Source organism: Wolbachia endosymbiont (group A) of Paraperithous gnathaulax, from assembly GCF_964028485.1.
Classification (GTDB): Bacteria; Pseudomonadota; Alphaproteobacteria; order Rickettsiales; family Anaplasmataceae; genus Wolbachia; species Wolbachia pipientis.
Window position 1 is genome coordinate 921,355 of the sequence record NZ_OZ034784.1, and the last position, 115,343, is coordinate 1,036,697.

Below are 115,343 nucleotides of genomic sequence, written 5' to 3' on the forward strand. Positions count from 1 at the left end.
GAACGTAATTGGTGGATTACTTATCTCATGGGTCCCAACATTTATCTTTATTGGCTTTTTGCTATTCTTTCTTAAACAAACACAAGCGGGAGGCAACAGAACTATAAGCTTTGGCAAGTCAAGGGCTAGACTCATGACTAGTGGAAAAAAAGTAACATTTGATGATGTTGCTGGAATTGATGAAGCAAAAGAAGAGCTAGTAGAGATCGTTGATTTCCTTAAACAAAGGCAAAAATTTCAAATATTAGGTGGAAAAATACCAAAAGGGTGCCTTTTAATTGGCTCTCCTGGAACTGGTAAAACTTTACTTGCTCGTGCAATTGCAGGAGAAGCTAATGTGCCATTCTTTAGCATTTCTGGATCTGATTTTGTTGAAATGTTTGTTGGTGTTGGTGCGAGCCGTGTTCGTGATATGTTTGATCAAGGCAAGGAAAATGCTCCTTGTATAATTTTTATAGATGAGATAGATGCGGTGGGTAGACATCGTGGCATTGGTCTTGGTGGCGGCAATGATGAAAGAGAACAAACATTAAATCAGTTATTAGTTGAGATGGATGGCTTTGAGTCTAATGAAGGTGTAATAATAATTGCTGCGACTAACCGTCCGGATGTCTTAGATCCAGCACTGCTTAGACCTGGTCGTTTTGACCGACAGATTACTATTTCTTTACCCGATATAAATGGGCGTGAAAAGATATTAAATACTCATATAAAGAAAATATCAATAGCACCAGATGTAAACGTGAAAACAGTTGCAAGAGGAACACCAGGTTTTTCAGGGGCTGATCTAGCAAATTTGGTGAATGAATCTGCACTTATCGCTGCAAGAAGAAACAAGAAAATTGTTACCATGGATGATTTTGAATATGCACGTGATAAAGTAATGATGGGCGTAGAAAGACGATCCCTAATTATGACAGAAGAGGAAAAGAGACTGACTGCATACCATGAAGCTGGTCATGCGATAATTGCGGTTAATATGCCTGCTTCTGATCCTATACACAAGGCAACAATCATTCCAAGAGGTATGGCCTTAGGTTTAGTTATGAGACTACCGGAAACAGATAGAGTGTCCCACACAAGAGAAAAGCTGATAGCAGATATAACTGTTGCCATGGGTGGCAGGGCAGCAGAAGAGTTAATTTTTGGCTACGATAAAGTTACAAGTGGCGCGTCTTCTGATATACGACAAGCATCTAACATAGCACGTGCTATGGTAAAAAAATGTGGAATGAATGATGAGATAGGGCTAGTGTATCACAATCGTGAGCAGCAAGATCCACAACATCCTCATATGACATCTGAAGATACGCTAAAGCTCATAGATGAAGAAGTGAAAAAAATCATATCTTCTTGCTATGAAAAAGCAAAAGACATTTTGACCAAGCATAAGAAAGGCTTAGAGCTTATTGCTGAAAATCTACTGGAGTTTGAAACTTTAACAGGAGATGAAATAAAGGATATACTAAACGGAAAAAAAATTGTTAGAGAAGAAAATGAGAAGAATGAGAAAGTAAAAAAATCCTCTCTCTATGAGAGTTGACCTCATCTTAAAAATGCTAATCAGCTAACGCTGCAATAAAACATTCAGAATTGTAACTGTCAATATAAATTGTATTAAAATATTCATAATATTGCATTTTCATCACAATAATGCTATCATTCAGTTAGTATTAATGTTTAATGAGGTGTGAGTAATGATTGATATAGCTTCTATTGGTGTAAGTACAGTTATTGATCAGAATTATAGAAGAAAAGCACAATTATGTTTATCAGGATTATTTGTAACTGTGTCAATAGCAACTGTTACCTGGTTTATTTTCCCTGCGTCACAAAATGTATTAGCTCCGTTTTTACTTCCGGCTATGTTCTTGCTCTTCACTTTATCGATGGGTTATTACATGTTCATATTTAGTTGTGAAGAAAAATCTTTGGTAAAGAATGTTCTTGGTATGGTTGAACCGGCTGAATCGGTAAAGAGAGTGCATTGCCAAGAAAATATTAAGTCCTTATTAGCAGAAGTGAGAAGTACTACGAAAGATAGGTTTCGTAACGTGCTTGTTAATCTTTGTTTTGAAGATCGTAGTAAAGCACACAAACTTGCATTATATGTGAAAGAAATTGACGATATTGTGTCTTCAATAAAAAATAAAGACCTCTTAGACCATTTTGATCAATTTTTTACTATTACTGAAGTAAGCAATAAAAAAAATAGAAGTGAATTAATGAACCTCGCAAGGGCATATAAGATGATAAGTGAAGAAGATCCAGACAAAATACAGGATTTTTTAGCTACTCAAACAAAAAGTTATTCATATGAAATAATGTTACCTGAAATTGATAATTTTCTATCACAAGCTAGGTGATTTTATCAATAATTTCATTGTGTACGTGATTATCATTTTTTGTTTCAATTCCAGTGATAACACTGCACCTAACGGGCTCTTTTATGGCTATTTCCTGAAATCCTTTTCTGACCTTATTGTAAAAATTAACATCCATTTCTTCATATTTATTCTTGTCTTTTGCTCTATTTAACCCAACTTTAACATCAATATCTAGAATGAATGTAATATCTGGATATTTAATTTCCACTAGCTTATGTAAGTCCCTTATTAGCCCTAAGTCAACTCCAAACCCATATCCTTGATATGCAATAGTTGAATCAATAAACCGATCACAAATCACTATTTTTCCTTCTGCAAGAGCTGGTAATATTAATTTTTTCATATGTTCGCGCCTCATCGAGATAAGTAGCAAGAGTTCAGAAATAGAATCAATATTATTCGTTAACAATACTCCTCTTACCTTCTCTGCAAAGTTAGTGCCACCTGGTTCTCGAGTCAATACCACATTATTTTCGCCGCGAATTTGCTTAAAATGATTTACAAGTAGCTTAGATTGTGTTGTTTTACCAGAGCCGTCTATTCCTTCGAAAGTTATGAACATAAGTTTTATAATTATAATACTAAAAAAGAATATGCAAACAGTATACATAGAAACCGTTTGACATTTAAATAATAAGACCGTAAATTACATGTGGTATAATAATAGTCTATGGTTGCTCTGAATACTCCTAAAGTCGATTTTAGTTTTACTGCAAAAGATTTTAATCTTTTGGGAGTAGACAATAAATATTATGCATTAAGTGACTGTTGTGGAAAAAATGGTCTTATTATAATGTTTATATGCAATCACTGTCCTTACGTTCAGTCAATTATTAGCAATCTGGTAAGCGATGTTGATCAATTGAAAAAAGATTATCAGGTAAACACCATTGCAATAATGCCAAATGATGTAAATGAATATCCAGAAGATTCCTTTGAAAATATGATTAATTTTGCCAAGGAAAATAAGTTTATATTTCCATATTTAATTGATAGTACACAGAAAATAGCTAAAGAATACGGGGCTGTTTGCACTCCTGACTTTTTCGGCTTTAATTCCAATTTAAACCTTTGCTATCGTGGACGTTTTAACGACACAAAAAAAGAAAAGGTTCAAAGCTATGAAGTAGGAAGTAGTGACTTATTTCAAGCTATGAAATTTATTGCAGAAACTGGTAATTCTCCAATTGACCAAAAATCAAGTATTGGCTGCTCAATTAAATGGTCTAATTCTACAGGTTAAATATCATGCACAGTGGCTCTCAGCATTTGTTTGATATTATAATTTTGCTTTCTGCTGCTGTGTTTATAGTCATAGCATTTTGGAAAATGAATATTAGTCCAGTGCTTGGTTACTTCGTTGCAGGTGCAGTTATTGGTTCTCACGGATTTAATCTGATACACTCAGCTGAAGCAATGGATAATCTTGCAGAATTTGGTGTAGTTTTTCTATTATTCATTATAGGCCTTGAATTGACATTTGAACGCCTGATCGCTATGCGTATTCATGTATTTGGGTTCGGTTCTCTTCAAGTTATAGTTACCATGGTAGCAATATGGTGCATCGCTCTTGCTTTCGGAGTGAATACGAATATAGCAACAGTTATTGGTGGTGGGCTTGCGCTATCCTCAACAGCAATAGTGTTGCAGGTTCTGCAAGAAAAAGGTTCTCAAGCAAGTCAGGTTGGTAGGTTGTCGATAGCAGTGCTATTAATGCAAGATTTTGCAGTGGTACCATTAATAGTATTGGTACCTTTACTTACTGGCAATTCTGAGCACAGCCTGATAAGCTCATTGGCAGGTTCATTGGTGCAAGCAGCTATTGCATTAGTGCTGATATTTATAACTGGTAGATTATTGCTTAGACCTTTATTTTCGGTTATTGCTAAAATGGAAAGTAATGAGATCTTTATATCAACAACGCTTTTAATAGTATTAGGAGCAGCATTTATTACTGAGCAATTCCATTTATCGTTAGCATTAGGTGCATTTGTTGCTGGATTGTTAGTTGCAGAAACAGAATATAGACACTCAGTAGAACACGCAGTATTGCCATTTAAAGATTTGTTTCTTGGCTTATTTTTCATGACTGTTGGTATGTCCATCAATACCGAACTTTTACTCAATAAGTTACCACTAATTACTTTATTATCGATTATCCTTATCGTTTTAAAAACATCTATTATATATATATTGTGTAGATTTTTTGGGTTTAAGAGTGCACCTGCTATACAAGCTGGGTTACTGCTTTCACAAGGCGGTGAATTTGCGTTTATTTTGTTTCGCTTAGCAGATGAGCTAAATGTGCTACCAAGTGAAATCGCTCAAGTACTTATGATGGTAACTACAGTAACCATGGCTTTCACTCCTCTTTTATCGGGGCTTGGAGATTGGATAGCAAACTCATTTAGCACTGAGAAAACAATATTAGATGATGAAGCTGTTGAAACAGATACACAAGATCTTTATAACCATGTGATAGTTGCTGGATTTGGTAGAGTGGGATATATGGTAACAAAAATGCTTACGGCAGAGCATTTAAGTTACGTTGTTGTAGATATTCAATCGAAAATAGTCAAAGAAGGAAAAAGTGATAGTTTTCCTATATATCTTGGAGATGTTACAAGATGTGAAATTTTAAAATCGGTAGGAATAGAAAGAGCTCAAGCTCTCGTTATTTCAATAAAGAATGAAGTTACTATAAAAAAAGTTGTTTCTTTAGTTGCAGCAAATTTTCCGCATGTAAATATTGTAATACGCTTACCAGATCTGAGTAATGTGGAGGTTTATAGAGATCTAGGAGCTAGTAAAATTATTCCTGAAACATCTGAGATAGGATTGCAGCTAGGTGGAGCTGCACTGAGCCTTAGTGGTATTAGCGAAAGTGGAGTTACGTCTTTAAAAAGTAGATTCAGAAAAGGCAATTACAGTATGTTAAAAGACCTTGGTAGTGATAAAGATGAATAACTACTTCTCTAATTTTATGTACAGAAAGCTTCAAGCTTTATTGAGGTTTTGCCTATAGTAAATTACGCACATAATCAACCAAATTAAGGAAAGTGCAAACCAAGTGATTGCATATTCCAAATGCTTCATTGGCTGTATAGCTACTTTGCTGCCAAAATTGTTCGGCCACAATACACACTTCTCTAGCTTAATACCTAACTCATTGGAAATTTCTTCTGTACTCAGGGTAAACCATGTATTCGAAGCAGTATCGTTCTTGATAAACCAATTTTTACTTTTATTGCTATCGCAATATAAAATTCCATCTGCAACTACTTTTTCAATTTTTACTTTTTTCTCCTTTTTTTCTCCGACTATTCCTTTATTCACCAACATGTAACGTCCAGTGGTGAGCAACATAGGAGACAGCACGTGATAGCCGTGTTGCCCTGCAAAAACATATAGTTCTATGTCACTTAGAATCCCATCAATCTTGACATGCCTATAGTTAAATTTTTCAAGGTCGTTATTGGGCAACAGATGAACAACAGGAAGACTCATATTTTTGATAATATTATTCTTCCAGTTCAATCTGAATACTTGCCATAATCCTAATAAAAAAAGGAGCAAGCAAGGTACAATTAAAATAAATACTATTTTTTTTAACACTCTATATTTGTGTTCTTAAATAGTTTTCAACACCCATTAGTTCAATAAGGTCAATCTGTTTTTCAATCCAATGGAAGTGCTCTTCTTCATTTTTTAACATCTCTTCTAATAACATTACACTAACAAAATCTTTTTCTTTCTCAGCGATAGAAATCGTTTCTTTGATATCCTTAATACCTTTTCCCTCTAATTTCAAATTAGCTTCTAAGATTTTCCGTATTGTGTCTTTTGTAAACTTTCCATCATGCTTTGATATTTCGTTTGTATCCTGAAAATTTGGAACTCCTTTGAATAACAAAATTCTTTCTGCCAACTTGTTTGCATGTTCAAGTTCTTCGTTAAGCTCATTTTTTACCTTTTCTGCAAATCTATTAATTCCATTGTTTTTGAGAATCGCAAAATGCAAAAGATACTGGCGTACAGAAGTTAGCTCATTGGTCAATAATTTGTTCAAATGTTTTACTATCTCTTCATTCATAATCTTCCCTTAGTTCAATTCATCAGCATAATTTATATGATAACGATAGTTATAGCAACTCATTTAATATTTCCTTTGATAACAACCGTATTAAATAGCATGTCGTGGTATGTCTGTTTTTTCTTAGAGAAGCAAGCAACTAGATACCAGCAAAGAGTGAGCAGCACCGTTAATATAGTGAGTAGCACTATTAATATATCGAAAGCGTTTATTAACACGTCCTGTTCTTGGAAAAGCTCGATGAGGATAACTATTATGTTATATAATAGAGAAAGAAAAAACTGAGAAATGCTTCTATCAAATGCTAAACTCAAATCTATTTTAGAACCGTCCAAGCTTATGGTATGTATGTTCATTAATTGCTGACCAGGAGTTGCTTGGGCTTTTGAAGATATAAAATATGTGAAGTAACTGCAATCTATACACATAGATGAAATTAACGGAAAATTCTTTAACAATAGTCTGATTAATAAGTTTGGAATTAATAAAATTGCTCTATCTATCAAATATGCGCAAAAGCGTCTTATTATACTGGCAATCTCTGTAACAGTGGTCATTACCTATCTTCTAAATACTTTATTATAAAATCTGTAAGTTTATCAAAATGTTGAAAACATAACAAATCTTCATAACCGCTTATTGATTGACCGTATATAATAGGTAAACAATTGGCATTTTGTGCACACAGAACATCTGTGATGCTATCACCAACGAAAAACACATTTTCTCTATTTATAGGCAACGTACTCTCTTCTAGTGCAAATAGCAGTGGGGTTGCAGATGGTTTATCTTCTGCAGTATCGCATGACCCAACCACTCTTTCAAAGTAGGAATCTAGTTTAAAATAGGCAACTTCTTTACGTAAATTAGTATTTTTCTTATTACTTACTATTGCTAGATAAATATTGTGGCTTTTCAGTGTCTGCAACATTTTCTCTACTCCTTGATTCAAAGCAATGTTTTGCAATAGTGCATCATCTAAATATTGTTGATATATCTGATTCGCTTTTTTCCACTGATCGCCAAATAAATTGACCATATAGCTCTTTCTCGACTCATGGGAATTTCTATCAGCAGCTTTATTACTATACCCCATTGAGTTTATGGTATGCTTAATAGCATTAAAAATATTATCTTGAGTGTCAACTAAGGTATTATCCCAATCGAATACTACTGCTAATGAGCTATCTTTCATCTCTTATATAATTATACATTTTAACTTAATAAGTAAATAGCATTTTAATGAAAAAGATATAAATAGGACGCCCTTGATAAACACTTTTTACCACAAGTTATGTTAACTGTTTTTTATATAATTAGCTAATATACTGATTATATGATATGTTTTAATAGGTAACAGGTATGGCCCAGACATCTAAAGAAAGTGTTGAAAAAAAGTTTAAAGATGTTTTTGAACGTTCTCCAGGTGCTTTTCCAGAAGGTACCTCATTAGAAAAGAAGGTTAATTATATCGCAAAAGGAACAGAGGCTCTAAAAGCTGTGAAAAGTAAGGAGCTTGAGAACAAAATGAAAAACGTTGCAGAATTGAGTCAGAAATTTGAAAGTCAAAAAGGACGTGCAGATGAAAAAGTACGTCAAGATTTTGAAAGAATTGCTGAGCTTGACCAACAATATAAAGGGAAGGGCATCTTCACAAGTGAAAAAGTTGCAGAGCCAAAAAGTGACAAAAAACTCCAAGACACTCCGAGAAAAACTACAACAGCAGTTAAAGACCTTGAACATAATACACAAAAAAAGACTACTGAAGCTTCTGTGCAAACAGCATCAGAGCACGATTCACAAACCGTTAATCCCTCAGTAAGCAAGAGTTCTGTAAAAGAGAAGCTCAACACTGAGCCGGACAAAAAAGATAACACGCCTCAACCACAAGAAAATCAAAAAGAAGAAGGGTTTTTGAGTCTTCTGAAGCGCTTTGTTAAGAAAATATTAGAAAAATTTTTAGGTGAAGGTGAAAAGGATGTAGAGAATGCTCGTGGCATGAAAGAAGATGCTCAAAGAGATACGTCAAATAACGAAGAGCAACAAAAGAGTAAGCAGCTTGATGAAATTTTAAAGGACAAAAGTGTAAGCGAGGGTTTGAAGCAGGCAACAAAGCTTGAAAACCCGGCAATAACGCCTGTTAATACTCCTAAAGTGAATGAAGTAAACACGGGTCGTGAAAGGTGATCCGCTTTCAAGCTTCATTATACCGCCACGAACCGTCATACCGCTGCGGTATCTCATCCGCTAACAAGTAGCGGGATGACGATTGTCAGGGTGTCATCCCAGTGTCCCTATGATGTTATCCCAGTGCCCTGACTACTTGGATCTAGCAAGCTTTGCTTGCAAATAAGTCTAATACGCGTCGCGTTTTATGCCAAAACACAATTGGAGTTACATGCAAAATAGATCCCAGTGTCAGCTACTCGGATGACAAAAAAAGGAGCACTGGGATGACACCATTTGTTGTATTTAACAAAGTTCGTACTTAGCTTCATGTTAGCTATAAACATTAAGAAATTTACCAAACGAAAAAAAGGCAAAAGAAGCCCCAGCTAATATCTATTTTAGAACATTGGCGTTTTTTAAGTCTTAAACACTGCAATTTAGCTGCTTTTAAATGCAACTCACCTTAGTTTAAATGTTTAAGAAATTTACTAAGCAGAAAAAAAGGCAAAAGAAACCCCGTGTTAGCTAGTTGTCACTCCCTAATCCTGCAAATTGGCGTACTATACTGTCTTAAACGACTTATAAGCGCGTTTCAGCTTGTGTAGGTAAAAACCTAGAAATATTGTGAAGACATAAGGTACACATAGTGCAAAAAATTAAAAATAAGACGCCAACTACGTTGTTTCCTTGCTGTTTAATCTGCACAGATGAAGATAACTGAATACCTTCAGTTTCATGATAAGGGGGCTGGCGGAGTTTGTCAAGGAAGTTTTTTCGTTTCTAACGGTTGTTGCCAAAAACTATGCAAGAAGTCTATTGACAGGTGATTAAATTATAATGTAGCCTATCGCCGTATATCCGGGGGTGGGTTGTTGTGAGGCTTTTTCACTTTTTATTCTTGTTAATGTGTTTTTCTCTGTATTACTATGCGGGTTTTATATTTTCGCCCTGCCCAAAAGCTACGGTTTGCTTTTCACCTGGAGAAGATTGTGCTGTACCGATAATCAACGTAATAGATCAGTCTAAAAAATCTATCTTAGTTCAAGAATATACATTTACTCTTGGAACAGTTGCAAAATCTTTGATTAATGCTAAAGAACGCGGTGTTGATGTTAAAGTCATCTTAGATAAATCGCAACTCTACTCAAAATATAGTGTTATAAATGAATTATTTTCAGGTGGAGTACCAATTTGGATCGATGATAAGCCAAAGATTGCTCATAATAAGATAATGATTGCTGACAATCAAAAAGTCATCACAGGGTCATTTAACCTTAGTAAGACAGCTAAAAAAGGAAATGCTGAAAATTTATTAATTATTACAGATTATCCTGAATTGATTCAGCAGTATGTGAAAAACTGGGAGGCACGAATGTCACAATCTTACAAATACGCTCCCAACTAATCGAGAGCGCTTGCTCAAAATCAGTTTTAAAAACAGCAAGGGAGAGCTTTTTTGATTGATTGGCATAATGATTATGATATAATGAACTAAAAATTTAAGGAATAAAGTAATGGATTATATAAATGATGCTGCCGGTAGCTACACTGCTATTCATGATTTTTTTCAAAACAACAGTGTTGGAGATTACAAAGTTCAATGCAATTATGGTGGGGTGCCGTATGCTACTGATGAGTACGTGCATTCTGGCGATAAATTTTGGAGTAATAATTTCATAGACTCACATTTTGGCAGGGAAATAAAAATGTATCCTCAAAGTGAACTTTTAGCTAAAGAATATGCTGGAAATACGTTGCCAGTTTCAATATCACTAGATAAGGATTTAATAAAAATGAAGGAATGTCAGAAAAAAACGAAATTTGTGGAACTAGAAAGGGAGTCAGGTGATTTAGTGCATGATAAGCAAAAGTATGTAAAGTGTTACACAACAAAGCTATCATATGATGATGTACATATTTACAATAACGATAAAGTTTCAACATTTAGCATAAAATACGACGTGCCAAATGATCCGAAATACAGTTTAAATATAACATTTACAAAGGTTAATGATAATAAACCAGGATTTTGGCAGAAATTTAAAAATATGTTTTAACGTGACCATTCACTGGTTTTTACTCAATCAACCAACAACAGTTAATATCAAATTTTTATAATTAAAAAATATGCTATTTTTTAAAACTTTCATTCTCCTTGACTCTGTCAACTTCACAAAACAACTCTTGGACCAAATGTATCTGGCATAACACCTTTTGGTAACTTGCTACTTCTTTTTTTCCGCATCTCCGACAACAGCCATTGATATTCCACTACATAAGGCTTGATTTTTGGTAAATCAACTTTTTTATGAATAATACTATGCTTCTCCTTAAATTGACCATTTACCCTAAACGCTATTAGCTTCCTTAAAATTTACATTAATGCCTATTTTGCCTAAACTGAAGCGTCTTTTCCAATTTTTTCTAGCATCAACTCAGCAGCTTTTTGTTCAGCAATCTTTTTACTAGAAGCGCATGCAGAAACTTTACCATAATCTTCTATGCAAACTGATATAGTAAATTCAGGATTGTGCGCTGGTCCAGTTTGTTTTACAAGCTCATACTCTGGTAAAGGCAATTTGTTTTTCTGAGTCCACTCTTGCAGTGAGGTTTTAGGATCTTGAGGGGGGTCAAGCATGCCTTTAGCTAGCTTTTCCCAATATTGGATAATAAATTTTTCAACATTTTCAAGCCCGCCATCAATATAAATTGCACCTATTAGTGCTTCAAGCGAGTTTTCTAAATTTTTTAAGTTACATCTCCCTCCATTGCAGCGTTCACTATTATTCATGATGATAAAGCTGCCTAATTTTATTTCTTTAGCAACATTAGCAATGGTGTTGCCACAAACTAAATCCGTCTTTCTTTTTGCCAATGCTCCTTCTTTTTCTTCAGGAAATAGTTTAAACAGTGTGGCAGATACAACCATATTCAAAACACTATCGCCCAAAAACTCTAGTCTTTCGTAGCTTACAATCTGGTTTTTGCTATTCCTTTTATTTACGCTTGGGTGAGTTAGTGCCTCTTCTAATATTGCATAATTTGTAAATTTATAATCAATGATCTTAGATATTGCATCATTCAAACTCTTCATACCAATTATTTAAAAGAAAAGCACTTTCTACCACCTTTATACCAGAGAATTAGTTTTATTTTATTAAAATAATACCACCAACTTCCAAAATTAATGTATACAACCCACCACCTCACTAATGTTACTAAATCCATCTCTCCTTATTAGTTCTGCAAGTTCTAGATTAATTTTGTTTACAACTTGAGGTCCGTGGTATATGAGAGCAGTGTACAACTGCACCAAAGAAGCTCCTGCCTTTATTTTTTTATATGCATCAGCACCACTTGAGATTCCTCCGCACCCTATCAATAATATTTTGCCCTTAGTAAATTTGTACATATCGCCCAATAACTCGGTTGAAAGTTTAAACAGCGGTTTGCCACTCAACCCACCACTCTCATTATGGTGAGAATGCAGATTATCTCTACTTACCGTAGTGTTGCTTACTGTTAATCCGTCAATCTTATATTCCAACGCAAGCTCAGCGATATTTTCTTTCGTTTGCTGATCTACATCTGGTGAGATTTTTAATATTATTGGTATGGATTTAGAATTATCAATTGATTTTCGGGTTAGAGTTACGGATTTCAACAATTCCGATAATTCTTGCTTATTGTGCAGATTGCGTAAATTAGGCGTGTTTGGGGATGAGATGTTCAGCACTATATAATTGCTCTTTCCATATACTATCTTTATTAAGTCAACATAATCGCTGATTTGGTCCTTTGATGTACTGTTTTTTCCTATGTTGATGCCAAAAATGCAGTCATCAAGCTTGGTTTCACCTATTTGTTTAAGAAAATAGTCTATTCCTTTATTGTTAAATCCCAATCTGTTAATTACCCCTTGATCTTTAATTAACCGAAAAATTCTTGGCTTTTTGTTTCCATATTGTGGATTACGAGTTACAGTACCAGTTTCAATAAACCCAAAACCAAATGAGAGCATAGGCCTTATAACTTCTGCATTCTTGTCAAAACCTGCAGCCAGACCTATGGGGCTTCTGAGCTTATTACCAAAAAAATTCACACTCAAAGATTCTGGTAGCTCTATAGGATTCTTATAAGGCATTTTCTTTAATGCCATAATTGCCAAAGAGTGAGCAACTTCGGGCGGTAGTAAAAATAGTAAATTACGTTTGTAAAACACTTTGCTTATTTTTAGTTTATTTTTTACCATGAAACGCTATAAGAGTATAACCATAACTTGAAAAGAAATTGATTTTACTATGGACAAGCTTTCTCTATAGGTTACACACTTAAAGCTACTGTTAACTTTTACAAGATATAGAGAATGAAAGAGGCCGGGACCGGAATTGAACCGGTATAAAAGGATTTGCAGTCCTCCGCATAAGCCATTCTGCCACCCAGCCGTTTTTTATGTGTAGATATCCATTATATCTTTTAGCATAGATAAAGCCTCCTCCCTTTTGCGTTGAAAAGTGTTACGTCCAATGATTGAACCATTACCGCCACCCTGCTTAATTTCTTTCGCTTCATTGTATATGTTATCTACTTCCTTCGATTCACCACCAGAAAAAACTACTATTCTTTTCCCTGCAAAACAAGACCTTTTAACATATTCAATTCTTTTAGATAATGATTCAATATTTTCTGTTTCTATTTTCTCCCTTTCCAAATATTTAGTTGGAAGTTTTACTTTTATTATATTAGCGCCAAGCAAAGCTGCTATGTGTGCAGCATAGGCAATAACATCAACTGCTGTTTCACCTTCTTTGGAAATCCCTTCACCGCGTGGATAAGACCATAGCACTACTGCAAGCCCGTAAGATTTGGCTTCAGCTATGATTCCACGGGCTTCCTCCATCATATCGAAACACTTAGCAGAACCAGGATATATAGTAAATCCGACAGCTAAGCAGCCCAAACGCAGCGCATCTTTCACAGAAGAGGTTATTGCCTGATCAGAGGTTAGATCCTTTGAATGTAAAGAGTTGGAACTATTAAGTTTCAAAATAAGTGGGAGCATTCCAGCATAAGTTGCAGCACCAGCTTCAATCATACCAAGTGGAGCAGCATATGCACTTACTCCCGAATCAACCGCAAGCTGAAAATGATAATGTGGGTCATAAGCATCAGGGTTAACTTCAAAACTTTTAATTGGACCATGCTCAAATCCTTGATCTACTGGCAGAATCACTAACTTGCCAGTGCCGCCAAGCTTTCCATGCATGAGAATACGAGTAAGATTTGCTTTTACCCCAGGGTTTTCACTTTCGTAGTAGCTTAGGACTTGTTTTACTTTATCACTTATCACTATAATTCAAATTGAATTTAAGTTATAGATTGTAACAAAGATGAAGTTCAATACAAGGATTTTAAACTATATCAAAAGCAATTTTATTTTCTACTTTATTCATATAGATTCTTAATTTCTTTCCTTTTATTAATTTACGATTCAGTATTTCTTCCGCTAAGTAACTTTTTATCTCTTTTTCAATAAGTCTCTCTATCGGACGTGCTCCCATTTCCTTACTATAACCTGTTTGTGCAAGATAAGATTTCACTTCATCTTCTACCAAGCAGTTTATGCCTTTTTGCGTCAGCTGCTTTTTCAGTTCCTGAATAAATTTATCTACAATATGCAGAATTATATCCGCATTTAAGTCAGAAAAAGAAATAATCGCATCAAGACGATTACGAAATTCAGGGCTAAAAACCTGTTCTATCGCTTTTTCACTATCACCAGTGTTAAATTTTTTATGCCCAAAGCCAACAAAACTTTTGCTGCGTTCAGCTGCTCCTGCATTAGTTGTCATAATTAAGATTATATTGGAAAAGTTAACTTTACGTCCGTAAGTGTCTGTAACGCAACCATAATCCATAATTTGTAGCAATATATTATAGATATCGCTATGAGCCTTTTCAATTTCATCAAGCAGCACAACACTATATTGATTATTAGATACAGACTCTGTGAGTAATCCACCCTGATCATAACCTACATATCCAGGAGGAGAACCAATCATCCTTGATATCGTATGAGACTCAATATATTCGGACATATCAAAGCGTATAAGATTCATGCCCATGCTTTCTGCTAATTGTTTTGCTAGCTCGGTTTTACCAACACCGGTTGGCCCTGCAAAAAGATAATTTGCTAAAGGCTTATTGTAATTTCTCAACCCAGATTTAGCAATTTTAATAGAATTAACAAGAGATTCTATTGCCTGCTCTTGGCCAAAAATCACCTTCTCTAGATTAGCTTTTAAAGACTTTACTTTCTGCAAATCATCAGATTCAGATCCGCAAGGCACATTTGTAATTCTAGTAATGGTATTCTTAATATCTCTACTATTTACAATTTTACCCCTGTTTCTTAGCAATTTACAATATGCCCCTGCCTCATCAATAACATCAACCGCTTTATCAGGTAATATTCGCCCAGTAATATACTTATGCGAAAGTTCAGCCGCAGACCTAATGGCATTCTTTGTATAATATACTCCATGATACCCTTCATAGTAGTGCTTTATACCATCTAGTATCTTTATCGTTTCGTTAACAGAAGATTCCTTAACATTAATTTTTTGAAACCTCCTCGCTAATGCTTTATCTTTTTCAAAACTATTGCTGTATTCTCTATATGTAGTTGCACCTATACAACGCAGTGTACCTCTTGCAAGCGCAGGTTTGAGTAGGTTACCTGCATCAAGAAAGCTACCACTTGTAGAACCTGCTCCAATGATAGTGTGTATTTCGTCAATAAAAAGGATAGCACCTGGTTTTGCCTCAATCGCTTTTATTATAGATTTTATTCTCTCTTCAAAATCACCTCTATAGCGTGTCCCTGCAAGGAGTGACCCTAAATCCAAAGCATAAATTATACTGGACCTGAGCGCACTTGGAACACTGTTTTCAATGATTTTGAGTACCAAACCCTCAACTATTGTGGTTTTGCCAACACCTGGATCTCCAACATATAAAGGGTTGTTTTTTCTACGCCTCAATAATATTTCTATAGTGCGATTTAATTCATAATCACGACCAATAACATAATCTATTTTTTTGCTTCTTGCATAGTCATTTAAATTTTTACAATAACTTTGTAGAATTTCCTCATCTTTTAGTAGCTCACCTTTATTTACTGTAGTAGGAGCATCATTATTTTTATCAAGTTTTACTTTATGATTAGTGGTGTATTCATCTATATCGTTAGAGTATTTCATGTTAGATATGTGGTAAATCAAATTGGAATCTTTCGCACTTTGTTTCTGCAATAGATCTTCAACGTATAAATCTTGCCCAGACAAAATTTCTACTAGAACACTTGCTCCATTTATTTCTTTTTTCCCCAAGCTATGAGCCCGTATTATTGCTCTGTGTATTATGCATTGAAACATTGAGCTAGGTTTAACTCCACTGATAATCAATTCAGAACTGCTTTGTAAAAACCCTTTTATATTATTATTATAATCATTAGCCTTAATATTGCATCTTGATAGAATGTTATCCATACTGATGATTTCATCGGCTCTGATATTACATCTTGATAAAACGTAATTTACATCCACGTCTTTAGTTAACGCCAGCAATAAATGTTCTACTTTCGCATATTTAAGATTAAAATTAGAAGCAATGAATAGTGCTCTATTCAAACTTGCCTCTAAGTTTTTGGAAATCATCTCCTATTCTCTTTAAAAGTGGGAACTCATATATAATGAATAGCACACAATTATTAAAAAAATTGAAATCCAGCAGTTCGCTGTAGCCAATTTGAATCCCACTCTGGATCTACGTCATAGCACCGCAATATCTCAGCATAGATTCCGCTAATGAGTAGCGGAATGACGAGTTTTACGCTTATCAAATTGTAGGCAAATCCTATTTAATACGCTTTTTCTAGTACTCTGCTTTTCTTCTTAAATGCATTGATCTTTTTTCTACCGTATTTAGTCTTTAACGTACTTGGCCTTTTAAAGACCTTTTTGCTGTTACGTTTTTTAAATTGCACACTACAATCAAAATTTAGCTCTCCTTCTTTGTCTGCCAGTGCAGGCAGTCTTCTCTTATCTTGAGGTGTAACAAAAGATAGCGCATACCCTTCAGCTCCAGCGCGTGCAGTTCTACCTATACGATGAATATAGTCAGCTTGCGATTGTGGTGCATCATAATTGATAACATGTTGAATGTGGGGAATATCAAGGCCGCGAGAAGCAACATCTGTTGCAACCATGATTTGATTACGGCCACGACGAAAAGAATTAATGACCCTTTCGCGCTTGTGCTGCCTTAAATCACCATGAATTGCTAAAGCGCTATAGTCATCTTTGTGCAATCTGTTAGCTAGCTGATCCGCTCCTCGCTTTGTTTTGACAAAGATAATGATTGATCCTTCGCGCTGACATAGTTGTGTAACAAGCTTTTCATATTTTTCTGATTCTGATGCATAAACAATTTCTTGCTTAATTTTTACAGAAGTTGTAACCTCACAATCAACAGAAATACGTTCTGGTCGATTAAGGTACTTCTCAGCAAGTTTTACTATATCTCCAGGAAGAGTTGCAGAAAACATAAGAGTTTGCCTTATTTTAGGCAAATGCTTCATAATTTCTTCAATCTGAACTCCAAAGCCCATATCAAACATACGATCCGTTTCATCAAGCACAAGAACGCTAACATTGCGAGTAATCAAAGTTTTACGCTCAATATGGTCTATAATACGACCAGGAGTACCTATTACAATTTGTGGTTTTTTCTGAAGCTGATTTAGCTGCCTAAAAATAGGCTCACCACCAATCAACAAAGCGACCCTTAGTGCAGAATTTTGAGATAAGAGTTTTCTTATCTCATTTGTTACCTGATGCGCAAGCTCTCTGGTTGGCACGATGACTAAAGCTGAACCAGTGTTAGGCTCATTCAGCAACTTAGCAACCAACGGAATAGCAAATGCTAAAGTTTTTCCAGTCCCCGTTTGAGCAGATCCGAGAATATCTTTACCTTGTAGCGCTAAGGGAATCGCTTGTATTTGAATCGGAGTTGGGACGAAAAGATTATTTTTATCTAGAGCTTGTCTAAGCGAAGCTGGGAGACCCATCTCATGAAAATTATTCACAATACGTTAATCCTGTTAAAAGACTTCATAATAGATTAATCTTCCAATCTTAAATTTATTGCAGATTTTTTATCTTCTCCGTTTCTACCGCGCTCCTCTTTAACCTCATAACTCACCCTTTCTCCTTTTATTCCCTTCTCTTTATTCTCTCCTTTAAGTGCCTCAGGTCTTATTCCCGAACGTTCCAATGTGCTAATATGTACAAAAACGTCACCCCCTTTACCTTCTGGCTTGATGAAACCATAGCCTTTTTCGGCATTAAACCATTTTACATTACCAAATTCCATTTAAACAACTCCTAAATTATTAACTAACATTACTAATGTGATGAAAAACTTTGAAATTACGATTGAGAATGCTTTAAGCTTAGCTATTGAAACTAAACCTTTATACTCCATAGTCTATTCTTAACATTACATGACAATAATACACAATTGTTGTACTTGATGCAAATAAATTTTTTAATCGTTAAGCGAACCTGCAACCGTCATTTCGCTAACTTTAATCGTTGGTGAATTAAATTGCCCACAAAAAGTTAGATCATCTGCAACGACTAAATTGCTAAACATATCCTTCAAATTGCTAGCAATGGTAATCTCATGTATTGGATACGTTATTTTTCCATTTTCTATAAAAAATCCGGAAGCGCCTTGGCTGTAATCGCCATTGATTAAATTGACACCAAAACCAAATAAATCAGTTACATATATTCCCTCTTTCACTTCCTGAATTAATTCTTCAAACGATACATCACCATTCTCAATGTAGAGGTTACTAGCTGCAGGAATAACTGCAGCATTACTTGCACGAGTTGCACTTCCGGTTGTTTCTGAGTCTAATTTTCTAGCCGAGTATAAGTCTAAAATCCAATTTTGTAATATTCCGTTTTTTACAAATATATTTTTCTTGCTAGTTATCCCTTCTCCATCAAATGGTCTCGATGCTATGCCTCTTGGCAACAATGGATCATCGATAATATTAATTCTATCGTTGAAAATCTGAGCGTTTAAACTACCCCTCAAGAAAGAACTGTTGCTTATAATACTGCTCCCATTTATAGCAGAAGCAAAACTTTTTACTAGCCCTTTTGCTGCTCTTTTTTCAAAAATAACTGGAAATTTACCAGTTTTCATTGTACGTGAATTCAATTGATCAACTGCTCTTTTTGCTGCTTCTTTTCCCATTAACTCTGGCAACTTTAAATCACTAAAATTACATGCTATATCATAATCGTAACCAACCTTCATTTCACTTTCTCTTCCAGCAACAACAGAGACCTGATTAGCAAAGGTTGATTTACTAAACGAGCCAATAAAACCAGAAACAGTCGATAATACTGTATTCACTAAAGCGTATGAAGAAGAGGCTCCTTCAGAATTAGTGATACTCTTATGTGCAAGGGCTGAATTTTCTGCAGCTTCAGCAATTTCTTTTAGGTTATCAACGGTTACAACATTATTATCTGAGATACTTAAATCTGCAGAAGAGATATAATTACTACCATTTACAGCAAAATTAATGCAAGGATCTTCTGGCGCATTCTTTGCCATTTCTACCACTTGGCTTACTGTATCACTCAGATTATTCAAATCGTTTGTAGAAATATACGCAGCTTTGTTTTTACCTGCTATAGCTCTGATTCCTACAGTGCAATTTTTAGATTGTGATATTTGCTCAATTTTTGATAGACGCTGAGAAACTGAAGTCTTATTAGTTTCATATATTGTAACTTCCGCATCTTGATTTTGCTTTTTTATTAGTTTAGTAATATCTGCTGCAATATTTAATATATTCATTTTCTATTCCTTAGATTTCTATAAAGATTCTGCACCACCTATAACTTCAATTAAATCAGTCGTAATCGCTGCTTGACGAGAACGATTATAAAGCAATGCTAATTTGTTCAGTATCTCTTTAGTGTTTCTGTTTGCTGATTCCATAGCAACCATTCTAGCACTATTCTCACTCGTTGCACTTTCAAGTAAAGCAGAGTAAAGAGCAATTACAACGTAATCTTGAACCAAAGATTTTAAAATAAATTCAATATTTTGTGGTTCATACTCATAGCCGTAATCTGTTGTTGGACCAGCCAGAGAGCTATCAATCAAGGATGAGTCTTTACTCCATGGTTTTATTGTTTCCAACATTGGTTTTTGCGTGAAGGTATTATAGAATTTACTATAAAAAACTTTAACTTTATCGTATTTACTTAAATCTATACCATCAACCAAAGCTTCTACGTGCTTTAACGTGATTCCCTTACTATTTTCAATTTTTAAGATACTTTTAGAGTCAAATCTATTTTTACCTACATCAAAAGCTTTTTTACCAAGAAATACAATATCTACTTTTTTGCCATTTGCGATTGACTTATTTACACGCTCTTGACTAAATTTGACAATAGAAGAGTTAAAGTTGCCGCACAAGCCACGATCAGACGCAATAATGAATACTAGGTAAGAACCGTCGTTACTGACATTTAGAATTTTTGCCAGTAATTCTTGATCAACTGATAGCATTAATGAAAAAATAATGTTATGCAGCTTAGATACATATAATTTTGAATTTAATAACTTCTTTTGGCTTTGTAACAACTTTGCTGCAGAAACCATTTGCATTATTTTCGTGGTTTTCTGTACAGACCTAATATTCTTAATTCTTAAGGATAATTCCTTTAAGCTCTTCATTTTGTATACAACCCTGATTTATTAAAATATATAACTGTTAGTGTCTAAAAGCAAGTTTTTTTGACATTAAAACCAAGTCTAGCTAAGAAACTTGCAGGTTTATTGTTTGGAGATAAGGATTATATTAAGAAAGTGCTCTAACTTCAGCAATATCAATGTGAAAGTAGCCTAATGGTAATTTCTACACTTTGTGGAATTTTATAATATATAATAAACACAATTAAAACTATTACAACTTGAACACTTATGATCCCATTGTTCTAGTTCCCTGTTACAATTTTTACATTTCCAGCCTGGATCAGGCAAAGCTTCTGAGCCCATCTTGTTTAGCCAATAAATTACCTTGTCGTGTTCTTGCAATGTAACCTTGAGTTGTATTACAATAAAGTAGATTGACATGTAATTAGCTTTTTTCATAGCAGTGTCTAAATATTGACTTGCAAGATCATATTTACCTGAACTCATTGAGGACAAAGCAAGTAAACAGTAACTAAAATAATAATCAGGGCGTAAGTTGTATAGTCTTTCAGCACCTTTACTATTTAAATTGATGTACATTTTAGCTGACTGAGGAGTAGGATTTACTGTATACTCTGCCTCTAGCACTGCAGAAGCTTTTCTGATTTTTCCAAGTTTAATATATAATTCTGCCTTTAAATAATTGATGGGCTGAAAAATTGCACTATAACGTTGTGCTCTAAATAAAGACTTTATAGCCTCCTTAAAATTTCCTTTACTTTCATATTGCTTTGCTAAAGCGCAATAAAACACTGCAAACATTTCTTTATGATCAAAGGGGAGAAAAATATTGGACTTAACTGCTTCCTTCAACCTCAAAATTGCATTAATCCAATCTTCTTTCAATATGCAATGCTCTATTTGAAAGGGAATAGATAGCATTTTATCGTTAATTGAACTAGAGCAATATTCTATAAATTTTTGAAAGACTACTTTTTCTTGTTTGAGGTGGACAATCAGCTTATTGGCTAGAAGTAGAGCTAAGTTACGATTTTTATTTGCAATATTTGTTAAACCGTTACTGAAAAAGCTGTAATTTCCCGTCTTACCTGAGTTAAAGAGCTTTATTAAAGACAACCTATCGCTCTCCTCACTCAGACTTTTAACTAGCTTTTGGGCATTCTCTATATTGTCTAAGTCTATGCTAAAGAAAGCTTCAAAGAGAAGCAATTCTTCCCTATCCCTTCTTCTATTTCTTATGTTGGCAAATGTTGATGAAATGGAGGAAAAAAAGCGTACAAGTGTAATTAATAAAAATAATAAAACTACACAAGTAAAAATAATGAAATATAGATCAATACTTATAGTGTAATTGCCTAATTCCAATTTTATTACTTCACCACTTACCTTGACCCATATACCAAATAAAAACGAAAAAGCGAAAATTATAAAATAAATCATGAGATATATTGTAATAAGTGATGATATATTGTTGAAATATTCTTAGAAGCTACAATAAAACCATTCAATTTATTCAGCCATGGCTTGAATTCTGAATGCGTTAAATTGCTTACTGTAACAGTTATATTTTGCCAATCATTATCATTTATTGACTCCTCAATTTCTGCGAATTTTACTCTTAATGGATCATTTCGGTCGTCTACCTTTATCCAGTTTGAAATGATTTTTTTAGACAATGTACTTTTGTTGTAATCGATAGTATCAATAGTTTTTTCAAAAGATAACTTCAATTCGTGTAAGGTATTTATCTCTTTCAAATTTTCTAATTCATCTACTGCATTTTCTATCTCTGGATCGTCAAGCTCTGATATCAAAGGCTTTATTGAATTTATATGGTTATCAAATTTTGCTTCTCGCAATAACGAATTCTTCATTTTAACCACAAGTAATAGCAATTTTGCAAGGTTCTTACATCTTGAGTTATTATCACCTTGCTCACATTGAGTATGCTGACTTCTCTTGAGGTCAAATATCTTTTTTTCTATTCTAGATTGATTAACTTCAAGCAACATTCTAAATTCATCCATGTTTTCCGTTAAAGCTTTCACATTGTTTTCACTCTCTTGCTGATTTATTTTTAAAAAGATTATGTTATTTATTGTGATGTAACCGGTAAATAACAATACAATTAAGAACCAACCTATGTACTTTTGCTGAGTATCATTCATAACGTAGTATCTCCGCAGGATCTTGTGCAGCTGCCTGCAACGCAGGAGCAATTGTCGCTAAAAATGATAAGAGTAACGCAAGTGCAGAAATATTTACTACGTCTTGGGGTACTAATATCACTGGCAAACTTGAAAAAAAGTATATCATAGGATCAAACAGCTTGACGTTAGTAATGTTTTCTAAAAACACTCTAATGCTTTCGATATTGAGAGAAAAAACGACACCTATAATACAGCCAAGACAAGTTCCCGTAAAACCGATTAATAGACCACAAGCGCAAAATATACGCATAATGCTTCCACTTGTTGCACCAAATGTACGCATAATTGCAATCGCGGATTTCTTTTCTTGCACTATCATCATTAAATTTGAGATAATATTAAACGCTGCTACAACTATAATCAAAGTGAGAATTAAAAACATCACATTTCTTTCAGTTTTTAAAGCACTAAAATAATGGCTTTGCTGTGATTGCCAACTTTCAGCTTCCATTCCTATTTCTTTTTCTATAGCATCTGCCAGCTTATCAGCTCTAGTAACGTCGTCTACAAGTACTTCTATATTTTTTATGCTATTTTTATAATTAAAAAAGGCTTGTGCTGATTTTAGAGGCATATATATCAAGGTATTATCATACTCAAACATACCCATATCAAATATTGCTATAACTTTATATTTTTTCATTCGCGGCATTTCACCAAGTAATGCATCAAATTCTTCAGATGATATAAACGTAATTTCGTCGCCATAGTCAATGTTCAAAACTTCTGCTAAGCGTGCTCCTATTATTATCCCTTCATCAAATTTTTTTACATCACCTATAATTACATTATTTGTAACGGCAGTACTATCAAGCAAATCTTTAGTTGACACACCTCGCACTACGCTACCTGCAATTTTACCATTTGCTACAATAATAACTTGATCATTGGTCATAGGAGTAGCTTTTAATATACCAGGAATTCTCTCAATAGATTTTGAAACTGCGTAGTAATCTGAATTTATGTTCCTATCAAAATAAACGTTAATATGGCCATCAATGCCAAGTATTGAGTCAAGCAACTTTGCTCTGAATCCGTTCATCACAGACATCACCACTATTAGTGTTGCAACTCCAAGGGCAATGCCGATAATAGAGAACAAAGTCATTATAGAGCAAAATCTGGCATTTCTTGCTCGCAAATAGCAAGCAGCCATAGTAATTTCAAAGGCAATGGACATTACAAAATATTTTGAGGTTAGACATTATATTTTTGAAACTTCGTATAATTGTAGACTTTTCTTTATTTAAAAACTAGAGATTTTTGCTTCCTTAAATTTAGCAGACTTATAGAGTATCTTTAACATTAGAATTTCAAAATCTTCCATATACATCATCCAACCTCACTATATCATTATCAGATAAATGCTCTCCTATCTGAAATTCAACTATTTCAAGTGGAGAGCTTGTGCTTTTATAACATAGAAAAAATCAAGAATATTATTGGGTTTATTCAATAAGTTATAATTCTTTCCTTCCATAATTTTCAAATTGTACAACTAGTTGCTTTACATTTACATCTGTGAGAAGAGCATTTTTGCTAACATGAGGTCTCGGATCAGATTTTGCTGATAAGGGATTCATCTGAGATATTTCATCCCTCATTGGAAATAAGCGAGATTGGGAAGCAACTTTTGGTGATGGCCTAGTTTTTTTCTCCACATCTATATTCACTTGTGCAACAGGAGGGGTCCTGCTTTCAATAGTTTGCGCATTAGGACTTTCTTTTGCTTGATTTTGTTTGAATTTTTTTCTTATCTCTTGTACTTTAATATCGATATTATAATTAATTTCTTTTTCCATAGAAGATACTACCATTTCTAGCTTTGTGCTTGATTTTTGATCAGTATGACCTAACTTTTTAAGTTTTAGTGGTAATTCAGGTTTATCTTTAGTTGATTTAGGAACAGTTCCTACTACTTTTGGTTTTTGTCTAACTTCTTGACCAGCAGTAAACATTTTTTTTGGCAATGGGGGTGCTATTGATGGTTTTGGCAATATTGGAGGTTTAGATTGTTGTTTTTGTTTAAGTTCTCTTTTTGCTTCCATATGTTCTTTAGGAACTGTTACATAAATTAGCTCTTCTCTAGGCGATTTTGAACTTTGTGAATTTTCTGTTAAAATTTTACTCTTCTTCTCTTGATAATTTGATATCTCTTTGTATCCAGGCTTTTCATCTAATGAATTTCCATGGCCTGAATCATTATAATTAACTTCTACTTGTCTATCTTCTTTTAGAAAACTGCGTTCTGGCTTTTCTGGAGCTATTGCAATATTTCCTCTTTCAACTTGCTCCAAACCTGAAATTTTACGATAAGCCTCTAGATATTCAAAGATTGTCATTGAAGTAGGAGGAGGTAATTTATCAATAAAACTACTTATATTCTTAACTGGAACATTTCTTCCCGAGATTCTATTCAATATTTCCTTTAATATCTTAAGACCTGATGGCTTTCCATTCATCGATTTTACATAATCAATTGAGTCACTACGTATAACAAACTTAGCTACATCTTCTGCCTTATCTGTAAAACGCTTTAATGCCTGAGATAAATCCCTTACCGTTTTATTATAATGTCTAATAGTTACTAACTCATCTCTTGCTTTTATAGCTTCTTTAAGGAAACCGAGATTTTCTCTATAATTGTCACTTTTAAATGGATCCTTCATATTAATTACAACTCATTATTTATTAAAATATGGGTATAGGTTTAAAATATTAAGATTTAGTAAATATTATTTTTTACATAAAGCAGCTATACCCATATTATAAATTGCCAACAAATGCATTTATGGCGTTACCATATTCTTCCATATACATCATCCAATCTCACTATATCATTATCAGATAAATGCTCTCCTATCTGAAATTCAACTATTTCAAGTGGAAAGCTTGTGCTTCTATTTTCAATCCTATGGGAAACTTCCCTTGGGATTTCTATCATATGGTCCTTTGCTATAGCATATTCTTTGTCTTCTAAACTAACATATCCAACTCCTGATAGCACTATATGGTATTCATCTCTATAGTGATGGAATTGCTTAGAAGTGCAGCTTAATGGATTGATAAAAAGATATTTTATAAGAAAATTTTCGCTCATTAAAATTATACTACAAAATCCCCATGGTTTAACTTCTTTCCTTATCACCTTTACTTTCTTAACTTTATGAATAAATGAAATTAGACTTTTGTTTGGTTGCTTACAAGCTCCACTCAATAAATTTTTATTACTTTCTGTCGTTGAAACTGGTTCTTTTTCTCTAATCACATGCTGAAATGATGCCGGTTCTTTACTAAACTTCTCACTCAATTCTAAAACTGAATTCCAAGTTCCAACATCCAACCAATCGAAATTAGCTTCTATCATTGCAACGTTTTTTGCTTTCTCCATCACCAAGTAATCAATGGATATGCCTTCAATTCCTGCAAAATCTCGTTGTTTTAAATACAGAAATCTCTCTTGCGGTGTGAAATATTTAAAACATAAATTGTAAAGATTCGGGGCAGATTTTTTAATCTCATCTATGTAGCGTTTTGCTTTAAACACAAATATTCCAGAGTTCCAATAATGATCGTTACTTAACTTACGCTCGGGCTTTTCTGTAAAATCTTTCACTATATGACATTTTTCTTTCTGATCATATACTGCATTTATATAGCCGTATTCAGAATTGAATTCATGAGGCTTAACCCCAAAAGTGACTATAGAGTTAGTTTCAGAGGCTAACTTAGACGCTTTTTGAGTAGAAGCATAAAAACTATTCAAATCACCTATAAAATGGTCTGAAGGCAGAATTAACATTGTCTCGTTTTCATTGCAGAGAAGTGCAGCAATTAATATTGCCGCTGCTGTTCCAATTTTCACTGGTTCGAAAATCACTTTATATTCTTGCAGTGCATGCAATTCCTCCATCACTAATGACTCGTACTGTATATTTGTAGCAATTATGGGCGGCATATAATCGCTTTTTAGCCTCAACAAAGTGTTGTGAAACATAGTGTTCTGACTAAATATTTTCTGAAATTGCTTTGGCTTAGATAAAGGCCAAAGTCTGCTACCACTACCACCACACAATATTACAGGGCGCATTTAGTTAAGATATTAATTAAATAATTAATATCTTATACTGAGGGCAAAATACATGCAAGTTTTTGTTGTGGAATAGTTAATAAAGAAAGTAAATGTTGATTTAAAGTAATTGCTAATGAGAGTGATCATGTGTAGCGCCTTGCCCTTGCTGTGAATTTCTTCTATTTTGTAATTCCTCAACATGACCTTTTCTTTTATCACTTAATATTTCATTACCCTTATTTTGTTCTTCCTCAGGACTCTTTAGTATTTCATTACTCTTGCTAACTTCTTTATCATCCCCTTGTTTCTTTGGCCTTCTAGCGTTAAGCTCATCCCATGTGCCCACTAGTGAATCACGATTCCCATGATCCGGCTTTAGCCTTTCTTCACCTTTAATAACATTAAAGTCACTTTTTGCTTCTTCCAAACATCCTTTCAGTTGGTGTTTCCACATGGTGTAGTAAGCATCACCATATTTTTTCTCATTTGCTACAAACAATAAAATTGGAGCCTTAAGTATGGTAGCTCCCATATCCACTAAATTTTTTACTGCCATTGCAGGAGTAAATAAAAGATAACCAAAAGACTTTGCAATTGGGTTTTGTTCGCTTATTAAATGCTCCCCTAACTTTATAGGAAGAGAAGTCAACAATTTAGTACAAACTTTAGCTAAACTTGTAGCAAAAACGATAGGAACAGATATAAGACTTTTATCTAGCTCTAGATTACCATTCTGATCTCTAATTTCTGAAAAATGGGTGCTTAGCTTCTTGTAATCACTAGTGTATAATAATTCTCCATTTCTTCCTTTTTCATCAACAACTTCCTGAACTTTACCTTCTTTATTTTTTACCTCTTTAGTTAGCACAGAAGAATTAGTTAATTCAAATGGATATTGAGGATCCTTAGTTTTTTCAGCTTCAAAAATTGGCACGTGTTTTTTCAAATCCATTCTCGAAAAGCCTAATGGCTCAAAATATGACTTATGCAACTCATTTATCGGAATTTGCTTACCCTGATTGTCTATATAATTGATAGTAAAATAAGATCTATCATTATCTTTATCTTTGGTAACTAAAGATAATCTGAAACTTGGTTGTTCTCCATTCTCATCTTTTTGACCATACAAAAGTTTATAGGTTGGATTTTTATCTTTATCTAGTATAGCATTTCCATGCATATCCCTGTTTTCTATGATTTTAGCAGACTGTACAATTTGATCATAATTTTTTGGATACTGGCATTTCCTTCCATCATACATCATTACCTTTCTAAGGTCTTCGACGTAAACTTGAGATTCAGGTGAAGTAAGCAGACCTTTTGCTTTAAGTGTAAGATCTATTGCTCCCTTTTTTAATGCTTCAAACATATTGTCAAACCAAAATCGCTATAATGCTATAGTTCAATAATAAAACTAGTACACTAATAATATATTAACACAGCACCGGTGATTTTACAAGAAAATATGCCTGTAGAAGATAAAGATTGTAAAAGCGAGGGTTATATAAGTAATGCTTGATAAGTACTTTATGCATGTAATTGTAAAAATCCTCAAAGGTACGCTGTGTATATAATCTTCGCATACTACCTGCATTCCAAGAACTGCGTGCCAAAAAATGCAAAACAACAATACAACAAAAAATAAAAGCTCTAGAGGGTGATTAATAAATTTTTCACTAAAAGACAAAGAGCTATCAGTATAAAATGTGCAAGAAAATGAATAGATAAACCAAGGAAACAGGAACAGTAAAATTACCGCAGAAACACGCTGAACCCACCAATGATGTACTGAATTTCCAGACTGACTCATATAAACATAAATAAAAAAGCCATAGTAGAAAGAAGTAGCGTTACTGTCAGCAGTATAGCACTCCTTGAAACGCCAGTAATTTCTAAATTAAGCCCAACATCCCACAATAAATGACGAATACCATTAAGAAAATGATATACAAAACTTATAAAACATAAGACATAAGCTAATTTAGCAACAGGAGTGAATAATAATGCATTTAAGTACCTTACTATAAGTAACTCAGGAAAGTAAACATGTAATATGAAATACCAAGAAAGTATCATTAATAAAAGGAATAGCAAGATACCAGTCAATCTATGCATAATAGAGAAAAAACTAGTAACTTGTACTTTATATATTTGTAAATGTGGAGAAAGAGGTCTATCACTCATAAAATTCCGTTATCGGGAAATTAAAATAAAGTAGAAGTAAAGACAGCAGTATAGCACATAACAACACCATCATTAAAAATGGTAAATTATGTGCAAAGCCTAAGGAGGTAATCCAGCTGCAGATTCCCCTACTGCTACCTTGTTACGACTTCACCCCAGTCACCGATCCCACTTTAAATAACTCCCTCCTTGCGGTTAGGTCGTTAGCTTCGAGTGAAACCAATTCCCATGGCGTGACGGGCAGTGTGTACAAGACCCGAGAACGTATTCACCGTGGCGTGCTGATCCACGATTACTAGCGATTCCAACTTCATGCACTCGAGTTGCAGAGTACAATCCGAACTGAGATGGCTTTTAAGGGATTAGCTTAGCCTCGCGACTTTGCAGCCCATTGTAGCCACCATTGTAGCACGTGTGTAGCCCACTCCATAAGGGCCATGATGACTTGACATCATCCCCACCTTCCTCCAGTTTATCACTGGCAGTTTCCTTAAAGTCCCCAGCATTACCTGATGGTAACTAAGGATGAGGGTTGCGCTCGTTGCGGGACTTAACCCAACATCTCACGACACGAGCTGACGACAGCCATGCAACACCTGTGTGAAACCCGGCCGAACCGACCCTATCCCTTCGAATAGGTATAATTCCCATGTCAAGGAGTGGTAAGGTTTTTCGCGTTGCATCGAATTAAACCACATGCTCCACCGCTTGTGCGGGTCCCCGTCAATTCCTTTGAGTTTTAATCTTGCGACCGTAGTCCCCAGGCGGAATGTTTAACGCGTTAGCTGTAATACAGAAAGTAAAACTTCCCATATTTAACATTCATCGTTTACAGCGTGGACTACCAGGGTATCTAATCCTGTTTGCTCCCCACGCCTTCGCGCCTCAGCGTCAGATTTGAACCAGATAGACGCCTTCGCCACTGGTGTTCCTCCTAATATTTACGAATTTCACCTCTACACTAGGAATTCCTCTATCCTCTTTCAATCTCTAGATTAGCAGTTTTAAAAGCAATTCCAAGGTTGAGCCTTGGGATTTCACTTTTAACTTACTAATCCGCCTACGCGCCCTTTACGCCCAATAATTCCGAATAACGCTAGCCCTCTCCGTATTACCGCGGCTGCTGGCACGGAGTTAGCCAGGACTTCTTCTGTGAGTACCGTCATTATCTTCCTCACTAAAAGAGCTTTACAACCCAAAGGCCTTCTTCACTCATGCGGCATGGCTGGATCAGGCTTTCGCCCATTGTCCAATATTCCCCACTGCTGCCTCCCGTAGGAGTCTGAACCGTATCTCAGTTCCAGTGTGGCTGATCATCCTCTCAGATCAGCTATAGATCATTGCCTTGGTAGGCTATTACTCCACCAACTAGCTAATCTAATATAGGCTCATCTAATAGCAATAAATTTTTCCCCCGTAGGGCGTATACGGTATTAGTTGCCGTTTCCAACAATTATTCCGTACTACTAGGTAGATTCCTATACATTACTCACCCGTCTGCCACTAAGTTATACCATAGCAAGCTACAATATAACTCCGTTCGACTTGCATGTGTTAGGCCTGCCGCCAGCGTTCATTCTGAGCCAGGATCAAACTCTCAAATTTAGACTTCAACCTATAAAAGGTTGAGGGTACATCGGATAAATCCGACAAAAAATAATTTAGCTTAATACTGCTGTCTTTATTTCTACTTTAGAAATATTTTAATCTCCAACTATTCAAACAACTTTAAGAATATTATTATGTGATATAATCACTATGTCAATATGTTTTTGCAAATCAAAAGCATTAATGTATAAATATATAACTATTTGGAATATTACCATGAAAAAATACATCTTTCTGCTTGCACTCGCGCCAATGTTAGTTGGCATCACATTATACTTATTGCGCAACATTGATAACACAAAACAATCTATAACTGCAGGTGACAAGTTTTACGAAGTATTATTCTTAAAAAAAGATAATAAGCCGCTGCTAGAAGAAATAGATTCAAATTGGGAGTATTTAGCAAATTTTGAACGCGCATTCAATCATATCTCAGATTCAATGCCAACAGACACAGCATCTATTTATAATGATTTGGCAGATGATAAAGATGCTCCTAATGTTTTGCGTGAGTTAGCACAATATTTAGAAGTAATGAGCTTACTTCACTCCAACGGTGAAAAAATAAATAAAGATAAAATTGATAATTTAGAATCAAGTGCAGTGTATCCTTATTCAAGCCAAGAAGCTATCGCTGTAGTAAAGATACACAATAACGACATTAAAGGTGCAACTGAAGTATTGCGTTCCCTATTAAATGACAGAAAATGCCCTACTCTAATAAAGGCTAATGCACAAGAACTACTCCGGATATATGGGAGTTAACTCATTGGACTTTTTGCATAGCTTTTGGCAGCGCATTGGATGAAACGAAAAACTTCCTTGACAAGCCTCGCCAGCTCCCTTATCATAAAACTGAAGCTATTTATTTATCTTCGCAATCTGTGCAGGTTAATGACAAAAAACTTAGGGTATTTGGCGTCTCATGTTTAATTTTTCGCACTACGTGCATCGCATGTCTTTAAAAATTTTTAGGTTTTTACCTATATAAGCCGAAACGCGCTTACAAAGCGTTTAAGACAGCAAAAAACGTCAAATTGACAAGGGAGAATTTGAATGCTAGCTACTACGGGGTTTCTTTGCCTTTTTTCCTGCTTAGTAAATTTCTTAAACACTTGCGATGTAGGTTAGTTGCAAGTTAAAAGCAGCTAAATCGCTCTTAATCAAGCGTTTTAGAATAAAAAAAACGCCGATATTTTAGTACATAGTAAATAGCCAACCACCACGGGGCTTCTTTTGCCTTTTTTTTCATTTGGTAAATTTTTTAAATATTTATGGCTAAAGATTGCACGAATGTTGCAATTACAAAAACGATTTCTACTAGGGTATCACGCACTGGGATGACACCATTCTTTTTCCTGGATCCAAGTAGTCAGGGCACTGGGATGACAGCTACCCTGACAATCGTCACCCCGCTGCTTGTTAGCGGATACCGCGGCGGTATGACGTAGAAGTTATACTTTTATGCTTACCAACTTAATAAAATTCCTGGATTCCAGTGTCAGCTACTTTCATGACACCAACAGTTGATATTGGTTTGTTGCTTTGCTAGCCAACTACTAGCTATGCCTCAAGTTTCCTATTCAAAATTTTCAATATCAAATCCAATTCATTTGGATTATCATACCGTATCATAACTTTACCCTTAGAATTGTTGTCATTAATTTTGATCTTTAAACCAAGTTGAGAAGATATAGCGCCTTCTATTACTGTCATATCTTGATTTCTAGTATATCTCTGCTCTTTTTGATTGTTGTTTTGATGTAGGTCCTTTATCAGTTTTTCAGTTTGTCTAACGCTTAAGCCCTGAGAAACTATTTTTTCTGCAATACTTTCCGCATTTTCAACATTAATCAACGCTCTTGCATGACCCATAGACAATTTTTTCTCATTGATCATTGTTTTCACCCTATCAGGGAGCAACAACATCCGAATCATATTGGTTATGTGGCTGCGGCTTTTGCCTATAGCTGAAGCTAATTCCTCATGTGTATAGAAAAACTCATCTATCAGTTTTCTGTAAGCTTCACCTTCCTCTATTGGATTAATATCTTGCCTTTGTATGTTTTCAATAATGGATACTTCCAAGCATTCCTTGTCGCTCAGATCTTTTATGATAACCGGTGCACTATCAAGATTTGCAATCTTGCTTGCTCGCCAACGACGTTCTCCAGCTATTATTTCATAACCATCATCATTTGAATCTTTGCGTACCACGATAGGCTGTATAATGCCACTTTTCTTTATCGAATTTGCAAGTTCTCTTAATGACTCCTCGTCAAAATGTTTCCTCGGTTGAAATTTGCTTGGGTGCAGTAATGAAACAGGCAAATGCTCTTGTCGATCTTCTTTATTATCATAATTATCGCCTATGAGGCCGGCAAGACCTCTGCCGAGGCGTCTATCATCCTTCATACTACGCCCTCGCTTACTAGTTTCTTCTCCTTACAACTGCTCGCGTGCTTTTTTAAAATTTCCCTTGCCAAACTTATATATGCTTGTGCACCAGGACACTTAAGATCATACACAATAGCGGGTTTTCCATGAGAAGGCGCTTCTGATAACCGTACGTTACGTGGAATAACAGTCTCATACAATGGGATGATAGTTTTGTATACTTTATCATTTAAATACTGGCAAATATCGTTTTTAATCTGTTCACTGAGTTTGTTGCGCCTGTCATACATTGTTAACACTATCCCTTCTATTGCCAAAAAAGGGTTTAGGTTATTCCTTTTTATTAGCTCCACAGTTTTAACTAAATGGCTTAATCCTTCCAGAGCAAAAAATTCACACTGAAGAGGAACAATAATAGAATTAGCAGCAGTCAAAGCATTTATGGTCAGAAGCCCAAGTGATGGAGGGCAATCGATGATTATATACTCATAATTATCGCGTATCTTCTCCAATGCGCTTTTTAGTACGAATTTTCCTCGCTCAAGTTGCGATAATTCAATTTCTGCAGCTGACAAATCAACTACTGACGAAATTAGCGATAAATTCGGAATTTCCTTTATATTGAAAATTGCCGATTCCATCAATTTATTTTCGCTGCTTAGTAGTATTTTGTATATGTTTTTTTCTTCCCTACTACGATAAGAAATCCCGAGTCCGGTGCTAGCATTTCCTTGAGGATCAAGATCTACCAATAAAGTGCTTTTTCCCACAGCAGCAAAGGCTGTCGACAAATTTATACTAGTTGTGGTTTTGCCAACTCCACCCTTTTGATTTACTATTGCAATAATCTTGCTCACGCCTTTTATCTTATGTATAAAATAATTCTATTGTATATATGCAAGAAACTTTTGCATTAGAAAATTTTTTTGTTGCTAACCACACTAAAATTAGACTGTCTTTTTTGCTTTGTGTAACACACTTTGAACCTTGTTTCCTAATTCATTCAGAGTGAATGGTTTTGGCAAAAAGTGAAAATCTTCTATATTGATGTCATCACTCTTTAAAAAAGCATCTTCTGCATACCCAGAAATAAAAATAACGTTGATATTTGGCCTATGGATCAATGCTTCTTTAACTATTTCTGGGCCGCTCACCTCTGGCATGATTACATCAGTGATTATAAGATCTATATGTTGACTTTTTTTACTGATTATTTCTAGCGCCTCGCTGCCTATGCTTGCTTCTATTACATCAAATCCTTTTCTTTTGAGTGCTTTAGAGATGAATTCCCTTACTGAATCTTCATCTTCGATTAATAAAATTATACCATTACCTTTAATTTCACTTACTACCGGTTTTTCTGTTTCTTCACTATCTTCCTCTCTATCATTTTCATCTGATATGTAAACCATGGGCAAAAATATGCTAAATTTAGTTCCATGATTTACTTTGCTAGCAACATAGATGTATCCTTCAGTTTGTTTAATAATGCCATATACAGTAGAGAGGCCAAGACCTGTACCAGAGGTAATATCTTTGGTAGAAAAAAATGGATCAAAGATCTTTTCAGTTGTATCACTCGTCATTCCACATCCAGTATCAATTACTTCAATCACAACATAATTTCCATGTTCAATCGCTTCCTTGTCTGGAGAAAACATATCCTGAGGTGTAGAATTTAATGAGTCAATCTTTTGATTAAAGGTTCGTATAGTTAATTCTCCGCCCTTTTCCATAGCAGCACTAGCATTGACTGCTAAGTTAAGTATAACTTGCTCTAATTGCCCTTGATCAGCCCTAACAGCACCCAAGTCTCTACCATAATAAATATTAAATTTTATATTTTCACCTATTAATCTTTTTATCATTTCATAAAGATTAGCTATAGTATTATTTACATCAATAATTTTTGGCTGCAAGGTCTGTCTTCTTGAGAAAGCAAGCAATTGTCTTACTAAATTTGATCCACGCTTTGCATTTTGCTGTATCTGTATTATATCTCCAAAAGATGGGTCACCAGCTGAGTGTTGGAGTAAAAGCAAATCGCAAAATCCTATTATCCCAGTCAATATATTGTTGAAATCATGCGCAATACCACCTGCTAACTGCCCTATAGCTTGCATCTTTTGATAATGCTCAAGCTTTATCTCTAGGTTTTTGTGTTCAGTATTGTCAATAAAATAACAAAGTATGAAGATCATTTTATTATGAAGAAACTTATTGAAATATATTTTTATGTTATTACCGCCGTTGAGCTGTACATCAAAAGACGCATTATTTATTCTATTACTCGAAAAATATTCACGTATTTTCACATGATAACTATCCAATATCAACGTAAAGATTGAATTATTATCTGACCCTGCAAGCTTTATTAGTGCCGTATTTTTCTTTACAAAGTTGCCGTTTATGTCACATTGTGCAATAGCAATTGATGAATTTGCAAAACAAGGGTGTAATTGATAATCAACAATATTTGATTCGGTTGGTGTTATAAAGCCATATATATAGCTATGGTTGTATTTATCACAAAATATAGCAGTGCTCATATAAGCCTTGAATGGAATACCACTTATAGTAAAAAACAAAATTTCATTATCGGTTGTTGTATTGTTATATTTAGATTGAGATATAAAATCACTGATTGAGCTACCTTTTTCCAGTTTTTTTAGTTCAAATATGTCTAAAAATCTTTTATTTACAGATAAAATCACCCCTTTGGCATTTGCAATGTAAGTTCCTATGCTGTGTTTTTCTATTAACTCTTCATATATCTGCTCCTTGTTTATCTGTGTTGCTTTTAATACAAAATACCCATCTGGCCTTGCTATTGGCACTAATGATAAATTTAAAATCTTATTACTATTTATAGCAATTTGGGGATTATCTGGTATCGGCTCAAAGAGCAAAAGAAAGTTAGATACTCTATTCTTCTTGTTTAAGGAAATGCATACCTGTACAGAAGAGTTATTTTTTAGTGCATGATAGAGTACTTTTTTGTCTGCTTCTGAAACATCTCCTATTTCAAGAATCTTGTCTAACGTAATGTCATCATCTATATGATCTTTAAACCTTTCGTAGAACCTTGCATCAGCATAAATAATACCTTCATCTTTATGTAAAATAAGGCAAAATTCTGTATTATGATTTAGTGCATTTGCAAATATTGCATTTTGAAATTCTATAGTATTAAGTAGGTATCTGTAGCGTTTTACATTATACATCATAAAGAGAGTTGTTAGAATGCTAACTAATAAATTAATCTCTATATTAATATGCTGACTATATATATCAAAAAAGTAGAGTATCGATATTGCTACTGGAGGTAAGAGCATAATAACTGCCATCACAACAATTGACATTCCATAATTTCTTAGTATGAAGTCAACCCTGTTCTCTTTTTTGTTATCTATGTATCTTTTATTCATTATTGTTACTTGGCATTGTTGTACATACGAAAATGTTCTATTATATTGATTTAATTATTATAGATTTATTAACGTCTTTGATAGATAATTATCATCCAAATCTAATTAAGTTCCTTAAATATCAGATATAACAATGTTAATAAGCTAGCAAGAGGATATTATGGAAAAACAAAAAACACAAGCATTTAAATGGTTCTGTGCACTAAGAGATAAGATTATAGAATCTTTCTTATTAATTGAAAAACAATCATCCGCAGAGCCAAAAATCGAAAAGAGAAAGTGGGATCGCCCAGGTGGTGGAGGTGGTGAATCTACAATTATTTTTGGTAATGTTTTTGAAAAAGTTGGAGTAAACGTTTCAAAAGTACACGGAAAATTTGCAGATTCAGCCATTAATGAAATTCCTGGTGCAAGTGAAAGTAACGGAGAGTTCTGGGCAAGCGGTATATCTTTAGTGTCTCATATGCAATCGCCCCTTATCCCTGCAGCACATATGAACACAAGGCTGATATATACTTCAAAACAATGGTTTGGTGGAGGAATGGATTTTACGCCAATATATAAAAATGAAGAAGATTGCAAGTATATCCATGAATCAATCAAAATGACATGTGATAGATTTGACACCGGATATTATCCAAAATTTAAAGAGCAATGTGACAATTATTTTTTCTTACAACACAGAAAAGAGCCACGTGGTATTGGTGGCATTTTCTATGATAATCTGAGTTCTGGCAACTGGGAAAACGATTTTGAGTTCACAAAAGCAGTAGGTGAAGCCTTTTTGGAAATTTATTTGCACATCATACGTAAACATATACAAAAATCTTGGACAAAAGAACAACGAGAAAATCAATTAATAAAACGTGGCAGATATGTAGAATTCAATCTGTTATACGATCGTGGCACAAGGTTTGGTTTAATGACTGACGGCAATCCAGATGCAATTATGATGTCAATGCCACCACTTGTTAAGTGGTTATAGAGAGCTGCTATTAGTAGAAAATAAATCATCATAGTTTAAAATTGTACCATGGTAGTGAGCTTTTATATAGGGGGTATAATCATGGGCATAATAGATAATTTTTTAATTAAATCTGTCAAAAACAATGACATAAAAGGTGTTAAACTGACTCTAATTCTCTATGATGCATTAAATAGTTTTAGAAAATTCTTTTCAAAGACTATGTCTCTCAAGAATACAGGATCATTTGATATAAATAATAATCAAGCTTTAAATCAGGCTTTAGGACATGCTACAGATCACAAAATAATGGAATTGCTGATTAATCGTGGAGCTGATATCCACTCAATAGATGAGAATGGAAAGAATGTTATAATTCGTGTTATTGAGAGTTTAGCAGAATCAAAAAATCTAAAATTGGATAGTGAGAAAAACTTACCAGCAGAGATAATTCTTCACCCCACAGTTTCCTTTTTACTAGGAAAAGGCGCAGAGTATTATTCTACAGATGATTTGAATGTTGAAGCTATACAACAAAAACCTCCTAGAACCTCTGAATATGAGCCAATAACTATGTACGCTGAGGTGAACAACAATGTAATACCACCTCAAAAACCTTCTAGAACTTTTGAGTATAAGCCAAAGAGCACTAATTATGATGCTTTGCCTTCAAAAGAGCCAATTTACGCTGAGGTGTATGATGCTAAGGTTAGTAACTCATTAGGGGAGAATGGTTATTTGAGTGTATCAGAAGAATCTATTTATGCTGAAATATATGATTCACATAAAAAATCCACTGAAAATTTATCATTGGAAGATAGTGGTTATTTGAGTATATCAGAAGAACCTATTTATTGCACTATAGATGATCTTTCAGAACAAAAGCCTACTAGCCTAAAACAGAAAGAGCCAGAACAGTCGTCAGAACCTATTTATGCTAGGGTAGATTTGTCCAAGAAAAGAGCAGAAAGAAAAGCAAAAGACATAAAAGCTAATTCTGGAACTTGCCATGGGTTAGTGCAAGATAAAGTGAATGATTGGCAAGTGAAGCTAAATGAGCTAAGTGCTAATAAGTCGATAAGTCAGCAACAGACTAATGATCAAAAAATTAAGACCAAGGCTGGCTTTAGTGTAGAAGAAATAAGGCAGAAATATGAGCGTAGAGATTCTGGCTACGATTCTGGCTATGATTCCGATACAAAAGTTGAACAACAATTAGAATTAGCTCCTAAATCTGAGATAGGTTCAGTGAGTATTGAGCATGGAGTAATAGGAGGCTGTCGATATAAGATTACTGATATATCCCTCTAACTATGTGATTCAAAATAATTGAATTGACTTTATATATGTAATCGATATAACCTAGTTAGATTCAAGTTGACTCTTTCGTCTAGTGGTTAGGACACCACCCTTTCACGGTGGTAACACGGGTTCAAATCCCGTAAGAGTCACTCAAGTAGAATATAATTAAAGTTTTGAATGGGAAAAATTAGGCTCTATGTTGAAGAAGCTTTATCACAAGGCGTGAGTTTAGCACTTAATCCACAACAAAGTCACTATATTTGCAATGTAATGCGGCTTAAGAAGTATGATAATCTCTCTCTTTTTAATGGAAAAGATGGAGAATGGTTAGGAGAAGTAGTTAATACATCGCGTAAATTGACAGAAGTTACACCCAAAGAATGCACTAAACAACAGCAATATGAGGAAAATTTATACCTGTATTGTGCCATGGTAAAAAGTGCTGCTTTGAACAACATAGTAAGACAGGCAACTGAAATGGGAGTAATCTGCATTCAATTTATTTCAACGGAATGTACAGTGGTAAAAAATATTAACCTAAGTAGAGCAAAATTACAAGCAATCGAAGCAGCGGAACAATCAGGTAGGATAAGTATACCAGAGATTTTGCCTCCTATTAACTTTTGTGAGTTACCTGATTCCCAGAGTAAAAATTTTGTTTTGTGTGATGAAACAGGTAAAGCTGACAAAGTGCTGAAAGGCAAAAAAAATGTTGCTATTATTGTTGGCCCTGAAGGTGGTTTTTCATCTTATGAACTTGATCTTGCCGATAAGTTTTGTCAAAAATTGAGTCTAGGAAAAAGAATTTTAAGGGTCGATACTGCTGTAGTTGCTGCACTCACTTTCACCAATTGGTGTAGCTAGATTTTTAAATATGACTAAGGTTTGGGTCATAAAGAAATCTGGTTCAGTGTTGCGCGCACAAAAACCCTGTAGACTTTCTACGAAGCAGTCTGTTGTTAAAGAGGAGCTAATAAAAAACATATTCTAAGATAATATTAAATCTCATATTATATTTTTTCTAAAGTAAACAAATGAATCTTGCATTTTGCCTGAGTTATTGATACTCTGAGTAAAGAAGTCGGGGCGTAGCGCAGCCTGGTAGCGCATTTGGTTTGGGACCAAAGGGTCGGGAGTTCAAATCTCTCCGCCCCGATGTTAGTATAATTGTAAGAACGCTGTAACATAAGAGCAATCTCCATCAGTAAGCAAGTAGCTGACACTGGAATGACATTATTTACCATGTAAATTATGGCATATTACATTTTAACGCTCAAGTTTATAAAATAATTGACAATGTTAATTTTCTAATTTATAAATAGATTTTGAAATGATTACCGAAGGAGGTATAGAGTTTGATAGAAGTATCAGTCCATTATGGTGATGTAGACAGAGCTCTTCCAGTATTGAAAAAAACAATTCAAAAGGAAGGAAGAGGGTTGAAAATGAAAAAACAATATCATGAAAAAAAATCAGAAAAAAGAGCTAAAAAGAAAGCTGAAGCTAAAAAAAAGAGGTACCAACAAGAGTGCAGAAGGCAACGTTATGGTTGGTAGTTTGTACTCAAGTTAATAGTTTATCATTGGTTATTTTATGAATATTCACGAATATCAAGCGAAAGAAGTTTTGCATAAATTTAATGTCCCAGTGCCAAAAGGTTTTGTTGCTACATCTGCAGAAGAAGTAAAGACTCAAGTAAGTCAATTAAAATCTGACGTGTTTGTAGTTAAAGCTCAAATTCATGCAGGTGGTAGGGGTAAAGCCGGTGGCGTAAAGCTAGCAAAGTCAGTTGAAGAAGCTCAACAGTTTGTAAAGGACATGATTGGTATGACTTTAGTTACTCATCAAACAGGGCCAAGCGGGCAGCAAGTAAGAAAAGTGTACGTTGAAGAAGGCTCAAGCATTAAGAAAGAGTATTATTTAAGCCTGGTAATCGACCCGAAGCTCAGTAGGCCAATATTTATATTTTCCTCAGAAGGTGGAATGGACATCGAAGAAGTGGCAAAAAATTCTCCTGCAAAAATTGTGAAATTTGATATTGATCCTGCTACAAGTTTTGATAGCAGCAAGTTAAGCAGCAGTTTTCATTTGAGTCCAGAACAAATAGAAAAGATATCGAACATTGCAAAAAAAATATATGATGCGTTTATTGCAACTGATGCGAGCCAAATTGAAATTAATCCACTGGTTGAAACAAATTCTGGAGATTTTATTGCGCTCGATGCAAAAATTAATTTCGATGATAATGCTTTATATCGTCACCCAGAAATTATGGAACTTCGTGATTATGATGAGGAAGTGAAAGAAGAGATAGAGGCTTCAAAGTATGGGCTCAGTTACATCAAAATGGATGGCAGTATTGGTTGCATGGTAAATGGTGCAGGTCTTGCTATGGCAACAATGGATATAATAAAATACTACGGAGCAGAGCCTGCTAACTTTTTGGATGTTGGTGGTGGAGCGAGTAAAGAAACTGTAACTGAAGCATTTAAAATCATATTGTCTGATAGCAACTTAAAAGGAATTCTGGTTAACATATTTGGTGGTATAATGCGTTGCGATATTATCGCAAGTGGAATTGTTGCGGCTGCAAAAGAAATGAGCATTAAAGTTCCTCTAGTGGTTAGATTATCAGGTACTAATTTTGAAGAAGGAAAAAAAATTTTAGAAGAGTCAGGATTAAATATTATTGCTGCAGATGAGCTAGATGAAGCTGCGCAAAAGATAGTAAAAGAGGTAAAATAAAGCATGTCCGTTTTAGTAAACAAAGATACAAGATTAATATGCCAGGGTTTTACTGGTGCACAAGGCACATTTCATTCAGAGCAAGCAATTGATTACGGAACGAAAATGGTGGGAGGTGTAACTCCTGGAAAGGGTGGGAGCACTCACCTTAATTTACCGGTTTTTAATACTGTAGCAGAAGCCAAAGAAAAAACCGGTGCAAATGCTACAGTTATATATGTACCTGCTAAATTTGCTGCTGCTGCAATACTTGAAGCAATAGATGCAAAAATAGAATTGATAATTTGTATTACAGAGGGCATTCCTATACTTGATATGGTGAAAGTTAAGCGTGCGCTTATCGGCTCAAAAAGTCGATTGATTGGTCCCAACTGCCCGGGAATTATTACCCCTGAAGAATGCAAAATAGGAATTATGCCTGGCCATATCCATAAGCGTGGACACATAGGAATTATGTCTCGCTCCGGAACTTTAACTTACGAGGCAGTAGCACAAACAACCGCTGTTGGTCTTGGTCAATCCACGTGTATCGGAATTGGGGGGGATCCAGTTCATGGTATAACATTTGTCGACTGTATGGAGCTCTTTTTAAAAGATAACGATACTCATGGTATTGTAGTTATTGGTGAAATAGGTGGAAACGAAGAAGAAGATGTATCACATTTTGTGAAAACAGAAAAAACTAAAAAGCCAATCGTTGGTTTTGTAGCAGGCCAAACGGCACCTCCAGGAAGACGTATGGGACACGCTGGAGCAATCATCTCTTCCAGCGGTGGAAGTGCTGGTGCAAAACTAGAAGTTATGCGGAGCGCTGGAATTGCAATTGCTGAAACCCCTGCAGTAATTGGTAAGAAGGTATTGGAAGTAATGCATCACTAGAATTAGGGTCACAAAAACCCTATATCACCGGTCATGAATACGTTATTTGCCCATTCGATTAATAACTTGCCTCCTGGTAAATTTACTGAAGTCTGTTGGGCAACCAGATATCCACGTAGTGTGGATGCAACAAGTGCTGCACAGGCTGCACTACCGCATGATGCAGTAATGCCTGTACCTCTTTCCCAAACTCTTAAAGCTATTTCTCCAGACTTTTCAACTTGTGCAATACTAACATTAATTTTCCGAGGAAATAATGCGTGATTTTCTAGCTTTGGTCCTAAATTTCGCAATGGTATTTCACTTATGTTATCAACAAAAAAAACTATGTGAGGATTGCCAATATTTACTGCAACAGGATCTTTTAGCATTTCAAGCTCTATAGGTAAGTGAAGAGTGTCACACTCAGTAGATAAGGGAATTTCATGCCATTTTAGCAAAGGTTTACCCATGTTAACCTTTATGGATTTATCACCCACTTTAAAACACTCTAAAATGCGTTTGCTTGTTAGCTCAATAATGGAGTATTCAGCACCTTTTTCTGACATTATCAAATATCCAACACAGCGTGCTGCGTTTCCGCACATTTCAGCTCGACTGCCATCAGCATTATAGATATGCATAAAACAGTCTGCAGCATTAGACATTGTTATAATTATCACTTGATCACAACTGCTTTGATCAGCAATTTGTCTATGGTTCCAGTCTAAATTGTTTGTTGAACGTGAGTCTATGATAACGAAATTGTTACCAGTGCCGTGCATTTTGATAAAATTTTCAGAATTTTGGCCACTCATCATAAAAAAATATTTCTTCTATTGGTCTTCTTTTCTTCTTACTTGTTTCAGCACCCTCTTCTTCGTAACCAACCGCTATCACTGACATTACGTTAAAGTCATTGGGTATATTGAACTCTTTCACTATTTTATCTCTATCAAATCCACCCATTTGATGGGCCATTAAGTTCATAACTGCAGCTTGTAACATAAGTCCATAATTCGCTGCACCAGTATCGTGATTAGCCCAAAAATTTTCACCTTTATCAGATTTGCGGAAATTCTTAGCGCTTAAAGATATGATTAACACTTGTGCATCTTTTGCCCATTTTTGATTAGATTCATCAAGGCAATTTAGCAGCTTTTCCCATGCGCTTTGATTGTTCTGTTTGTTGCATATTACGTATCTCCAGGGTTCATCACCAAAACATGAGGGAGTCAGCCTTACAGCTTCCATTAAAATATCCATGTCTTCCTGAGATATTGCTCTTGTAGGATCGTATGAACGTCCGCTGTGTCTTGCTTTCATCAACGATAATAGATCTTGTTTACTCATCATTTTTAATTTAATAGTGCATAAATAATTCATTGTAGCACAATATAAGCAAAATTTAAATTGCAAAACCTCTCATACACATATATTACATTTAATAAGTTATTTTTATTGGGAAGGTATGTTTATAACACAATCTAGCAGCAGATCAACACTGGCTGAAATATTGTCTTGCGTTTTACTTTTATTCTTGATGGCTCAAATAAGTATACCATTGCAGCCTGTGCCTATCACATTGCAAACTTTAGGAGTAATGCTTATTGGGCTTAAATTTAACCGCAGAACAGCATTCTATTCTGTGCTTACATATCTATCACTTGGTGCAGCAGGATTGCCTGTTCTTGCAAATTTTTCTGGTGGTTATCACGCTCTCCTTGGACCAACAGGTGGATATTTAATTGGCTGTTTAGCTGCTGTTATGGTAATGAGCAAAGTAAATGAATTACTGAACTCTAAGTATAAATCATTTGTATGTAATTCTTTAAGTTGTCTGGCTGGTACAGTTGTAATCTTTATTTGTGGTGTTAGTTGGCTTGCTGTTTACTTGGGTATGGAACAAGCAATAATGGTGGGTGTTTTACCATTTATCCTTCCTGGTTTGATAAAAATTTTTCTACTTGTAGCAGCTTTGCAATATTTGAAAAAATGATAAAATTTCGCCCTCATCATTTTATGTGCACCCTCGCGTTTCGGGGATATGGGTATTCTCAGGGTTTTGTAGAAAATTATAAAAGGATAGCAAGCAAAGTAATTAGTACTCAAATCGAAGTAGTTGGTAACCTTGATAATATCTGTAGTGCTTGTCCAAATCAGACTAAACAAGGTAAATGCACCACACAAGCTAAAGTTTTAGAGCTAGATAGAAGGCATATGGAAATTTTAGGAATTAAAATTGGCGAGACTTTGACCTGGAGTGAAGCGGTAGAAAAGATTAGGGAGAAAATGTCTTTAGAGAAATTCGAGTACGCATGTGAGGGGTGCAACTGGCAGCCATATGGAATATGTAAAAATGCCCTTTTAAATCTACAAAGGTAGTTGACAAAATGTGTGCGCCAAGAAGTGCGTAAGGAACAGTTGGTGAAAATCCAACACGGGTAAAGCTTAGCCGGCAACCTGGAACAAACCATTATGCTGCGTAAGGTAACGAGCGTAGTAAAGCTAATGGAATGGACAACATAGGGTGCAACGAAAGTGAAGGTATTGAGTCCCGTAATTCACGCGTCATGGGGGCTGACACTTTACATTTGGTGGAAGGCAACATGGGTAATAACGCTAAGGCAAGATATTACTCACCTCATCGGGATCGAAGGCCGCGTCATGTGTTGAGATGGACCTTACGTGAACTTGGGAGATCCTTTGTATTCCTGTAAGGGTACTCTGGAACAAGTCAATAAAGGCGAGGACTGGAGGAAGATGCAAAGGAAGTCGGACTAACTGATAGTACTCGGAGTGTGGGAAAGGCACATACAAGGGGAAGCGGTTAGCAATATAGTGACTGGTATAGGGATTGCTATACCAATACAACAGAGATTGGAGGAGTATGCAAGGAAAACTAAACCAGATAGCAGTAAGGGCTAAGCAAGATAAGCGAGTAAAATTTACATCATTAGTTCATTTGATTAATGAAGAGAATCTTGCAGAGTGTTATAAGGAACTAAAACGCAACAAGGCTTGTGGTATAGATCGTGTGACAGTGGAAGCTTATGGAGAAAATCTAGAAGAGAAACTTAAAACACTAGTGGATAGTATGAAGAGAAAACAATATCAACCGCTACCAGTGAAAAGGGTATACATACCCAAAGCCGGGAGCAAAGAGAAGCGCGGTCTCGGAATACCATCAACGGAAGATAAGTTGGTACAGGTAATGCTAAAGAAGATATTAGAAAATATTTATGAAGCAAACTTTATGGACAGCTCGTATGGATTTCGACCAGGAAGAAATTGTCATCAGGCGATAAACGCTCTAGATAAAGCAGTTATGCACAAACCAATTAACTATATTGTAGAAGTGGATATCAAGAAGTTCTTTGATAATGTTCAACATAAATGGCTAATGAATTGTCTAAGGGAACGAATAGCTGACCCAAATTTATTGTGGTTAATAAAACGATTTCTAAAGGCAGGAATAGTCGAAGTTGGATGTTATAAAGCAACCGATCAAGGCACACCACAAGGTGGTATAGTAAGCCCTGTATTAGCTAATATATACTTACACTATGTGCTGGACTTATGGTTTGAAAAGAAATTTAAGCCAAAAGCCAGAGGATATTTACAGCTAATAAGGTTTTGCGACGATTTTGTAGTTGGCTGCGAGAGGGAAGAAGACGCAAAAGAATTTCTAGAATTACTGAAACAAAGACTAAGTAAATTTGGGTTGGAAATAGCTGAAAATAAAACAAAAATAGTAAAGTTTGGTAAGAAAGAATGGTATCAAGCAGAAAGAGAGAAACGTAGGACGGCTAGCTTCAACTTTCTAGGATTTACACATTATTGTGGAAAAAGTCGTAATGGTAAACTTATGATGAAGCAGAAAACTTCAAAAATAAGCCTAGCCAGAAAGATTAAAGAAATCAAAGAATGGTTGAAGATGGTACGAAGTCGTATCTGTCTCAAAGATTGGTGGCAGAAACTTAAAGCCAAACTAACAGGACACTATAGCTACTTCGGAGTTAGCGGAAATTATCGGTGTTTGATTCAATTCTATCGACCGGTAACAAAGTTAGCATTTAAGTGGATAAACCGACGTAGTCAAAAGAAAAGTATGGATTGGGAACAATTTATACACTATTTAAAAGTAAATCCATTACCAAAACCAAAGGTATATGTTTCTTTATACACAGGAGCACTAGTGTGAACGCTGTATTGTGGAGCCGTGTGCGGGAAATCCGCAAGCACGGTTCTTTTGGGGAGACTATGGTTATGAGACCAAATCGCTGGTTTCAAGGTCATGAGTCTCTACCAGACCTCTAAAGAATAAAATTTCTGAGTTAATAGAACAACAATTTAGCATTAAATACCATGACAATTATTTGGCTTACACTATACATAATTGGGCTGCAAGCGAAATATCTGATTCTATTACTTTTTGCATAATTGGTTGTGGAAATTGCAAGATTGGATATCAAGATGTTGCAAAGTCATTCAACATAACAAAAGAAGAAATTGACCAAGGTAATATTGCAAGCATAGAAAGTAAAATAAAAAGTGAAGCTGAAAAATCAGGTAGCGAGTTTTCTGAGTTGATTTCTAGAGTGGATCAATCGCTAAAAGAGCAGAGTGAAAAGTCTATTGTACAAATTTTAGATTCATCCGCTGAGGAGATGTTAAGGAGTTTCTGTGATAGCCCTGTACAGTCTCCAGAGCCTCAAGAACCCTCTGCTTCATCTGAAGAGCATGCTACAGAAGGCCCAGAAACTAGTGTTAATTCAGATCTTTTGTCAACCTAATCAACCCCATATATATGTTTTTTTTGTACCCATGCTTTGCGTTTTGGGGTGGAAAGAAAGCACCATTCTTCGTTGCATTTTTCTATCTTCATCACAACAAACTTGTCTATTTTCATAGTAATCTTGCTGTCTACACTCTGTTTTTGATATCCATAAGTATCTTCTTTTACAATCGCGTAGCGCTTATCACTAAGAAGATTGCCTTTTATCCATCCGCAGTCTTCATCTATATCGCAGACCTTTTTCCAACTCTCAAACTCTTCTATCACTTTCAGGGGCAGATTTTTGCAAGTGTATATCCATTTTACAGGATAGTGAAACCCTGGCCCCGTTCTCATGTTGATCTTATTTGATTTGGTTGAAACAAAGTTGTTAGCAAACAAGCTATGGCTAAATAATAAAAACAATAGGATAATAGTACTGAACCAAGATCCCAGTGTCACGCACTGGGATAACGTGAGGGATAGTGTAACAGACTTATTCATCATAATTCACGATTAGGTTGACATAAGATAAAGAGTAAATTAAAAATTGAATAGATCTTTAAATGCAAAATCAATGCCTATAGAAATATTAATGCCTGCTCTTTCACCGACAATGAGCAAAACTGGAGGAAAAATTGTAAAGTGGCATAAAAAAGAACAAGACAAAGTTGAAGTAGGCGACGTAATTGCTGAGATAGAGACTGATAAAGCCATAATGGAGTTTGAATCTATAGATGAAGGAGTCATAGCAAAAATTTTAGTAACAGAAGGAACAAGTGGCGTGTCTGTAAATCAACCAATAGCTTTAATGCTGGAAGAAGGAGAAGATGAAAGTGCACTTAACAACTATACTTCAACTTCCATCAATAGTGCAGTTAAAAAGGAAGTGACAAAAAGTGCTGTTGATAATCAAAAATCAGAACACCAAGATTTAAACGGAAAGCCAATAAGTCATTCTTCGGTGTCATTCCAGCGCGTGACGCTGGAATCCAACCCCTCAATGTCATCCCAGTGCTTGACACTGGGATCTAGAAAAGAAGAATGGATCCCAGTGTCAGCTACTCAGATGACAGAGGGTTATGCAGAAGGTAGAACAAAAATAAGCCCATTAGCTAAGAAAATAGCTCAAAATGAAGGGGTTAATGTGCAGCAATTAAAAGGTACAGGACCATATGGTCGCATAATTAAGGCTGATGTGTTGGAGTTTTTAGGCAGTGGTATACATACTGAAAGTCCTGAGAAAGATACCATAGTTGAAGTAAGCAACATGCGCCAAGTGATAGCACAGCGCCTGACTGAATCAAAACAGAATGTTCCACATTTTTATTTAACTGTAGATTGCCAGGTTGATAAGTTAATATCGTTAAAAAACGAGATTAACTCAGCAGATGAAAACAATAAAGTAACAATTAATGATCTAATCATAAAAGCTGCAGCTTTCAGCATGAAAAAATTTCCTGATATAAATTCTTCGTGGATAGATAATAAAATACTGAGATATTCAAATATAGATATTTCAATCGCTGTGGCACTTGAAGATGGGCTAATTACTCCTATAGTAAAAAATGCTGATAAAAAGGGTATTTTATCTATATCAAAAGAAGTGAAAGATTTAGTAAGCAGAGCAAGATCTGGAAAATTGAAACCTGAAGAGTTTCAAGGAGGAGGGTTTACTATCTCCAACTTAGGGATGTTTGGTATAAAAGCCTTCAGTGCTATAATCAATCCGCCGCAATCTTGCATTATGGCAGTTGGTGCATCTAAAAAACAACCAATTGTTATGAATGAGAAAATAGAAATAGCAGAAATAATGACAGTAACGCTCTCTGTTGACCATAGAGCAGTTGATGGGGCACTCGGAGCAAAGTTTTTAAATGCCTTTAAGCATTATATAGAGAATCCTCTGGTGATGCTTATTGAAACTGCGGTAATCTATTAGCATTGTTATTACAAAATTAATACCTCTAAGTTTATACTTTTATTAGTTAATAGGTTTAGAGGTAAAAAAATGAATACTACAGTAGAAAAAAATAATCCAAAAATTTTTCCTCAAAATGAAGGAAAGATTAACTCAAAAGGCATGGTTGCCCCACCTGTTCCTCCGAAATCTTCCCAAGCTAAATTTACTGGAATAAAAGCAATTTTTGAGCGAAATGTACCTCATTCTCAAGCAAATGATAGTAATAAAACAGTGAGTAGCAATCTTGGAAGAACATTTGGCCCAACAATGCAAAAACTCATGGAAGACAACATTCATAGCACTCCTAACAAACAACGCCGCAATTCAGGGGATAGTGGTATCAGTGATATTAGTAGCAGCACTTCTGATGATGAGGATAGAACAATAAAAGATAAAATGATGGAAAATGTTAAGCAGGATAACCATCAAAAAAGCTTTGATTTACATAAAGTACAAGCAACTGATGAATTAGAAACCGTAAAATTTCTCAAAACGCTAAGCAAGAAAGAAAGAGAAAAACTTGGTTTTTCTCCTAAACAGCAAAATAACCAAAAGGTTGAGACTAGCAAAAAAACTTATAATCCACTTGATTGGAATCCAATCTATCAAGGTAAAAAGCTCTTTAGCTTAGGCAATATGTCGAGTAATTCGTCTTCATGTAGTGAAAAAAGCAATATTTCAGATGTAAGCGATAAGTCTAATAATTCAAACATTGTTAGATGTAATATTACTAGGAGTAACAGTAAGGAAGACCTTCGTAAACCTGATGCTTCACATAATGACAAATCTGCAGGTAAAAAATTATCTAATGTCAATGTAAGCGAATTAATCAGAAAGTTTGAACAAGGTAATGACATAGTAAAAGGGCGTTAATCAAATGTTACCCTATCTTTGTATATGTAAAGGTAGGGTATCTTTTCAAAATAGTATATCCTTTATAGCTTTGTTAATTTTTGACTCCCTCTCTGCAAAAGCAGTTTCTAGAGAGGTTTTAAGTTTTTCCCATTCTTCTTGACCATTTAGAACTAAAGATTTATATTCATTTTCAATTTTTTCCAATGCTCTTTGATATGAAAAACCTAATTCCTCATATATATCAATATTTATCGATTGCAGTATTACCAAAAATGAAAACAAATTCGGATCAGGTAATTCTTCTCTTGTGTGATTCAGAAGACACAGCTTTATTTTTTTTACGCAGTATTCTATTGTTTTTAACGATAGTGACAGGCTTTCTGCATAAAATATAAAACTATCTACAATCAAATTTTTTGACTTTTTCGGTAATTTAATATTTTCAAATAGTTCTTTTGTAAATTTTTCTATCGGTTGTTTTGGCAAATGTAAAGAGAGATCAGTAAAAGATTTTAGGTCAAAATTTGGTCCAAGTATTGTGCTGATTGCTCTTTGTACATTACTCTTATCTTTACTTACAGAAATAATGAAAACCAGCCCCTCCACATCAAGCATATACTTTATAGATTCCAAAAAATCGACAACGAATTTAGGACGGCACACATCAAGATTATCCACCATTATATAAATGTTTTTGTCTTTTCTGATTTTATGAACCACATCCGCTAACTGTGTTTTAAAATCTCTAGTACTCTCTTTTCTTCTTTGGAGAAGACTTAATTCACTCAAGACAAAACCTATGTCTTTTTTATCAGCCTCTTTTGCAGCATCAAGAAATACTGAAAGCATAGCAAGTGGAGATTTACTGATCAGCTTTCCTAGTGTGTTTAGAGAAAATAGCTCTTGGTTTATGTTCTTGAACTGTTGTATAACACTTCTTTTTACTTTATACGATACAAATAAATCTTCAAATAGGAAATTTAAAAAAGAAGGCAGTGGTTGGTCCAATGCATTGATATCCCATGCACTATAATAAGCTGCAATTTCATTTTGCTGTTTTAACTCTTTTACCCATTCTTTCAAAAAAAACGTCTTGCCCCATCCATCATATCCTTCCAAAGATATTATTGTAAAAGACTGATCAATTGTTTTAATTATATTGTTAAATTTACCTGAAAATTGCTTATAGTTTAGACGGTCATTTTCCCAAGCCACCACTTTAAGTGGTGGCGCTATTTCTTTCTTTTTGAATGTTATTAGCGATATAAGTTTTTTTAAGCACATGTCTTATTTTATATTTAACTCATATTCTTGTCTTGAAGTAAGTGCTATCCTCAGCGTTCCTTCATCAAGATAGTCAATTTCTCCGCCCATTGGTATGCCGCAAGCAAGACGTGATATTTTCACATCCAAATTTTTTAGCAATTCAATTATATATTGTGCAGTAACTTGACCCTCTAATGTCGGATTAATTGCGATAATTATCTCTTCAATTTTAGACTCTGTCACTCTTTTCAGAATAGTGTCAAGGTTGAGTTCTTTTGGACCTATGCCATTTATTGCAGACAATCTGCCACCCAAAACATGGTATAAACCTGAATATATATTTCCTTTTTCAAACGCCCATAGATCACCTAATTCTTCTACTACACACAGTAACTTAGTGTCACGTTTTGGGTTAGTACAAATAGAACAAGGTGACTTAGTATCTAGATTTCCGCAAACTTCACACTCTATTATAAGATCTGCTAGCTCTTTAATCAAAGATGCAAGTGGTAGCATAACTTTTTCTTTGTTTTGGAGTAAATGTATAACTAACCTGCGTGATGATGATGGCCCTAAACTTGGCAATTTAGAGAAAGCATGAACTAGATTTTTTATGTTAACGTTCATTCAATAAATTCAGAATAGGCAGTCAAATGGTAACATCAAACCCTTTGTAAAGAAAGTGGTAAGTTTCTCTTGATCCCACTTTGATCAGCTATAGAAAAAATTTTTTACTTTAACGAAAAAAATTACTTCCGCACACTTAAAGCCTGATTATAATAGACTTCTTGCATAACCCAAACTAAGTAGAAAAAAGGTATCATCCAAGTAGCTGACACTGGTTCCTTTATGACGGCAGTACCTTCTCCTGTCATCCGAGTAGCCGACTACTTGGATCCAGGAAATTTAACTCTACCAAGTAAATGTACAATAAGAACTAGATTCCAGACTGGAATGACAGCAGTCCTACGTCATACCGCGATTCATTCTCGGTATCTCTAGATCCCGCTAACAAGTAGCGGGATGACGGTTGTCAGGCTAGCTGTCATCCCAGTGCCCAGACACTGGGATCCAGAAATTTTAATTGTAAGTAAGCATACTGGGTTGATAAGTATAAAAGTAGCTAGAAAATAAACATTTTTGATGAGATTATATGGAAAACTGGATGCCAGTGTCAAGCACTGGCATGACACCCTTCACGGACTTTTAAATTACTTTAGCTATAAATATTAAGAAATTTACCAAATGAAAAAAAAGGCAAAAGAAACCCTGGGGTTATTATCCGCTTTAAAATATTGGCGTTTTTTATGTTTTAAACGCTTGACAAGCGAAATTCAGCTGCTTTTAATTGCAACTAACTTACGCTGCAAACGTTTAAGAAATTTACTAAGCAGAAAAAAAGACAAAGAATCCCCGAGTTAGCTAGTCTTTTACTATCTCTGTCGAGTATTGGCATTTTTTGATGTCTTGTAACGCTTTATAAGCGCGTTCAGCTTATTTAGATAAAAATCTAGATGTAGATGAAGTTTTGTAAAGACATACAGTATCTATATACTGCAAAAAATTGAACATAAGACGCCGATACATTAAGTAATCCTTACCTTTTAATCTGCAGATTGGCGAAAGCAAATACAATAGCTTCAATTTTATGATAAGAGGGCTGGCGGAGGGTGTCAAGCAAGTTTTTTCGTTTCTATGTTGTCAGCTACTTGGATGACGCCAATCTGAGTTAACTACACCAACTCACATTCAGCAAAAAAGAAAGCTATCTCCTTACGAGCATTTTCTAGACTATCCGAGCCGTGGACTCTATTTTCACTAATATCATCAGCAAAATCACCCCTGATTGTGCCTTTATCTGCCTGCTTTGGATTGGTAGCTCCCATGATTTGTCTGTATTTACTTACTGCATTTTCACCAACTAAAACTTGAACTACCACAGAACCAGAGGTCATAAACTCTACTAATTCCCCAAAAAAAGGCCTATCTTTATGAATTTCATAAAACAGCTCTGCTTGTTTTTTTGTTAGTAACATCATTTTTTGTGCTGTGATTTTCAGCCCAGATTGTTCGATGTAGGAATTTATATTGCCTGTAATATTATTTTTTACTGCATCAGGTTTTAATATCGAAAGTGTTCTCTCAATTGCCATATTATTTCCTTATATAAAATAGTATATTTATAGATTTATTTTATTGTAAATTTTGATTTGATAAAAGCAGTTTTTTATTTATAGTTAAGAATAAACCATCAAGGAGGTATTGTATGGGTGAATGTTGTAAAAATAACACTACTAAACAAGCTGAGCCTACCACTAAAAAACAAGCTAAATCTACTACTAAAAAATTAGTAAGTAACTTTAAGTCATCACTTTTTTGTGGAACAAAAGGATTTTTAACTTTTAATTTGGCCTTTTTAAGCTTTTTGGAATATAGCTTACATCATAATACAGAATTAAAAAAAGGTGCTGCTTTTGCAATGAAAAGAAACACTATTCCATTTCTTGAAATGACAATCATAGCACCGCTTGTTTGTTTTGCACTGCCAGCTATGCTAGGCAGTATGAGCCTCATGCAATGCGCACTTTTATGTGCTTCCTTAATGATTGCCACATGTTTTATTGTCAGAACTTTTCATCTGCGTGAGAAGTTAATGGAAAAAATCACTAACCATAGTAGAAAAGAAATAGACGCGGAATTTAAGAAAGATACTATAAAATTTCCTATCTTTGATCAAAATAGAAAACACACCGAGTATAATTCGCCTAACTCAGGGCGACTACTGGATGAAACAAATAGCACCTCTCTTTTCGTTAAAGTTTTACTTTTTCCCCTCAAGGTTCTTCTGAATGTCCTGCAAAGTTGTATAATGCTATCTTTAGCTGCTGTTGAACTTCTTGAAACGGTACCAAGTCTTTTTGTCGATACATTTTTCGATTGGAGCTTCACATCTACCAAGAGTAACCTGCAGAGATCAGGTCATTTATTGTATGCAAGTGTAAGAAATTTAGTGCCCATAACTAAATTTGATGAGTGTGTAGCTAATTTTATAGGCACCCCAAAAGTAACTTGTTGTAGTAGTGCGTAGGTGAAAAAGGCAGTTATCTTATTTAACCTTGGCGGACCTAATTCATTGAATGCGGTTCGTCCTTTTTTATTCAACCTTTTTTATGACAGGAGAATAATCAATCTACCGAATCCCTTTCGGTTTCTTTTAGCAAAGTTTATATCTGCGAAACGAGAAAATACTGCACGAGAAATATATGAGCAAATCGGAGGCAAATCGCCGATTTTGGATAATACGAAAGCACAAGTTAATGCTTTAGAACTAAAATTAAATGAAGATAGAAACCATGTATACAAGGTATTCATCTGCATGCGCTACTGGCACCCTTTTGCCGACGAAGTTGTTAAAAGTGTAAAACAATTTGATCCTGACGAAGTAATTCTGTTGCCACTGTATCCACAATATTCAACTACCACAACTCTGTCATCCATCGAGAATTGGCAAAAAAATGCTAAACGGTATGGCCTAAAATGCAATACAAAAATGATTCACCGTTATTATGATAACCAAGATTTTATTGAAGCTCACGCTAATCTGATAGCTAAGTACTATAAATTGGCTAGCAAAATCGGTAAACCAAGAGTCCTATTTTCAGCCCATAGCTTACCTCTTAGTATCATTAAAAAGGGCGACCCTTACGCTTCACAGGTAGAAAGAAGCGTAGAGTTAATAGTAGAAAAGTTAGCTATCAATAACTTAGATTGGTCAATATGTTATCAGAGTAAGATTGGTCCTGTAAAATGGCTAGAGCCAAGCACTGAAAGTGAGCTATTACGCGCAAAAGCTGATGGTGTACCTGTAGTTCTATCACCTATATCTTTTGTTTCTGAGCATTCAGAAACTCTAGTTGAACTTGATATAGAATATAAAGCAATTATCAAGGATGGATATTACTTTCGTGTGCCAACTCTCAGTACCGATCCCTTGTTTATAAAATGCTTAGCCGATTTGTGCATAAATCTCCCTTAAAGTCCTGATTCATAGGGCTTTTCTTTTAGGATTTTATGTGATAGAATAACAGAAAGTTATTATTTTATTAACTATTTTATGCTAAACAAGCTAAAAAAGAAATCTAACACGCCCGCACAAAAGGTACATGATGCTTATAATCATGATATCAGAAAGGTAATCTGCATCACAACAGGTTTAACAGCCCTATTGTGTAAGATTTCACTGCAATTTTGCTGCGAGTTCATTGACAATAATAGATCCAATATCTCCTTTATAAAGAATGTTGCCCGATGGGTGAAATTTCCGACATCTACCCTATACATTGCCCATTCTGCATTTATCTTACGGGATTTGGTAAAAGATTATAAAGACCCTAAGGGTAAAAAAGAATTAGCAAAAATTTTGGGTAAATCGGCTAACCTTGCAAGCAGCACCATAGAAGCATTGATGATGTTGAAAGTCATCCATTTTTTGGCTAGAGGTAATGCAGATGTAACAAGTTATATTAGTTCAACATCAACGATCCTATTTTTGTTCATTTCAGAACCTATAAGCTATTATTATACATGCAAGAAATATCTGGATAATAAGGATCCTGAAAAGTCTGCTAAGTGTAAGAAGGACCTTATTATCAGCACATTAACTTTGTCGTTAGGTTTATTAAACTTCATATTAAGAAGGATAGAAACTCCAACTATACCAATAAACTTGGGTAGTGGTATAATCTATAATTTCAACTTAAGCGTAACAGTCAGCATAATATATAGTGCAGTATTTCTTGCAGTTCAACTTGATAAGTTGTTTAATCAACCTGTCAATGATGATCCTTCCACTGAACTTGATGATGTTCATAATATAAACGGTCATTCTAATGACAGCACTGTAGAGGTATAAGAATTAGGGATGAAAAGATTTTATTTCTACTGCCAACGCTAGTACTGCTAATTTGCTAACAATACTCCAAAGTGATAGAATTTTACCTTCTACAACCTGGCTAACATCATGAAACTCACAGTCAGTGGCATTCAAGCTAGAATATACATCTTTTCTGCTATTACATCGGTATAAGTAACATGTTGAAGTATCTCCTATATAGTATATTAGCGGTTCTGCAGAACTGCTTTTAAACATGTCAATGGTTGGTACACCTTCTTGTATAATAACGCTATTGATTGCTATTCCTTCTTTTATCTTTTTCATTTTATGACGCTTTTTTTTATTGAGGTTTAATATTTCCTCTCCACTTGTTGCTGTTATAATGCCCATCCCATATGTGCCATTGCTTGCTTTGATAAAAACGTAAGGTTGTGTTTTTATTTTATATTCTTCGTATTTTTTTTGCACTAGAGATAATATTTGGTCAACTTTAGTTGCTACTGCTCCTAGTGACAAATCATCATCAAAATCAACTCCATCACAGCTCTCTGTAAGCACAGAAATTAGCCATGGGTCTATTTTAAATTTGCCACAAAACTCAGATGCTAATTCTTGATAGATTTCAAAATACTTAAATTTCTGCCTGCTATGCCAACCGTATAGTGGGCTTGGTACTATATCTTGCTTTACGTCTTTCAGCGTGTCTGGAATGTGGCTCGTCATATCACGGTTCAGTATAATAACATCAGGCACAAATCCTGAAGTTGTCTTTAGCAGAGAGTTTTCTTTCACAACAGTTTCATACTGTTCTATTAAATTGTATACTTCGTTATATAAAAGGCCAATTCTAGTCTCAAAACCTGCGAGTTGTAGTATTTTCTCTATAACAAATACGTTTTCTATATACATTTTATTGCGTGTATAATTTTCCGGTATTATAAGAACCTTTTTGTATTGATGTCTTTTAAAATAGCTTTTTATCAATCTTGCTGCCATCGTTCTTGATTCTTCACTTAAGTTATTGAACCCCGCAGGAAATAAATTAGCGTCTACTGGAACGATTTTATAGCCAGAGTTTCTAAGATCTATAGAGCTATAAAATGGCGATGTAAGGCCATTAAATTTTGCTTCGAACCAATTATTTATACTTTTTTCCAAATCTGGGTGAATTATGTTTTGCATCTGCACTTTAAATGTTATAAGGAAGGTATTATATTATAAGCTATAGTTGAACATATTTAGTAAATTTGACTAAAGATTAAAGTATAATGAGATTCTTATTTAAAGTGATAGAAAAATGATTCAACACGATAACAATAAAATGTATGGCACTACTATATTATCAATTAGAAAAGATAAAAGTGTAGTAGTAATAGGTGACGGACAAGTTTCACTGGGCCACACTGTTATAAAATCTGGAGCAAAAAAAGTTAGGCGTCTTTCTGGTGATTCCGTAATTGCTGGATTTGCCGGGGCAACAGCCGACGCATTTACTCTTTTTGAAAGATTAGAATCTAAACTTGACAAGCACCCAGGGCAATTAATGAGAGCATGTGTTGAACTTGCAAAAGACTGGAGAATGGATAAATATCTGAGGAAATTAGAAGCTATGATGATCGTTGCAGATAAATCTATTTCATTAGTAATTACGGGAACAGGTGATGTTCTTGAACCTGAAGATGGAGTCGCAGCTATTGGCTCTGGGGGAAATTTTGCTCTATCTGCAGCAAGAGCTTTAATTGACATTAAAGGAATATCAATAGAGGAAATTGCGAAAAAGGCTATGAAGATAGCTGGCGATATATGTGTTTATACAAATCATAATGTAGTTATTGAAAAGATAGAGGAGTGATATGTCTTCCAAGCAAAAAACTTTATGCACCAATTTTTCCAATCAGCCCATAACCCTTTCAGAAGGGCGGTCTTGTAGTAGTGACACCTACGATGAAAAAGATAACCTCTATAAAGATACTAAGAGTGGTTTTGATTCAAATGACAGCGATGTTCAAGTTAATGACAGCACTCAAGTTTTGTTAGATGACCTGCCACCACAGAAGATAGTTAAAGAATTGGACAGATTCATAATCGGACAGGATGATGCAAAGCGTGCTGTTGCTATTGCGCTCAGAAATCGTTGGCGTCGCAATCAGGTTCCATTTCCATTGCGTGATGAAATCATACCTAAGAATATATTGATGATCGGTCATACAGGGGTTGGTAAAACTGAAATAGCTCGTCGCTTAGCAAAACTTGCCGGTGCACCGTTCATAAAAATTGAGGCAACGAAGTTTACTGAAATAGGGTACGTTGGACGTGACGTTGATTCGATAATACGCGATTTAGTTGATGCAGCAATAGTTTTAGTTAAAGAGAAAGCCCGTAAAGCCTTAGCTAAAAAGGCTTTAATTTTAGCTGAGAAAACAATAGTAAACTCTATGGTAGGCGAAAATGAAACCGAAGAGAGTAAAAAAAATTTTAGAGAAAGGTTGAGGAATAAAGAGTTTGAGGACGGAGAAGTTTCTATTAACGTCAGAGAGAGCAAGAGTATGTTACCTACTTTCGATATACCAGGCATGCCAGGTGGGCAAGTTGGTGTGATGAATGTAACAGAAATAATGGGCAAGATGTTTAACGGGAGCAAAAAAACAAAAACTATTACGGTGAAGGTAAAAGAAGCGCGTGAAATATTAATTAATGAAGAAAGTGAAAGGCTAATGGATGAAGATAAGATAATCAAAGAAGCCATTGATCTTGTTAGTAATGACGGTATAGTATTTTTGGATGAAATAGACAAAATTGCAGCGCGTACAGAAGTAAAAGGTGAAGTAAACAGAGAAGGAGTGCAACGCGATCTGTTACCATTACTTGAAGGAACAACTGTTACAACTAAGTATGGCCATGTAAAAACAGACTATATATTATTTATTGCATCTGGTGCTTTTCATCAGTCTAAACCATCTGACCTCTTACCGGAATTGCAGGGCAGATTACCGATCAGGGTAGAACTTAAGGCACTTACTCAAGAGGATTTAATAAGAATATTAAAGGAACCAGAATCTAGTTTGTTAAAGCAGTACATAGCTTTAATGAAAACAGAAAATGTGACACTTGAGTTCACTGATGATGGTATAAAAACCATAGCTGAAATAGCGTTTACAGTTAATAGGCAAGTGGAAAATATAGGCGCAAGAAGGCTTCACACTGTCATGGAGAAGCTTTTAGATGAAATAAGTTTCATTGCTTCTGAGAAAAATAGCGAAAAATTCATTATAGACAGCAAGTATGTAAAAGATAAACTTGAGTCAATTTCGAAGCAGCTTGATTTATCTAAGTTTATACTTTAGGAAAAACGAAAAGCCTACTTTAAGTAGTATAGAGAGTGTTCAGAAGATTAGCCAGTAGACCTAAAATTTCAGCTATATTCTTTAGGCTGTTTTTCAACAGTAGAATGGTGTGCTGCGACCTCTTGCTTAACATCTAAGCTTAAGTCAATTATTGAGATATTTTCTTCATCATAATCTATGTCTTTTATTAACATATCGTCAGTAATAGTCAAAAGGTCAGGCGGAGAAAGAATAGTTCTTTTATTACCAGCTCTCATTCCCACAACTCCAAGCTCTATAGCAAGTGGTATTTTTTTATCGCCAACCCTAAATTGCACTGTTTGATCTTTGACTATATATTCCCCATTATGCTCCTTTACGCTATATTTAACCGATATCTCATCACCGCACCTTACTTGTTTTCCAGTCTTGTTAATTAAGTCATTAAAAACCATCAGATTATTTACTGAGTCGGGATATTTATCCTTTACTTCGATCAGTTTGACGTAATAAGAATTAAAATTCATTTTGTTCTCATTGGCAATAGTAACTACACGCTCTCCGCCTTCTTTCATACCTATTACCCCTAAACTCACTTCTTTTAGGTCATCTTGACCTATTTTCAAAGTAACATCAGAAACTTTGCTAGGGAGTGTTGCTGAGTTATTATTAGAAATTTTATATATTTGCAATAGGACTTCCAGGCCACAAAAAGCCTTGCTGCCACTGCCTTCAGTAATTTCATAAAAATTTATTGAATCTTCTTCCTTTTGCTGCGTTATTTCTTCTAAATATTCTGTCAGCCCATGCTTTTCAATATAGCGGTCAAGTGCTGATTCAAGTATTGGCTTCACTAGGTAATGTGCTATCGTCTGTATCAAACCACCATGCGTGGCATTTATCTCATAAAGCTTGTCCTTTTTTTCCGGTTTACCTTTGTTTATATAGACAATAGTAAACACAAAAGCAGAAGTTAAAGTGAGAATCATTACTACGGAAATAAGCATTTGTAATATAATTTTTCTAACCATCTTTCTTTACTTGATTCAATAAATCATATAAATAATTAGTATCCCCTGAAAGCGCACTCAAATTATCCAAGCCTTGTTTAAAGAGGCCGTCTATATAGTCCTCTACTTCACTTTTACCAAGCACAGACATAAGATTATTTGTTTTATCTTGTTCGTAGTCTTCAATATCATCCTTAGCTTGAAAGATAAGCCCTAGATTTATTCCATAGTTATATAACGCTTTACGTTGCTTGTCTGTAGCACCCCCTATTATAGCACCTATTTCACATGAAGCTGCAAATAGTTTTGCGGTTTTCATCAAATGAATTTCTTTTATTTTATCAGCTTGGCCCGACGTCATTCCAGCGTCATACATACAGCCGTACGAATGTTGTAGTTTTAAGGTAGAAAGGGTGTCATGCAAGTAGCTGACACTGGAATCCATTTCATGTTCAGCTCCACTATCGCATGGCTTTTTGCACGAAATGCTTGTAGGCAAAGCCTTCTGGATCCCAGTGTCCGCTACTTGAATGACAGAGGGTTGGGGGCTAAAATCTATATGCTCACTGTTAATATCTAAAGCCTGTCCTCCCACCATTCCCCTAATTCCTATTGCCTGAGAAAGAACTTTTATGATCTCACAGCGTTTCTCATTTAACGAAGATAATACCTCAAAAGCCAGAGTAAGTAGTGCATCTCCGGCAAGCACTGCTGTTGCTTCATCAAATTTTTTATGGCAGCTTAGCTGGCTTCTGCGAGTATCACTGTTGTCCATGCACGGTAAATCATCGTGAATTAGAGAGTAAGCATGAACAAATTCAATTGCTGCAGCAACTGATATTACTTTTTTAGCTTCCGCGTTAAACACTCGCGATGAAGCTACGACTAAAAAGGAGCGTATATGTTTTGCAGGAGCAAGGAGTATATAACGCATAGCTGATATAAGCTTATTCTCGCTATTTTCGGGTAAGAGTTTATTTACTTCTACAATAAGCAAATTTTTTGTTGTTTCGTCTAGCATTTTTGAATTGTTAATTGTTTAGCACGTAACGCTAGCCAGCTAGGGCAGTAGAAAACTTTACTGTAGTTTACCAGTTATAAAAGATATTGCAAACATAAAAATTTTTTATAACATCAAAGAATAGGTTATTTTTTTTGGTAAGAAATGTGAATAGCGAACTAGCAAAGAGCACTAGAGAAGACATAGAAGAAAAAGTGAAAAAGATTATACTAGAGCATATTAGTAAGGATGTAGAGAAATTCAACAGCTCTTCAAAGCTTTCGGAGCATGGTACAGACAGCTTAGATGCAGTTGAAATCATCATGGCAGCAGAAGAAGAGTTTGGAATAGAAATTCCAGATGAAGACGCACAAAAAATGGAAACTATGGAGCAAATAGTTGAGTACATTAATAATAAAAAAGGCTAATAGTTAGTGTTAAATGAGCAGAAGAGTAGTAGTCACTGGTGTTGGTTTAATCACTCCACTAGCGGCAGATGTTGACAACACTTGGTCAAGGCTAATAAAAAGTGAGTCTGGCATAAAAGCAATCAATACGGATAGATTTGACTCTTCTGATCTTGCTTGCAAAATTGCAGGGCAGGTGCCGTTGCAATCAGACAACATTGAGCACCATTTCAATCCACTAGATTATATTTCTGAGAAAGACTCAAAAAGGACAGATCGTTTTATCCATTACGGTATTGCAGCAGCTATTCAGGCAGTAGATGATTCATTAATTTTGGAAAGCCAAAATATCAATCGGGAACGTGTTGGTGTGACTATTGGCTCTGGTATAGGTGGTCTTCCGTCAATTCAGGAAAATGTTATTACCATGCAGGAAAAAGGGCCCAGACGTGTCAGTCCATTTTTTGTCCCTGCAAGTCTAATAAATTTGATATCTGGCCATATTTCTATTAAATACGAATTTACAGGTCCAAACGATTCAGCAGTAACCGCATGTGCAACAGGTGCGCATGCAATCATAAACTCAGCAAGAACTATAAAACTTGGTGAAGCGGATGTTATGATTGCAGGTGGAGCAGAAAGTGCACTGTGTAGAGTTGGAATTGCAGGTTTTGCATCTATGAAGGCGTTATCAACTAAATTTAACGATAAACCGGAAGAAGCTTCAAGGCCATGGGATGAAGAACGCGATGGTTTTGTTATGGGTGAAGGAGCAGGTATATTGGTGCTGGAGGAATACGAACATGCGAAAAAAAGGGGGGCAAAAATACATGCTGAACTGGTTGGGTACGGACTCACAGGAGATGCGCACCACATTACAGCACCACATCCAGAAGGAAGCGGCGCATTTAAGGCAATGCAGCTTGCTTTAAAGAGCGCACAAATTAATCCCAATCAAGTAGGGTATATCAATGCACATGGAACTTCAACGCCACTTGGAGATAAAATTGAAGTAATAGCAATGAAACAGTTATTCGGTGACTACGTTTATAAAATACCTGTTTCTTCAACTAAATCTTCTATAGGACATTTACTTGGTGCTGCAGGGAGCGTTGAAGCAATATTCAGTATTCTTGCGTTAAATAATGGAATTATTCCGCCAACCTTAAATTTACACAAGCCTTCAGAAGGATGTGATTTAAATTTTGTACCGTTTAAAGCTCAGGAGCATAAAATTCAATATGCACTTTCTAATTCGTTTGGTTTTGGTGGCACTAATGCATCGCTCATATTTGGACAAGTTTAGTTGATGTCACCCCAGTGTCTTCCTCTTGTCATTCCAGTACCCTCCTCTTGTCATGCAAGCAGCTCTCCTACTGTCATCCCAGCACGTGACACTGGGATGACAAACGGTTGTGAAAGGGAATACATATAAAAATTAAACTATCAATAGCAATTCAAAAAGAAAAAATATTCTATTCATCCCTGAAGAAGTATTTTATTGACAATTTATGAATAAAGATCAATAATGCAGAAAAGGAATTGATGGGCGTATGCATGAATTTAACCACTATTAATTGTACATTATTTGTTGTAATTACATATTTTTGACGTGCATTATAGCTTGGTGCTTACCTTTCAAAGACATAACATTATTAACAACATTTGTTCCGGCTTCAGTTGCAATTTTGCTAACCATTTATAATAAACAGAAGGTAAGGGATCTTTTTAAACTTAGTTCGCCAAAAAAACTGTCTATTAGGGTTTATACTTATTCTGGTAAGTATGCTAATTTCCAATGGTCTTTTGTCAATTTATTGCGGTTTTTCATTTTTCCGAGAGTCTTTTACGTTAGACCGTGTAAAGGATTTGAGTGCAGTTTTGAGTCCATTAGTGATGTTATTTGTTTTATTATCAACCTTTGTGATGTGGATCATTATGTCTCTTGGTGAAGAGATCGGTTGGCGTGGCTATCTTTTGAAAAATCTTAAAAGCAAAATATCAAATTTTTATATCAGAGCAATTATTGTCGGTATTATTTGGTCAGTATGGCACATACCAACTTATGTGGTTGCTGGCTCAGCTTTGTGGAAGGATGGCTTTACATTCCCGACTATTTGTGCTTATACCCTTTATATTTGTGCAATGTCTATAATGTTTACCTGGTTGTTTGAAAAAGACAACTCGATTTGGCCAGTAACTATTGCTCATGCAACAAATAATCTTGTGTATAGTGTTTTGAGCATTCTAATGCCGTCTCCTCCTCTGTCAACTTTCGATGCAGTAATTCGCCTTACATTAGGAGCAGCTGGTTATTTCATTGTTGCAATTGGTGTTATTTGGTTTGATAAAGCTCGAGAGCGTCATTTGAGTAATTCATAGTATAAAATTTCGGGGGCAATTCGCATCAGGTGTCATGCAGGTAGCATGACACTGGGATGATGAGGAAGAAAAAGCAAATTTTGCCTTTTACGGTCAATCTATTATACTTAGTAAGACTTCAATAAACTAATGAATTATACTTTATATCTAATTAAATGCACAAGATATTAATAAGAAATAACTACAAACCTTTGGTCGGAAAAATCAAGATTAATGGCTCAAAAAATGCTGTTTTACCAATAATGGCAGCAAGTCTATTAAGTAGCTCCCCGGTAATTTTGCATAATGTACCTGATTTAATTGATGTGCATCTAATGTCTAAGTTGCTTGAAAGTCTTGGAGCAGAAGTGAACTTTATGCACAATAAAAATTATAAAGCGAACCATACTTTGAAAATTGACTGCAGCAATATCAACAATCACGTGATGCCATATAAAACCGCAAGTAAGCTAAGAACTTCTTTTCTAATATTGGGTCCAATGCTTAGCAGATTTGGCAAAGCGAGAACAGCATTTCCTGGTGGATGCAACATTGGAAAGCGTCCCGTTGATATGCATATTAAAGCATTAGAAGAAATGGGAGCTAAAATTGAAATTGACGGCTATAATATAATTGCAACAGTGAAAGGAAAGCTACAAGGAAAAGAAATCACATTTGAGAAAATAAGTGTTGGCGCAACAGAAAATGTAATAATGGCAGCAACATTTGCAGAAGGAGTGACAACAATAAACAATGCTGCAACTGAGCCGGAAGTTCTTGATTTAATAGATTTTCTGAAGAAAATGGGTGCTGATATTGAAATTGATAATACAAAGGTCATAATAACAGGAGTTGAAGCACTAAATGGATGTGTTCATAAAATAATACCAGATCGCATAGAAGCAGGCACCTATGCACTAGCTGCTATAATAACCGGTGGTAAGTTGGAGTTGGAAGGAATAAATCTATCTGATATAAGGTGTATTACAAATGAGTTGGAGACTATAGGAGCTATGGTTGAACTGTATGATGGAGGCATTGTTATTTCCAGAAAAAATGGCTCTATTAAGTCTGCTAAAGTTGCGACAGATCCATATCCCAATTTTCCCAGTGATATGCAACCACAACTGATGTCTGCAATGTGCATCGCTGATGGGATATCAGTAATTGAAGAGAACATTTTTGAAAACAGATTTACACATGCAGATGAATTGAGAAAGTTAGGTGCTAATATCAGCATCGAGAAAAGCAAAGCTACTATAAGTGGAATAAAAAGCTTATCTGGAGCTAATCTATATGCTACTGACTTAAGATCAACAGCAGCTTTGGTGCTTGCTTCTTTGGTAGCCGGTGGAGAAACTATAATAAACAATTCACATCATTTATGGAGAGGATATGAAGCAATGCATGAAAAACTCAATTCATGTGGAGCTGATATCTCCATTTCGTCTTGAGGATATTTTATGAATGAAGCAACCAAACGAACTATAGTAAAAGAAATAGATGCAATCTTATATGAAGAACATAAGGTATTAGACCATGGATTTATTCGAGTAGTGGATTATATGGGCTCTGATAGCGCTATAGTTCAAGCTGCTCGTGTTTCTTATGGCAAGGGAACAAAACAGATAAGTCAGGATGAAGCACTTATAAAGTATTTAATGAGACATCATCATACAACTCCATTTGAAATGTGTGAAATTAAGTTTCACGTGAAACTTCCAATTTTTGTTGCAAGGCAATGGATAAGGCATAGAACTGCAAATGTGAATGAATATTCAGCAAGGTATTCAATACTTGATAATGAATTTTATACACCTAAACCAGAACAAGTTGCAAAACAATCTGACAATAATAAACAAGGTAGCGGGGAAGCTTTTGATCCAGATACCTCAAAGGAAATAATAGATTCTCTAATAAATGACTCTAATTTAGTATATTCTCATTATGAAAAATTTATTGAGCAGGGGCTTGCAAGAGAAATTGCCAGAACTAACCTAATGCTTAATTACTACACGCAATTTTATTGGAAAATAGATCTGCATAATCTCCTTCATTTTTTGAAGCTTAGAGCTGATAAGCATGCCCAATATGAAATCAGAGTTTATGCAGAAGTTATGCTGGATATAATAAAAAAATGGGTTCCACTGGCCTACAATGCCTTTGTTGAATATTGCCTAGAATCAGCCTGTATTTCAAGAACTGGTCTAGAAATAATTCGCAAATTAATTAAAGGGGAAAACGTTACTAGAGAAGAAAGTAATATTGGTAAAAGAGAATGGGGCGAGCTGATGTCTATACTTGATAAACAATCTTAAAGATAAAGGCATACGTGTCAATCTCCTCTGTCAGTTAACTCTCGTTCACCAGATTGAATCTTGCTTTTTACATCACATTAACTCATCACTTTTATAGAACATCTCATTAAAATCATTTAGAGTTCCAAAATCCTGACCCTTGATAAACAGGTGATCATTAGCAACATGTGCTTCATCAAGAGTAAACAGCTCGTAATGATGATTGTGAGCGGGCCTAACAATTTCATTATATAAAACCATTACTTGTTCGTAGTTATATCCATCGCCAGCATGATATTTACCACGTACGGTATCATAAAAATTCTTTACATCATCATATGTCACTTGCAGCTCCACCTTATACTTTCCCACTTCAAGAGGACTTCCTGTCTTTATTTTTAAGGGATGTTGTGAATTTGCAACACTGTTAGAAGTTTCTGCTTCAATATCAGAATTTTTATCCATATTTTCTATCACACTTGCCATAGCAGTTTCTTGTTCATCTTCTGTTGGTTTTGTTTGTTTTTCAGTCTTATTACTGCTACTGTCAGTTTCCACAGTTACTTTTTTTACTTCTATATCTTTTTGAGCTTTCTCATTACTTTGCTTGTGTATTTCATCTCCATGCAATTTTTCCTGCAGAGCTTTTTTCGTATCAGCATAATCATCACGATTGCTTTGCAAAGCTGGTTTATAACTGCTGCTATCATCCGCTTGCATTTGATCTATATAGTTAGATTCTTCTTCCTGTATAGTATTTTTTGCGTTATCCTCACCAACCGTTCCTTTCTCCCCAGACTTGGCTTCACTCTCTACCACAACTTCTTCGTCTACTTGCTCATCATCAATTGTAAATTCAGTACCTATCTGATTGCTATCTTCCTCCAATTCATTAGATAATTTTTCAGATAGCTGGTCACCACTCAAATATGGTTCCTTTGAATATTTAGCATAATTATGGGGATCGGTTCTGTTTTCTGAATAAAACCCACTTTCAAAGTCTGAGTAGGAGCTTTGATTGAGCACAAAAAATAAGTTTTCATAATTAACCAGCATATCACTATCAGGGCTAACAAAATTTAAATATTCATCGCCTTCCCATTCTGGGTGGTGTCTATACTCTGCTATGTAGTATTTACTAGAGTCGAGAGGTATCTTGTCACCTTCTTCCCCATCAAGTTGTAAAACTACTGCTGAATGCCCATTACCTAAATCATTACCTTTTACCACTTTGAATATTTTAATCTCATCCTTTTCTACAAGTTCTTTTAACTCCTCGTTCTTTTCATTTAACTCTTCCTCCCTTTGTCTTTCTGCTTCTCTCTCTCTTGCCAATCTTTCTGCTTCTTCATCAGCTTTCTTCTGCAGTTGTGAGAATACATTTTGTAATATATCTTGTGTGGTTAAGCTATTTGTGTTGCTTAAAAAATTATCTAACACATTTGATGCAATTGGTGACAATTCACCGTGATCATCAAATACTTTTTCCTTTGCTTTATCATAGTGATTTGGGTTATAGATTGCATACAGAGGATAAAAACCATAATCTGCAATTGACGCTCCGTCAGGTGATAGTTCCATTGAGAATCCATAGTAATTAAGTGGAAGATTGGAGGTTAAATATTTACCGTTATCATCCCTAACGTGTAGCTCACTTCTACCATTGTGCTCACTATATTTGTTGTAGTAGATATAAAAATTCTCATGGTTAAGATTGAAGTGATCATCTAGATTATCGAATTGAATTGTACTGCCAAGCTTCTCGCGCAAAAGATTTTTGCTTTCATCTGTAAGCTTTATATGTGCAGAAAAGTAGTATCGATCTATAGGTTCGCCTTTTTCTATTTCAAAGTTCAAAGTAATCTTGTCGTTGACCATTGGTAGCCTCCACAAATTCTATAAATCATTTTATTTATCAATCATACGGTCTGTACTATGAAAAATGTGTTAAACGTTAAGATTTTCTCTGTACCGATTCATCTATATTGCCAAGCTTAATAAAGTTACAAGCTCTTTAAAACAATGTTAAACTCAATCACTATGGCAAAAACAGTTGACGTATTACTACCACTTCCAATTGATCAGTTATTTTCATATGCAATTGAGGAAAATACTGAGATTTTACTTGGAGATTACGTAGTGGTGCCATTTGGCAAAAAACGCTTAATCGGAATAGTTTGGAAATACAGTGATAAAAGTAACCGAGAATTAAAATTTATTGAGCAAAAAATCGATTTACCAAATATTAGACCAAAATTGATTGCATTTGCAGAGTGGGTTGCACAATACAATTTAATACCTATTGGTATGCTTGCCAAAGTGATAATGGGAGGAGTGTTAAAAGTAAATCACATAGATAAATTGGTTTGTGTTGAACAAAAGCAGGAAACAAGTGAAATAAGTTGCCAATTAAGCCCTGAACAGCAGATAGCTAGTGATAAAATAATCAGCAATTTGAACGAGTATTCAGTGACTTTGCTTGACGGTGAGACAGGATCTGGAAAAACGGAAGTTTATCTCTCTGTGATTGCACAATTGATTAAGAATTACACTGCCGTTCCAAATGCTGCTCAGACTTTACCATCCCAGTGCCCAGAGACACAACTGTACGAACATTGTGATTTGGGTCTACCAAGAGGGTGTCATCCGAGTAGCCTGACACTGGGATCCAGTTTTTCATATAACCTCATTACAAATGTTTATTTTAACTTAAAACCAATACCTAATTTACAATCAAAATTCCTGGATTCCAGTGTCAAGCACTGGAATGACACCTTTATACTCAAGGCAAAACCCACTGTAACATTTAGCATACCGTCTTTGCCACGTACTAGTATGACACCAGAATATGTTGAAATGACATCAGGAGAAGGTAATACACAAATTTTAATCCTCCTACCTGAAATTGTTTTAACTTCACAATTGGTAAATCGTGTTCGCGGTCAGATATCAAAAAACTTAGTTGAATGGCACTCAGGGCTCACTCCAAAAACTCGCCGGAATAATTGGCTCAATATAGCAAATGGAAATGCGCAGATAATTATTGGTGCACGGTCAGCGCTTTTTTTGCCTTATAAAAACCTAAAATTGATTATCGTTGATGAAGAGCACGACTCATCTTTTAAACAAGAACAGGGAATTATATATAATGCTCGAGATATGGCGATAATCTTAGCCAAATTTGAAAATATTCCGATTATTTTATCATCAGCTACTCCACTGCTTGAAACGATTCATCATGTTAAAAACGGGAATTACAATCATGTAAAGCTAACTAAACGATTTGGTGGTGCAGAATTGCCACTCATTAAAGTAGTAGATATGAGGAACAACAAGCAATGGATCTCCTCTGAGCTTTTTGAAAGCATCAAACAAACCATAGAGAAAAAACAGCAGGTTATGCTTTTTCTAAACCGCAGAGGGTATGCACAACTGGCAATTTGTAAAAAGTGTGGATATAAAATTTCCTGCTTAAATTGTGCTGTTTGGCTTACATATCACAAGAAAAAAAATGCTCTTTTGTGCCATCATTGCTCTTATCAATTAAAACTTCCAGAGAAATGCTCTAATTGCCAAAGTGAACAGCCATTGTCCCTCTACGGCATAGGAATTGAAAGGTTGCTTGAAGAAATGGTGAAATTAATACCAAACGCAAAAACTGCGATGATAAGCAGCGATCAGAAGTCGGTTAGTAACGTAATTGACTTGATATTGAAAGAAGAGGTGAACATTATAATCGGCACACAAATAATTGCTAAAGGGCACAATTTTCCCAAATTAACTTTGGTTGGAGTAATGAATGCAGATTTGAGTCTCGAAAATTCTGATTTGAGAGCAGCGGAAAAGACGTATCAATTATTGCACCAAGTTGCAGGCAGATCAGGAAGGTTTAATGAAAAAGGAATGGTAATAGTGCAAACCAATAATCCTGAAAGTTCAATAATAAAAGCATTGCTGCATCAAAAAAGAGACTCATTTTATGAAATCGAACTTAAGTCAAGACGCGAAGCCAAAATGCCACCATTTAGCAGATTAATAGCGCTTATAATCTGTGGTAAGAATCAGATTGCAACACAAAAAGCAGCGAATGAAATAGTAAAATCTCTTCTCTGTCATTCAAGTAGCTCAACTATTTGTATCCAGGAAAAAAATGTAGGTGTAGACAAAAAGGAATTTGAAATTCTTGGCCCATCACCAGCAGCGATAAATTTTTTAAATAATAAGTATCGGTATAGGGTATTATTAAAAATACACAATAAGCATAGTCTATCCATACAAAAAAAGCTGAAATATTGGATTAAAAATTGTAACTTGAATTCGAGTATTGCAGTGATAATAGATGTTGATCCTGTGAGTTTTTTTTAACGAGTTTATTTATATTCGTTAAGCCTTCTTGCCAATTACCACAACATTCTCACTGGGAAAAAAATAATCAGGTACAGCCATATTTTTCGGTGCAGGACCCCCAATTACTCGACCTGATGTATCATAATATGAACCGTGGCAAGGACAGAACCAACCATTACCATCTCTTGTAGCGTGGTCAACCGGTACACACCCAAGATGTGTACATATTCCAAGCATAATTAACCATTCGTCTTTTCCTTCGTATACTCTCTGCTCATCTAATTGAGGATCCCTCAAGCTCTTCACATTCACAGCTCTTGCAGCCTCAATTTCTTGCTTTGTGCGTCTACGAATGAATACTGGTTTACCTTGCCACTTTACTTTTACTCCGTGTCCTTCCTGAATTCCAGACAAATTCACCTCCACTGTGGAAGTTGCTAGAACTTCAGCAGAAGGATTCATAGATTTAACCAGTGGCCAAAGTCCGCTTGCAGCTCCTATACCTGCCATAGCGCATGTAGTTAATGTTATAAAATCTCTCCTACTCTTATTTTTAGTAAGATCTTTAACAGGAGGTGTTTTTTTATCCTCTTTGTCTGCCAGTGGTTTTTTATTTTTAGTTAATTTTTTGTCCATTGATCTTTACTTAGCCATAAGTATATATTTTAATTTAAATACTGCGTATTAATCAACAAAAACTTGCGCTTTTTGTTTAACCTATACTACGGTTAAGAAGCGATAGAGTTTTCAACTTCAAAAATACTATCTTCAGTGGAATCAGGATCTTCAATTTTCGCTACTGACACCACTTTTTCTCTACTTTCTGTTTTAAACAGAGTGACTCCTTGAGTGCTGCGTCCTGCAATTCTAATCTCATTGACCGAAATGCGAATTAACTTTCCTTTATCTGTAATAAGCATTATATTATCACCCTGCTCAACTGGAAAACTAGCAACAACATTACCGTTTCTGCTAGTAGTAAGAATATTGGTGATACCAACACCACCCCTGTTAGTTACTCTATACTCATACGCAGAAGTTCTTTTACCAAAGCCATTTTCAGTAATAGTTAATATAAACTCCTCATTCACTGCAAGTTTTAAGAATAATTCGTTATCTATTCCTAAATCATTCAAAGTCTTTTCCAATTTAGAATCAATGGAGTTATTAATTGCAGTCCCCAGTCTTTTTGCAAGTGGAACTTTTAAGTAAAGTTCTTTTGTTTCTGTTGCTACACCTATCCCATTTAATATGGTCATGGATATCACGCTGTCATTCTTTACAAGTTTGATACCTCTTACGCCATCTGAATTGCGACTCTTAAATTGACGCACATCACTTACAACAAATCTGATACTTTTTCCAAGCGTTGTTGAAAGTAAAACATGGTCAATTTCATTACATACCTTAACCGATACTAATTTGTCTCCTTCATCGAGCTTTATTGCTATTTTTCCATTGCTTGGAATATAGTGAAAGTCCGCTAAGGAGTTACGCCTTATGTTTCCATAGGCAGTAGCAAAAACTATGTTTTGATTTTCGTCATTTTCACTTGGCAATGGCATGATATTAGTTATAGTTTCACCATCGCTAAGCGGAAATATGTTAACAAGTGCTCTTCCACGTGCGGTTGGCTCTGCAAGAGGTAACTTATAAACTTTTAATCTATAAACTCGACCAATGTTAGAAAAGAATAAAAAGCTAGTATGGGTATTTCCAACAAATAATTCTGTGATTACATCCTCTTCTTTTAATCCCTGTCCTAGCTTTCCTTTTCCACCACGACGCTGAGTTCTGTAGTGAGAAAGTTTTACACGCTTGATATAACCATTCATAGTTACGGTTATCACCATATCCTCTTGTGGAATTAGATCTTCAGCTTCAATGTCCGCGTCTGACTCTTCTATTGAAGTTTTTCGCGGCACAGCAAATCTGTTCTTTATTTCTTGTAGATTGTTTTTTATTTCTTTCATCAACTTCTCTCCTGAGCCAAGAAAAGCGATATATTCTTTTATCAGGTTGATCATTGAACTTAGCTCAGCTTCTAATTTGTCTTTTTCAAGGCCTGTTAAACGCTGCAGTTTCATATCAAGGATAGCTTTAATTTGTAGTTCAGTTAATCTATACACTCCATCTTTCAAAAAGCTTGCGCTATCTGAAATCAACTCGATAATAGTATTGATTTCATTCGAAGTTTTCCATTCTTTATTTAAAAGTTCTCTACTTGCTTCCGCAGGATCTTTTGCACCGCGGATGATTTTTATCACTTCATCTATGCTGAGGACCGCAATGTAGAGCCCTATATATATATGAGCTTTTTCCCTCGTTTTTCTTAGACGAAATTCTGTTCTCCTGATTAATACTTCTTTTCTAAAATCAACAAAAGCAGTTATGATTTCTTTCAATGACATCAAAGCAGGCCTGTTGTTATTGAGCACTAAAGTGTTAACACTAAAACTACTTCTTAGTGGAGTTAGCCCCAATATTTGATTAAGTATAAAACTTGCTTCAGCATTTCTTTTGAGGTCAATTACTACTCTAATACCAGACTTATCGGACTCATCCCTAATTTCTGTTATACCATCAATTCTTTTTTCTTTTACAAGCTCACCTATCTTCTCAATTAATTTTACTTTATTTACCTGGTAAGGTATTTCATCAATCACTATTGCTTGCCTATCTTGTGGCAGATCTTCTATATGAGTCTTGCCTTGCACAACAATTGATCCACGACCAGTTGCAAATGCTGATCTTATTCCAGACCTTCCAAGAATTGTTCCCCCAGTTGGAAAATCCGGCCCTGGCATCACTTCAAGTAACTCATCCAAAGTAACTTCAGGATTATTTACATATAATATACAAGCATCTATTATTTCTCCAAGATTATGAGAAGGAATATTGGTTGCCATACCAACTGCAACACCACTTGCACCGTTTACCAATAGATTCGGAAACTCTGCAGGCAGCACAACTGGTTCTGTTTCATTTCCATCGTAGTTTGGCCTAAAATTAACTGTATCTTCATCAATATCATTCAGTAAAAAGTGCGACACTTTTTGAAGTCTTGCTTCTGTGTATCGCATTGAAGCTGGTGGATCTCCATCTATCGAACCAAAGTTACCTTGCCCATCAACAAGTGGTAAAAGAAGAGAGAAATCTTGGGCCATTCTAACCAAGGAATCGTAAATAGCTGCATCACCATGTGGGTGATATTTCCCCATTACATCCCCAACTATACGAGCTGCCTTTTTATATGGCTTACCGGCATCGAATCCAGCTCTTGACATTGCATATAATATGCGCCTGTGAACAGGTTTAAATCCATCCCGCACGTCAGGTATAGCCCGGCTTATGATAACGCTCATTGCGTAGGAAAGATAAGAATCTTCCAGCTCTTTTACTATTGAGATTGGTACTATATTATCCTGCATTTTCTATACTTTAATTGAAGTAATTAATAATACTAACATTCAGTTAAGCAAATGGGCAATGACAGACTTGAACTGCCGACCTCCTCGGTGTAAACGAGATGCTCTACCAGCTGAGCTAATTGCCCCTTTAGATCTAATTCTATAGCTCAATATTATTATTGTAAACAAAAATAGCAATAAATTGTATCCGTTCAGCAGAGTGGCAAAATAGGTAGACAAGGTGATCTAAAAAGATAATCATAGAGTAAATGTGAGGTAAGTCCTTAGAACCTGTTAAGGATCTCGAAAATATGAGGTAAAATAAGCATAGTTAAGAAAGAGGTATATCTATGCAAAAAAGCTATCCAAGCGATATAAGTCAAGAACAATTTGAAAAAATTAGACCAATACTGGAGAGTAGCAGAAAGAAAACAAAACCAAGGAAACTTGATTTGTATGATGTATTTTGTGCAGTGCTATATGTCCTAAAAAGCCCCTGCCAGTGGAGAATGCTGCCAAAAGATTTTCCGAGGTGGGAGAACGTGTATTACTATTTTCAAATGTGGAATAAAAAGAATGGAGCAGAACCAAGCTTGCTGGAAATAGTCTTAAAAAAAATTAGTTGGAGAGGTTCGTATCAGCAATGGTCGGAAAGAGAAAACCAGTTTCTGTATAATTGATGCCCAAAGCGTTAAAAACACAGATACTGCTGAAAAAAAGGGCTATGATGCAGGTAAAAAGATTTCAGGCATAAAGCGTCATATTGCAGTTGATACGCAAGGCTTGCCACACGCAATTCATATAACAACAGCAGAAGCAACTGATCGTAGCAGTGCTGTGGAAATGGTGGGAAAGGCTGAAAAAAACCTCTCTGAAGTTGAAAATATACTGGTTGATGCTGGCTATACAGGAGAAAATTTTGCAACTCAAATAAAAGCTACTATTGGTGCAACTGTTGAGGTAATAAAGCGGAGTGAATTACATTCTTTCGTTGTATTGCCAAAAAGATGGGTTGTTGAGCGATCTTTTGCTTGGTTGGAAAAATGTAGGCGTTTGTGGAAAAATTGCGAGCGGAAACTCAACACTAGCTTACAAATGGTTGTTCTTTCCTTCATTTCTATTCTATTGAGGAGATTTTAAACAGGTTCTTACAATAAATGGTGTCATCCAAGTAGCCGACACTGGGATCCAGAAAAAAGAATGGTGTCATTCCAGTGCTTGACACTGGAATCCAGCTTTTTCATAATCATTAAAACGTTGTATTTTTACATAAAACAGCTATTTTTATGCTCGCCAACTTAATAAAATTCCTGGATCCCAGTGTCAAGCACTGGGATGACACCCTCCTGATGGGCCAAAATCACAATGTTCGTACAGTTATGCATTTGTTGTGTAAATTACCTTTGCAAACAAATGTTCGTACATCTGTGTTTCACACACTTTGCTTCAATATTTGCACATTAGCCACTCCCTTGAACAGATACGATAAATTAGATTTAGGTGAGCTATAAGCTTTTATGAAATCTTTGAGTGCGTGCTGTGAAGTTTTATAAATTTTAGTCTTGCTGTCACTTTGTATAAAGGTATTTTTTCACTCACATCTTTCGAAGTTGTAGCCATGTTCAACAATTTTAAGTAGAATATTGTAGCATTTTGAAAATCTGAAAGTTTATCTAGAATAACAGCTAAATTATAAGTATAAAAAATATTGTTTTCATCGAGGGAAATAGCAGTTATCATATACTCTTTACCTTTTACATAATCCTCCTTTTTCATATAGATCATACCTAAATTTGCTAATAAAGGAGCATAATTTTTATGTATATCATACAATTTTAACATTTCACTCAACGCCAGATCAGGATTATATTGTGAGATTATCGTCAGAAAATTTTTTAATATGTAAGGGTTACTAGGGTGTTCTTTTAACAGTCTTGTGTAAATCTCTACAGCTTTTTTGTATTCTTTATTAGCGTAATAAATATTTCCCAATCCAATTAAAGCATTTTTATGATAAGGAAACTTTGCAATGATCTGATTAAGGAGAGAAATAGCTGTTTCATTATCTCCTGATTCAAAGGAATCTTTTGCTTTTTTTAAAGTAGAGTATATGTCAAAACTCTTGCCAGAATTCTGCGCAATTTTGATGTTAAATTTATCACTTTTTCTCTCAATAACATCAAGATCTTTATATTTTTTATCAGCTTTTATATGCTTGACAACACTATCAAAGGCCTTCTGTATCTCCAAATTTTCACTAGCATAGGTAACAGAAGACCTCCATAAAATCACAACGCAAATTAACATGCAGATAAACATAGGTCCTAGTGTTGTGGCATTGGCTGCAGCGTGTAACCAGTAAACCTTATTTCTTTGAGCTATATGCAACACATTACAAATTCATAAATGCTAAATTACCTATCTCATACAATAATAAAGATATTATTAATTAGCGGGACGAACATGCTGTGTAGCCTTTCAGAATGCATTTATCTTTTGTCTTCCATATTTCGCTTTATTTCCACAAAAATGCTTCAATTTATCTTAGTCTGGTAGAGACTCATGACCTTGAAACCAGCGATTTGGTCTCATAACCATAGTCTCCCCAAAAGAACCGTGCTTGCGGATTTCCCGCACACGGCTCCACAATACAGCGTTCACACTAGTGCTCCTGTGTATAAAGAAACATATACCTTTGGTTTTGGTAATGGATTTACTTTTAAATAGTGTATAAATTGTTCCCAATCCATACTTTTCTTTTGACTACGTCGGTTTATCCACTTAAATGCTAACTTTGTTACCGGTCGATAGAATTGAATCAAACACCGATAATTTCCGCTAACTCCGAAGTAGCTATAGTGTCCTGTTAGTTTGGCTTTAAGTTTCTGCCACCAATCTTTGAGACAGATACGACTTCGTACCATCTTCAACCATTCTTTGATTTCTTTAATCTTTCTGGCTAGGCTTATTTTTGAAGTTTTCTGCTTCATCATAAGTTTACCATTACGACTTTTTCCACAATAATGTGTAAATCCTAGAAAGTTGAAGCTAGCCGTCCTACGTTTCTCTCTTTCTGCTTGATACCATTCTTTCTTACCAAACTTTACTATTTTTGTTTTATTTTCAGCTATTTCCAACCCAAATTTACTTAGTCTTTGTTTCAGTAATTCTAGAAATTCTTTTGCGTCTTCTTCCCTCTCGCAGCCAACTACAAAATCGTCGCAAAACCTTATTAGCTGTAAATATCCTCTGGCTTTTGGCTTAAATTTCTTTTCAAACCATAAGTCCAGCACATAGTGTAAGTATATATTAGCTAATACAGGGCTTACTATACCACCTTGTGGTGTGCCTTGATCGGTTGCTTTATAACATCCAACTTCGACTATTCCTGCCTTTAGAAATCGTTTTATTAACCACAATAAATTTGGGTCAGCTATTCGTTCCCTTAGACAATTCATTAGCCATTTATGTTGAACATTATCAAAGAACTTCTTGATATCCACTTCTACAATATAGTTAATTGGTTTGTGCATAACTGCTTTATCTAGAGCGTTTATCGCCTGATGACAATTTCTTCCTGGTCGAAATCCATACGAGCTGTCCATAAAGTTTGCTTCATAAATATTTTCTAATATCTTCTTTAGCATTACCTGTACCAACTTATCTTCCGTTGATGGTATTCCGAGACCGCGCTTCTCTTTGCTCCCGGCTTTGGGTATGTATACCCTTTTCACTGGTAGCGGTTGATATTGTTTTCTCTTCATACTATCCACTAGTGTTTTAAGTTTCTCTTCTAGATTTTCTCCATAAGCTTCCACTGTCACACGATCTATACCACAAGCCTTGTTGCGTTTTAGTTCCTTATAACACTCTGCAAGATTCTCTTCATTAATCAAATGAACTAATGATGTAAATTTTACTCGCTTATCTTGCTTAGCCCTTACTGCTATCTGGTTTAGTTTTCCTTGCATACTCCTCCAATCTCTGTTGTATTGGTATAGCAATCCCTATACCAGTCACTATATTGCTAACCGCTTCCCCTTGTATGTGCCTTTCCCACACTCCGAGTACTATCAGTTAGTCCGACTTCCTTTGCATCTTCCTCCAGTCCTCGCCTTTATTGACTTGTTCCAGAGTACCCTTACAGGAATACAAAGGATCTCCCAAGTTCACGTAAGGTCCATCTCAACACATGACGCGGCCTTCGATCCCGATGAGGTGAGTAATATCTTGCCTTAGCGTTATTACCCATGTTGCCTTCCACCAAATGTAAAGTGTCAGCCCCCATGACGCGTGAATTACGGGACTCAATACCTTCACTTTCGTTGCACCCTATGTTGTCCATTCCATTAGCTTTACTACGCTCGTTACCTTACGCAGCATAATGGTTTGTTCCAGGTTGCCGGCTAAGCTTTACCCGTGTTGGATTTTCACCAACTGTTCCTTACGCACTTCTTGGCGCACACATAAAGCACCCTCCTACATTCGTTATACCTTTTTGTTAAGATACAGCAATTACACCATTTACTACATGCTTTACTTTAATTAATTATTAAAACAAGAGCATCATTTCCAGAGCTATATCTTTTTACCTTGATAATTCTTTTTTGACTTCCTCTTTAATTATCCCACTTATATTCACGTTAAGATCCCCTACCCAAAAATCAGTCATAGTTTCAAGATCGTATAGATCCTCTATTACTTTTTTAATAGCAGCATTTATTTCTTCTTCGTCAAATTCCTTTATAATAGGTCTAATCTTCACATACCCTGGAGAGCCTTTACCATAAATTCCTTTGCTTTTATTAATGCAGCCACCTGCACCAGATCTACTGCTTCTCAAACCACTTCCACACTCTACTGTTTCATACTTGATTTCACCATTTTCTATATATGCTATTTGATTGTCTTGTGTAGACTTCAGTTTATCTGCCTTTACAATTTTCTCCTCTAGCTTTAAATCTTGCTTATGAATTACTGTTTCCTCATAACCCTTACCACCGTATGTTCTATACTCACCTCCACCTGCAACAGTAATCAGTTGCTGGCAATGTTGCTTCTGCGAATTGCACATTTCTATGAAAACAGGTCCCCCGTCCTTATCTGAGAAGTTACTTTCCTGGTTACCCCCTCCCTCTGTGACTTGCACCTTAATTATAGGATAATTAGGATCGATTTTCAGTTTAGCTTTAATATAATCTCCTGGCATCCCTACTCTGCTTTCAGTAGAATGGCATTTTTGATTGTCACAGCCACTACCTTGTATATGACCTGCTTCACCACTTCCCCACGCTTCTATTTTAATACGATCAAATTTTATTGATAAGTCATCTGTATAAACATCTTTATTTTTATGATCATAGGATTTTTCATTATTTTTTTCAAGATCTGGTTTCTTATTTTTCAGATGTTCCTTGATTATCTCTTTTAATTTTTCTTTTAATTTCTTTTTGAGACCTTCTAAATCGAACCTACACAATTTATCAGCGTAAAAAACCTCTGTTCTGTTTGCTTTAATCAGTTGATCTTTTAATTGTGTACACTTTCGTACTTCATTTTTTTCATCTCTTAATACTTTACCATCCTTATCTTTACAATCCACTTCCTCATACCTTAAGTAGAATGGCTTATCATCTTCATTTTTATTCAAATATTGTTTTGAACGGCTACACTTTCCATCAAAGCAGATGCAACCATCATCACCTTGCTCACATCCTTCTTTATGCTCTACATCCGTCAATTTGTATACTACTTTCAGTCCTTCACCAGATTTTAATTTTTCGTCTATTTTGCTATCTTTCTTCACACAATAACTGCATTCTTCCTTCTTCTGCTCATTTTCATCAGGGAAGAAAACATACTCTTGCTTATTAAATATTATTTTATCCAACCTCTCTTGAGTTTCTTTCAAAGGGTAAACTATTTCCTTGCTTGGAAGATAATAGAACTGATTTGATTCCTTGGAGTAAACAGCATTGTATTTAGTATATCTTGTTCCCATTAATTTTAGTGGTATTATTTTATTTTCTCTTTTAAGAACAAACTCCTCTGGTTCTGGCTGCCATCCAGAAAGACAAAGCATTTTACTGTTAGAATTTCCTTTATACTTTACTTCTATTTCCGGCTGCCCAGAGTTATTAAATTCACATTGAATAGATTTGTCTTTTAACTTTTTCTCAAAATCATTAAAACTATAAAAACTTCCGCCTTTAGAACATTTAATTTGCACATCAGGAACATAGCCATATTCTTTCAGAACTTTAAATTGTTGCGGATTACTTTCTAATATACCTTCTATAATATTATCAATATTACTATCAGTTGTTTTTGCTACTATTGCTGGTTTTACTACTTTTAAAGATAGGGGGCCAATGTTTATAGGATGGTTGAGGTCAGTATTAACATTAAAAGTACAGGAACCATTACTATAGGTTCCATGTGCTTTAGCACAAGTGCTCTCACTCATCTTCATTTCTACTTTCAATGTATTTGCATTTACTATCTCCACTATCTCAGGTTCTGGAGCAGGTGGTGCAGGAAAACAGCGGATGAACTGTGGATTGTTTTCATCTATACTTTGAGTTCCAAGGTATTCAGCGCAGAGCTTATCTTTTTCTCTATAAGTTTTGAAGTAGTACGTGATGCCATCTTTGTCTAAAATAGAGCGCCACTCAGCTTTATTTTCTCCATACCCTTTAGGGAAATCTAATTTTTCTCCAATCTCTCCGTCTCTTCCTTTCAGATCACCAATGATTACCTTAACCTTAGGATTAAAGTAATCATTGTCTTTATCTGTTATAGGAACAATTCTAACTTGTGGAAGCGACATTGCAAGTTGTTCACAAAATGGAGGGGGGCCAGGTGCAAGTGGAACAGGAGCACATTTTACTGCCGTTTGGTAGCAGGTATCACAGACTTTTTCCATCTCCCCAGGACGGAAAATATTCTCACCCGAAAATACTCTAGAACCCCATGAAGAAATTCCTGACATACAAGCCCCTTTTTGACTGCAAGCACATATTTTAGGAGAGTTAGCGAATCTTCTTTTTTCCTCATCAGTAACACCGTCTGCCCATTCCCATTTAAGACCCCGAGCAATTTCTCCTCCAGCTTTTGTTTTATCTCCTTCCCAGTCGATAAAAGCTGCAGCAGAAACTCCAGCTCCTGTACCTTGCGTTCCATATATCTGGCGGCAGGATTCCCCACTTTGTAAGTCATAACAATAACTTTGTCCATCATAAGCACATACTCTAATTTTGGGATTAAAGTAACCATCAACTCCTTGATCTTTTATTGCTTGCACCTTAATTTCCTTTACCCAATCTCCACCAACTATTGCTTCCCACCAAGTATTACTTTCTACAAATGTTGGACAATCAGCATATCCTTGATACGAAAGACCAAGTATCAAAAAAAATATCAATAAGAAATTAAGCCTTACACTTCTCATAAAATACCGGTAACCACTCATTAACTTCTTCTCCTTTTTCTTTTATTGCCTCATACATATACTTTATAGTCTCTTTGTTAGCTGAAAGTACATGTATTTCTTGCATATCCTTCAAATCCAGATTTAAGGTTACTAATCCTTTGTACTGTTTTATCAAAAATAAACCTTCCTGTGTTGGCGTCTGCAGAATTATATTCAGCTCCTCTTTCGATAGAGAAAATGCCTTCATGTATAATCTATTTGCATTGACGTTCGGCATCAAGATTCTTGTATCAACATGTTTATCTAAATATTGAGTAAATTTGCTAGCAAATGCGAGATTTAAATTCTCAGTACTTAGGATTACTACAACATTTAGTTCCGTCATTCTTTGCATCCAGTTATCAAACTCTTTCTCTGTAGGAAAAATATTACTTATCTCCCATGCTTCATCCAAAACAAGTATTGCAGGCGAGCCATCACATTTTGCCTCAAAAGAATATAAAAAATAGTAAAGTATCACGGACATACATTCCTTTTGTTTTGTAAGGTTTGCGGTGTTGAGAGATATAATTTTTGTTTCCCAGTCAATATCTGATTCATCACCATCTTGAAATAAGTAAGCAAAGTCACCATCGTCACACCATCTACTTATCTTACCCCCAAGGAGCAAGAGCACCTCAGAAATTTGTGAAATAGAACGTGATTCCTTGGGTATAGCAAATATAGAATCCACAATTTTTCTTATCTTTTCTTCTACGTCCACCAAGCTCGTATCGGCTACCATTCTTCTGATCAGTTCAACCAACATATTGCGATTGGAAGCACTATCTTCAATGTTTAGTGGATTAAATTTTAGGCTTTTGTCCTTATATTTTGGATCGATTATGTAATATTTACCACTCACTGCTTTAGTAAAAATTATTGATTTTCCAGTGTTATCCAATATGACAATTCTTGGGTTAAACTTTCTTGATTCTGATAATAGAAAATTAATGAGTGAAGTTCTGCCTGAATTTGGAGCTCCGAGTATCGTAGTATGGCCATTATTTCTTTTTCCATGAAAATTAAAGAAGTAAGGATTTCCTTTTTTTGAAAAAAAAATCATTACCGCTTCTTTCCACCTTCTTCCTTTTAATGTACCTGACGTAAAATCGTGCAGCATAGCAAAGCTGCAAGCGTATTTTGTTAAGATATTTTTCGGTTGCGTAATAAAAGCAAAATTGCCTGGAAGTTGTGCCCAAAAATGACTTTCCATATGTAAATCAGTTCTAAACATCATGAAGCCAACTAATGACATTATAGAAGATAAATCACTAATACTTTCAGCTAACTTATTCCTATCATCTGCAAATATTGTAAAAATAATTTTCTGTTGGCAGAAGTCTATACTAGAGGTCTTTTCAAGCTCTATTATTTCTTCAATTCCTGAGCTTTTAAGTAAGGTATTATCCTCACTAATTTGCAGCATGTTGATTTGTTTTTTAAATTCTTTTATTGCTTTGTTATTACTAGTAAATATCATTATTTCTGTAATGATAAATTCAGATTCAAGCTGCAAGCATCTATCTATATTACCTAAAGAGATTTCCCGGTATTCTTTTATGCTGAAAATAGAGCCAAATTTCTGTTGATTTTCAAATATTGTTTGAAACGTATTGAAACCAAAAGCTATTTTAAAATTTCTAATATATTGCGACAGGTCCCTTTCATGTATTGGATAATCTTTGTGCGTTAATGTAACAATATAGTGGAGAAATTCTATCATTTCAGAATATATTTTACCTTCACTAAACCTTAGACTCAGTTTTTTAGCTCCAAAAGGTCCTAAATCATTTTGAATTACGTCAGTTATCTTTTGCAACTCCTGATGGCTTTCTTGTAAAGACAACTTATGCTTATTCTTTATTCTATTGAAAAAAAACGAATTATTAGTATGCTTGCCAAAATCGCTAAACAATATTACAATGTATAGTTCATTTATATACTGTAATTTACTATCAGTTAGTTTATTAAACCACGTTGAATGTAGGTTGTCAGAGAAGTCTTCAGTTTTATTCCATTTCAAGCTCAGTTTATTGCGCTTTCTAACGGTATGAATCCAAACGGTAAAACACAGGCTATTAATATTTTTTGATATGCTTTTTCTAATTTCAGTTCTGAGGTCGCTGTAGTTATCAACAGAAGAATAATCTTCTAACTTGATTATTTTTAACAATTCTCCCTGTTTTGTTAGTATGGTTTCTTCATCGTAATGACAAGCATAAGGAACAAAATCTAAATCAATGCTTTCTAGTAATGCTAAGTTGTTCTTTTTTTTAAGCTTAGAGTTAACTGTTGGTACTTTTAACTGCATATGCGTATTCAATAAAGATAATTAAAAAAGATAAAAATACTATCTTAATTTTTATCTTTTTTTTCGCTATCGGATTGTAATTTTATATCTTTTGCAAAGTTAAATTTTTCTTTTAAGTAGTCTGTTGCCTTTTCTGTACTACCGAACATCAGGACCAGTACACCAAACATTATCATAAAAAAGATTAGACCTCTGAACACTACTGCAAGTATCACTGCAGCTATACACAACCCTATGATTGTTGAAGGACTCATATTTTCTACAGTATCTTTAACTGAAAATGAAGAAATAAAATTTTTTACCGTTTCTTGTATACCCTTTAATTCATCACTCGCCGAACTTGCTTCGCTAGAATATGATGCAAAAATGAAACTTAATAAGGCTATAAAAACCAAAACTTTATTCAATTGAATGCGCATCAACTAAATACCTTTTAAACATTTCTTAAATATAACAACTTTTATATCAATAGGCAAGAACTGAATTCACTTATCCACTACAAGTAACACATATTTAATTTTTACAGACGTGAACATGCTGTAAGCTCTTTATCATCAACAAGAGGACTCACATTAATGGATGTTAATTTACTTGATAGGAAGTTTGAATGCAATTCAGCTACTGCTGCTATAGCAAACACTGCAGCCATAGCAAGTAGTCCTGCTCCTATCAATCCTGATGTCATTGCTCCTGCAACAATGCACCCTATTGTGGAGAGAGCACAACCTGCTACAAGTGCAACGTGAAGATTTCTGTTATTGGGTTGGTTTTTAAGTAGGATATCTTTCTTAACTTGATCTGGATTTGCTTGACCATCTGAGTTTTCATTTTCTTGCATTTTTGGCTCTTTTTTTACAGTCTGCTCTGGCTGCACTTGAGTCTCGTTTTCTTTTGGGGATTCCAAATTTGATTCTAATAACTCAGTTTTTTCTCCACCCTCTGGTTGTAAGCCATTATCTTCTTCAACAGAGCTCAATGTTGAGTTTAAACTTTCCTCAGATGAAGTGCTTGCTATTGATGTTAAACTGTTTTTTCTACTATTTATTGGTGATATCGAGTTTTTTTCACTCAGTCCAGGTGAGTTTATTCCACTATCTGAACCACTACCGTTACCAAGCTTAGGAGTTTTTATATTCTTCTTTAATTGCTCCATAACTTTACTATATTTTCTAGATACCTCTTTCGGAATATCTAATTGGCCAAGTATTTTAGTATCACCACTTTTTTTCTCAGCTACATTCAAGGGTGTTTCTTGTGTGTTGTTTTGCTCTTCAATATGTCCTAGCTGCATTTGATCTTCAATATTTTCTTCAACAGCATTTGGTATTGAGCTTACACTGCTGCTCCTTTTAGTAATCCCTGAAATTATTTCTAATATTTTCCCTCTTCTTGTTGGTGATCTTTGTAATTGTTCTCTTTCATTGTTAGATACTGAAAGCTCGACCTCTAATTTCATTACTTCTGTTTCCAACACTGGAAGAAATTTTTTGGTGTAATAATTATAAGATTCTTCTTGCTCTTTCAGAGGTTGTCCGGAAACTAGTAAATTCAAGCATATTCCCTCTTTAACATAACCCTACTCATAGCTAGGTATATGAAATTCTCAGTGGATGTTGTGAGTAAATCATACTCCTTCGATAGCCTTCTATTCCTATTAACCCAAGCAAAAGTCCTTTCTACAACCCATCTTCTTGGCTGTACTTTAAACCCTTGTTCTCTTGTTGGTAGTAGCTCAGGTGGCGTATCTTTGTGCACCCAAAATCTACATGGAGGCCTTTTAACAATTTCAATATCTATGTCATATTCTTCCTTTATGTGATTCTTTAAATTTCTTCCTTGGTATCCCATGTCAGCCCACATTTTTTTAACTTTAGTATATTTTGTTCTCATATTGTTTAATGCTATTTTAATACCATCTCTATCATTTTCGTTAGCAGCGCCTACGTAACAACCTAGTATAAAACCCTGAGTGTCTGTAATTATATGCCTTTTTCTACCCTTTACTTTTTTACTTCCATCATAGCCTTTGATCCCCCCTTTTCTGTAGTCTTTACAGATTGACTATCTACTATACAGGCACTCGGCTGCTCATTCCTTCCTATTTTTCTTCTACTATATTTTGTAATTTCATAATTCATTTTCTCAAAAATTCCCTGCTTCTTCCATTGCCTGAACTGCTCATACACAGTCTTCCATAGCGGAAAATCATTTGGTAAATACCGCCATTGACACCCTGTACGCAATACATAGAAAATTGCTTCTAATATTTCTTTTTTGCTATACTTTGGCGGCCTTCCTCCTTTCTTGTATGATACTCTGAAGTGTTTTTCTATTCTTGCCCATTCCCTTTCGCTTAGATCTGTTGGATACTTTTTTCTCATCTTTACCCCGTACTAAAATTTCAGATATTATAGCCTTTTACTTGTTTCCGGACAACCTCTTATTATAATTATCACAAAAGTGTAGAAAGTAATACTTATGATCCTGAAAATTTCAGTGTAAAAATGATAAATATAGATGTGAGCAAAATCGATAAATTCTACCTCATTGCAGAACAAGGTGATATAATCATTCATCCTATTTGGGAAAATTTAGACATATTTTAAAGTTTTTTTTAGAGTATCTAAGCTTATTGTTATTATAATGATCCGATTAGGTCTGGTAGTATTGTGTTATGGAAGATAAATTGCTTGAATCAGTAAAAAACAAAAGTTATTTCAGTAAAGCAGTCGAATGGTACTGCCATAGGTATCTGTTTTGTGTAGCAGAAAGATCTTGGATGGCATTAATAGTATCGCTTCTCCTAGTATGCTTATGTTTATTAACATTAAACATATACCTGTTATTTCCTATTAAAAAAGATTTAAATTTTGTGAAGTATATGAACCACACAGAAGATGAGTTCTCTGCAATGCATAAGCTTAGTTTCAGTAAAAAGGAAGATGAATACACTTCCACAGCGAGGTACTTAATAAGTAAATACATTGAAATATACGAGTCCATTAAGATCGTTGAACCGAAGTACCAAGAAAATTTTATAAGAAACAATTCTATACATAAAATCTATCAAGGCTTTCAGGAAAAAACGAATAATGAAGCTGGTAATTTGTCTTTATCTAAAAGAAAAATCGCCAACATAAATGTAATAACATTATCTATTGATCGATCGACCAAGGACTTAGTTACATTTGCTGGAAATGCTACTGTAGTTTTTACAACCGAGCAAAATAAGGAGGATACTGTGGAGATTAGCTTCACTTTGTCGAATATAAAAGCAACTCTGGCTGGTATAATACCATTTAAATTTATTGTTAATGGTTATAAATACAGATTTTAAAATATTACTTGGTAGCTAAAAAAAATAACCAAAGTGCACATAGCAGTAATAACTGGAGGTAAAACTAGAAGAATTGGTGTTTTTTTAATAAAGTAATTCTGAGAAGGTTTTAAGAAAAAGGCGTTGTAAATTATCGGTAAAAAGTACAGAGCGTTGAGTATAGTACTAACAATTAACACTAGAGTTACAAACACAGAAAGTATTACATTGCCAGAGTTGAAAACAGCTTGAAAAATGAGAAATTTACCCCAAAAAGTCGGAGCAGGCGGCACCCCTATCATAGACAATGCACCTATAGCAAATGCTGTCATGCTAATTGGCATACTGCGTCCTATACCGTAAATCTTATCTATATATTTCTCACCTGCTCTCGTTATTATTGCTCCGGCAACGAAAAACAAAGTGATTTTTGCAAATGCGTGGCAAACTAATTGAAAAATTGCAACCCTCATGCTGAGATCACTAAAAATTGAAGCGAATAATATAATATACGACAATTGAGAGATGGTAGAGTAAGCAAGCAATTTCTTTAATTCTTTTTGCTTTAGTGCAATCAATGATGCAGTAATAATAGTAAATCCAGCAGCGTACGGAAGCCACCCTCCAGCAAACCAATTTTGCTGCACAAAACGTTGCATATTATCGACGCCGAAAGTGTATAATATAACTTTTATGATGATGAAAACTCCGGATTTCACAACAGCAACAGCGTGCAGTAGTGCACTCACAGGAGTTGGTGCAACCATTGCTTTTGGTAACCAAAAATGCATTGGCATTAATGCAGCTTTTCCTATTCCGTAAATCAGCATAGCAAAACACACTGCAATGAAAGTGATGAGTGAAGTATCAAATTTGAATATTCCACCGCTTACAAAGTCTAAAGTATGAAATTCATGATATAAAAGGCCTATTGCAGGAAAAAATAATACCAAAGAAGAGAAAAATAGCACGCCAAAGTAATAGCGTCCTGCAATCATTGATTCATTTGTTGAGTTGTAAGTAACCAGAGGGTATGTACTAATAGTTAGAAGCTCATAAAAGACAAATGTAGTGAGCAAGTCTCCAGAAAAAGCAATAAACATTGCACAGCCAATCGATATTGAAAAAAAGCATAGAAAACTTGAGTGATTGCTATCAGCATAGTTATTCTGCATATAACATATTGCATATATACTGGTCAGCACCCATAAAAACGATATTAATAAACTGAATATTACTCCGGTAGACTCTAGCTTTAAACTAATGTGCAAATTATTACCAAAATCCATGAGAATAAATTGAGAATGATCACCATATACCCAATATAAAGTGCACAGACACGTATACGTAAACAGAAGTACAGAAGAAGTGACAGTAATACTATTGTTCACTCCGGGCCATTTACCAGTAAAAAAAATAACTAACGCACTTAAAAGTGGAATCAACGCAGTAATTAATAAATAATTCTCAGTAATTGAAAATGGTAAGGAAAGAGACGTTAAAACACAGTCCATTAAATAATTCATCTTTTTGTTTAGGTAAAGCTAGAATTATACTAAAATCATAGAAAAACCGCTATGTTTTTTTGGCAAACTAGTCGTTTGTGTATGCTATAGCTATACTGCGATTCATTCCACAACTGTACGAACATTTGTTTTTGTTAAACACAACAAAGATGTCATCCCAGTGCCCTGACTACTTGGATCCAGGAAAGTTTGCTTGTGAGCAAGCAAACTAGCATAGAAAAACGTTTTCGATGAGATTGCAGAAAACCAGTGTCTGTACAACTAGTACAACATTGCATAATTTTATTATGCCCATTTTGATCGAAATTTGCAAGACTTTTTATGCGAAATACTATGTATAAGTGATTGTGGTTGATTTCAATTTGATGAATTAACATTCTAATAATATTTTGCTTAGTCTGCCAATCTACCAGATCAAGTTTTGATTCAATACTTGAGGAAAAGTTTTGCAAGCTATCTGTAACAAGGCTCAATTCTTGTTGTAACTTCTTTTGATCGAGTGTTCTTTCTTTTTCTTCTTCAATTTCTTTCAAATGCTGTTTCATTGTTGTAATTCTTGGCTCAAATTCTTCTTGGCTTATAAAACCTTTGGCATAGCTATCAATAAATTTTTTGATACTCAATCTTAACTTACTTTCCTGCTTTTCACGTGTTTGATTATGTAGAGGTTTTTTGTTCTCTGACAATCTACGTTGATATTCATTTGCAATCCTATCTGGCTCTTTTAATATACTCTTAACTTCTTCCCATATAACTGTATCGAGTACATCAGTACGTATTGATTTATTGTCACATACTCTGTTGCCATTAAACCTGGAGCCAGAACAACGGTAGTAAGAATAACGTTGATTTTTACTATATGCACCACAATAAGTATATTGGCAGCGCTGACATACTGTTAAACTCCGCAACAAAAACGTTTCTTTTCTTTCCCGTACTCTTGCTCTTTGTCTATTTTCAGTTAGCTGTACTTGCACTGAATCAAATAAATTATCACTGATTATTTTTGGCACTGAAACATAAATCCAGTTCTCTTTATCATTACTAAAATGACCATTTTTGAGTCTACCACAAGTTCCTTTTTTTGACTTTCTTACTTGTGGTTTCGAGCATGCCTTAGTTTTACCATAAGCTGCTCGTCCTATATAAGCAGGATTTTTTAACATTTTCCAGATAGTACTTCTTTTCCAACGTTCTTTTCCTGTTTGTGTTATTACCGGTATCTCGCTAAGTCTACGTATAACTTCATTGATGCTTACTCTTTCTTGGCCAATCCAATTAAATATTTTGCACACTACATCCGCTTCTTCTTGATTAATTTCAAACTGAGCACTTCCTTCACCTACATGTTTTGCTATGTAGCGATAACCATAAGGTGCATTACTCATTACGCTTATGCGACCAGTTTTAGCTGCATGAAGTTTTCCCCTGCGATTACGTTCCATAATTTTTGCACGCTCATACTCTGCTACTAATCCTTGAATTCCTAAAAACATATTAGATTCTGGGTTATCCTCAAATTTATGATTTAAGAAAATAACCTCTGATCCTGCTTTTCTAAACTCTTCGAGTAAGAGCGCTTGGTATGCAGATTTCCGTGATAGCCGATCAGGTGAATGAATGTATATCTTATCAATCTTACCTTCTGCTACTCTATCACGTAAACTCTCTAAGCCAGGACGTTCTAAATTTGATCCACTATAACCATTATCGACAAACTTATGCTCATCTAATAACTCATGTCCATCACTACTAATGCGACGCTCCAACTCTACAATCTGACTCTCTATTGTATTCTCCTGTGCCTGTTGTCTTGATGAAACTCTTGCATACAAGCTTACTGTTACCATTTTCTTCTACCTCCTTTATTTTATATTTCAATAATTGTTCATAAGCATTTGCCAAATATGTACTCGCCAATCTGTGAGGTTCATAACGGCAATAAATAGTTAAATCCCCTTTTTGCATGTTTTTCTTCCTGTGAATTTTTTTATAAGGTTAGGAGACTTCTATTAAACTAAACACCTTATTTAAGAAAGCTATCTAGTTCACACAAATTCTCCTTAATTCAATATACAAGATTTGAAAAAATTATGTCCAAAAAATCTTTGCTCGAATTGTCATATTATGTATAATATGGCTTATTTAATCTGTTATGAATATTCATCCAAGTTACAAATTTTGGGAGAGTGATTTAGAAGTTCCCGTTAATCTTTTACTAGATCGCTTTCAAGATTTAGAATTACGTAGACTATGGCTTGATTCTCTTTCTGGTAGACAATTGAGTATCATTTTTCAGCATTGCTTTAAAAATCATTTAAATGGACAACTTTTTCAAGACGGAGACTACGATGATAGATCCACTCAACAAAAACGTAAGATACTTGCCAGTTACTCTGACTCTCTTTTTAACTATTATCTCATTAGCTACTTTGATCGTACGAAACTTGAAGCTACAGTCAGTGAAGTAGCAAGATTTGCTCTGACTGAGAAGTTAATGAGATCGTATCTGATAAAAAATAATACTAAGAGGTTGTCCGGAAACAAGTAAAAGGCTATAATATCTGAAATTTTAGTACGGGGTAAAGATGAGAAAAAAGTATCCAACAGATCTAAGCGAAAGGGAATGGGCAAGAATAGAAAAACACTTCAGAGTATCATACAAGAAAGGAGGAAGGCCGCCAAAGTATAGCAAAAAAGAAATATTAGAAGCAATTTTCTATGTATTGCGTACAGGGTGTCAATGGCGGTATTTACCAAATGATTTTCCGCTATGGAAGACTGTGTATGAGCAGTTCAGGCAATGGAAGAAGCAGGGAATTTTTGAGAAAATGAATTATGAAATTACAAAATATAGTAGAAGAAAAATAGGAAGGAATGAGCAGCCGAGTGCCTGTATAGTAGATAGTCAATCTGTAAAGACTACAGAAAAGGGGGGATCAAAGGCTATGATGGAAGTAAAAAAGTAAAGGGTAGAAAAAGGCATATAATTACAGACACTCAGGGTTTTATACTAGGTTGTTACGTAGGCGCTGCTAACGAAAATGATAGAGATGGTATTAAAATAGCATTAAACAATATGAGAACAAAATATACTAAAGTTAAAAAAATGTGGGCTGACATGGGATACCAAGGAAGAAATTTAAAGAATCACATAAAGGAAGAATATGACATAGATATTGAAATTGTTAAAAGGCCTCCATGTAGATTTTGGGTGCACAAAGATACGCCACCTGAGCTACTACCAACAAGAGAACAAGGGTTTAAAGTACAGCCAAGAAGATGGGTTGTAGAAAGGACTTTTGCTTGGGTTAATAGGAATAGAAGGCTATCGAAGGAGTATGATTTACTCACAACATCCACTGAGAATTTCATATACCTAGCTATGAGTAGGGTTATGTTAAAGAGGGAATATGCTTGAATTTACTAGTTTCCGGACAACCTCTAATACCAATTCCCATTACACGGCAAACAGATGGACAAAGATGGAAGAAAAGCCATAATGAAGTAAGTAAAATAGTTGAGGTATAAATGGCATTAAGATCAAAATTATTGGATGAAAAAGTAGTAGAATCAGCAAAAGAAATGCTGAAGAAAGTAAGGAATAATGCATATGTTTCAAAAAAACTAAATGCTGTAATTGCAGCAAAAAAGTACAGTATAACGGCTGTAGCAAAAATATATTGCATTTCAAGAAGCGCACTAACTTCGTGGGTAAAACTCTTGAAATTTGGCAGAGAAGAAAAACTGTTTGCTCCTCCACAACGCCGTAGAAAAACTAAATTAAATCAGGTTCAACTACAGCAAATTGAAGAGTGGATAGAAGAAAATCCTAATATTACCATTAAAGAAATGAGAATAAGAATCCAGGAAAAGTTCAGATTAAATATCAGCAAATCTACAGTACACCGCTATATGCAAAAGATGAAATTCTCATATATTACACCAAGACCAGTTCATAATGGACAAGATAAAAGCAAACAAGAGGAATTCAAAAAAAAATCTCAATGGAGCTATTAGCAAGTATCCAGAAAAAGAGCTATTTTTCTTTGATGAATCACGGTTTGGCACACATTCAAAGGTTGGACATGGGTGGTTTAAAAAGGGGATTAGAACACAGGTTAAAACAAAATTAGGTAGGCAAAATTTCTATCTCTATAGTGCGGTTAATCCTAGAAATGGAGAGAGTTCTAGCTTATTTGCACCAAATGTCAACACTGATTGCATGAACATATTTCTTGAGCAGATGTCGCAATATCTAGAAACACGAGAGGCTTTTCTTGTTATGGATTGTGCTAGTTGGCATAGGTCAAAAAATTTAAAGGTACCTAAAAATATCGATATTATATACCTACCTCCGTACTCACCTGAGCTAAATCCTGTTGAGAGGCTTTGGTTATATATAAAACAGAACATTTTGCGCAATAAAATATACGATACAATTGCTCTGCTTGAGGGTGCTTTGTGCAAATTTATTACTTCTCTTGCCAGCTCCACAATTAAACAACTCTGCAATGTCTCCTATTTGACTGGCCAACAATGAGAGTTGGTATTAATAGTAGAATGTCTACGTTATTTGTTATAAAAGATTTCTATGTATTCAAATATGGTAGTTCTGGTTTGTTGAGCGAGAAGTATCAATAAGCAGCTCCCTTTTAAGTGAACTTTTCTGCAACAGAGTTATCGTAACAACAGCCCTTATGGCTCATGCTGGAAATGATGTTTTTTGTATTCAATAGAAATTGGTAATTTTGAGAGGTATACTGTGACCCTTGATCGCTATGTAACAGCAGATTTTTATCGGGTTTGCGTTTATCAACGGCCATCAATAAAGAATCTATAACTAATTATCATGTTACTCATTAACCACCATGCGTGAATATAGGTCAATTATTGCCGCCAACAACCTTCTTTAGTTTTTATGTAGGTAATCCCAAACTTTATTTGGCTGATCAGTAGTAAAATTTTGATCCAATGTGTTCGGAGCCACAACTCGGTTGCTTATTTGCTGTTTTTTATTTTTGAACCTTCGTCTAAACTTGGCTTTAATGCCATTTTCTTGCATAACACTTTGTACTGTTTTAATTTTTGCCTAAAGCTTTTAATTCAGCGTGAATTTTAGGGGCTCCATATCTGCATTTAGAAGCTTGATGTATTTTTTGAATATCTGCTAGAAGCCCTTCTTTTGCTAATTCTTTACTGCTTTTTTCCTTAGCAACCCATACCACCAGTACAAAACCCTACATAGTTCCTGTGTTTTATAGCAATTTCTATATAAAAGAATACTTTACTCTTTTTCTTTGCCCAGGGCTTTTTTTAAGATGTCTCTTTCTCTTATTAGCTCTTTTTTTAGATCAAATCTTTCTTTGTCATAAGGAGCCTTTGCCTGGAAATGCGTATGCTCCAGACATTTTTCCATTATATTTTCTTACTTAACATACTGCCATCTATACCTAGATCTTTTGCTATTTTTGTACTTGCTTGACCTGTTTCTTTAACCAGCTTAACAGCTTCTAATTTGAATTCTGCTGTATATTCTCTTCTATTTGTCATATTTTGAAAAAACGTTTTATTTTACTCCAAAAACGTCTTAACTTTCTCTCTACTTTTTCTGGACTACTCCGAATCGGTTGACAAATTGGACGTTTGATAAGCATAATTTGGAGCTTCTTGTGTAATGACTATATCATGAGCGTGACTCTCTCTTAATCCTGATGCAGTAATAGTAACAAATTTACAATTTTTTTTCATCTCTTCTATATTCCTATTACCAGTATACCCCATTGCAGCTTGCAATCCGCCAATCAATTGATGGATTACTCCTGAAGCTGGACCTTTGAATGGAACTCTTCCTTCCACTCCTTGTGGAACTAATTTGAGTTTTGAATCTTTATCTTGAAAATAACGGCTAGCTGAACCTCGTTTCATTGCACTAATAGATCCCATTCCTCGATAGCCTTTATATGCTCTGCCCTTATACATAATAATCTCACCTGGGCTTTCGTCAGTGCCAGCAAAAATCGAACCAATCATCACAGAGTCAGCACCAGCTGCAATAGCTTTTGCAACATCTCCTGAGTATTTTACCCCACCATCAGCAATTAGTCTGACGTTTCTTGCTCTACACGCCTCTGCAACATTCTTGATTGCAGAGAATTGTGGCACACCAACACCTGTAACTATTCTGGTTGTACAGATTGATCCTGGTCCTATTCCAACCTTCACTGCATCAACACCCGCATCAATCAACGCTTCAGCAGCCTCCTTTGTTGCAATGTTTCCGCCAATTAATTGCGTATTAGGATACATCTTTTTTATTTCCCTAATGGTATTGATAACGTTTTCGGAATGACCGTGAGCAGTATCCACAACAACTACATCAACTTCTTCTCCGATCAAAGCTTCACATCTGTCTATACCATCTTTTTTACCAGTGCCAATTGCAGCGGCAACTCTGAGACGCCCTTTACTGTCTTTACATGAATTTGGGTATCTATTGTATTTTTCAATGTCTTTAACCGTAATTAAACCTATACAACAAGAATTTTCATCTACGACCAAAAGCTTTTCTATTCTATTTTCATGCAACAATTTCATTGCTGAGGCACTATTCACTCCCTGCTCCCGCACTGTCACTAACTTATCTTTTGTCATCACTTCGGAAACTTTTACATTCATGTTCTGGTCTTCAATAAATCTCACATCTCGGTTAGTTAAAATTCCAACTAACTTGCGTTGATCGACTACAGGAATGCCAGAATAATTGTGCTCTCTCATTAATGAAATTGCTTCCGCAACTGTTTTATCCGGTGAAATCGTAATTGGGTTATACACGATCCAACTTTCATATTTTTTCACCCTTCTCACTTCTAAAACTTGTTCATCTATTGATAAATTCTTATGTATGCAACCTATCCCTCCATGTTGGGCAATAGCTATTGCAAAGCCCGATTCAGTAACAGTATCCATTGCAGAGGATATGAGAGGGATATTTAGTTCTATACTATTTGTTAAATAAGTTTTTGTATCTGCATCGCAAGGCAATATATTAGAATAGGCTGGCAAAAGAAGTATATCGTCAAACGAATAACAAGCTTCCATTTTTTTCATAGGCTTTATTTAAAGCTTATACGCCAATTAATTAAATTGCAATAGGCAAAATTAGCTAGGAGCCTTTAATTGTATAGCTCTAACTGTTTTTAGGAGATAGAAAAGCTATATGGTTGCTAATACATTTTATTGCAAAATAAGCATTCTACATTATTTGCCAGCAAACAAAACTGCTCAATAGTTAAGTTTTCTGGACGCTGGTTTCCGCTCAATTTAGCGTTTTCAAGGACAGTTTCAGCGTGGTTCGTTATATTTTGCAAGCTATTTCTCAGCATCTTTCTTCTTTGAGAAAAAACGACACGTGTTAATCTTGTTAAGGTTTCCAAATTTACTGCAAACTTTGGGGTAGGCAAAGGATTTACTGTAATTACTGAAGAATGTATTTTTGGTCTTGGAAAAAACTCTTTAGGTTCAATATCAAATTCCTTTTTTATATCACATAGCAACTGGCTTAGCACTGATAAGGAACCATAATCTTTAGAATTGGGTCTTGCCGTAATGCGATCTGCTACCTCTTTTTGAAACATTAATGTCAAGTTCGTAAAAAATTTTATATTATTTAACCACTTTAAAAATAACACTACCGAGATATTGTAAGGCAAGTTAGCAATAACTTTAACTGGGCGCTCTATCAGCTCTTCTTCTGTAACATGCAGTGCATCCGCTTCTATAATTCTATACTTTCCTTGATGCTCATTTAGCAGTTGGTCATGGTGTTTTACTAAATCTCTATCTTTTTCTATAGAAAGTAGAGACTTTGGATTATGCACCAATATTTCTCTTGTTAATGCACCATATCCAGGACCAATTTCAATGACATTAAAATTTTCCAGACTACCAGCTAAAGCGACGATTTTTTTTGTTATCTCGCTCGATAAAATAAAATTTTGCCCTAGACTCTTTTTTGGCTTCAGTAAAAATTTTTTCATATTATTTTCATTATACAGTATTTTAAAAATTAGTTGACGAAAATTCATTGATAATTGTATATTATTAATGTGTTTAACGCCGGCTTAGCTCAATTGGTAGAGCAACTGACTTGTAATCAGTAGGTTGTCAGTTCAAGTCCGACAGCCGGCACTCTCGCCCATATAAGTAAAGTTGATGTCCTTTTTAATAGTAGCAAATTGGAAAATGAATGGAATGCGTTCTTCATTTGTTGACTTTATAGGCAAACTTAACAACAAGAGCAACGAAATTACCTCTAAGCTAGTGATTTGCCCTCCTTTTACGTCATTTCCAAGCAGTATAGAGTTGAACAATAATATTAATATAGGAGCACAGAATTGCCATCATAAAAAGTTCGGTTCTTACACAGGTGAAATTAGCGCAGAAATGTTAAAAGAACTAGGGTGTACTTACGTAATACTTGGGCATTCTGAAAGGGCTAATGAAAAAGATAGTGAAATAAAACTTAAGTCGGAAATAGCAATAGAATCAGGCTTACACCCAATTATCTGTGTAGGTGAAAATTCAGAAGATTATAAGAATGAAAAAACAAAAGAAGTAATAGAATATCAATGTAAAAACCGCTTGCCAACACACGGTGAATATACCGTAGCATATGAGCCAATATGGGCAATAGGCACAGGTCATGTGCCAAATAATGATGCAATTACTGAGGTGATAGAGGTAATAAAATTGTGTACTAGTAAAAAACACATTATATATGGTGGTTCAGTTAGTTCAGAAAATATAGAAAATTTGTTAAATATTTCAAATTTATCAGGAGTTTTAATTGGCAGTGCAAGCTTAGATTTCGATCACTTTTATAAAATTATACAACAAGTTGAAAAAAAGTTTTCTCTTATCAATTCTAAAATCAGCAACTAAGAATCCTATGATAAATGTCATCATTTCAGTGTCAAGCATATATAGCTAACCCAAGAAAGATTTCCCTACGTCATACCGCGATTCATTCGCGGTATCTCAGCATAGATTCCGCTAACGAGTAGCGGAATGACGAATTTGTTGTTTTTCAAATTGTAGGTAAACCTAAGCCACTTTAGCTATATCTGTACGAACATCTAGTAAAACGACATAGCTAAAGTAATCTAGAAAATTAACGATATTTTATTCCCCGGTGAACGCTCTATTTTGTTTTCCAACTCTAGTTCTAAAAGAGCCATTAGAGCTATGTTGGTAGAAAGTCCGCTTGCTAATATAAGTTCATCTATATCAACAGGTACAGAGTTAATATGATTAACTATAACAGATTTTGCCTGTTGTAATTTTTCTTGTTTTTGGTTAACAAAATGGTGCTCAACATCAAATAGGTTTTTTTGCTGCGGAGGTAAACTAAACCTAATACTCTCTATTATGTCATCAGCGGATTCGATAAGCTTAGCACCGTTTTTAATTAAATAATTACTACCACTACAGCGTGAATCTAAAGGGAAACCAGAAACTGCAAACACCTCTCTCCCTTGATTTAAAGCAAAATCTGCTGTTATTAGAGAGCCAGAACGTTTCGATGCTTCAATCACTGCAACACCCAGCGATAGACCAGATATAATTCGATTCCTTTGAGGAAAATACTGAGGCTTTGGTTTAGTAGCAAATGGAAGCTCAGTAACTATTAATCCGCCATTCTCGGTGATTTTTTTGTATAGATCAAAATTCTCTTTTGGGTACACCACATCAATTCCACTTGCTGTAACAGCAATAGTGGGATGATCTTTGTATATTACACTGTTTGCTGCAGTATCGATTCCTTTTGCAAGTCCAGAAACAATAACAAAACCAGCTTCGCTTAAATCAAGTGCCAACTTATTGGCAAAATTTCTTCCATTCATCGAAGAGTTACGCCCACCGATTATTGCAATTATCTCACGGCTTAATAATGATATATCACCAAACGCAGTTATTACAGGAGGACAACTAGAGATATTTCTTAAAAGATCAGGGTAACCTGGGTCACATGCGGGTATAATTTTAGCTCCAATTCTTTCTGCATTATTGATTTCTTCTCGTGCATCTTGAATGCCATACACCTTATTATTAGCCACCTTATTGAGATATTTCAACACCTCATCTAGCGATCCATGTGTTCTTAGTATACTAAAAAACTTTATTGGTCCTATAGTTCTAGCCAAGCTTAACCATACTTCTAATTCTTCGTTGTTCAATTTATTTATCTTCATAAAAGGCTTGAATTTCTTATCAATTTAGTGTACCCAAGATAATACAAATATACAGTGTTTTATGACGCATTTTGTTACAGATAAATGCATAAAATGTAAATATACGGACTGTGTGGAAGTATGTCCCGTTGACTGCTTCTATGAAGGTAAAAACATGCTCGTGATTAACCCAGATGAATGTATTGATTGCGGAGTGTGCATACCTGAGTGTCCAGTAGATGCAATTGTAACTGATGATTCCATAAAAGATATTTTAGAACTAGATGAAGAGTTACTGAACAGTGAACAAAAAATCTTCAAATCATTTTACAACATAAACGTAGAATACTCACAAAAATGGCCAAATATCACAGCTAAGAAGCAACCCCTCTATACCGCAGAAGAGTATAAGGAAAAAAAGGATAAAACAGCTTATTTTGATGAAAATTTAGAATAATGCTACTGAAGGAAAAGAAACTTTTTGTATTTCAGGGTTGTTGTTTTTGGTTGCTGAAAATAGTTGCGTTATCTAAGTTGTTATGCTGATAAATTAGTATCGATTAACTTAAGGATTAAGGAAAAAGGCTTATTGACTTTTGAAATATTTGATTATAAAACTAGCTGTTAGCATTAAATCTTGGGGGTAAGTTATGAGTATAAATAAAAGAGAAACCATTAAAAAGATTGAAGGGTTACTTTTTCAAGTGAATGGTGATCTTGAAAAAACATGTGATCTATTATCAACAGTAGAGTTAACCGAAGATGATATTAAAATATTGCTGAAAGAGATGATAAAAGAGTATCATAGCTTATCTGAAAAGATTTCTTATAGTTGTGGAATTACTGCAGGCGGTGCACAAGATGCCAACGCAAACAGCTTCAACGAAGTTTTTAGCTAGGTTCACAAGAGTTAGCATTAGCAATGATGTCAGATTTCAGAAAGTCTTATGATCAAGAATTATTTAAGAAATATAAAAAAGAAGAAATGTCTTATCCTGAAGGAGAAGGAATACAATTTATTAGAGAATTGAGAGTTTTAAGTAGAATACTTACTATATCTTTAATAAGGAAACTTGATGAAGTTTACAAGTTTACTCCAGAAGAAATTGAGCGTTTGAAGGAATATATATTAGCTAGCAACTATGATACAAACAAAAGTCTTTCTGATATAGACAAATATATGCATGCACTATCTGCCTTAATTAGAAACCCCTCACTTGATACAAAAAAGATATTTGAGCTAAATAATCGAATGATAATACACACTACAGCCTTAATTGATTTAGTAACTAGTGGAGTAGTGAAAAAAGAAGAAGCAAAAGAACAATCTGCTGAGGATTTAGAAAAGCTTATCTGTGAACAGTATAAAGGTGCAGCAAACACGCCACTACCGTTGCCGAGCACGCTATTTGAAGTGGATAAAAAAAGTGCTTGAAGAAAGTAAGAAGGTCTTATAGTTAGCCAAAGTAGGTATTTAATAAGCTTAATGTAACCATTATATATGCTATATAGTAAAACATAGAATGCTTATGGTTCCAACTATAGCAATTTTAAGTGGTGGGTTTTCTTGTGAGAGAGAAATATCGCTTATGAGCGGAAAAGCAGTAAAGAAGGCGCTCGATAGCCTTTCATATAATGCAATAGAAATAGATGTTGACAGCAACATTGCTGAAAAGCTTAGAAAAATTAATTCGGGCCTTGCTTTTATCGCTCTGCATGGACCTTATGGTGAAGATGGCTGCATTCAAGGTTTATTGGAGATTTTAGGTATAAAATATACACACTCAGGAGTTATGGCTTCTGCTGTTGCTATGAATAAAGTGATGTCAAAGCATATATTTCGGTCCCTTAGTATCGACACTCCAAAAGGTTATGTAATTAGCCGAGAAGATCTACTAAAAAATAATATTAAAATTGATTATCCGTACGTCTTAAAACCAATTAATGAAGGTTCAAGTATTGGAGTGTACATAATTTTCTCGCACGAGGATTACTTAGAACTGAAAGATAATAGTTCTACTATAATGGAAAAGATGATCGTAGAAGAATACATACCGGGCATAGAGTTACATACTGCTGTATTGCTGGATGAAGCAATTGGCACTATAGAAGTACGACCAAAAAATAAATTCTATGATTATGAAGCAAAGTATACAGATGGATTTACAGAACATATATTTCCTGCTGAAATTCCTAACAATATATATAAAATGACCTTGGAACACGCACTGAAAGTTCATCAATTTTTAGGATGCAAAACTATTTCCCGCTCAGATTTCCGTTATAATCCCAAAAATAACACTTTAAAAATGCTTGAGATTAATACACATCCTGGCTTTACTGAGTTATCGTTAGTGCCAGAAATTGCAAAATTGGCAAAAGGAATCAATTTTAATGAATTAGTTAAAATTATTATTGAAGATAGTTTGCAGCACAAAAATATTAGGGATTTAAGTCATGTTGAGCAGTATTACTAGAAGCCAAAGGAGTTTTTTGCGTAAGTGTGCCTTGGTTATTATCACAGCACTTTTTCTTACGCTAATACTTTACAGCTCACTTGATAAAATAATAAATCGATTTAATTACTACTTTACTTGGTATAATGACTGCCTATCTAGTTTATTACTCAGTAGTGGATTTTCAATCGACGAAGTAGTCGTGAGCGGCAATAAATTTACAAACAAAAAGGATATTCTAAGTTTGACAGATAGAACGCAACCTATCCTGTATATATCACTTTCAAAACTTGCCGGTAACATACAATCCGTAAGCAGATGGATAAAACACGTAAGAGTTCACAGAATTTTGCCCAATACTCTACACATTAATATAGATGAGCATAAACCGTTTGCTCTCTGGAAAGATAATAACAAAACCTCGGTAATTGATTTTGAAGGTAAAGTGATCGTAGATGACTATTTAATAGATGATCTTGTTGTAATTACAGGACAAAACTCATTATCAAACCTAGAATTTGTTAGAGATGTGTTAGAGAGTAAAACTCAATTAAGTGACCACATTTCTTCTTTTGCTTATATAGGGAATAGAAGATGGAATATCATACTTGATAACGATTCCACAGTAAAACTGCCTGAAGATAACCCTTATAGTGCATGGGACTATTTAAACCACTTACACAATACAACTGATTTTACTTTCAGCGATTGGAGTATTATTGATATGCGTATTACTGATAAAATTTTTGTGAAGAGGTGATCTGCTGTAATCCAAGTAGCCCCTTTTCCTGTCATCCCAGTGCCCAGACACTGGAATCCCGCCGCGAACCGTCATACCGCGATTCATTCGCGGTATCTCTTAACATAGATCCCTTATTTAACCGCCATACCTTAACATAGATCCCGCTAACACGTAGCGGGATGACGATTGTCGTTTAGCCATAAATGTTTAAGAAATTTACTAAACAGAAAAAAAGGCAAAAGAAACCCTAGGGTAGCTAATTATTCACTATCCATTTTTTAAGTTGGCGTTTTTTGATGTTTTAAATGCTTTATAAGCGTATTTCAGCTTGTATAGGTAAAAACCTAGAAATTTGATAAAGACATAGAGTGCACATAGTGCAAAAAATTAAACATGAGACGCCAGATACGTTGAGTTTTTTTGTCATTTAATCTGTACAGAGAAGATAAATAAATAGCTTCAGTTTCATGATAAGGGGGCTGGCGAGGTTTGTCAAGGAATTTTTATGCAAGAGATCTATTGAAATGCCCCTGTAAAATTATACTATTAATTAGTACACTATAAATTTAAAATTATAGATATGTTAAGCAGATTGGTAATTTTGCTATTAGTTTTTATACTTCCTTTTTCTTCATACTCATACCAGTTTAGAACCAAAGCAAAGCAAGCAGTAGTCTTAGATTTAGCTTCAGACTCATTCATTTTTGACCATAATTCTGATGAAAAAATGGCCCCATCTTCAATGAGCAAGCTAATGACTTTATATATAGCCTTCGATTATCTAAAAGCTGGAATAATACACATGGAGGATAAATTTCGAGTAAGTAGAAAAGCGTGGGAAAGGAGAGGCTCTTCTATGTTTTTGAAAGAAGGTCAATCCGTTACGGTGAGGGAATTACTTGAAGGAATTACAATAGTCTCAGGCAATGATGCCTGCATAACACTAGCCGAGGGCATTGCAGGATCAGAAGAGAATTTTGTGGCTGAAATGAATGAAGTTGCACAAAATTTGAATCTGAATGACAGTCATTTTGTCAACTCAAGCGGGTGGCCAGATGAAGATCATTTTATGAACGCAAAAGACTTGGTAATGCTGGCAAAAAGGATTTTCACCGATTTTCCTGAATATTATGATTTATTTTCCGAACAATATTTGACATATAATGAAATTGTACAAAAGAATAAAAATCTTCTACTTTTTCACGATATTAGGGTTGATGGCTTAAAAACCGGTTATACAAATGCTGGTGGTTACGGCATTGTAGCATCTGCAAAACGAAATGATAGGAGAATTTTTGCTGTCGTAAATGGTTTAAACACTGAGAAAGAGCGAATAGAAGAAGCAAAAAGATTGATACAATACTCCTTAAATCATTTTAACACTAAGAAAATATTCGTTAAAGACAGCGTAGTTGAGGAAGTAAATGTTCTCTATGGAAAAGATAGAAAAGTGCCTATTACAGTTGCAAACGATGTTACCATAACTTACAACCGCAAATTGCATGACCAAATTAAGGTGCGTATTGAATATAAAGATATGATACCTGCACCCATTAAAAAAGGTCAAGAAGTGGGCAAAGTTTTTGTAGAAATACCAGGTATTGAGCAACAAACTACACCACTTTATGCAGCAAGTGACGTGCAGGAATTGAATTTCGTAGAAAAGTTTTTTAGGATGTTGTTTTAAGTTTGATATTAAAGCAATTCCGAAAGAGAGATCTATTGCACTTTAGTGTAGTTTTAACTAACAATTTCTGTTACAATACAAGATTGAAATGTTACGAAAATGTGCTGGTTGTATTTGTTGCTGTCTAGTATCCTAGAGATACTGTGGGCTGTAACGCTAAAGTTTAGTAACAGTTTTACTAAAGTTGTGCCTTCGATTGCAACATTGGTAATTATGATCATTAGCATTTACTTTTTATCTCTTGCAGCATGCTTTCTACCTATTAGGGTATGCTATGCAGTTTCCTCTGGAATATGCACAATTGGAATAACTATAATTGGTGCAACCACTTTCACAGAGAATATTAATTTATCTCAAGTTTTATGTATCGTTTTAATTGTAATAGGAAGCATAGGGCTAAAGCTCTCTATTTAAACCTAAAAATTTATGCATGAATTGGATATATTTACTCTTATCGTCACTAATTGAAGTGTTCTGGGTCATAACACTTAAGCATAGTTATGGATTTACTCATCTCGTACCATCAATAATTAGCATACTCTCCATGGCTCTTAGTACATATTTACTTTCGCTCGCTACACGTTCTATACCTATCGGAGTATGCTATGCAATTTGGACTGGAGTGGGCGCTATAGGAGCTTCGATACTTGGAGTTTACCTATTTGATGAACCAGTTAATTTATTCGAAGTAATATGCTTTATTTTAGTTACATTCGGGATTATAGGATTAAAATTGTTTGATACTGCAAAACAAACTGTTGATAAAATGGAATAAAAGATCCCACTGGGATGAAAGAAGCAGATACTCCATATTGTCATGCAAATTGGAATCCAGACTTTTTTCTATATAGCATGGTGAAGACGGGAAACCGTAACCGTTCACACAATGGCGTCAACTTAAGGAAAAATATCAGCGATAGTGTATAAAATTTCTCTCCAAATTTTTTATCATTAAATTATCCAAAGAGTGCAAGGGACAGCACTTTTGTTTCTATTTTATTGCAACAAAAAAGTTTAAAATGTGTCTTTTTTAGGTGAGGCATGCAAAAAGGAAAAGATCTTATCTTACAAATTAAAAATGCAATATACTCGAAAACTTTTCAGAAAATCCATTGTGTTGAGTTTTACACGAACAAGAAAACTTCCTTTTTCGACAGTATTTTCTATGATTTTAAAGTTAGTTAAAAAAAGTTTGGGAATAGAATGTGAACTTATGGAGCCATTGACATGTACCCTCAAAGCAAGCTTTTTCTAAAGCAAGGTATAAGATTTGCCATACAGGCTTTCAAGAATTTAAGCATCCAAACAGCCTATCAGGATGAACCTGAGTTGGAGAGGCTATAGACTTATTGCAGCAGATGGTTCTGGTATGAGATTACCCAGCTCTGGGGAAATTGTATCCGAGTTTGAACCAAATGGAACAACAGGCACCATTGGCAATTTGTTTGTTGATTTGTGTACTTCATTGATTTGCAGTGCTCGTCTTGCAGCTTGGAATATAGGTGAACAAACGTTGGCGGCAGAGCAATTACCCGAAGTTATCACTCAAATGCGTTTATTAAATCAAGAGAAATTATTATTTATCTATGATCGTCTTCAGTAAAATTCATTCAGCAGCATTATAATTTGGAAGTAGATTTTATTTTTCGCTTGCAAAAAAGAAATTATAGTAAGCTATGGGAACGCTGGCGAATTAGATTTTGATTTTATATTAGAAAATGAAAAGCTAAAAAATAAAATGAAAGGACAGAAAGTAAGAGTTATAGTGCTGACATTAGCCAACTGAGAAACAGAGTTTTTGACCGAGACTTTGGAGCAAAGCTTATGTGTTAAGGTGGCACATAGAGGAGTGCTATAAACGACTCAAAGTAGGAGCAGAGTTAGAGAATTTTTCTGGAGAGGCTGTATTACAAGAATTTTGGGCAAACTTGGTCATGTGCAATATATTATCGCTTCATATATGTGATGCACAAGGGCCTTGGAACCCAGATCAAATTACTGAGTATCGTTTAAATTTTTCAGTTTTATTTAGTGTAATGAGACAGAAACTCTATCAGGTACTTATTGCGCCAAAAAACTTTCAAGCCCTTTTTAAGTATACGCGCTAAAGTTAAAATCCGACCGGGACAGCCGCAATAAAGTAGATAAGCCTAAACGCCATCATGTCTTTAGGAGAGTTTGCTAATGAAAGTTCTTAAGTTGACGCCATTGGCTGAACGGATACGATTTATTTCAGTGCATGAGCTGGTCCTTTTCGGGTTTTAGCGCTGTGTACATAACTGCACGAACGTCTAGTTTAGGGGTAAGAAAAATTAGGGCCCGCAAATTAATCCAAACACATAAGTGTAGTGTTACCACCAAATGCTGTAGTGTTAACACTTACAACTTTTTCTGTAGAAAAACGCTGTAAATAATGAGGACCACCAGCTTTTGGCCCAGTGCCAGATAGTCCTCTACCACCAAATGGTTGTATTCCAACTGCTGCACCTATCTGGTTACGGTTGATGTAGACATTTCCAACTGATATTTTTTTACTTATAGTGTCAATTTGACTTTGTATACGACTCTGCAAAGAAAACGTAAGCCCATATCCAGTACTATTTATATCACTTATAACTTCATTTAATTGTGACTTGTTAAAACGTATGATATGTAAAATAGGACCAAATACTTCTTGCTTTAATTGCGAAATTTTTTGTATCTCATAAATATATGGAGGAAAGAAATAACCATTATGAGAATTTGTATCCATGGGTACTTTAAATAACAGATTTGAATCTTTATCCTCTGACATTTTTTGCGTATGTTGAGTGAGCATATCGATAGATGCTTTATCAATTATTGGACCAATATCAGTACTAAGTTGTATTGGGTCACCAATCTTGAGTTCTTGCGCTGCACCGCATATCATTTTTATCTGCTTCTCTGCTATGTCCTCTTGAATAAACAGCACTCTAAGCGCAGAACAGCGTTGGCCAGCGCTGCGAAACGCAGAAAGCAAAACATCCGTAGTCACTTGCTCTAAGAGAGCAGAGCTATCAACAATCATAGCATTTAATCCGCCAGTTTCAGCAATAAATGGCACAATAGGACCATCCCTATTTGCAAGCATTCTATTAATTATTTGAGCGGTTTGTGTTGAACCAGTAAAAGCTACACCGGAAATTCTATTGTCTGGAACTAATATTTTGCCTAAATATCCACCATCCCCAGGAATGAGGTGCAACACATTTTTTGATATCCCAGCTTCATGTAGTATCTTAACAGCTTCATAGGCAATAATCGGCGTTTGCTCTGCCGGTTTTGCCAGCACTGCATTACCTGCTGCAAGTGCAGCTGAAACCTGCCCAATGAAGATAGCAAGTGGAAAATTCCACGGTGATATACACAGGAAAACTCCCCTACCTTCAAAAAAGATGAAGTTATCTTCACCTGTTGGCCCTGGCAATTTTTTCCAGTCGCTCAGTTCATTTTTTGCTATCGTTGCGTAGTAACGTAAGAAATCCACTGCCTCTCTTACTTCCGCTATTGCATCAGATAAAATTTTTCCCGCTTCTACGACCAGAATATAAATCAACTCTTTCATCCTTTCTTCAAGCAAATCTGCAGCTTTTTCAAGGCATTTAGCGCGCTCTACTGCTGAAACATTCTGCCATTCAGTAAAAGCATTATGTGCTATTTCAAGAGCGTTTAAAGCTTGAACACTTGTTGTATTTGACACTTCTCCAATTACATTTTCCAAATGTGCAGGATTCACTACTTCGATAAATTCAGCACTATCAAATAGTGCCTTTCCATCAATTATTGGTCCAACTTGCCACTTTTTTTCACTAAAACCCTTTATATCATCTGCAAATTGTGAGACTATCACAGAATCACTAATATCCATTCCCAAAGAATTTTTTCTTTCTGGTCCCAAAATATCTTGTGGTAATGGAATGCCTGGATGAGGCTCATAATTAAAATTTATAGCTTTTTCCAGTGGATCTGAAATTAACTCATCGATTTTAACGTTAGGATCACTTATTTGATTAACAAACGAACTATTAGCTCCATTTTCAAGAAGACGTCTTATAAGATAAGGCAACAAGTCACTATGTTCCCCAACGGGTGCGTAGACACGACAGCTAACATTTGTTGCAAGCTCTGACATTGCATAATCATATAAGTCTTTTGCCATTCCATGTAAGCGTTGAAATTCAAATCCAGGGTGGTTTTTATCAGCAAGTTCCATGATAGAAGCAAAAGTATAGACGTTATGAGTTCCAAAGCATGGGTAAAAGCTGTTTGGTTTACTCAAAAGTTTCTGTGCGCACATGAGGTAAGATACGTCAGTATAGCTTTTTCTTGTAAATACTGAGTAATCATTTAATCCCAATTCTTGCGTACGCTTGATTTCTGAATCCCAATATGCACCTTTTACAAGCCTCACCATAATTTTGTGCTTTGATCGGATAGCAACATCTTCAACAAAGTCAAGAACAGATAAAGCACGTTTTTGATATGCTTGTACAGCCAAGCCGAGCCCTTCCCACTCAGAAAGTGATTCATCAAGCCGTAATTGTTCAAACAAGATTAAGGAAATTTCAAGCCTTTCTGTTTCTTCTGCGTCTATGCATAGTGAAATGTTGTATTTTTTTGCCTCGCGGCAGAGCTCTAAAACCTTAGTGAATATCTCACCAGCAATTCGGCCAAATTGACTAAATTCATAACGTGGGTGTAAAGCAGAAAGTTTGATTGAAATTCCATGGGATTTAAAACAATCATTTATTTCAGTGGATTCACCTATAGCTTTTATTGAGTGCATGTATGAATTAAAATACTCTTCTGCATCCTCAGTTGTGTGAGCAGCTTCGCCAAGCATATCAAAAGAGTATAAAAACTTACTATTGTCATCTAGTTTTGCGTACCTTAAAGCTTCTTCTATGGTTTCTCCAACAACAAAATGATTACCAAGCATAGACATTGCTTGTTTTACTGCTTTGCGAATGATCGGTTCTCCTAAATTCTTAAGTAACCTAGAAATTGCGTAATAGAACTTCGAATCGCCTTCATTATCTCTCAATATACTGCTACCTATCATTAAACTCCACGTGGAAGCATTGACGAACAATGAAGAAGAATATCCTAAATATTTACTCCATTCTTGATTGGCAATTTTATCTTTGATTAGCTCGTCTATTGTATAATCATCTGGTATTCTAAGTAGCGATTCAGCAAGGCACATCAATGCTATTCCTTCATTATTGGAAAGCGAGTATTGCTGCATAAAGGAATCTACAATACTTAATTTATTGTGTTTGATTTTTTCAATAACTTGTTTTGCAATATTATAAATTCTATTTTTTGAATCAGCCGAAAGCTCTGCTTTTTCTACAAGATAACGTATATAACTCTTTTCATCAGTACGATAAAATCCTTGTAAACGTTTTCTGAGTTCATTAGGTTCTTGTATAGAGCTTATCATATATAATTATCTCCAAAAAATACTCCGACACCATATGTATGGTGAAATTATATCATAACTTTGCGCAGAGCAAATTGCTATTTACAAAGGGATCAGGGCTGGCTAAAAGAAGTCCATGCAATAACTTCACTAAATCAAAAAGATTGTGCAAGTATGTAGCTCAACACTCCACCACACATCAAGTATTTAGTCTCAGTTGCGGTTTGTACACAGCATTTGAGTTGAATTGATTGCTTTGAATTATCCTTTCTTTTGATGATGCATTCTAGATTTCCACCTGGCACTATTTCACCTTTTATGCTTATTACCTCGCTACCATCAAATATCTTTCTGGTTATTCCATTTTGGAATATAAGTGGAAGAACACCCATGCCGACCAAGTTGGACCTATGTATACGCTCAAAGCTTTCTGCAATGACAACTTTAACCCCCAACAATAAAGTACCCTTTGCTGCCCAATCCCTACTTGAACCTGTGCCATACTCCTTTCCTGCCACAATGATGAGAGCTTCCTTGTAGCGCATTGCTGCATCAAAAATCGACATAGTTTCTTGAGAAGGAATATATTTTGTATAGCCGCCTTCGATGCTTACCATTTCATTTTTTATTCTAATGTTAGCAAAAGTCCCACGCATCATTACATTGTGGTTACCACGACGAGACCCATACGAATTAAAGTCCTGTGGCTCAATTCCAAGATTTTTTAAATATATACCTGCAGGACTACTTGAGGCAATATTTCCAGCAGGGGAAATGTGGTCAGTGGTTACGCTATCGCCAAACATTGCCAATATTTGTGCACCTTTTATATCGATTTTATTATTTTTAGGTGATAAATTATCAAAATAGGGCGGATTTTGTATGTAAGTGCTATTTGCATCCCAATTATAGATTTCACTTTTTTCACACTTTATCTTTCGCCAATGTTCATCACCAGAAAAAACATCCTTATACTTTTGTATAAACATCTCACGTGTTACCACATTTTTAACACAATCTTCGATTTCATTGTTTGTTGGCCATATATCCTTGAGATGGACGTCATTTCCATTCTTATCTTTGCATATTGAATCTTTTGTCAGATCAATTTGCACAGTACCAGCAAGTGCATATGCAACAACAAGTGGCGGAGATGCCAAGTAATTAGCTTTGACTAACGGATGAATTCTTCCTTCAAAGTTACGATTGCCAGATAAAACTGCAGCAACGGTTAAGTTTTTGTTTTTAATGCCATCTTCTATATCTTTATTAAGTGGACCAGAATTCCCAATGCAAGTTGTGCAACCATATCCAACTAGATTAAAACCCAAAGCATTTAGATCTACCTGCAATCCAGACTTTTCTAAATATTCTGTTACAACTTGTGACCCTGGAGCAAGAGAAGTTTTAACCCAAGGCTTTGATTTTAATCCAAGTTTAATTGCATTACGAGCTACAAGACCTGCAGCAATCATCACACTTGGATTAGAAGTATTAGTGCAGCTTGTTATTGCTGCAATAACTACACTTCCATCTTGGAGTTTATCGCTTTCCTTTGACTCATTAACTAAAAATGATTTAGAAAAAGACTCTGCCACTTGTGAAAGAAAAACCTTATCTTGTGGTCTTTTGGGACCAGCCATTACTGGCTCCACGCTTGATAAATTAAGCTCTAGTGTGTCAAAAAATGCTAACTCGTCACTACTACGCCACAGTCCTTGCTCTTTCGCATAAGCCTCAACTAGCTTAATCAGCTTTTCTGGCCTTCCGGTTAAGCTTAAATAATCTAGCGTTTTTTGATCAATTGGAAAAAATCCACAAGTTGCGCCATACTCCGGGGCCATGTTTGCTATAGTGGCTCTATCTGCCAAAGATAAATAATCTAAACCATCACCATAAAATTCTACAAACTTACCAACAACGCCTTTTGTTCTTAGGATATTGGTAACCATCAGCACTAAATCGGTCGCAGTTACTCCTTCCGACAATCTGCCAATTAATTTAAATCCAACTACTTCTGGAATCACCATACTAATTGGTTGACCAAGCATCACAGACTCAGCTTCTATGCCTCCAACACCCCAACCAAGAACTGATAATCCGTTAACCATTGTAGTATGGCTGTCAGTACCAACTAAAGTATCAGGATATATGACTCCATCATTATTACACACAACTTGCGCTAAATATTCAAGATTCACTTGGTGGCAAATCCCTGTGCCAGGCGGCACTACTCTAAAATTTGTGAAGGACGATTCTCCCCACTTTAAAAATTGATATCTCTCCAAATTTCTTTTTACTTCTAACTCAACATTCTTACTGAATGCGGAAACACTTCCATAACTATCTACTTGAACAGAATGGTCAATCACAAGATCAACCGGTACAGACGGATTTATATTGCTTGGGTTTCCTCCATTTTTCTTAACATAGTCCCGCATTGAAGCTATATCAACAACAGCAGGAACCCCTGTAAAATCTTGCATCAACACCCTTGCTGGTTTATAGCTAATTTCGTGATTAGTGTGTTTATTAACGCAGTCTGCTAGTACTCTTATGTCATCTAGCTTTACGTTTACTCCATCTTCATTGCGCAATAAACTTTCAAGCAGAACCTTAAGTGAGCAAGGCAATTTAGTCACATCTATTCCTAAAAATTCACTAGCACTACTTAGGCTAAAATAGTTGTATGACTTCCCGTCAATGTTTAAAGTCGTTTTTGCATTTAAAGAATTGTTCATCCTATCACACCATATTAGTTAAAATTGGAATTACTACCGTTACTTTTTTGTTGTTGACCTTGCTGCTCATACATAGTTTCAAAATCTATAGGACCTAGCATCAGTGGGGGAAATCCACCACTACTTGTAACTCTTGCAATTATTTCTCTTGCAAAAGGGAAAAGAAAAGTAGGTCCGCCAATAAACAAAGCTTGTCTTACCTCTTCCTCACTCAACTCTTTTAAATTTTCTATTGAAAAAATGCCACAATATTTCGTCTCACAAATGAAAGCTACACCATCTTTTATGCCTTCATCTTTTACCGTTGCTTTGACTTCTATATGCAAAGTAATTTCATGAAAAGATTTTTCTTCATTCACTTCTTCTTTGTTTTTCGTCCCTTCTAATTTTGCTGAATTGATATTAACCATTACATTAATATCTGGAGCTTTACTAGAAGAAAGGAATGGCGAATTCGGATTCTCAAATGATAGATCTTTAACATATTGACCGTGAATTCTCATTTTTTGTTGTGGCATTTCTTACGTCTCCTTTAATTAAGTTGAGATATTTAATACTTTCTTATATAATATATTCATTTACAAACGAATAGCAAACCTGATTATAAGTTGATATGAAAAACATATTTTCATTAATAATTAATAATGTTCGGATACTTTATATGCCAAGGAGTTGAGTTACTATGATAGAGCTTGTAATATATGCTTTATTAGCGGCGTTCATTTTTTCACGTTTGTATAATTCTTTAGGAAGGTCAGCCAACCTCAACCTAAAAAAGCTAACTAATGTATTGGATGTAAGCCGAAGTAGAGAAGATGTAGTAGAAAACATTGAGGGTTACATTGATAGCAATGATGAAAATTCAATAAAAGTTACTTATAAACAAATATTAAAAAAAAACAAAGATTTTTCTATTTCCCACTTTATAGAAGGTTCAAGCATAGCTTTTGAATTAATAATAAAATGTTTCAATCAAGGAAATTTGTCTCAGTTAAAACCACTTCTCGATAAAGACTTATATGATAATTTTGCAGAGAAGATTAAACATCGTAAAGAGGTGCACGAGTCTATAATTGTTTCTATCGTTTCACAAAAGATTTTAGAAATAAAGCTAGTAAAAAACGCAGTGTTTATTGCAGTATATTTCCTTTCAGAGCAAATTAACTTCGTTAAGAACAATGAAGGAGATATAATATCAGGTAGTACATCCACTATTAATAAAGTTGAGGATGTATGGCAATTCAAAAAAAATGTTAATTCATCAGACCCAAGCTGGTTGCTTGTTTCTATTCACTATAAAAAGACAAGTAACGATAAGACAAATGATAAGTAAGATGAGTTTTATTTGAAATGGAAAGCAAGCTACGCGAAATAGTACTTGACACTGAAACGACAGGTCTTGACACTGAATCTGGTCATCGAATTATTGAAATAGGGTGTGTGGAATTAATTAACCGCATTCCAACAGGTAAAGTATTCCATCGGTACCTTAACCCAGAAAGAGATATACCTTATCACTCGTTTAAGATTCACGGTATTAGTGAAGAATTTTTAGAAGATAAACCATTATTTTCAGATGTTGCACTTGAATTTCTTGACTTTATATCTAATGATATTTTGGTAATTCACAACGCTGAATTCGATGTTAAGTTCCTTAACATGGAGTTAAGCAAGCTGAATGCTAGGTTAATTTCCTCAGACAGAGTGCTAGATACATTACCTCTTGCGAGGAAAAAATTCGCAGGATCACCTGCTTCTTTGAATGCATTATGTAAGCGTTTTGATATATCGCTAGAGAATAGAGAATTGCACGGAGCACTAGTTGATGCTCAATTGCTTGCAAAGGTATATGTTGAACTTACAGGAGGGTTACAAACCTTTCTGTTTGATAATGAATGCAATCAGGACAGTAACTCTACATTCGTTCAGCATAAAGTACGTAATCTAACTCCCAGAGAACATTTACCAAATAGTGAAGAAATTGATGAACATAAGAAACTGTTAGACAAAATTAACAATACACTTTGGAATAAATATATTGAATAGGTTAACCAATAAAGATACAATTCAATTTTACTGAGAGCATTCTAATGGTAAGGTTTATAAGATTATTATCTAATGTGCTAGCAGCATTAGCAGTTGTTTTTTTAGGTTATTGTTATTTCACTAAAAAAGGCATATTTGCCCCAGCAGCGATTCACAACGCAGAAGTTAAGATAGGCGGAGATTTTTCTTTAATTAATCAGGACGGACAGATCTTGCGCAGTAGTGATTTTAAAGATAAATACATGATGATTTTCTTTGGGTTTTCCTCATGCAAAAGAATTTGCCCTATGAACCTTGGAATAATTTCAGAAACACTTGCAAAGTTAGATGAGAAAACTAACAACAAGCTACAAACATTCTTCATCACAGTCGATCCTGAGCGCGATAGCACGGAAAGACTTAAAGAATTTCAGCAGCAATTTGACCACAGAATACAAATGTTAACTGGTGAAAGAGAAAAAATAGACGAAGTAATTGCAAAGTATAAAGTATATGCTAGCAAAGTTGGTGGAGAAGAAGAAATCAACCATTCTTCAATAATGTACCTTATTGGCCCTGGAGGAAAATATGTTACACACTTTGCAGCTGATTTAAATTCAGACGAAAGTCAATCTGATAAGATTTTGGCTGAGATAAGAAAATACGTAAACTGAATTATAGATTTTTCTGTTAATTAGTCGAGCATGCAACTGCATGAGCATTATGATTTGAGAGCAATCTCCATGGGAAGACACACACAACTGTACGAACGTTGTAGTTTGGGAGCAATTCCCACCAGTGGGGTGTCATCCCAGTGCCCAGACACTGGGATCCAGCTTCTATGCAACTTAATTAAAAACGTTTGTTTTAGCGTAAGACAACTACCTTTAGCTCATCAGCTCAGTTATAAGCAAAATTTCTGGATTCCAGTGGGCTTTGTTGCATCGCTACTTATGAAAGGCTAACTATAGTTAGGATTATAAGTAACCTATTGAAAATCTTGTTTTTTTGCAATCAATCTGATCAAATTTAAGAATAGTAATTTATTATTTACATTAATAAATTTAATTCTATTGAAAATATCTAAAGCATTGAAATTCTTGAATTTTAGCCGGATTAGTGAGTGGTAGTGAAATTTCTTTTACTCAAATTTGGGTATTCACTGACCGTTCTTGTTATAAATACCAGAATAATAAGCTACTGATATTCTCCATCTTTTTTATCTTTAATCCATCATAGCTAGCGA

The 115,343-nt window shown here is 35.1% G+C and carries 111 protein-coding genes, 5 tRNA genes, 1 rRNA gene and 2 pseudogenes (1 of these 119 running past the window's edge); 59 read left to right on the plus strand and 60 right to left on the minus strand.

Annotated elements, in window-relative coordinates; all coding sequences use genetic code 11:
• Together ftsH and ABWU74_RS04930 are read left to right on the plus strand one after the other, a co-directional pair.
• Positions 1-1,543, plus strand: partial view of an ATP-dependent zinc metalloprotease FtsH gene (gene ftsH / locus ABWU74_RS04925; RefSeq protein ID WP_353289243.1) — the 3' portion only. It extends 299 nt beyond the left edge of the window; the window shows 1,543 of its 1,842 coding nt (coding positions 300-1,842); its start codon lies beyond the left edge, outside the window; the stop codon is at positions 1,541-1,543.
• A 154-nt stretch (positions 1,544-1,697) separates the two neighbouring features.
• A complete protein-coding gene (locus ABWU74_RS04930; RefSeq protein WP_010081999.1) occupies positions 1,698-2,366 on the plus strand; it encodes a hypothetical protein in 669 nt (222 codons plus the stop codon).
• Here ABWU74_RS04930 and tmk read toward each other — a convergent pair.
• Complete coding sequence (gene tmk, locus ABWU74_RS04935) at positions 2,359-2,949, minus strand: dTMP kinase (protein WP_353289453.1); 591 nt, start codon at positions 2,947-2,949, stop codon at positions 2,359-2,361. The two genes, ABWU74_RS04930 and tmk, sit on opposite strands and share 8 nt — an antisense overlap.
• Positions 2,950-3,057: 108 nt before the next feature.
• Between tmk and ABWU74_RS04940 the strand changes: the two genes are divergently transcribed.
• Positions 3,058-3,630 carry a thioredoxin family protein gene (locus ABWU74_RS04940; RefSeq protein WP_010081997.1) on the plus strand — a complete coding sequence of 191 codons (573 nt, stop codon included), beginning with the start codon at positions 3,058-3,060 and terminating at the stop codon, positions 3,628-3,630.
• Positions 3,631-3,635: 5 nt separating this feature from the next.
• On the plus strand, positions 3,636-5,354 hold the full coding sequence (locus ABWU74_RS04945; RefSeq protein WP_010963130.1) for a monovalent cation:proton antiporter-2 (CPA2) family protein: 1,719 nt from the start codon (positions 3,636-3,638) through the stop codon (positions 5,352-5,354).
• A gap of 30 nt (positions 5,355-5,384) precedes the next feature.
• Here ABWU74_RS04945 and ABWU74_RS04950 read toward each other — a convergent pair whose 3' ends face one another.
• From ABWU74_RS04950 to ABWU74_RS04965, 4 genes are read right to left on the minus strand one after another with little or no spacing between them, the layout of a single operon-like run.
• Positions 5,385-6,002 (minus strand): SURF1 family protein, encoded by a 618-nt coding sequence (locus tag ABWU74_RS04950; protein WP_070357010.1) that lies wholly within the window; start codon positions 6,000-6,002, stop codon positions 5,385-5,387.
• Between the two features lies 1 nt (position 6,003).
• On the minus strand, positions 6,004-6,480 hold the full coding sequence (bfr, locus tag ABWU74_RS04955; RefSeq protein WP_010081932.1) for a bacterioferritin: 477 nt from the start codon (positions 6,478-6,480) through the stop codon (positions 6,004-6,006).
• A 59-nt stretch (positions 6,481-6,539) separates the two neighbouring features.
• The gene (locus tag ABWU74_RS04960) at positions 6,540-7,037 is read right to left on the minus strand and encodes an RDD family protein (RefSeq protein WP_010081931.1); all 498 of its coding nucleotides are present in this window, start codon (positions 7,035-7,037) and stop codon (positions 6,540-6,542) included.
• Positions 7,037-7,675 carry an HAD family hydrolase gene (locus ABWU74_RS04965; protein WP_010081930.1) on the minus strand — a complete coding sequence of 213 codons (639 nt, stop codon included), beginning with the start codon at positions 7,673-7,675 and terminating at the stop codon, positions 7,037-7,039. Before ABWU74_RS04965 ends, ABWU74_RS04960 begins: the two co-directional genes overlap by 1 nt.
• A 167-nt stretch (positions 7,676-7,842) precedes the next feature.
• Here ABWU74_RS04965 and ABWU74_RS04970 point away from each other — a divergent pair, with 167 nt between their 5' ends.
• Positions 7,843-8,667 carry a hypothetical protein gene (locus ABWU74_RS04970; protein WP_022626161.1) on the plus strand — a complete coding sequence of 275 codons (825 nt, stop codon included), beginning with the start codon at positions 7,843-7,845 and terminating at the stop codon, positions 8,665-8,667.
• Between the two features lie 185 nt (positions 8,668-8,852).
• Here the strand turns inward: ABWU74_RS04970 and ABWU74_RS04975 are convergent, their stop codons facing one another.
• Positions 8,853-8,993: a hypothetical protein gene (locus ABWU74_RS04975; protein ID WP_153296786.1), complete on the minus strand. Its 141-nt coding sequence runs from the start codon at positions 8,991-8,993 to the stop codon at positions 8,853-8,855.
• Positions 8,994-9,523: 530 nt separating this feature from the next.
• Between ABWU74_RS04975 and ABWU74_RS04980 the strand changes: the two genes are divergently transcribed.
• Complete coding sequence (locus ABWU74_RS04980; RefSeq protein ID WP_010963125.1) at positions 9,524-10,054, plus strand: phospholipase D family protein; 531 nt, start codon at positions 9,524-9,526, stop codon at positions 10,052-10,054.
• Between the two features lie 109 nt (positions 10,055-10,163).
• A complete protein-coding gene (locus ABWU74_RS04985; protein WP_209473313.1) occupies positions 10,164-10,706 on the plus strand; it encodes a hypothetical protein in 543 nt (180 codons plus the stop codon).
• Positions 10,707-11,044: 338 nt separating this feature from the next.
• Here ABWU74_RS04985 and rnc read toward each other — a convergent pair whose 3' ends face one another.
• From rnc to ABWU74_RS05080, 18 genes are all read right to left on the minus strand, one after another.
• A complete protein-coding gene (gene rnc, locus ABWU74_RS04995) occupies positions 11,045-11,743 on the minus strand; it encodes a ribonuclease III (protein WP_006279914.1) in 699 nt (232 codons plus the stop codon).
• A gap of 90 nt (positions 11,744-11,833) precedes the next feature.
• Positions 11,834-12,901, minus strand: a complete 1,068-nt coding sequence (locus ABWU74_RS05000) for a quinone-dependent dihydroorotate dehydrogenase (RefSeq protein ID WP_007548704.1) — start codon at positions 12,899-12,901, stop codon at positions 11,834-11,836.
• Positions 12,902-13,022: 121 nt separating this feature from the next.
• Positions 13,023-13,094 (minus strand) — tRNA-Cys (locus tag ABWU74_RS05005).
• A gap of 5 nt (positions 13,095-13,099) precedes the next feature.
• Complete coding sequence (locus ABWU74_RS05010; RefSeq protein WP_209473361.1) at positions 13,100-13,996, minus strand: class I fructose-bisphosphate aldolase; 897 nt, start codon at positions 13,994-13,996, stop codon at positions 13,100-13,102.
• A 64-nt stretch (positions 13,997-14,060) separates the two neighbouring features.
• Positions 14,061-16,367 (minus strand): AAA family ATPase, encoded by a 2,307-nt coding sequence (locus ABWU74_RS05015; RefSeq protein ID WP_070357007.1) that lies wholly within the window; start codon positions 16,365-16,367, stop codon positions 14,061-14,063.
• 203 nt (positions 16,368-16,570) lie between these two features.
• Positions 16,571-17,797, minus strand: coding sequence for a DEAD/DEAH box helicase (locus tag ABWU74_RS05020; protein ID WP_038199603.1), 1,227 nt, complete (start codon positions 17,795-17,797; stop codon positions 16,571-16,573).
• A 35-nt stretch (positions 17,798-17,832) separates the two neighbouring features.
• A complete protein-coding gene (locus ABWU74_RS05025) occupies positions 17,833-18,084 on the minus strand; it encodes a cold-shock protein (protein ID WP_006279919.1) in 252 nt (83 codons plus the stop codon).
• Positions 18,085-18,258: 174 nt separating this feature from the next.
• Entirely contained in the window at positions 18,259-19,593 is a 1,335-nt protein-coding gene (locus ABWU74_RS05030) for a TldD/PmbA family protein (protein ID WP_010081974.1), read from the minus strand.
• 18 nt (positions 19,594-19,611) lie between these two features.
• Entirely contained in the window at positions 19,612-20,484 is an 873-nt protein-coding gene (gene atpG / locus ABWU74_RS05035) for an ATP synthase F1 subunit gamma (RefSeq protein WP_010081973.1), read from the minus strand.
• A 198-nt stretch (positions 20,485-20,682) separates the two neighbouring features.
• On the minus strand, positions 20,683-21,903 hold the full coding sequence (locus ABWU74_RS05040; RefSeq protein WP_007548692.1) for a hypothetical protein: 1,221 nt from the start codon (positions 21,901-21,903) through the stop codon (positions 20,683-20,685).
• Positions 21,900-22,631, minus strand: coding sequence for a hypothetical protein (locus ABWU74_RS05045; protein WP_038250643.1), 732 nt, complete (start codon positions 22,629-22,631; stop codon positions 21,900-21,902). The genes ABWU74_RS05040 and ABWU74_RS05045 overlap by 4 nt, the downstream gene beginning before the upstream one ends.
• The gene (locus tag ABWU74_RS05050) at positions 22,624-23,853 is read right to left on the minus strand and encodes a lipoprotein-releasing ABC transporter permease subunit (protein WP_070357005.1); all 1,230 of its coding nucleotides are present in this window, start codon (positions 23,851-23,853) and stop codon (positions 22,624-22,626) included. Before ABWU74_RS05050 ends, ABWU74_RS05045 begins: the two co-directional genes overlap by 8 nt.
• Positions 23,854-24,133: 280 nt before the next feature.
• Entirely contained in the window at positions 24,134-25,342 is a 1,209-nt protein-coding gene (locus ABWU74_RS05055) for a hypothetical protein (protein WP_070357004.1), read from the minus strand.
• 128 nt (positions 25,343-25,470) lie between these two features.
• Positions 25,471-26,763, minus strand: a complete 1,293-nt coding sequence (locus ABWU74_RS05060; RefSeq protein WP_264329418.1) for a sugar phosphate nucleotidyltransferase — start codon at positions 26,761-26,763, stop codon at positions 25,471-25,473.
• Positions 26,764-26,875: 112 nt separating this feature from the next.
• Positions 26,876-28,114, minus strand: a complete 1,239-nt coding sequence (locus ABWU74_RS05065) for a hypothetical protein (protein WP_010082038.1) — start codon at positions 28,112-28,114, stop codon at positions 26,876-26,878.
• Between the two features lie 84 nt (positions 28,115-28,198).
• Positions 28,199-28,555: a succinate dehydrogenase, hydrophobic membrane anchor protein gene (gene sdhD, locus ABWU74_RS05070; RefSeq protein WP_010963113.1), complete on the minus strand. Its 357-nt coding sequence runs from the start codon at positions 28,553-28,555 to the stop codon at positions 28,199-28,201.
• Positions 28,552-28,929 carry a succinate dehydrogenase, cytochrome b556 subunit gene (gene sdhC, locus ABWU74_RS05075; protein ID WP_010963112.1) on the minus strand — a complete coding sequence of 126 codons (378 nt, stop codon included), beginning with the start codon at positions 28,927-28,929 and terminating at the stop codon, positions 28,552-28,554. Before sdhC ends, sdhD begins: the two co-directional genes overlap by 4 nt.
• Before the next feature lie 100 nt (positions 28,930-29,029).
• Positions 29,030-30,534, minus strand: a 16S ribosomal RNA gene (locus tag ABWU74_RS05080).
• Between the two features lie 153 nt (positions 30,535-30,687).
• On the opposite strand from ABWU74_RS05080, the gene ABWU74_RS05085 reads away from it, so the two are divergent.
• Both ABWU74_RS05085 and ABWU74_RS05090 read left to right on the plus strand, forming a co-directional pair.
• On the plus strand, positions 30,688-31,302 hold the full coding sequence (locus ABWU74_RS05085) for a hypothetical protein (protein ID WP_264705839.1): 615 nt from the start codon (positions 30,688-30,690) through the stop codon (positions 31,300-31,302).
• Positions 31,303-31,811: 509 nt separating this feature from the next.
• Positions 31,812-31,988, plus strand: a complete 177-nt coding sequence (locus ABWU74_RS05090; RefSeq protein ID WP_179943664.1) for a hypothetical protein — start codon at positions 31,812-31,814, stop codon at positions 31,986-31,988.
• A gap of 112 nt (positions 31,989-32,100) precedes the next feature.
• On the opposite strand, the gene ABWU74_RS05095 is transcribed toward ABWU74_RS05090, so the two are convergent.
• From ABWU74_RS05095 to ABWU74_RS05105, 3 genes are all read right to left on the minus strand, one after another.
• Entirely contained in the window at positions 32,101-32,952 is an 852-nt protein-coding gene (locus tag ABWU74_RS05095) for a ParB/RepB/Spo0J family partition protein (protein WP_353289244.1), read from the minus strand.
• The gene (locus ABWU74_RS05100) at positions 32,949-33,791 is read right to left on the minus strand and encodes a ParA family protein (RefSeq protein WP_353289245.1); all 843 of its coding nucleotides are present in this window, start codon (positions 33,789-33,791) and stop codon (positions 32,949-32,951) included. Before ABWU74_RS05100 ends, ABWU74_RS05095 begins: the two co-directional genes overlap by 4 nt.
• A 90-nt stretch (positions 33,792-33,881) precedes the next feature.
• Entirely contained in the window at positions 33,882-36,362 is a 2,481-nt protein-coding gene (locus ABWU74_RS05105) for a response regulator (protein ID WP_151807519.1), read from the minus strand.
• Between the two features lie 160 nt (positions 36,363-36,522).
• Here ABWU74_RS05105 and hemF point away from each other — a divergent pair, with 160 nt between their 5' ends.
• The 8 genes from hemF (at position 36,523) to sucD (ending at position 42,252) form a co-directional block, all read left to right on the plus strand.
• The gene (gene hemF / locus ABWU74_RS05110) at positions 36,523-37,347 is read left to right on the plus strand and encodes an oxygen-dependent coproporphyrinogen oxidase (RefSeq protein ID WP_064124995.1); all 825 of its coding nucleotides are present in this window, start codon (positions 36,523-36,525) and stop codon (positions 37,345-37,347) included.
• A gap of 81 nt (positions 37,348-37,428) precedes the next feature.
• The gene (locus ABWU74_RS05115) at positions 37,429-38,637 is read left to right on the plus strand and encodes a hypothetical protein (RefSeq protein WP_353289246.1); all 1,209 of its coding nucleotides are present in this window, start codon (positions 37,429-37,431) and stop codon (positions 38,635-38,637) included.
• Between the two features lie 68 nt (positions 38,638-38,705).
• A tRNA-Glu gene (locus ABWU74_RS05120) sits at positions 38,706-38,777 on the plus strand.
• A 28-nt stretch (positions 38,778-38,805) separates the two neighbouring features.
• On the plus strand, positions 38,806-39,492 hold the full coding sequence (locus tag ABWU74_RS05125; RefSeq protein WP_353289247.1) for a 16S rRNA (uracil(1498)-N(3))-methyltransferase: 687 nt from the start codon (positions 38,806-38,808) through the stop codon (positions 39,490-39,492).
• Between the two features lie 218 nt (positions 39,493-39,710).
• Positions 39,711-39,784 (plus strand) — tRNA-Pro (locus ABWU74_RS05130).
• Between the two features lie 199 nt (positions 39,785-39,983).
• On the plus strand, positions 39,984-40,184 hold the full coding sequence (gene rpsU, locus ABWU74_RS05135) for a 30S ribosomal protein S21 (RefSeq protein WP_006279819.1): 201 nt from the start codon (positions 39,984-39,986) through the stop codon (positions 40,182-40,184).
• Positions 40,185-40,221: 37 nt separating this feature from the next.
• Positions 40,222-41,373, plus strand: coding sequence for an ADP-forming succinate--CoA ligase subunit beta (gene sucC / locus ABWU74_RS05140; RefSeq protein WP_353289248.1), 1,152 nt, complete (start codon positions 40,222-40,224; stop codon positions 41,371-41,373).
• Between the two features lie 3 nt (positions 41,374-41,376).
• Positions 41,377-42,252, plus strand: a complete 876-nt coding sequence (gene sucD, locus ABWU74_RS05145) for a succinate--CoA ligase subunit alpha (RefSeq protein WP_010963102.1) — start codon at positions 41,377-41,379, stop codon at positions 42,250-42,252.
• An 8-nt stretch (positions 42,253-42,260) separates the two neighbouring features.
• Here the strand turns inward: sucD and dapF are convergent, their stop codons facing one another.
• Together dapF and ABWU74_RS05155 are read right to left on the minus strand one after the other, a co-directional pair.
• A complete protein-coding gene (gene dapF / locus ABWU74_RS05150; RefSeq protein WP_006279822.1) occupies positions 42,261-43,049 on the minus strand; it encodes a diaminopimelate epimerase in 789 nt (262 codons plus the stop codon).
• Entirely contained in the window at positions 43,030-43,617 is a 588-nt protein-coding gene (locus ABWU74_RS05155) for a nitroreductase family protein (protein WP_095742826.1), read from the minus strand. The genes dapF and ABWU74_RS05155 overlap by 20 nt, the downstream gene beginning before the upstream one ends.
• An 85-nt stretch (positions 43,618-43,702) precedes the next feature.
• Between ABWU74_RS05155 and ABWU74_RS05160 the strand changes: the two genes are divergently transcribed.
• From ABWU74_RS05160 to ABWU74_RS05180, 5 genes are all read left to right on the plus strand, one after another.
• Positions 43,703-44,230 carry a biotin transporter BioY gene (locus ABWU74_RS05160; protein WP_353289249.1) on the plus strand — a complete coding sequence of 176 codons (528 nt, stop codon included), beginning with the start codon at positions 43,703-43,705 and terminating at the stop codon, positions 44,228-44,230.
• Positions 44,227-44,616 carry a DUF1284 domain-containing protein gene (locus ABWU74_RS05165; protein WP_209472357.1) on the plus strand — a complete coding sequence of 130 codons (390 nt, stop codon included), beginning with the start codon at positions 44,227-44,229 and terminating at the stop codon, positions 44,614-44,616. The genes ABWU74_RS05160 and ABWU74_RS05165 overlap by 4 nt, the downstream gene beginning before the upstream one ends.
• 414 nt (positions 44,617-45,030) lie before the next feature.
• The gene (locus tag ABWU74_RS05170; protein WP_353289250.1) at positions 45,031-45,159 is read left to right on the plus strand and encodes a hypothetical protein; all 129 of its coding nucleotides are present in this window, start codon (positions 45,031-45,033) and stop codon (positions 45,157-45,159) included.
• Positions 45,122-46,435 carry a group II intron reverse transcriptase/maturase gene (gene ltrA / locus ABWU74_RS05175; protein ID WP_006280268.1) on the plus strand — a complete coding sequence of 438 codons (1,314 nt, stop codon included), beginning with the start codon at positions 45,122-45,124 and terminating at the stop codon, positions 46,433-46,435. The genes ABWU74_RS05170 and ltrA (ABWU74_RS05175) overlap by 38 nt, the downstream gene beginning before the upstream one ends.
• A 124-nt stretch (positions 46,436-46,559) precedes the next feature.
• Positions 46,560-47,027 carry a hypothetical protein gene (locus ABWU74_RS05180; RefSeq protein ID WP_138264841.1) on the plus strand — a complete coding sequence of 156 codons (468 nt, stop codon included), beginning with the start codon at positions 46,560-46,562 and terminating at the stop codon, positions 47,025-47,027.
• Here ABWU74_RS05180 and ABWU74_RS05185 read toward each other — a convergent pair.
• Positions 47,024-47,515 (minus strand): SH3 domain-containing protein, encoded by a 492-nt coding sequence (locus ABWU74_RS05185; protein WP_007551030.1) that lies wholly within the window; start codon positions 47,513-47,515, stop codon positions 47,024-47,026. The two genes, ABWU74_RS05180 and ABWU74_RS05185, sit on opposite strands and share 4 nt — an antisense overlap.
• 70 nt (positions 47,516-47,585) lie before the next feature.
• On the opposite strand from ABWU74_RS05185, the gene ABWU74_RS05190 reads away from it, so the two are divergent.
• Positions 47,586-48,950, plus strand: coding sequence for a pyruvate dehydrogenase complex dihydrolipoamide acetyltransferase (locus ABWU74_RS05190; protein WP_264707396.1), 1,365 nt, complete (start codon positions 47,586-47,588; stop codon positions 48,948-48,950).
• Positions 48,951-49,019: 69 nt separating this feature from the next.
• Positions 49,020-49,844, plus strand: coding sequence for a hypothetical protein (locus ABWU74_RS05195; protein WP_209472386.1), 825 nt, complete (start codon positions 49,020-49,022; stop codon positions 49,842-49,844).
• Positions 49,845-49,889: 45 nt separating this feature from the next.
• Here the strand turns inward: ABWU74_RS05195 and ABWU74_RS05200 are convergent, their stop codons facing one another.
• Positions 49,890-51,110 (minus strand): P-loop NTPase fold protein, encoded by a 1,221-nt coding sequence (locus tag ABWU74_RS05200; protein WP_209472384.1) that lies wholly within the window; start codon positions 51,108-51,110, stop codon positions 49,890-49,892.
• Between the two features lie 3 nt (positions 51,111-51,113).
• Complete coding sequence (gene recR, locus ABWU74_RS05205) at positions 51,114-51,719, minus strand: recombination mediator RecR (protein WP_010963080.1); 606 nt, start codon at positions 51,717-51,719, stop codon at positions 51,114-51,116.
• Positions 51,720-51,941: 222 nt separating this feature from the next.
• Between recR and ABWU74_RS05210 the strand changes: the two genes are divergently transcribed.
• From ABWU74_RS05210 to ABWU74_RS05220, 3 genes are all read left to right on the plus strand, one after another.
• Positions 51,942-52,094 carry a hypothetical protein gene (locus ABWU74_RS05210; protein ID WP_156517965.1) on the plus strand — a complete coding sequence of 51 codons (153 nt, stop codon included), beginning with the start codon at positions 51,942-51,944 and terminating at the stop codon, positions 52,092-52,094.
• 21 nt (positions 52,095-52,115) lie between these two features.
• Positions 52,116-52,226 (plus strand): WPE palindromic element domain-containing protein, encoded by a 111-nt coding sequence (locus ABWU74_RS05215; RefSeq protein ID WP_080717651.1) that lies wholly within the window; start codon positions 52,116-52,118, stop codon positions 52,224-52,226.
• A 111-nt stretch (positions 52,227-52,337) separates the two neighbouring features.
• Positions 52,338-52,514 (plus strand): hypothetical protein, encoded by a 177-nt coding sequence (locus tag ABWU74_RS05220; protein ID WP_353289251.1) that lies wholly within the window; start codon positions 52,338-52,340, stop codon positions 52,512-52,514.
• A gap of 311 nt (positions 52,515-52,825) precedes the next feature.
• Here ABWU74_RS05220 and ndk read toward each other — a convergent pair whose 3' ends face one another.
• Positions 52,826-53,245 carry a nucleoside-diphosphate kinase gene (gene ndk, locus ABWU74_RS05225; protein ID WP_209472382.1) on the minus strand — a complete coding sequence of 140 codons (420 nt, stop codon included), beginning with the start codon at positions 53,243-53,245 and terminating at the stop codon, positions 52,826-52,828.
• A gap of 113 nt (positions 53,246-53,358) precedes the next feature.
• Between ndk and ABWU74_RS05230 the strand changes: the two genes are divergently transcribed.
• From ABWU74_RS05230 to ABWU74_RS05240, 3 genes are all read left to right on the plus strand, one after another.
• Positions 53,359-54,180: a hypothetical protein gene (locus ABWU74_RS05230; protein WP_209472381.1), complete on the plus strand. Its 822-nt coding sequence runs from the start codon at positions 53,359-53,361 to the stop codon at positions 54,178-54,180.
• Positions 54,181-55,128, plus strand: coding sequence for a ferrochelatase (gene hemH, locus ABWU74_RS05235; RefSeq protein WP_209472379.1), 948 nt, complete (start codon positions 54,181-54,183; stop codon positions 55,126-55,128). It abuts the gene before it with no gap.
• 78 nt (positions 55,129-55,206) lie between these two features.
• Positions 55,207-56,004, plus strand: coding sequence for a hypothetical protein (locus ABWU74_RS05240; RefSeq protein WP_209472377.1), 798 nt, complete (start codon positions 55,207-55,209; stop codon positions 56,002-56,004).
• Positions 56,005-56,007: 3 nt separating this feature from the next.
• On the opposite strand, the gene gshA is transcribed toward ABWU74_RS05240, so the two are convergent.
• Positions 56,008-57,168, minus strand: coding sequence for a glutamate--cysteine ligase (gene gshA, locus ABWU74_RS05245; protein ID WP_010963085.1), 1,161 nt, complete (start codon positions 57,166-57,168; stop codon positions 56,008-56,010).
• 115 nt (positions 57,169-57,283) lie between these two features.
• Between gshA and hslV the strand changes: the two genes are divergently transcribed.
• Complete coding sequence (hslV, locus tag ABWU74_RS05250) at positions 57,284-57,838, plus strand: ATP-dependent protease subunit HslV (protein WP_006280198.1); 555 nt, start codon at positions 57,284-57,286, stop codon at positions 57,836-57,838.
• A 1-nt stretch (position 57,839) separates the two neighbouring features.
• Positions 57,840-59,330, plus strand: a complete 1,491-nt coding sequence (gene hslU, locus ABWU74_RS05255; protein ID WP_353289252.1) for an ATP-dependent protease ATPase subunit HslU — start codon at positions 57,840-57,842, stop codon at positions 59,328-59,330.
• A gap of 68 nt (positions 59,331-59,398) precedes the next feature.
• Here the strand turns inward: hslU and ABWU74_RS05260 are convergent, their stop codons facing one another.
• Complete coding sequence (locus ABWU74_RS05260; protein ID WP_010963087.1) at positions 59,399-60,340, minus strand: FKBP-type peptidyl-prolyl cis-trans isomerase; 942 nt, start codon at positions 60,338-60,340, stop codon at positions 59,399-59,401.
• Positions 60,333-61,340: a polyprenyl synthetase family protein gene (locus ABWU74_RS06725; RefSeq protein ID WP_010082029.1), complete on the minus strand. Its 1,008-nt coding sequence runs from the start codon at positions 61,338-61,340 to the stop codon at positions 60,333-60,335. The genes ABWU74_RS05260 and ABWU74_RS06725 overlap by 8 nt, the downstream gene beginning before the upstream one ends.
• A gap of 146 nt (positions 61,341-61,486) precedes the next feature.
• Between ABWU74_RS06725 and acpP the strand changes: the two genes are divergently transcribed.
• From acpP to thyX, 6 genes are all read left to right on the plus strand, one after another.
• Complete coding sequence (gene acpP / locus ABWU74_RS05280; protein ID WP_006279836.1) at positions 61,487-61,747, plus strand: acyl carrier protein; 261 nt, start codon at positions 61,487-61,489, stop codon at positions 61,745-61,747.
• A 13-nt stretch (positions 61,748-61,760) separates the two neighbouring features.
• Positions 61,761-63,032 (plus strand): beta-ketoacyl-ACP synthase II, encoded by a 1,272-nt coding sequence (gene fabF, locus ABWU74_RS05285; protein ID WP_353289253.1) that lies wholly within the window; start codon positions 61,761-61,763, stop codon positions 63,030-63,032.
• A gap of 3 nt (positions 63,033-63,035) precedes the next feature.
• A complete protein-coding gene (locus tag ABWU74_RS05290; protein ID WP_255322260.1) occupies positions 63,036-63,161 on the plus strand; it encodes a hypothetical protein in 126 nt (41 codons plus the stop codon).
• A gap of 503 nt (positions 63,162-63,664) precedes the next feature.
• Positions 63,665-64,108, plus strand: coding sequence for a CPBP family intramembrane glutamic endopeptidase (locus tag ABWU74_RS05295; protein WP_231115834.1), 444 nt, complete (start codon positions 63,665-63,667; stop codon positions 64,106-64,108).
• Positions 64,109-64,263: 155 nt separating this feature from the next.
• Positions 64,264-65,541: a UDP-N-acetylglucosamine 1-carboxyvinyltransferase gene (gene murA / locus ABWU74_RS05300; RefSeq protein WP_353289254.1), complete on the plus strand. Its 1,278-nt coding sequence runs from the start codon at positions 64,264-64,266 to the stop codon at positions 65,539-65,541.
• A gap of 9 nt (positions 65,542-65,550) precedes the next feature.
• Entirely contained in the window at positions 65,551-66,405 is an 855-nt protein-coding gene (thyX, locus tag ABWU74_RS05305; RefSeq protein ID WP_010082033.1) for an FAD-dependent thymidylate synthase, read from the plus strand.
• A gap of 72 nt (positions 66,406-66,477) precedes the next feature.
• Here the strand turns inward: thyX and ABWU74_RS05310 are convergent, their stop codons facing one another.
• Positions 66,478-68,262: a hypothetical protein gene (locus ABWU74_RS05310; protein ID WP_353289255.1), complete on the minus strand. Its 1,785-nt coding sequence runs from the start codon at positions 68,260-68,262 to the stop codon at positions 66,478-66,480.
• Between the two features lie 144 nt (positions 68,263-68,406).
• On the opposite strand from ABWU74_RS05310, the gene priA reads away from it, so the two are divergent.
• Positions 68,407-70,749 (plus strand): primosomal protein N', encoded by a 2,343-nt coding sequence (priA, locus tag ABWU74_RS05315; protein ID WP_209472365.1) that lies wholly within the window; start codon positions 68,407-68,409, stop codon positions 70,747-70,749.
• An 18-nt stretch (positions 70,750-70,767) separates the two neighbouring features.
• Here the strand turns inward: priA and petA are convergent, their stop codons facing one another.
• The 3 genes from petA to ABWU74_RS05330 all read right to left on the minus strand — a co-directional run bounded on the left by petA (position 70,768) and on the right by ABWU74_RS05330 (position 74,287).
• Entirely contained in the window at positions 70,768-71,367 is a 600-nt protein-coding gene (gene petA, locus ABWU74_RS05320) for a ubiquinol-cytochrome c reductase iron-sulfur subunit (RefSeq protein ID WP_010963095.1), read from the minus strand.
• Between the two features lie 92 nt (positions 71,368-71,459).
• Positions 71,460-74,162, minus strand: coding sequence for a DNA topoisomerase (ATP-hydrolyzing) subunit A (gene gyrA, locus ABWU74_RS05325; RefSeq protein ID WP_070356997.1), 2,703 nt, complete (start codon positions 74,160-74,162; stop codon positions 71,460-71,462).
• Between the two features lie 52 nt (positions 74,163-74,214).
• A tRNA-Val gene (locus tag ABWU74_RS05330) sits at positions 74,215-74,287 on the minus strand.
• A gap of 204 nt (positions 74,288-74,491) precedes the next feature.
• Here ABWU74_RS05330 and ABWU74_RS05335 point away from each other — a divergent pair.
• Positions 74,492-75,281 (plus strand): IS5 family transposase gene (locus ABWU74_RS05335; protein WP_353289218.1). Its coding sequence is split into 2 segments (ribosomal slippage): positions 74,492-74,752 and positions 74,754-75,281, totalling 789 coding nucleotides; the frame shifts between segments, so codons are not numbered across the junction.
• 375 nt (positions 75,282-75,656) lie between these two features.
• On the opposite strand, the gene ABWU74_RS05340 is transcribed toward ABWU74_RS05335, so the two are convergent.
• From ABWU74_RS05340 to ABWU74_RS05375, 8 genes are all read right to left on the minus strand, one after another.
• Entirely contained in the window at positions 75,657-76,532 is an 876-nt protein-coding gene (locus tag ABWU74_RS05340) for a tetratricopeptide repeat protein (RefSeq protein ID WP_010082043.1), read from the minus strand.
• A gap of 266 nt (positions 76,533-76,798) precedes the next feature.
• Positions 76,799-78,112, minus strand: coding sequence for a group II intron reverse transcriptase/maturase (gene ltrA / locus ABWU74_RS05345; protein WP_006280268.1), 1,314 nt, complete (start codon positions 78,110-78,112; stop codon positions 76,799-76,801).
• Positions 78,075-78,203, minus strand: coding sequence for a hypothetical protein (locus tag ABWU74_RS05350; RefSeq protein WP_353289250.1), 129 nt, complete (start codon positions 78,201-78,203; stop codon positions 78,075-78,077). The genes ltrA (ABWU74_RS05345) and ABWU74_RS05350 overlap by 38 nt, the downstream gene beginning before the upstream one ends.
• Positions 78,204-78,729: 526 nt before the next feature.
• Entirely contained in the window at positions 78,730-81,591 is a 2,862-nt protein-coding gene (locus ABWU74_RS05355; protein ID WP_182282585.1) for a hypothetical protein, read from the minus strand.
• Entirely contained in the window at positions 81,572-83,926 is a 2,355-nt protein-coding gene (locus ABWU74_RS05360; RefSeq protein WP_010082026.1) for a hypothetical protein, read from the minus strand. The genes ABWU74_RS05355 and ABWU74_RS05360 overlap by 20 nt, the downstream gene beginning before the upstream one ends.
• 44 nt (positions 83,927-83,970) lie before the next feature.
• Positions 83,971-84,345 carry a hypothetical protein gene (locus ABWU74_RS05365; protein ID WP_022626145.1) on the minus strand — a complete coding sequence of 125 codons (375 nt, stop codon included), beginning with the start codon at positions 84,343-84,345 and terminating at the stop codon, positions 83,971-83,973.
• Between the two features lie 101 nt (positions 84,346-84,446).
• The gene (locus ABWU74_RS05370) at positions 84,447-85,478 is read right to left on the minus strand and encodes a hypothetical protein (protein WP_353289256.1); all 1,032 of its coding nucleotides are present in this window, start codon (positions 85,476-85,478) and stop codon (positions 84,447-84,449) included.
• A protein-coding gene (locus ABWU74_RS05375) for an IS5-like element ISWpi1 family transposase (protein WP_209472412.1) occupies positions 85,475-86,307 on the minus strand; the annotation gives its coding sequence in 2 pieces (ribosomal slippage) (positions 85,475-85,938 and positions 85,938-86,307; 834 coding nt in all). Before ABWU74_RS05375 ends, ABWU74_RS05370 begins: the two co-directional genes overlap by 4 nt.
• A gap of 293 nt (positions 86,308-86,600) precedes the next feature.
• Here ABWU74_RS05375 and ABWU74_RS05380 point away from each other — a divergent pair.
• Positions 86,601-87,263 (plus strand): hypothetical protein, encoded by a 663-nt coding sequence (locus ABWU74_RS05380; protein ID WP_010082435.1) that lies wholly within the window; start codon positions 86,601-86,603, stop codon positions 87,261-87,263.
• Here the strand turns inward: ABWU74_RS05380 and ABWU74_RS05385 are convergent.
• Positions 87,260-88,756, minus strand: coding sequence for a proton-conducting transporter membrane subunit (locus ABWU74_RS05385; protein ID WP_010962853.1), 1,497 nt, complete (start codon positions 88,754-88,756; stop codon positions 87,260-87,262). The genes ABWU74_RS05380 and ABWU74_RS05385 overlap by 4 nt on opposite strands.
• A gap of 164 nt (positions 88,757-88,920) precedes the next feature.
• Positions 88,921-90,618 (minus strand): recombinase family protein, encoded by a 1,698-nt coding sequence (locus ABWU74_RS05390; RefSeq protein ID WP_353289257.1) that lies wholly within the window; start codon positions 90,616-90,618, stop codon positions 88,921-88,923.
• A 305-nt stretch (positions 90,619-90,923) separates the two neighbouring features.
• Between ABWU74_RS05390 and ABWU74_RS05395 the strand changes: the two genes are divergently transcribed.
• The 3 genes and pseudogenes from ABWU74_RS05395 (at position 90,924) to ABWU74_RS05405 (ending at position 93,311) form a co-directional block, all read left to right on the plus strand.
• Positions 90,924-91,319, plus strand: a complete 396-nt coding sequence (locus ABWU74_RS05395) for a hypothetical protein (RefSeq protein ID WP_353289258.1) — start codon at positions 90,924-90,926, stop codon at positions 91,317-91,319.
• A gap of 37 nt (positions 91,320-91,356) precedes the next feature.
• Positions 91,357-92,189: pseudogene (locus tag ABWU74_RS05400) on the plus strand (IS5 family transposase).
• Positions 92,190-92,299: 110 nt separating this feature from the next.
• Positions 92,300-93,311 (plus strand): IS630 family transposase gene (locus ABWU74_RS05405; protein WP_094745768.1). Its coding sequence is split into 2 segments (ribosomal slippage): positions 92,300-92,761 and positions 92,763-93,311, totalling 1,011 coding nucleotides; the frame shifts between segments, so codons are not numbered across the junction.
• Positions 93,312-93,423: 112 nt separating this feature from the next.
• On the opposite strand, the gene ABWU74_RS05410 is transcribed toward ABWU74_RS05405, so the two are convergent.
• The 6 genes from ABWU74_RS05410 to rsmA form a co-directional block, all read right to left on the minus strand.
• Positions 93,424-93,594 (minus strand): DDE-type integrase/transposase/recombinase, encoded by a 171-nt coding sequence (locus ABWU74_RS05410; RefSeq protein ID WP_080717647.1) that lies wholly within the window; start codon positions 93,592-93,594, stop codon positions 93,424-93,426.
• 255 nt (positions 93,595-93,849) lie between these two features.
• Positions 93,850-93,996: an IS3 family transposase gene (locus ABWU74_RS05415; RefSeq protein ID WP_080717648.1), complete on the minus strand. Its 147-nt coding sequence runs from the start codon at positions 93,994-93,996 to the stop codon at positions 93,850-93,852.
• 59 nt (positions 93,997-94,055) lie between these two features.
• Positions 94,056-94,187 carry a hypothetical protein gene (locus tag ABWU74_RS05420; protein WP_255322265.1) on the minus strand — a complete coding sequence of 44 codons (132 nt, stop codon included), beginning with the start codon at positions 94,185-94,187 and terminating at the stop codon, positions 94,056-94,058.
• A complete protein-coding gene (locus ABWU74_RS05425) occupies positions 94,187-94,321 on the minus strand; it encodes an IS3 family transposase (protein ID WP_007548354.1) in 135 nt (44 codons plus the stop codon). Before ABWU74_RS05425 ends, ABWU74_RS05420 begins: the two co-directional genes overlap by 1 nt.
• Before the next feature lie 63 nt (positions 94,322-94,384).
• Positions 94,385-95,878: an IMP dehydrogenase gene (gene guaB, locus ABWU74_RS05430; protein ID WP_065095043.1), complete on the minus strand. Its 1,494-nt coding sequence runs from the start codon at positions 95,876-95,878 to the stop codon at positions 94,385-94,387.
• 116 nt (positions 95,879-95,994) lie between these two features.
• Positions 95,995-96,807 carry a 16S rRNA (adenine(1518)-N(6)/adenine(1519)-N(6))-dimethyltransferase RsmA gene (gene rsmA, locus ABWU74_RS05435; protein WP_209472716.1) on the minus strand — a complete coding sequence of 271 codons (813 nt, stop codon included), beginning with the start codon at positions 96,805-96,807 and terminating at the stop codon, positions 95,995-95,997.
• Between the two features lie 78 nt (positions 96,808-96,885).
• On the opposite strand from rsmA, the gene ABWU74_RS05440 reads away from it, so the two are divergent.
• Positions 96,886-96,958: transfer RNA gene (locus ABWU74_RS05440), tRNA-Thr, on the plus strand.
• Between the two features lie 24 nt (positions 96,959-96,982).
• Positions 96,983-97,711, plus strand: coding sequence for a triosephosphate isomerase (locus ABWU74_RS05445; protein WP_209472714.1), 729 nt, complete (start codon positions 96,983-96,985; stop codon positions 97,709-97,711).
• Between the two features lie 221 nt (positions 97,712-97,932).
• On the opposite strand, the gene dprA is transcribed toward ABWU74_RS05445, so the two are convergent.
• Positions 97,933-99,021 carry a DNA-processing protein DprA gene (gene dprA, locus ABWU74_RS05450; RefSeq protein ID WP_353289259.1) on the minus strand — a complete coding sequence of 363 codons (1,089 nt, stop codon included), beginning with the start codon at positions 99,019-99,021 and terminating at the stop codon, positions 97,933-97,935.
• Between the two features lie 61 nt (positions 99,022-99,082).
• Between dprA and ABWU74_RS05455 the strand changes: the two genes are divergently transcribed.
• The 9 genes and pseudogenes from ABWU74_RS05455 (at position 99,083) to ABWU74_RS05495 (ending at position 106,070) form a co-directional block, all read left to right on the plus strand.
• Positions 99,083-99,457: a ferredoxin family protein gene (locus tag ABWU74_RS05455; RefSeq protein WP_077188509.1), complete on the plus strand. Its 375-nt coding sequence runs from the start codon at positions 99,083-99,085 to the stop codon at positions 99,455-99,457.
• Positions 99,458-99,650: 193 nt separating this feature from the next.
• Positions 99,651-99,899, plus strand: a complete 249-nt coding sequence (locus tag ABWU74_RS05460; protein ID WP_353289260.1) for a hypothetical protein — start codon at positions 99,651-99,653, stop codon at positions 99,897-99,899.
• A 23-nt stretch (positions 99,900-99,922) separates the two neighbouring features.
• Positions 99,923-100,435 (plus strand): hypothetical protein, encoded by a 513-nt coding sequence (locus tag ABWU74_RS05465; RefSeq protein WP_353289261.1) that lies wholly within the window; start codon positions 99,923-99,925, stop codon positions 100,433-100,435.
• A gap of 88 nt (positions 100,436-100,523) precedes the next feature.
• Positions 100,524-101,477, plus strand: a complete 954-nt coding sequence (locus ABWU74_RS05470; protein ID WP_264705764.1) for a D-alanine--D-alanine ligase — start codon at positions 100,524-100,526, stop codon at positions 101,475-101,477.
• Positions 101,458-102,216 (plus strand): cell division protein FtsQ/DivIB, encoded by a 759-nt coding sequence (locus tag ABWU74_RS05475; RefSeq protein WP_209472708.1) that lies wholly within the window; start codon positions 101,458-101,460, stop codon positions 102,214-102,216. The genes ABWU74_RS05470 and ABWU74_RS05475 overlap by 20 nt, the downstream gene beginning before the upstream one ends.
• Positions 102,217-102,778: 562 nt before the next feature.
• A complete protein-coding gene (locus ABWU74_RS05480; protein WP_353289262.1) occupies positions 102,779-103,885 on the plus strand; it encodes a D-alanyl-D-alanine carboxypeptidase family protein in 1,107 nt (368 codons plus the stop codon).
• 99 nt (positions 103,886-103,984) lie between these two features.
• Positions 103,985-104,299: a DMT family transporter gene (locus ABWU74_RS05485; RefSeq protein ID WP_010082606.1), complete on the plus strand. Its 315-nt coding sequence runs from the start codon at positions 103,985-103,987 to the stop codon at positions 104,297-104,299.
• Between the two features lie 16 nt (positions 104,300-104,315).
• Entirely contained in the window at positions 104,316-104,660 is a 345-nt protein-coding gene (locus ABWU74_RS05490; protein WP_006279756.1) for a DMT family transporter, read from the plus strand.
• 266 nt (positions 104,661-104,926) lie between these two features.
• Positions 104,927-106,070: pseudogene (locus ABWU74_RS05495) on the plus strand (transposase).
• 141 nt (positions 106,071-106,211) lie between these two features.
• Here the strand turns inward: ABWU74_RS05495 and putA are convergent.
• The 3 genes from putA to secB all read right to left on the minus strand — a co-directional run bounded on the left by putA (position 106,212) and on the right by secB (position 112,590).
• Complete coding sequence (putA, locus tag ABWU74_RS05500; protein WP_353289263.1) at positions 106,212-109,352, minus strand: bifunctional proline dehydrogenase/L-glutamate gamma-semialdehyde dehydrogenase PutA; 3,141 nt, start codon at positions 109,350-109,352, stop codon at positions 106,212-106,214.
• Between the two features lie 134 nt (positions 109,353-109,486).
• The gene (gene acnA / locus ABWU74_RS05505) at positions 109,487-112,072 is read right to left on the minus strand and encodes an aconitate hydratase AcnA (RefSeq protein ID WP_353289264.1); all 2,586 of its coding nucleotides are present in this window, start codon (positions 112,070-112,072) and stop codon (positions 109,487-109,489) included.
• Positions 112,073-112,086: 14 nt separating this feature from the next.
• Entirely contained in the window at positions 112,087-112,590 is a 504-nt protein-coding gene (gene secB, locus ABWU74_RS05510) for a protein-export chaperone SecB (protein WP_353289265.1), read from the minus strand.
• Between the two features lie 164 nt (positions 112,591-112,754).
• Between secB and ABWU74_RS05515 the strand changes: the two genes are divergently transcribed.
• Genes ABWU74_RS05515 through ABWU74_RS05530 form a run of 4 tightly spaced genes read left to right on the plus strand, consistent with a single transcriptional unit; the run spans position 112,755 to position 115,062 of the window.
• Positions 112,755-113,405, plus strand: coding sequence for a Tim44/TimA family putative adaptor protein (locus tag ABWU74_RS05515; RefSeq protein WP_010962367.1), 651 nt, complete (start codon positions 112,755-112,757; stop codon positions 113,403-113,405).
• Positions 113,406-113,422: 17 nt separating this feature from the next.
• Complete coding sequence (gene dnaQ, locus ABWU74_RS05520; protein ID WP_010082574.1) at positions 113,423-114,118, plus strand: DNA polymerase III subunit epsilon; 696 nt, start codon at positions 113,423-113,425, stop codon at positions 114,116-114,118.
• Positions 114,119-114,162: 44 nt separating this feature from the next.
• On the plus strand, positions 114,163-114,771 hold the full coding sequence (locus ABWU74_RS05525; protein ID WP_010962368.1) for an SCO family protein: 609 nt from the start codon (positions 114,163-114,165) through the stop codon (positions 114,769-114,771).
• A 30-nt stretch (positions 114,772-114,801) separates the two neighbouring features.
• Positions 114,802-115,062 (plus strand): hypothetical protein, encoded by a 261-nt coding sequence (locus ABWU74_RS05530; RefSeq protein WP_010962369.1) that lies wholly within the window; start codon positions 114,802-114,804, stop codon positions 115,060-115,062.
• Positions 115,063-115,343 lie beyond the last annotated feature (281 nt).

What these genes read in the sequence shown, in the direction of transcription:
- ABWU74_RS04930 (WP_010081999.1), top strand. Translation starts at nt 1,698, where the DNA reads ATGATTGATATAGCTTCTATTGGTGTAAGTACAGTTATTGATCAGAAT.
- tmk (WP_353289453.1), bottom strand. Translation starts at nt 2,949, where the DNA reads ATGTTCATAACTTTCGAAGGAATAGACGGCTCTGGTAAAACAACACAA.
- ABWU74_RS04940 (WP_010081997.1), top strand. Translation starts at nt 3,058, where the DNA reads ATGGTTGCTCTGAATACTCCTAAAGTCGATTTTAGTTTTACTGCAAAA.
- ABWU74_RS04945 (WP_010963130.1), top strand. Translation starts at nt 3,636, where the DNA reads ATGCACAGTGGCTCTCAGCATTTGTTTGATATTATAATTTTGCTTTCT.
- bfr (WP_010081932.1), bottom strand. Translation starts at nt 6,480, where the DNA reads ATGAATGAAGAGATAGTAAAACATTTGAACAAATTATTGACCAATGAG.
- ABWU74_RS04960 (WP_010081931.1), bottom strand. Translation starts at nt 7,037, where the DNA reads ATGACCACTGTTACAGAGATTGCCAGTATAATAAGACGCTTTTGCGCA.
- ABWU74_RS04965 (WP_010081930.1), bottom strand. Translation starts at nt 7,675, where the DNA reads ATGAAAGATAGCTCATTAGCAGTAGTATTCGATTGGGATAATACCTTA.
- ABWU74_RS04970 (WP_022626161.1), top strand. Translation starts at nt 7,843, where the DNA reads ATGGCCCAGACATCTAAAGAAAGTGTTGAAAAAAAGTTTAAAGATGTT.
- ABWU74_RS04975 (WP_153296786.1), bottom strand. Translation starts at nt 8,993, where the DNA reads ATGTTTATAGCTAACATGAAGCTAAGTACGAACTTTGTTAAATACAAC.
- ABWU74_RS04985 (WP_209473313.1), top strand. Translation starts at nt 10,164, where the DNA reads ATGGATTATATAAATGATGCTGCCGGTAGCTACACTGCTATTCATGAT.
- rnc (WP_006279914.1), bottom strand. Translation starts at nt 11,743, where the DNA reads ATGAAGAGTTTGAATGATGCAATATCTAAGATCATTGATTATAAATTT.
- ABWU74_RS05000 (WP_007548704.1), bottom strand. Translation starts at nt 12,901, where the DNA reads ATGGTAAAAAATAAACTAAAAATAAGCAAAGTGTTTTACAAACGTAAT.
- ABWU74_RS05015 (WP_070357007.1), bottom strand. Translation starts at nt 16,367, where the DNA reads ATGATTTCCAAAAACTTAGAGGCAAGTTTGAATAGAGCACTATTCATT.
- ABWU74_RS05025 (WP_006279919.1), bottom strand. Translation starts at nt 18,084, where the DNA reads ATGGAATTTGGTAATGTAAAATGGTTTAATGCCGAAAAAGGCTATGGT.
- ABWU74_RS05030 (WP_010081974.1), bottom strand. Translation starts at nt 19,593, where the DNA reads ATGAATATATTAAATATTGCAGCAGATATTACTAAACTAATAAAAAAG.
- atpG (WP_010081973.1), bottom strand. Translation starts at nt 20,484, where the DNA reads ATGAAGAGCTTAAAGGAATTATCCTTAAGAATTAAGAATATTAGGTCT.
- ABWU74_RS05040 (WP_007548692.1), bottom strand. Translation starts at nt 21,903, where the DNA reads ATGATTTATTTTATAATTTTCGCTTTTTCGTTTTTATTTGGTATATGG.
- ABWU74_RS05045 (WP_038250643.1), bottom strand. Translation starts at nt 22,631, where the DNA reads ATGAATGATACTCAGCAAAAGTACATAGGTTGGTTCTTAATTGTATTG.
- ABWU74_RS05050 (WP_070357005.1), bottom strand. Translation starts at nt 23,853, where the DNA reads ATGTCCATTGCCTTTGAAATTACTATGGCTGCTTGCTATTTGCGAGCA.
- ABWU74_RS05055 (WP_070357004.1), bottom strand. Translation starts at nt 25,342, where the DNA reads ATGAAGGATCCATTTAAAAGTGACAATTATAGAGAAAATCTCGGTTTC.
- ABWU74_RS05060 (WP_264329418.1), bottom strand. Translation starts at nt 26,763, where the DNA reads ATGCGCCCTGTAATATTGTGTGGTGGTAGTGGTAGCAGACTTTGGCCT.
- ABWU74_RS05065 (WP_010082038.1), bottom strand. Translation starts at nt 28,114, where the DNA reads ATGTTTGAAGCATTAAAAAAGGGAGCAATAGATCTTACACTTAAAGCA.
- sdhD (WP_010963113.1), bottom strand. Translation starts at nt 28,555, where the DNA reads ATGAGTCAGTCTGGAAATTCAGTACATCATTGGTGGGTTCAGCGTGTT.
- sdhC (WP_010963112.1), bottom strand. Translation starts at nt 28,929, where the DNA reads ATGAGTGATAGACCTCTTTCTCCACATTTACAAATATATAAAGTACAA.
- ABWU74_RS05085 (WP_264705839.1), top strand. Translation starts at nt 30,688, where the DNA reads ATGTCAATATGTTTTTGCAAATCAAAAGCATTAATGTATAAATATATA.
- ABWU74_RS05090 (WP_179943664.1), top strand. Translation starts at nt 31,812, where the DNA reads ATGGCTAAAGATTGCACGAATGTTGCAATTACAAAAACGATTTCTACT.
- ABWU74_RS05095 (WP_353289244.1), bottom strand. Translation starts at nt 32,952, where the DNA reads ATGAAGGATGATAGACGCCTCGGCAGAGGTCTTGCCGGCCTCATAGGC.
- ABWU74_RS05105 (WP_151807519.1), bottom strand. Translation starts at nt 36,362, where the DNA reads ATGAATAAAAGATACATAGATAACAAAAAAGAGAACAGGGTTGACTTC.
- hemF (WP_064124995.1), top strand. Translation starts at nt 36,523, where the DNA reads ATGGAAAAACAAAAAACACAAGCATTTAAATGGTTCTGTGCACTAAGA.
- ABWU74_RS05115 (WP_353289246.1), top strand. Translation starts at nt 37,429, where the DNA reads ATGGGCATAATAGATAATTTTTTAATTAAATCTGTCAAAAACAATGAC.
- ABWU74_RS05125 (WP_353289247.1), top strand. Translation starts at nt 38,806, where the DNA reads ATGGGAAAAATTAGGCTCTATGTTGAAGAAGCTTTATCACAAGGCGTG.
- sucC (WP_353289248.1), top strand. Translation starts at nt 40,222, where the DNA reads ATGAATATTCACGAATATCAAGCGAAAGAAGTTTTGCATAAATTTAAT.
- sucD (WP_010963102.1), top strand. Translation starts at nt 41,377, where the DNA reads ATGTCCGTTTTAGTAAACAAAGATACAAGATTAATATGCCAGGGTTTT.
- dapF (WP_006279822.1), bottom strand. Translation starts at nt 43,049, where the DNA reads ATGAGTGGCCAAAATTCTGAAAATTTTATCAAAATGCACGGCACTGGT.
- ABWU74_RS05155 (WP_095742826.1), bottom strand. Translation starts at nt 43,617, where the DNA reads ATGAATTATTTATGCACTATTAAATTAAAAATGATGAGTAAACAAGAT.
- ABWU74_RS05160 (WP_353289249.1), top strand. Translation starts at nt 43,703, where the DNA reads ATGTTTATAACACAATCTAGCAGCAGATCAACACTGGCTGAAATATTG.
- ABWU74_RS05165 (WP_209472357.1), top strand. Translation starts at nt 44,227, where the DNA reads ATGATAAAATTTCGCCCTCATCATTTTATGTGCACCCTCGCGTTTCGG.
- ltrA (WP_006280268.1), top strand. Translation starts at nt 45,122, where the DNA reads ATGCAAGGAAAACTAAACCAGATAGCAGTAAGGGCTAAGCAAGATAAG.
- ABWU74_RS05185 (WP_007551030.1), bottom strand. Translation starts at nt 47,515, where the DNA reads ATGATGAATAAGTCTGTTACACTATCCCTCACGTTATCCCAGTGCGTG.
- ABWU74_RS05190 (WP_264707396.1), top strand. Translation starts at nt 47,586, where the DNA reads ATGCCTATAGAAATATTAATGCCTGCTCTTTCACCGACAATGAGCAAA.
- ABWU74_RS05195 (WP_209472386.1), top strand. Translation starts at nt 49,020, where the DNA reads ATGAATACTACAGTAGAAAAAAATAATCCAAAAATTTTTCCTCAAAAT.
- ABWU74_RS05200 (WP_209472384.1), bottom strand. Translation starts at nt 51,110, where the DNA reads ATGTGCTTAAAAAAACTTATATCGCTAATAACATTCAAAAAGAAAGAA.
- recR (WP_010963080.1), bottom strand. Translation starts at nt 51,719, where the DNA reads ATGAACGTTAACATAAAAAATCTAGTTCATGCTTTCTCTAAATTGCCA.
- ABWU74_RS05210 (WP_156517965.1), top strand. Translation starts at nt 51,942, where the DNA reads ATGACGGCAGTACCTTCTCCTGTCATCCGAGTAGCCGACTACTTGGAT.
- ABWU74_RS05215 (WP_080717651.1), top strand. Translation starts at nt 52,116, where the DNA reads ATGACGGTTGTCAGGCTAGCTGTCATCCCAGTGCCCAGACACTGGGAT.
- ABWU74_RS05220 (WP_353289251.1), top strand. Translation starts at nt 52,338, where the DNA reads ATGAAAAAAAAGGCAAAAGAAACCCTGGGGTTATTATCCGCTTTAAAA.
- ndk (WP_209472382.1), bottom strand. Translation starts at nt 53,245, where the DNA reads ATGGCAATTGAGAGAACACTTTCGATATTAAAACCTGATGCAGTAAAA.
- ABWU74_RS05230 (WP_209472381.1), top strand. Translation starts at nt 53,359, where the DNA reads ATGGGTGAATGTTGTAAAAATAACACTACTAAACAAGCTGAGCCTACC.
- ABWU74_RS05240 (WP_209472377.1), top strand. Translation starts at nt 55,207, where the DNA reads ATGCTAAACAAGCTAAAAAAGAAATCTAACACGCCCGCACAAAAGGTA.
- gshA (WP_010963085.1), bottom strand. Translation starts at nt 57,168, where the DNA reads ATGCAAAACATAATTCACCCAGATTTGGAAAAAAGTATAAATAATTGG.
- hslV (WP_006280198.1), top strand. Translation starts at nt 57,284, where the DNA reads ATGATTCAACACGATAACAATAAAATGTATGGCACTACTATATTATCA.
- hslU (WP_353289252.1), top strand. Translation starts at nt 57,840, where the DNA reads ATGTCTTCCAAGCAAAAAACTTTATGCACCAATTTTTCCAATCAGCCC.
- ABWU74_RS05260 (WP_010963087.1), bottom strand. Translation starts at nt 60,340, where the DNA reads ATGGTTAGAAAAATTATATTACAAATGCTTATTTCCGTAGTAATGATT.
- ABWU74_RS06725 (WP_010082029.1), bottom strand. Translation starts at nt 61,340, where the DNA reads ATGCTAGACGAAACAACAAAAAATTTGCTTATTGTAGAAGTAAATAAA.
- fabF (WP_353289253.1), top strand. Translation starts at nt 61,761, where the DNA reads ATGAGCAGAAGAGTAGTAGTCACTGGTGTTGGTTTAATCACTCCACTA.
- ABWU74_RS05290 (WP_255322260.1), top strand. Translation starts at nt 63,036, where the DNA reads ATGTCACCCCAGTGTCTTCCTCTTGTCATTCCAGTACCCTCCTCTTGT.
- ABWU74_RS05295 (WP_231115834.1), top strand. Translation starts at nt 63,665, where the DNA reads ATGTCTCTTGGTGAAGAGATCGGTTGGCGTGGCTATCTTTTGAAAAAT.
- murA (WP_353289254.1), top strand. Translation starts at nt 64,264, where the DNA reads ATGCACAAGATATTAATAAGAAATAACTACAAACCTTTGGTCGGAAAA.
- thyX (WP_010082033.1), top strand. Translation starts at nt 65,551, where the DNA reads ATGAATGAAGCAACCAAACGAACTATAGTAAAAGAAATAGATGCAATC.
- ABWU74_RS05310 (WP_353289255.1), bottom strand. Translation starts at nt 68,262, where the DNA reads ATGGTCAACGACAAGATTACTTTGAACTTTGAAATAGAAAAAGGCGAA.
- priA (WP_209472365.1), top strand. Translation starts at nt 68,407, where the DNA reads ATGTTAAACTCAATCACTATGGCAAAAACAGTTGACGTATTACTACCA.
- petA (WP_010963095.1), bottom strand. Translation starts at nt 71,367, where the DNA reads ATGGACAAAAAATTAACTAAAAATAAAAAACCACTGGCAGACAAAGAG.
- gyrA (WP_070356997.1), bottom strand. Translation starts at nt 74,162, where the DNA reads ATGCAGGATAATATAGTACCAATCTCAATAGTAAAAGAGCTGGAAGAT.
- ltrA (WP_006280268.1), bottom strand. Translation starts at nt 78,112, where the DNA reads ATGCAAGGAAAACTAAACCAGATAGCAGTAAGGGCTAAGCAAGATAAG.
- ABWU74_RS05355 (WP_182282585.1), bottom strand. Translation starts at nt 81,591, where the DNA reads ATGAGAAGTGTAAGGCTTAATTTCTTATTGATATTTTTTTTGATACTT.
- ABWU74_RS05360 (WP_010082026.1), bottom strand. Translation starts at nt 83,926, where the DNA reads ATGCAGTTAAAAGTACCAACAGTTAACTCTAAGCTTAAAAAAAAGAAC.
- ABWU74_RS05365 (WP_022626145.1), bottom strand. Translation starts at nt 84,345, where the DNA reads ATGCGCATTCAATTGAATAAAGTTTTGGTTTTTATAGCCTTATTAAGT.
- ABWU74_RS05380 (WP_010082435.1), top strand. Translation starts at nt 86,601, where the DNA reads ATGGAAGATAAATTGCTTGAATCAGTAAAAAACAAAAGTTATTTCAGT.
- ABWU74_RS05385 (WP_010962853.1), bottom strand. Translation starts at nt 88,756, where the DNA reads ATGGACTGTGTTTTAACGTCTCTTTCCTTACCATTTTCAATTACTGAG.
- ABWU74_RS05390 (WP_353289257.1), bottom strand. Translation starts at nt 90,618, where the DNA reads ATGGTAACAGTAAGCTTGTATGCAAGAGTTTCATCAAGACAACAGGCA.
- ABWU74_RS05395 (WP_353289258.1), top strand. Translation starts at nt 90,924, where the DNA reads ATGAATATTCATCCAAGTTACAAATTTTGGGAGAGTGATTTAGAAGTT.
- ABWU74_RS05410 (WP_080717647.1), bottom strand. Translation starts at nt 93,594, where the DNA reads ATGGCCGTTGATAAACGCAAACCCGATAAAAATCTGCTGTTACATAGC.
- ABWU74_RS05420 (WP_255322265.1), bottom strand. Translation starts at nt 94,187, where the DNA reads ATGGAAAAATGTCTGGAGCATACGCATTTCCAGGCAAAGGCTCCTTAT.
- ABWU74_RS05425 (WP_007548354.1), bottom strand. Translation starts at nt 94,321, where the DNA reads ATGACAAATAGAAGAGAATATACAGCAGAATTCAAATTAGAAGCTGTT.
- guaB (WP_065095043.1), bottom strand. Translation starts at nt 95,878, where the DNA reads ATGAAAAAAATGGAAGCTTGTTATTCGTTTGACGATATACTTCTTTTG.
- rsmA (WP_209472716.1), bottom strand. Translation starts at nt 96,807, where the DNA reads ATGAAAAAATTTTTACTGAAGCCAAAAAAGAGTCTAGGGCAAAATTTT.
- ABWU74_RS05445 (WP_209472714.1), top strand. Translation starts at nt 96,983, where the DNA reads ATGTCCTTTTTAATAGTAGCAAATTGGAAAATGAATGGAATGCGTTCT.
- dprA (WP_353289259.1), bottom strand. Translation starts at nt 99,021, where the DNA reads ATGAAGATAAATAAATTGAACAACGAAGAATTAGAAGTATGGTTAAGC.
- ABWU74_RS05455 (WP_077188509.1), top strand. Translation starts at nt 99,083, where the DNA reads ATGACGCATTTTGTTACAGATAAATGCATAAAATGTAAATATACGGAC.
- ABWU74_RS05460 (WP_353289260.1), top strand. Translation starts at nt 99,651, where the DNA reads ATGAGTATAAATAAAAGAGAAACCATTAAAAAGATTGAAGGGTTACTT.
- ABWU74_RS05465 (WP_353289261.1), top strand. Translation starts at nt 99,923, where the DNA reads ATGATGTCAGATTTCAGAAAGTCTTATGATCAAGAATTATTTAAGAAA.
- ABWU74_RS05470 (WP_264705764.1), top strand. Translation starts at nt 100,524, where the DNA reads ATGCTTATGGTTCCAACTATAGCAATTTTAAGTGGTGGGTTTTCTTGT.
- ABWU74_RS05475 (WP_209472708.1), top strand. Translation starts at nt 101,458, where the DNA reads ATGTTGAGCAGTATTACTAGAAGCCAAAGGAGTTTTTTGCGTAAGTGT.
- ABWU74_RS05480 (WP_353289262.1), top strand. Translation starts at nt 102,779, where the DNA reads ATGTTAAGCAGATTGGTAATTTTGCTATTAGTTTTTATACTTCCTTTT.
- ABWU74_RS05485 (WP_010082606.1), top strand. Translation starts at nt 103,985, where the DNA reads ATGTGCTGGTTGTATTTGTTGCTGTCTAGTATCCTAGAGATACTGTGG.
- ABWU74_RS05490 (WP_006279756.1), top strand. Translation starts at nt 104,316, where the DNA reads ATGAATTGGATATATTTACTCTTATCGTCACTAATTGAAGTGTTCTGG.
- putA (WP_353289263.1), bottom strand. Translation starts at nt 109,352, where the DNA reads ATGATAAGCTCTATACAAGAACCTAATGAACTCAGAAAACGTTTACAA.
- acnA (WP_353289264.1), bottom strand. Translation starts at nt 112,072, where the DNA reads ATGAACAATTCTTTAAATGCAAAAACGACTTTAAACATTGACGGGAAG.
- secB (WP_353289265.1), bottom strand. Translation starts at nt 112,590, where the DNA reads ATGCCACAACAAAAAATGAGAATTCACGGTCAATATGTTAAAGATCTA.
- ABWU74_RS05515 (WP_010962367.1), top strand. Translation starts at nt 112,755, where the DNA reads ATGATAGAGCTTGTAATATATGCTTTATTAGCGGCGTTCATTTTTTCA.
- dnaQ (WP_010082574.1), top strand. Translation starts at nt 113,423, where the DNA reads ATGGAAAGCAAGCTACGCGAAATAGTACTTGACACTGAAACGACAGGT.
- ABWU74_RS05525 (WP_010962368.1), top strand. Translation starts at nt 114,163, where the DNA reads ATGGTAAGGTTTATAAGATTATTATCTAATGTGCTAGCAGCATTAGCA.
- ABWU74_RS05530 (WP_010962369.1), top strand. Translation starts at nt 114,802, where the DNA reads ATGCAACTGCATGAGCATTATGATTTGAGAGCAATCTCCATGGGAAGA.